This window comes from Nocardioides psychrotolerans, from assembly GCF_900113685.1.
Taxonomy (GTDB): domain Bacteria; phylum Actinomycetota; class Actinomycetes; order Propionibacteriales; family Nocardioidaceae; genus Nocardioides; species Nocardioides psychrotolerans.
In genome coordinates this window covers 57,539-172,881 of the sequence record NZ_FOQG01000006.1, presented here as the reverse complement: position 1 = coordinate 172,881, position 115,343 = coordinate 57,539, and the positions used below count along the sequence as shown (strand labels likewise).

Sequence of the window (115,343 nt, the reverse complement as noted above, 5' to 3'; positions counted from 1 at the left end):
GGTGTTCTTCCTCTTCTCCTCGGGCAGCGGCGGCGACACCGACATGATCGTCGGGCTCAAGCTGATGATGGTGCTGATCTGGTGGGGCGCCGCGACGTCCAAGCTCAACCAGCACTTCCCGCACGTCGTGTCGGTGATGATGAGCAACAACCCGCTGCTGCGCGTCAGGGCGGTCAAGCGCCGCTTCCACCGCGACTTCCCCGACGACATCCGGCCGTCGCGGATCTCGACGAACCTCGCCCACGGCGGCACGGTCGTGGAGTACGTCGTGCCGCTGGTGCTGCTGCTCTCCGACGGCGGGCCGGTCACGGCGGTGGCCGCGATCGTGATGGTCTGCTTCCACCTCCAGATCCTGACCTCGCTGCCGATGGGCGTCCCGCTGGAGTGGAACGTCTTCATGATCTTCGGCATCGGCTTCCTCTTCGTCGAGAACGCAACGGTCGGCGTCGGCGACCTCGGCAACCCCCTGGTCCTGGTGGTGATCGCGGCCGCCGCATCCGTCGTCGTGCTGGGCAACCTCTTCCCGCACCAGTTCTCCTTCCTCCCCGCGATGCGCTACTACGCCGGCAACTGGGCCACCTCGCTGTGGTGCTTCACGCCGTCGGCGGTCGCGAAGCTCGACGCCTCGGTGGTGAAGGGAGCCCGGCTGCCGGCCACGCAGCTCGAGATGTTGTACGGCGAGGAGACCGCGGCGCTGCTGGTCCACAAGGGCTATGCGTTCCGCGCGATGCACACCCACGGCCGCGCGCTCTTCGGGCTGATCCCCCGCGCGTGCGGGCCCGACCACGAGACCGACTACTCGCCCCACGACGGCGAGTTCGTGGCGGGCGTGACGCTGGGGTGGAACTTCGGGGACGGCCACCTGCACCACGAGCAGCTCCTCGCCGCGCTGCAGGAGCGCTGTGCCTGGGAGCCCGGCGAGGTCCGGCTGATCGCGCTGGAGTCGCAGAGGTTCTGGGACCCCCGCCAGGAGTACCGCCTCGTCGATGCCGCCACCGGAGAGCTCGAGCGAGGTGTCGTGCACGTCTCTGACATGCTCGAGAGGCAGCCCTGGGCCGGCGAGATCCCGGTCCACGACGTCGTCACCGCAGCTGCCCCGATCCTGAGCCCGGAGGCCTGACCACGTGCCCACCGCTATCGTCGTCGGCTCCGGCCCCAACGGGTTGGCCGCGGCCGTCACGCTGGCGAAGGCGGGCGTCGAGGTCACCGTCCTCGAGGCTCACGAGACGATCGGCGGCGGGACCCGCACCAGTGAGCTGACGGTCCCCGGGCTCCTGCACGACCACTGCTCGGCGGTCCACCCGATGGGCGTCGCCTCGCCGTTCATGCGCGGCGCCGACCTCACGTCGTACGGCGTGACCTGGCGCTATCCCGAGGTCGACCTGGCCCACCCCCTGGACGGCGGGCGGGCCGGGGTGATGGTGCAGGACCTCGAGGAGACCCGGGCGTTGCTCGGGGCCGACGGCGATGCCTGGGCCCGGCTGTTCGGCCCGATCGCGGACTCCTTCGACGACCTGGCGCAGGACCTGATGGGCCCGATCATGCACGTCCCGCACCACCCCCTCCACCTGGCGCGCTTCGGCCTGCGTGCCCTGCTGCCGGCCTCGACCGTCGCGCGGCGGTGGCAGACCGACGAGGCGCGGGCGCTCTACGCAGGGGCGGCCGCCCACGCGTTCTTCCCGCTGCACCGCCCCACCTCGTCGGCGATCGGGACGATGCTGCTCGCCGTCGGCCACCGCTTCGGCTGGCCGGTGCCCGAGGGCGGGTCGGCGAAGATCACCGACGCCCTCGCCGCGATCGTCCTCGAGCACGGCGGTCGCCTCGAGACCGGTGTCCGTGTCCGCTCGCTCGACGACCTCCCGCCCACCGACGTGGTCATCCTCGACCTGGCCCCCGCCGGGGTCGTCGAGGTCGCCGGTGACCGGCTGCCCCGGCGGGTGCGGCGCGCCTACGAGCGCTACCGCCACGGCCCCGGGGCCTTCAAGCTCGACCTCGCCGTGCAGGGCGGCATCCCGTGGACCAACGAGCACGCCCGCCGCGCCGGCACCGTGCACCTCGGCGGCCGCTTCGAGGAGATCGCCGAGGCGGAGATCGACATCCAGCGTGGCCGGATGCCCGCCCGTCCCTACGTCCTCCTGGCCCAGCAGTACCTCGCCGACCCCACCCGCTCGGCCGGCGACGTCCACCCGGTGTGGGCCTACGCGCACGTGCCGACCGGCTACGACGGTGATGCCTCCGAGGCGATCATCGCCCAGATCGAACGGTTCGCCCCCGGCACGCGCGAGCGCATCGTCGCGCAGGCCACCACCTCCACGTCGGCGTGGGAGGACTACAACCCCAACTATGTCGGCGGCGACATCGTCACCGGCGCCAACGACGCGCGCCAGGTGCTCTTCCGGCCCCGGCTCGCCCTCGACCCCTACGCCACGGGCATCCCCGGCGTCTTCATCTGCTCCGCCGCCACCCCTCCAGGCGCCGGCGTGCACGGCATGGGCGGCGCCAACGCAGCCGCCTCCGCGCTGCGACACCTGCGCTGACGTGCCGGACGCCGAGTCGGCGCGATGTTGCACCCAACGCCTGCGACATTGCGCCGACTCGCGCTGCTCGGGACACCGACCAAGCAACTGCTCGGGCGATTCGGATGTGACGAGCGCCGCGAGTCACTAGCGTCAGGGCCCATGACCAAGTCCGCGTCCCTGACCCGCGTGGCGATCGCCTACGCGTCCGCGCTCGCCGTCGCCGTTGCCTGGCTGGCGCTGGGGCCGAGCACGGGCTCGATCCTGTGGGACGGCCTGGTGGCAGACCTGCTGGCGACGCTGGTGATCTTCGGGTTCAGCCGGTTCCACCACAACTCCAGCTTCTATGACGCCTACTGGTCCGTGGTGCCGCCGCTGCTGGCCGGGTGGTGGTGGAGCCAGAGTCCCGAGGCCAACGACACCCGCGCCGCGCTGGTGATGCTCGTCATCGTCGTGTGGGCGGTGCGGCTGACGGCCAACTGGGTCTACGCCTTCCCCGGCCTGCATCACGAGGACTGGCGCTATCCCCTCCTCCGCGACAAGGCAGGCAAGGCCGAGGCGCTCGCCGACCTCGGGGGGATCCACGTGGTCCCCACGATCCAGGTGTTCCTCGGCTGCCTCCCTGTCTACGTCGCCGTCACCCGGCAGGGCCGCGACGTCGGCTGGCTCGACGCCGTCGCGGTCGTCGTGGGGCTCGGGGCCGTGCTCCTCACGTTCGTGGCCGACCTCCAGATGTACCGCTTCGCCCGCACCCGCCAGCCCGGCCAGGCCATGGACCAGGGCCTCTGGGCGTGGTCGCGCCACCCCAACTACTTCGGCGAGTGGGCCTTCTGGTTCGCCCTCGCGCTCTTCGGCGTGGCCGCATCGCCCGGTGACGCGTGGTGGCTCTTCGTCGGCGCGCTCGCGATGCTCGCGATGCTCCAGGGCGCGAGCATCCCGATGATGGAGGAGCGCAGCCTCGAGCGCCGCCCGGCCTACCAGGACGTCATCGACCGCGTCCCCCGCTTCGTGCCGCGACCGGCACGTCGTACGACGTGACGCGGGCGCGCGTGCTGGTCGCCGGCCTCGGCGACAGCGGCCTGCTGACCGCGATCCACCTGTCCCGCCACGCCGACGTCGTCGGGATCTCCAGCAAGCCCGAGCTGGTCAGCGGGCAGGAGCTCGGGATGCGGCTGGCCCGGCCCGAGGAGTGGGCGCGCGACTACCGGATCGGCTTCGACCGCTACCGCCGCCTCGACCACGTGCGCCGGGTCCACGCCACGCTCACCGGCCTCGACACGGCCGATCGCCGGGTGCGGCTCACGACCGCCGACGGCACCGACACCCACGAGCCCTACGACGTGCTGGTCATCTCGACCGGCGTCACCAACGGCTTCTGGCGCCGGCCCGACCTGCAGAGCAGCACCGACGTCGACGCCGACCTCCGCGGCGCCCACGACCGTCTCGCGGCCGCCCGCTCGGTGATCGTCATCGGCGGGGGCGCCGCCGCCGTCAGCAGCGCCGCCCACCTCGCGCTGACCTGGCCCGAGAAGCGGGTGGCCCTGCACTTCCCCGGCGAGCGGGCGCTGCCCCAGCACCACCACCGCGTCTGGCGCACCGTCGCCGCCCGGCTCACCGGTCTCGGGGTGAGCCTGCATCCCGGCCACCGCGCCGTGGTCCCCGACGGGTTCGGGTGTGACGAGATCACCGACGAGCCGGTCGCTTGGAGCACCGGCCAGCCGCCCTCCAGCGCCGACGCCGTGCTCTGGGCGATCGGCCGGGTCCGACCCAACACCGCGTGGCTTCCCCCAGAGCTCCTCGACGAGCACGGCTTCGTGCGCGTCGGCCCCGACCTCTCGCTCCCCGGCCACCCCGGCGTCTTCGCGGTCGGCGACGTCGCCGCGACCGACCCGCTGCGCTCCTCGGCGCGCAACCGGGCGGACAAGCTGCTCGCCGCCAACGTCCGCGCCCACCTCGCCGGGCTGCCGCTGAAGGCCTACCGCGCCCCCGGCCGCCGCTGGGGCTCGGTCCTCGGGTTCCAGCCGGACGGGCTCCAGGTCTTCGCCCCCTCCGGCCAGGCCTTCCGCTTCCCCGCCTGGACGATCCGCAGCGTCCTCCAGCCGCTGATCGTGCGACGCGGGATCTACGGCGGCGTACGACGCAGCTGAGGCCGGCGCGCCCGGTATCCGGCGGGCGGTGAGCCCTGGGAGGTTGGACCCGACCAACATTCCCCACCAGCCCCCCCCAACGGCCCACCAGGCCCTGGTGCGTCAGCGTGGCGACCGGCAGCGCAGCGTCACGGTCGTCCCGGTCCCGGTCTCGGGTGCCAGGACGCAGGCCACTGCCACCTCGCCGACCGCCGACCCAGCGGACCTACTGGGTGAAGGGTTCGCAGAGACTGCCGGTGTCGACGCCTGCACCTCCGGCACACAGGTCGCCGTCGGGTCCGCCGTCGAGCCTGTCGCTGCCGTCCTCCCCGTAGAGGCGATCGTTGCCGGCTTCTCCGAACAGGTCGTCACTACTCGCCCCTCCGTAGAGGAGGTCCCCGTCCCCGCCGCCGTACGCCCGGTCGTTGCCGTCGCCCCCCTGGAGCACGTCGCCCCCCGCGTGGCCGAAGAGGGTGTCGTTGCCGGGTGCCCCGTAGATCCGGTCGTTCCCGGCACCACCGTTGAGGAGGTCGTTGCCGGTGCCGTTGGGGTAGTAGCTCTCGCCGTAGAGCTTGTCGCTGCCGACACCGCCGAAGAGCTTGTCGTCGCCGGGGTTTCCGTAGAGCTTGTCGTTGCCGTCACCGCCGTTCATGAAGTCCTTCCCGCTGCCGCCGGAGAGCTCGTCATGACCAGGGCCTCCGATGAGCTGGTCGTCGGCGTCGAAGCCGGAGAGCTCGTCGTCGCCGGTGCCTCCGTAGGCCTTGTCGGCTCCCTCGTTGCCGAAGACCTTGTCGGCTCCCTGGTCGCCCAAGAGCAGGTCGGCGCCGAGGTTTCCGTAGATGCGGTCGGGTCCTGCTCCTCCAGACACCCGGTCCTCGCCGGTCCCTCCGTAGACGCTGTCGCCGTAGAGGCGGTCGGCGCCGTCGCCTCCCATGATGGTGTCGTTGCCGGCGAGACCGCAGATGATGTCGTTGCCTTCCAGACCGACGATGGTGTCGTTCCCCTGGGTGCCGCGGATGACGTCGACTCCAGCTGTCCCGTAGGTCGTCTGGTTCGGGTTCGCCACCTGGATGGTCACCACCGCAGCTGCCGCGGTGCCGTCACAGGGGGGCAGCGGAGGCTGGACCGTGGTCCGCTCGGTGTCCTGGTTGTCGGTCAGGAAGGGGTCGGCTTCGTTCGCCACCACGGAGGCGGTGTTGGAGACCACACCCGCCTGGTTCGGGGTCACCCGGATCTCCACCTGCGACGAGGCGCCAGGGGCCAGGTTGGGGACGCCGCACGTGACGGTTCCAGAAGTGTGGGTGCAGCCCGCGGAGGCGGACGCGAACGTGACACCGCTCGGCAACGGGTCGCTGATCGTGACCCCGGTCGCGGTGGCGGCGCCCGCGTTCTGGACGGTGATCGTGTAGGTGAGGATCTGGCCGGCGTTCACGGGATCGGGTGAGTCCGTCTTGGTCAGGGACAGGTCCGCCGCTGCGCTCGACGGTTGGGTGAGCTTGGTGACGAAGGCGTCGTGCGCCCCGGCGTTCGCTGCTTGCAGCGGTGCGCCCGTGGGGAAGTTCGTGGAGGACGTCGTGCCGGTCACGTAGACGTCATCTGTGTCGACCGCGATGCCATAGCCGATGTCGCTGCCCGAGCCGCCCAGGTAGGTCGAGAAGTCGAGGGCGGAGCCCGTCGCATTGAAGCTGGTGACGAAGGCGTCGAACGGCTTGGCCGGCTGGAGCGCCGCCTGCGTGGGGAACCCGGAGGAGAACGTGTTTCCGGTCACGAAGGCCGAGCCCGCCGCGTCGACTGCGATCGACCGGCCGTAGTCGGCGTCCGAGCCCCCGAGGTACGTCGAGTAGACGAGGGCCGAGCCCGTCGGGTGGAGCTTGGTGACAAACGCGTCGATGGAACCGGCCTTGGACCCCTGCAGAGCGGCGTGCAGGGGGAAGTTCGTCGAGGTTGTGTGGCCGGTCACGTAGGCCGCCCCCGAGGCGTCGACCGCAACCCCGTAGGCGACATCGCTGCCCGAGCCCCCGAGGTACGTCGAGTAGACGAGACCGGAGCCCTTGTCGTTGATCTTGGTGACGAACGCGTTGAAGGCCCCGGCACGGGCCGCCTGGAACGGGGCCTGGGTGGGGAAGTTCGAGGACGACGTGTAGCCGGTGACGTACGCGGTGCCGACCGGATCCACCGCGATCCCGTAGGCGTGATCGGTTCCTGACCCTCCGAGGTACGTCGAGTAGTCGAGCGTGGAGCCCGTGGCGTCGAGCCTGGTGACGAAGGCGTCGTACGACCCGGCGCTCGACCCGTGCAGCGGAGCCTGGGTGGGGAAGTCCGTGGACGATGTGGACCCGGTCACGTAGACCCGGCCGGCCCGATCGAGCGCGATCCCCTGCGCCAGCTCGGCCCCCGAGCCCCCGAGGTAGGTCGAGTAGACGAGTGCCGAGCCGTTGGCGTCCAGCTTGGCGACGAAAGCGTCGGTGGGGGTGGGCCCGCCCGGGCTGGATCCCGGGGCCAGCGCACCCTGGAACGCCGCCTGGACAGGGAAGTTCGGTGAGTCGGTGTAGCCGGTCACGTGCGCCTGCCCCGTGCGGTCGACCACGACTCCGGCGCCGGAGTCCGCCCCTGAGCCGCCGAGATACGTCGAGTAGACGAGCCCCGTGCCGGCGGCGTTGAGCTTGCTGACGAAGACGTCGGCTCCCGAGGTTCCGCCGGCACCCTGACCGTTGGCGTCCTGCACCACCGATCCGGGCCCGAGCGGGGAACGCGTGGGGAAGTTGGTGGAGTAGCTGACACCGGTCACATAGGCGCTCCCCGCATCGTCGACCGCGATCCCGTGGCCCTCCTCGTCGTTCGCACCACCGAGGTAGGTCGAGTAAGTGAGGGTGGGGTCGATGACGAGTGGGCGCCGAGGGTCGTAGGCACCGACAGAGAAACCGACCTCGTCGCCCCTGAGTTCGAAGCGTCCGTCAACGGGGACCCGGAGGCCGGCCATCCTCTGGTAGATGACCGGTGCCGCCTGCGTGACGGCACCGTGCGCCGTGGTGATGATGAGACTCCGGTCCTGGATCACGACCCCCTCCGCCCCCGGGAAGCCGAACCGAATGCTCGCCGGATCGGCGTGGGGGGCCACTTCGAAGTCGTACTCGAGCGTGCCGTCGTTCGTGCCGTAGTAGGTGACGTCTACTCCCGGGAGGACGTCGTCGTACGAGACGCGGGCGAAAGTCGCGATGCCGGTGTGCCAGGCGCGTGCGTCGTTGCCGACGAGGTAGTTGACCTTGCCAGAGAGAGGCTCCAGGGCCGCCGAGGTCGCGGAGGTGTCCGCGCCAGTGAACGCGAGGCGGACGAAGTCCTGGTCACTGTCCGTTCCGAGGGACAGAGTCGCACCGGTCGCGTCGATCGCCAGGCCGAATCCCCGACCGCGGGACACGAAGTCGTAGCGGTCCGGAACCTGGCCGAGGTTGGGTTCGAAGGCCAGGGGAAGCTCCCCGTAGGCGGCTACCGCGCCGTCCTGAGCTGCCGGTGCCGGGACGTCGCGGCTACTGACCCCGGGCTGCAATGCCGTGAACGCGAGACCCGCGGCAAGGACGGTGACGGCCAAGCCCTTGTGCCGCCGCGAATGGAGCACCAACGCGGCCGGCGGCTGAGACTGATGCACTGGCACTTCGCTGGCTCATTTCCAAGCGAAGGCTGAAGACGGTCGCGCCCGAGTCGACTCGGCCAGCAGTCGCCCGCTAGGGGGACATGCTTCCCGTGTTGGACCGATCAGCATATGACTCCGCGGTCGGATTGGTAAGGGCCTGCACGTCCAGGACTGGTCGGGTGGTTGCCGCTCAGGCTCGGGGCCGGACCGTGGGTGCCGTGACCCTGGGAGCAAGAACGTCGAGAGACGACTCGAGGCCGGGACCCCCATCTCTGGGAGCCCCGGCCTCGGGACCGGGGGAATTCCCCCGGAATGCGTGCGCGAGGGGGGATTTGAACCCCCACGCCCTTTCGGACACTGGCACCTGAAGCCAGCGCGTCTGCCGTTCCGCCACTCGCGCATGTAGCCGGGTAAGGCTATCCCAGCTCCCGATCAGGGCCCAAACCGGGCCGGAGGGTGCATCAGTCTGACCCCACGTCCCGATACGATCGTCGGACCCCGGCTCGGTGCCGGGGTAGTCGGCATGTCTGCGGAAGGAGGCGACGTGAGAGGACTGCAACGCTTCGAGCAACGGCTCGAGCAGATGATCTCGGGTGCCTTCGCGCGCGCGTTCCGCTCCGCGGTGCAGCCGGTGGAGATCGCCGCCGCGCTCCAGCGCGAGTGCGACAACAACGCCCAGATCCTCTCCCGCGACCGCCGGCTGGTGCCCAACGACTTCCACGTCGAGCTCGCACAGACCGACCTGGACCGCCTCGCGACCTACGAGGACGCGATGGCCCAGGAGCTCCTCGACCAGCTCCAGCAGCACGCCGACGCCCAGGGCTACGTCTTCACCGGCCCGGTCAAGCTCGGCTTCGAGCCGGCCGACGACCTGACGACCGGCCGCTTCCGGATCCGGAGCTCCGCGCAGGCCAAGGTCACGGGCAACGCCTCCCACACCCAGGTACGCCGGGCCCACGCGCTGCTGGACGTCAATGGCACGCAGCACCCCCTGCACGCGCCCGGGCTGGTCGTCGGTCGCGGCACCGAGGCCGACGTACGCATCAACGACCCCGGCGTCAGCCGGCGCCACATCGAGTTCCTCGTCACCGGTCACGGAGACGACCTGATGGTGGAGGTCCAGGACCTCGGCTCGACCAACGGCATGCTCGTCGACGACCGCAAGGTACCGAGGGCCACGCTCCGCAACGGCTCACGAGTGAAGGTGGGCAACACGACGATGACGGTCCGCGTGATCAAGGACGATGCCGATGTCTGAGCTGACCCTCTTCCTCATCCGGGTCGCCTACCTGGCGATCCTCTGGATCTTCGTGCTCTCCGCGATCTCGGTGATCCGCTCCGACATGTTCGGCGCCCGGGTCCCCGAGACCGCGCGCGCGGCCGGCCGCGACGCCAAGGCCGGCAAGCAGCCGAGGCAGAAGCCCCCCGCCAAGCGTCGCGGCTCACCGACCCAGGTCGTGGTGACCGCCGGCACCAGCGAGGGCGCGACCGCGGACCTCCAGAACGCCCCGATCCTCATCGGACGCGGCACGGACGCGGCGATCCGTCTCGAGGACGACTACGTCTCCACCCGCCACGCCCGCATCGCAGCCTCCGGTGACCAGTGGTTCGTCGAGGACCTCGGGTCCACCAACGGCACCTACATCGGCACCGTCCGCATCACCCAGCCGACCACGATCACCCTCGGCACCCAGGTGAGGATCGGCAAGACGATCCTGGAGCTGCGCAAGTGAGCTCGCCGCTGCGACTCCACTACTCGGCGATCTCCGACGTCGGCCGGGTCCGCAAGGACAACCAGGACTCCGGCTACGCCGGCCCGTGGCTGCTGAGCGTCTGCGACGGCGTCGGCGGTGCGGCGCGCGGCGACATCGCCTCGAGCACCGCGATCCAGCAGCTGCGCGAGCTCGACGACCCGCCGGCCGACGACACCGGCTCCGGCCTGCTCGACCGGGTCACCGACGCGCTGCACGAGGCCCACGTGCGCATCGGCAGGCTCGTCGACGCCGACCCCGCCCTCAACGGCACCAGCACCACCGCGACGGTGGCGCTCTTCGACGGCTCCCGCATCGGCCTGGGCCACGTCGGCGACAGTCGCGCCTACCTCTTCCGCGACGGCGAGCTCTCCCAGCTCACCAAGGACCACACCTTCGTCCAGTCGCTCATCGACGAGGGCCGCATCACCGAGGAGGAGTCGCGGGTCCACCCGCACCGCAACCTCATCCTCAAGGCCCTCGACGGGATGCACGAGGCGGAGCCCGACCTCTTCATGATCGAGCTCGTCGACGGCGACCGGGTCTTCCTCTGCAGCGACGGCGCCTGCGGCGTCCTCGACGACGGCCGCCTGGCCGACATCCTCAACACAGGCAGCCCCGACTTCGCCGCCGTCGAGCTGGTGCGCGCCAGCCTCGAGGCCGGCAGCTCCGACAACGTCACCTGCATCGTGGCCGACGTCGTCACCGAGGAGGCCGCGCTGGCCGACCCCGAGATCTCCGGCCTCGAGCCGCTGCTCGTGGGCGCGGCGGGCGAGCTGCGTCGACGTACGCCGCGTGGCGCCAAGGGCCCCCTCTTCCGCGGCCACCGCTCCGGCGACACCGGCGAGCTCGACCCGATCGAGGACGAGATCCCCGAGGGCGTCCGCGCGGTCCCCGCCGACCCGGTCGACCCCGAGACCGCCCGCTACGCGCCCCGACCCCCGGCGCGCTTCCAGTGGCTCAAGCGGGCCCTGGTGCTCGCGATCCTCGTGGGCGTGGTCTGGGTCGGTGTCGCGGCCGCGTGGTCGTGGACCCAGGACCAGTACTTCGTCGGCGAGCAGGACGGCAGCGTCGTCATCTACCGCGGCATCAACACCGACCTCCCCGGCGTCCCGCTCAGCTCCCTCTTCATGACCAGCGACGTCGAGATCGAGCGGCTCTCCGACTACGACGCCGGGCGCGTGCGCGACGGCATCGAGGTCGCCGACCTCGACGCGGCCCAGGAGACGGTCCAGAGCCTGGCCACCGAGATGACGCCGACCGACGAGGCCGGCTGAGATGCCCCAGACCTCCGCCCTGATGGGCTTCGTCCACCGGCGCCGTCGGGGCGCCGAGCTCTTCTTGCTGGTCCTCGCGCTCGCGGTCGGCGTCGGCGCCTACGCCGCCGTCGGCATCGGGGTCGAAGGCAGCGTCCCGGTCGACATCGTCAGCTATGGCGGCTGGCTGGCCGGGCTGGTCGTCGCCGCCCACGTCGCGGTCCGTTTCGTGGCGCCCTACGCCGACCCGGTGCTGCTCCCGCTCGTCGCCGCGCTCAACGGGCTCGGGCTGGCGGTCATCCACCGACTCGACCTCACCGAGGGCACCACCTTCGCGCGCCAACAGCTCACCTGGATGACCCTCGGGGTGCTGCTGTTCATCGGTGCCCTGGTCGTCCTGCGCGACCACCGGGTGCTGACCCGCTTCACCTACACCTTCGGGCTGACCGCGATCCTCCTGCTGCTCCTGCCGCTGGTGCCCGGCGTCGGCAAGACCATCAACGGCGCCAAGATCTGGATCGGCGTCGGCCCCTTCAGCTTCCAGCCCGGCGAGGTCGCCAAGGTGCTGCTGGTGGTCGCCTTCGCCGGCTACCTGGTGCTGCACCGCGACGCCCTGGCCCTGGCCGGGCGGCGCTTCCTCTTCGTCGACCTGCCCCGCGGGCGTGACCTCGGGCCGATCCTCGCGATGTGGCTGGTCAGCCTCGGCATCCTGGTCTTCCAGAAGGACCTCGGCTCCAGCCTGCTGTTCTTCGGCCTGTTCCTGGTGATGCTCTACGTCGCCACCGAGCGTCCCGGGTGGCTCGTGGTCGGCTCGGCGCTGTTCCTCAGCGGGGCCCTGTTCGCGTGGCGCGCCTTCGGCCACGTCCAGGACCGCGTGGACATCTGGCTCAACCCCTTCCAGTACTACAACAACCCGACGCCGCCCTTCAGCGACCAGATCGTCGAGACCATGTTCGGCATGGCCTGGGGCGGGCTGATCGGGCGCGGCTTCGGCGAGGGCGACCCGACCCGGATCAGCTATGCCGAGTCCGACTTCATCATGGGCGCCATCGGCGAGGAGCTCGGCCTGACCGGCGTCATCGCGGTCCTGCTGATCTACGGCCTGATCGTCGAGCGCGCGCTCCGCGCCGCCCTGATCTCCCGGGACGGCTTCGGAAAGCTCGTCGCCGTCGGGCTGGCGAGTGTCGTCGCCCTCCAGGTCTTCGTGGTCATCGGCGGCGTCACCCGGCTGATCCCGCTCACCGGCCTGACCACTCCCTTCCTGTCCTACGGAGGCTCCTCCCTGGTCGCCAACTGGGTGATCATCGCGCTGCTGCTGCGCATCTCCGACCAGGCACGACGACCGATCCCGGACCTGTCCGGGCAGGACGAGGAGCCTGACGAGATGAACACCCAGGTGATCAGGCTGTGAACAAGCCGATCCGCACGATCTCGATGTTCTGCCTGCTGCTCTTCGTGGCGTTGATGCTCAACGCCACCTACCTGCAGTTCTGGCGCGCCGACTCCCTCGACAACGACCCGCGCAACCGCCGGGTCATCGAGGCGGCCTACTCCCGCGAGCGGGGCGCGATCCTGGTCGGCCGCGAGCCGATCGCCGAGAGCGTCCCGAGCGACGACCGCTACGAGTTCCAGCGCACCTACCCGATCCCGTTCAAGTACGCCCCCGTCACCGGCTACTTCTCCTTCTTCAGCCAGACCGCCATCGAGCAGACCCAGAACGAGGTGCTCTCCGGCGAGGACCCTCGGTTGTTCGTCACCAAGCTCGTCGACCTGCTGAGCAACGACCCCAACAAGGGCGGCAGCGTCCAGCTGACGCTCGACCCCGAGGCCCAGGACGCCGCCTACGAGGGTCTCGACGCGCTGCCCGGCGACGTCGAGGGCTCCGTCGTGGCGCTCGACCCCGCGACCGGCAAGATCCTCGCGATGGTGTCGCTGCCGACGTTCGACCCCAACAAGCTGGCCTCCCACGACCTCGACGAGGTCACCTCGGCCTACGAGCGGCTCGACGCCGACGAGTCCGAGCCGCTGGTCAACCGCGCCATCGCCAAGACGCTGCCCCCGGGCTCGACGTTCAAGATCGTCACGGCCGCGGCCGCCATCGAGAGCGGCAACTACACCGCCAGCTCCGAGGTGCCCGGCGGTGCGACCTACCGCCTGCCCCAGACCTCCGGCGAGAGCGGGGTGATCGACAACGAGGGCCGCGACTGCGGCACCGATCGGATCCCCTTCGTGCAGGCCATGGAAAATTCGTGCAACACCACGTTCGCCGCGCTGGCCAACGAGCTCGGGGCCGAGGCGATGCTCAAGCAGGCCGAGGCGTTCGGCTTCAACGCCACCTACCTCGAGGACCTGCGGCCCCAGGCCGAGTCGGTCTTCCCCGAGGACATGAACCCCCCCGAGACCGGCCAGTCCGGCATCGGCCAGTTCGAGGTGCGCTCCACGCCGCTGCAGATGGCGATGGTCGTCGCCGCGGTCGCCAACAACGGCATCGTCAAGCGGCCCTACATCGTCGACGAGGTCCAGTCAGCCGAGTACGACGTGCTCGAGAAGACCGAGGACAGCGACTTCTCCCAGGCGATCTCCTCCTCGACCGCCGCCGACCTCACGCAGCTGCTCGTCTCCACCGTCGACAACGGCACCGCCAGCCCGGCCGCGATCCCCGGGATCAGCGTCGCCGGCAAGACCGGCACAGCCCAGAGCGGCATCGACGACGTGCCGCCCTACGCGTGGTTCGTCTCCTTCGCACCGGCCGACGACCCACAGGTCGCCGTGGCCGTGATGATCGAGTCGGCCGACATCCCCCGCGGCGAGATCGCCGGTGGCCAGCTCGGCGGCCCGATCGCGAAGGCTGTCATGGAGGCGATCATCAATGACTGACTCCACCGGACCCGTCCAGGCGGAGCGCTTCGCCGACGACGGCCGCCGCTACCGCCTCGACTCCCGCATCGCCACCGGCGGCATGGGCGAGGTCTGGCGGGCGACCGACACGACGCTGGGCCGTGAGGTCGCGGTCAAGCTGCTCAAGCACGAGTTCGCCGACGACCCGACCTTCCGCTCCCGCTTCGAGACCGAGGCCCGCCACGCGGCCGCGCTGCACCACCACGGGGTCGCCGGCGTCTATGACTTCGGCGAGGCCGGCGCGACCGACGGCTCCGGGCAGCCGCGTCCCTTCCTGGTGATGGAGCTCGTCGACGGCGAGCCGCTCTCCGACCTGCTCAGCGGCGGTCGCGCCCTCGACCCCGAGGTGGCGCGCGACCTGCTCGCGCAGGCGGCCGACGCGGTCGCCGTCGCCCACGCCGCCGGGATCGTGCACCGCGACATCAAGCCCGCCAACCTGCTCGTGACGCACGACCGGAAGATCAAGATCACCGACTTCGGCATCGCCCGTGCGGCGGACGGCGTCGGCATCACCCAGACCGGCCAGGTCATGGGGACTCCTCAGTACCTCTCCCCCGAGCAGGCCCGCGGCAACCCCGCGACGACCGCCTCCGACGTCTACTCGCTGGGCTGCGTGGCCTTCGAGTGCCTGGCCGGTCGGCGCCCCTTCGAGGCCGAGTCCCCGATCGCCACCGCGCTGGCCCACCTCCAGCAGCCGGTGCCCGAGCTCCCCGCCGACGTGCCCGCCGACCTCGCTGCCGTCGTACGACGGGCCCTGGCGAAGGAGCCCGCCGAGCGCTACCCCGACGCGGCCGCCTTCGCTGCCGCCCTGCGTGACCCGTCCGACGCCGCCGCGACCCAGGTGGTCGCGGCGCCGGTGCCGCCGGTCCTGGACACGCAGAGCACCCAGGTCATGGCCGGCGTGCCGCCTGTCGACACCGGGCCCTCCACGGTCTCGACCCCCGTGCCCCCGCCGGCGTCCGCCCCCGGGCGGCGGACCCCGTGGGTGGCGATCCTGGTCGGGGTGCTGCTGCTCCTGCTGGCCGCGGGCGCGTTCGCGGTGCTCACCGGGGGCGACGACACCCAGGAGCCGACGACCCCGACCTCGTCCAACGGGGAGCGGGTGGTCATCGACGAGAGCGACTACGTCGACCGCCCGGTCGACACCGTCGTCGACGAGCTCACCGAGCGGGGTCTGCGGGTCGACACCATCGAGCTCGACAACGGTGGCGGCGAGACGCCGGGGCTGGTGGCCGGGGTCGACCCGTCGGGCCGGCTGCGCGTGGGCGACCTCGTCGAGGTCACCTACTGGGGCGACGCGCCCCAGGAGGAGCCGACCGAAGAGCCCACCGAGGAACCGACCGAGGAACCCACGCAGGAGCCGACCGAGACGCCGACCGAGACGCCGACCGAGGTGCCGACCGAGGTGCCGACCGAGACGACGCCGCCGGCGCAGACCACACCGCCCGTTGAGAGCACTCCCGCCGCCGGGTCGTCACCGTCCGCGGCGCAGGCCGGCACGGCCAGCACCCCCCCTGCCGTCCAGCCCACCGACTCAACGAGCGAAGGAGCGACCACCCAGTGAGCACCTCAGGTCCCGTCCTCATCGGCGGCCGCTACGAGCTCGGCGAGCTGCTCGGCCGTGGCGGCATGGCGGAGGTCCGCAAGGGCACCGACCAGCGGCTCGGCCGGGTGGTCGCGGTCAAGCGGCTGCGCACCGACCTCGCCAGCGACGCCACGTTCCAGGCCCGCTTCCGGCGCGAGGCGCAGTCGTCGGCCTCGCTCAACCACCCCTCGATCGTGGCGGTCTACGACACCGGCGAGGAGCCGTCGACCGACGGCTCCGGCGTCGCCCAGCCCTACATCGTCATGGAGCACGTCGCCGGCCGCACCCTGCGCGACATCCTGCGTGAGGACCGCAAGATCCTGCCCGAGCGGGCGCTGGAGATCACCAGCGGCGTGCTGGCTGCGCTCGACTACAGCCACCGCGCCGGGATCATCCACCGCGACATCAAGCCCGGCAACGTGATGCTGACGCCGAGCGGCGACGTCAAGGTCATGGACTTCGGCATCGCCCGCGCCATCAGCGACGCCTCCTCGACGATGACCCAGACCGCGGCCGTCGTGGGCACCGCGCAATACCTCTCCCCCGAGCAGGCCCGCGGCGAGACCGTCGACTCCCGCTCTGACGTCTACTCCACCGGCTGCCTGCTCTACGAGCTGCTCACCGGTCGGCCGCCGTTCGTCGGTGACAGCCCGGTCGCCGTGGCCTACCAGCACGTCCGCGAGCCGGCTGCCCCGCCGTCCGACCACGACACGGACCTGCCGCCCGAGATCGACACCATCGTCATGAAGTCGCTGGCCAAGCGGCTCGAGGAGCGCTACCAGTCGGCCGCGGAGATGCGCGCCGACATCGAGCGCTACCTCTCCGGGCGCCCGATCCAGGCCGTCATGTCCCCCGGCACCGAGGCCACGCGCGTCGTGCCGGTCGTCCCGCCGCTCCTCGTGGGCCTGGGTGCCCCCGGTGCCGACGAGGCGACGTTGCTCGCGCCCGCCGCGACCGCCCCACGCCCGCCGATGCCGGTGGCCGCCGACGACGACCCGCGCCGTCGTACGGGCCTGCTCGTGACGCTCGGCGTGCTGATCCTCGGGCTCATCGTCGCCGCCGCCTACTTCGTGCTGCCGGCGATGTTCGAGAGCCCGCCCGAGCAGAGCCAGGTGCCCAGCGTCGTCGGGGAGAGCCTCGACGCCGCGCGCCAGGCGATCGGTGACGCCGGCCTGACCGTCGGCGACATCAGCTATGAGGACAACGACTCGGTCCGCGAGAACCGCGTCATCAGCCAGGACCCCAACCGCGACCAGTACGTCGACCCCGGCACCTCGATCGACCTGCTGGTCTCCTCCGGCATGCCGATGGTCGTCGTGCCGTCGGTGGTCGGCCAGCTGCGCGGCGCGGCGGCCGAGCAGATCCGCGCGGCCGGGCTCAAGGTCGTCGTGGAGGAGCGCGACGCCGACGAGGACACCAACCAGGTCCTCGAGGTCTCGCCTGCCGCGGGCGCCGAGGTGCCCGTGGACAGCGTCGTGACCGTCTTCTACTCCGACGGCCCCGAGCGCATCCCTGGCGTCATCGGCGACATGCAGGGCGTCGCCGAGGAGAAGATCCGGGCCGCGGGCTTCTCGGCAGTGGTGAAGGAGGACGCCGGTTCGACCGAGCCGGCCGGCACGGTGACCGACCAGTTCCCCGAGGCTGAGCGCACGGCCGACCAGGGCGCCCAGGTGATCATCTTCGTCTCCACCTTCGTCGAGCCGACCCCGACGCCCACGCCCACGCCCACTCCCACCGACATCCCCACCACCGAGCCGCCGATCCCCACCGACATCCCCAGCCGGTCCGTCGCTCCCGGGGTCCTCGGGTCGGTGCGGGACACGGAGCGGTAGGTCGGGCTGCGGTCGGTGCATGGATCACCGGCTGACCGGTGAAACCTGCACTGGGCGGCCGAAGCATCACCCCCCATGTGACCGACTCGCCCACGAAGTCCCACCGGCCGCGAGCCACGGGTGGGGGCTCAGGGTCGCGACCCGTGAGGTCGTCTCCCGAGGCGGCAGGGGGAAGTTCAGGCGGCGGTCCCGGCTCGGTCGGTCAGCGCAGCGGCTCGGCGTAGCTGCGGCTCAACAGTCCGTCGTAGGCCGGCGCCTCGATGTCGTCCTCGACCTCGAAGTCCCACCCGACCGAGATGTCTGGGATCTCGGCGCGGGCGAGGTAGTAGGCCACGTCGGCGTCGTTGCGCACGGTGTCCTCGAGCTCGTCGGGGTCGCCGACCGCCTCGATGACATAGGGCTGGGCGTAGGGGACGCCCTGGAGCAGGACCGCGTTGCCGTGGCACTTGATGCCGGTCGTGGAGACGATGCGCTGGCCCTGGATCGTCACCGCGGTCGCGCCGCCGCGCCACATCGCGTTGACCACTGCCTGGATGTCCTGCTGGTGGACCACGAGCAGGTTGAGGTCGCGGCCGGTGGAGTTGATGACGTCCTCGGGAGCGTCCGAGAGCGTGACCGAGACGCCGGGGCCCTGGCGCGGGGTCAGGCCGGCCGGGTCCTCGAGCTCCTCGATGCGGCTCTGGAACCTGTTGACCGCACGGTCGTCGACGTCGGCGGCAAGCAGCTCGACCTCGGAGGTGAGGTCGTCGAGGCGGCTCTTGAGGTCGTCGTACTGGTCGGCCTCGTTCTGCACCAGCGATGCGAGGTCGGTGTAGCGGCCCGGACGCAGGTCGGTGCCCTCGGAGCTGTAGGCGCTGATCGTGAACAACGAGCCACTGAGGAGGACCACCAGCGGCGTCCCGATGCGCCAGACGCCGCGCTTGGCACGGAGCCGCGCGGAGTGCGGGTGCTCCGATCCCCCACCGACGACATCGGCGTCGGCGTCCGCGCGCGCGTGCTGCTCGGCGTACTCACCCTGGAGCTGGCCTTCGAGCCGCGGGTCCTCGGGAGCCGCCCCGGCGGGCCTCGCGTGGGATCCGGACGTCATGCCGACTAAGGTAGCCCGCGATCCGTGACGAGTCGTCACGGTGGCACTGCTACGAGGAGCAATACCGTGTCCAAGCTCAAGGCCAAGGATCCGTTCGCCGAGCCGAAGAAGCCCGTCGCCACCGTGCGCACGGTCATCGCGTTGCTCCTCGCCGTCCTGGGCATCGCCTGGATCGTCTACTACTACGCCGTGGTCCGCGTCGACCCGCTCGCGTTCCCGGCGCCCGCGGCCGGCGACCCGAAGTTCATGGCAGACCTGCTGGACTGGAACTACCTGATCGGCTTCGGCGCGTTCTTCCTCGGCCTCGCGATCTCCGCGCACCCCTCCACGCCCATGGGTCGCGGGCGCGGCGTCGTGGTCGGCATGCTCGGCTGCTTCGTCCTCGGCCTGCTGTGGATCTGCACGTTCTACGTGATCAGCGACGACCCCTCCAGCTTCTGGGTCTTCAACGACCTCGGCCAGAAGAACCTCTTCGTCGGCATCGGCTTCATGGCGATCGGCTTCACGTTCGCCACCCGCTGGGAGTGAGCCTCCCGCGCTGACGTCCGCGACGCCCGGTCCCCTGTGGGGCCGGGCGTCGTTGCGTCCGGCCCGGGACCAGCCTGAGTTATCCACAGGTAAGTCCACAGGTGTGGATGAGTTACACCGGTGTCGTTCTGTCCACAGGTGAGTGCACAGGTGTGGACAACCGGCCCGCCGTCGTACGACGGACCCGGCGGGCAGCGGGACTTGTCGGGCGAGTCGCTCACTTGAGGGGCGTTGCAACACCCCTCAAGTGCAGGAGTCCCCGGACATCCGGGGTACTCATGCAGGGGCGGCGCCGACCCTCAGGCGTTGAGGACGAGCGTGCGGGCGAGGATGGCGACCGCGATGACCAGCCCGATCAGCACCAGCGCAGCGACCTGCAGCTGGGTCCGACGCGCGCGCGGCGCATAGACCAGCGCGGCGGTGATGGCGACGCCGCCGACGAACCCGCCGAGATGGCCCTGCCAGGAGATGAACGAGCTGCCGAGGACGGTGATGGCGACATTGATGCCGATCCAGGTCAGCAGCGACTGCACGTTGCCACCGACCTTGTAGGCGACCACGAGCAGGGCGCCCATCAGCCCGAAGATCGCCCCGGAGGCACCGAGCGTGGCGCTGCGCTCGTCGGAGAGCCAGTAGACGAAGGCCGAGCCGGACAGCCCGGAGAGCAGGTAGAGCGCGAGGAAGCGCGCGCGGCCGAGCGCTACCTCGAGCTGGGGGCCGAAGGCGTAGAGCGCGAGCATGTTGAACGCGATGTGCCAGATCTCGACATGCGCGAACATGCTGGTGACCAGCTGCCAGTAAGAGCCGTCGGCCACACCGGGGACGTAGGACGTGGCGGCCGTCTGGCACATCGCCTCGGTCGCCCCGGGGAAGTAGCCGGAGCCGTCGGCGGTGAAGCAGGTGCCGAGCGGGCTGAGCGCCAGCTGTTGGATGAGCGCGCTGCTCTTCCAACCGGTCGCGACGACGAGCACCCACACGAACACGTTGATGCCGATGAGGGTGATCGTGGTGGCGCCGGGGTTGGCCGGCCGGAGCCCGCCGTACGCCGTGCGGCCGGCGCGCGTGGTCTTCGCACCCTCGGCGACGCAGTCGGGGCACTGGAAGCCCACGGAGGCCGAGCGCATGCAGTCAGGGCAGATGACCTTGTCGCAACGCTGGCAGTGGACGTAGGACTCCCGCCCGGGGTGCCGGTAGCACGCAGACTCCGGGACCCCGGGGACGGGAGCAGGGTGCTCGCTCAGGAACCCACGACCTCGACGGAGGTGATCACGACGGCGTCGAGCGGACGGTCGCCGGGACCGGTGGCGGTGGTGCCGATGGCGTCGACCACGTCGCGACCGGCCTGGTCGGCCACCTCGCCGAAGATGGTGTGCTTGCGGTTGAGCCACGAGGTGGCACCGAGGGTGATGAAGAACTGCGAGCCGTTGGTGCCCGGGCCGGCGTTGGCCATGGCGAGCAGGTAGGGCTTGTCGAAGACGAGCTCGGGGTGAATCTCGTCCTTGAAGGTGTAGCCCGGGCCACCGGTGCCGGTGCCGAGGGGGCAGCCGCCCTGGATCATGAAGCCGCCGATGACCCGGTGGAAGCCGAGGCCGTCGTAGAAGTTGCCCGTGCGGCCGTTGCCGGAGTCGTAGGACTTCTCGCCGGTCGCGAGGCCGACGAAGTTCTCGACGGTCGCAGGGGCGTGGTTCGGGAACAGGTTGACGGTGATGTCGCCCCGGTTGGTCTTGAGGATGGCCTGCTGGTCAGCCATGACTGCCTTTCACGTGGACTACGAGAGGATTCGAACTCCCGCGATCCTCCCACGCACGCCAAGGTCGGACGTGTGACGGGCTCGTCGGTTGGGTACGGGGGTCCGGGGGCAGCGCGTCTGCGTGCCCCTGCCGCCGCCCGGGACACCCTGGGGGTGGTCGACCCGCCAGCCCCGTGGTTGGGTAGGTGTACCGCTGACAAAGGAGTGCTCGCAATGGGACTGCGCAAGAAGAAGTCGCTGCTCGACCAGGCGAGGGGCCAGGCGAGCGACTACGTCGACGCCGCCCGTCCCCACGTCGAGGCCGCCTACGAGTCCGCACGAGACTTCGTGCAGGACACCGCTGTGCCGGCCCTGATCGACGCCAAGGACAAGGCCGCCCCCGTCCTCGCCGACGCCCGCGAGAAGGCCACGCCTGTCATCGCCTCCGGTGTCGCGATCGCCGGAGCCAAGGCCCTCGAGGCCCGGGAGAAGGCAGCCCCCATGCTCGCCGACGCCCGCGACCGGGCCACCAGCAAGGCCGCTCCGTTGATCGCCTCCGGCCACGCCCTCGCGAGCGAGAAGGCCGCGACCGCCAAGGCGCTGGCCGACGCCAAGGTCGCCCAGCTCAAGGGTGAGCCCGAGCCCCAGAAGGGCTCCAAGCTGAAGAAGCTCGTGCTCTTCACCGCGATCGCCGGTGGAGTCGCGTTCGTCGCCAAGAAGCTCCAGGGCGGCAAGGCCGAGAGCAACAACTGGCAGTCGTCCTACGTGCCGACGCCCCCGCCGACCCAGGCCGCAGCACCGGCAGCTGCCGGCGCCACCCGGGCCGATGACACCGGGGGCTCGTCGCCCGACGAGGCCTTCGCCGACGCCGCCGAGGCACCGCAACCGGTCACGACGCCCGACGAGCCCGCCGACGTCGTCGAGATCGAGGACCCCAAGGCCTGATCCACCCCGCACGACGTACGACGTCTCGACCCGTCACCTATCCAGGTGGCGGGTCGGCGTCATGTCGGGTGGCCGTCATAATCCTCGATCCACGCGTCGATGTGCTCCCACCAGCCGAAGAGCCACTCGATGCGCTCCTCGCGGCTCTCGGGGATCTCGTCGCGCGACACCTGCCACCAGCGCATGACGATCCGCTTGTCCATCGGCAGCTCGCGCCAGATGTCGCCGACCGTGAGCAGGTGGTCGAGGCCGGTGTGCGCGACCAGGACCACGTCGGCCTCCGGGGCGGCGTCGAGCGCGGCGATGAAGCCGCCGGGTCTGGGCGCGAGGACGTTGGTCATCGCCTCGGCCCGCGCTGCCATCTTGTCGAGGCCGAGGCGGTGCAGCTTGTCGATCGCCCGCTGGCGCCGCTCCGGGGTGAAGTTGCCGCCCTCGGGGAAGATCACGAACGCGTCGTCCGCGTCGAGACCCGACGCGAGCAACGCGATCTTGCTCTCCAGGTCGTCGCCCTCGGCCGGGTCGGGCGAGATGAACGACGCCGGGATCCGGCGCAGCAGCACGTCGATGACGGGGTCCCAGGCGAGGGTGTCCTTGAGGACGACGCGGGGCTCGCGGCGATACCAGTGCATCAAGGCGTGGATCAGCGTGAAGGAGTCGCCGGGACCTGCGTGACGACAGGCGACGAGGATGGGGACTCCCGGGTGCGCGTCCGGGCTCGGTCCGTCGGTGAGGATCGTGAGCTTGAGCACCCGCTTGGCCTCGCGGAAGAAGACCCACATCACGCCCTGGACCAGGTCGTAGTGGATGCCCTCGTAGTAGGGGCTGCGGATCCGGCGACCGAAGCCGCTCGCCAGCCACAGCCCCAGCAGCACGGCGAGGACGACCGCCTCCATCGTGAGGTAGACGACGAAGATCCACGCCAGGCGCAGCGCCCGCCACCGACCGGGCAGCAACGGTGAGAGCGCGGCGGCGCCGAGCAGCCACAGCGGCAGCGTGATCCACATCAGGACGGCGAGCAGCACGACGGCCGGGGCGATGACCACCCGTCGTACGACGCGGGTCAGCACGACCCGACGCCCCGCTCAGGCATCGTGCTCGGCGAGGTAGTCACGGCAGGCCTCGTAGGTCCGGTCGATGCGGGCCTCGACGGTGCTGAAGTCACGCGTGCCGAAGAGGGTGTCGTCGCGCGCGGAGGTGCCGCGGGCCGGCAGCACGTGGCACTCGACGTCGTCAGGCAGCTCGGCCAGCTCGCGGTTGAACCGGTGTCGTCGGGCGATCTCGAAGGACACCCGCGCGACCTCCCAGGGCCGCTTCGGCACGGTCAGCGGTCGGTCGATGCGACCGACCTGGAGCACGAAGACCCGCGTCGCGCCGAGCTGGACGGCCCGCCCGAGCGGGATGGAGTTGACGATGCCGCCGTCGAGGTAGTGCTCACCGTCGACCTCGGCCGGCGGCAGGATCCCGGGTACGGCGGCGCTCGCGACGACCGCGTCAACCACCGGGCCGGTGCTGAACCAGTGCTCCGCCGCGCGCTCGATGCTGGCCGCACACACCTGGAACCGGACCGGCAGCTCCTCGAACGTGATGTCGCCGAGCTCCTCGACGAGCCGCTGCTTGAGGGGCTTGGCGGAGTAGATGTGGGTGCCGGTCGAGACCGCGCGGCGCACCGTCCGCAGCGGCCGGTCGCCGTAGACCTCGCGGCCGCTCTGGTTGGCGCTGCGCCACAGGTCGAGCATCCGCTCGATGACGGCCTCGCTCGGGTCGCGCGCGACCATCGCGCCGTTGAGCGCACCCACGCTGGTGCCCAGCACGAGGTCGGGGGTGATGCCCCGCTCGAAGAGGGCACGGAGCATGCCGACCTCGACGGCGCCGAGGATCCCGCCGCCGCCGAGCACGAACGCGGTGGTCATCGACTGGTCATCGGCCTAGTCATCGGCCTAGCCGACTGCGGTCGTGGCTGCCGGACCGAATGCCTCCGGATGCTCGGCGCGGGTGCGCTGGGTCGCGCGGTGCTCGGCCCAGAAGCTCAGGACCGGGACGGTGCCGCACAGCAGCGTCACGATCGTGAAGCCCAGCTCCCAGCCGGCCTTGCGCGAGAGCACGAAGGCGGTGAGCAAGAAGATCATGTAGAGCCAACCGTGCGCCACGCCGAGGTAGGTGGTGATGAACTCACCGAGCTCCTGGCCGCCGGAGCCCTCCTCGAGGAGGTACTTCAGCGGCACGCCCACGAGGATCAGCACGATCAGCAGCACGCCGACGATCGTGGCCATGATGCGGTATCGGGTCAGGGCTCCTGTCACGCCTCCGACGGTACTGGGTCGGCCTCCGCCGGGACCTCGTGGGGGACCTCCTCCTCGCGGACGAAGCGCCACCAGATGAAGGCGGCGAACGCCCCGAACACCCACCACTCGAAGGCGTAGAGGATGTTGCGCAGCGCGGTCAGCCGCCCCGGCGGCGGCAGCTGCTCGAGCGTGGCCGGCGTCAGGCCCTCGGCTCCCGCGTTGGTCGACGGTTCGTCCGCGTCGACCACGCCGTAGGCACCGTAGAGGTCCTGGTCGACCTGCTGGATCAGGTCGGCCGTGCGCATCTGGGGCAGCACGTCGTCGGTCGGGTCGTCGTCGGCCTGGCCGGTGCCCTCAGGGGGCTGCAGCCAGGTGACGACCTCGGCGGTCCCGGTCGGCGGTGCGGGTGCGTCCGCCGGGTCGGCGACCCAGCCGCGCACGACCGGCAGCGCGGGGTCGTCGGCGGCCGAGCCGACCGCGAGCGGCGTGACGGCCCAGAAACCGTCGGCCCCGTCGACCTCGCGGCCGGACACGTAGACCGTCGACTCCGGCAGCCAGGTGCCGCTGACCGTGACCGGCTGGCCGACGAAGGCCGCCGGGAACGGGTCGTCCGGACCCATCACGTCGGCGATCGGCCGCGGCTCGAGCTCGGACAGGTCGACCGCCTCTGCGGCCCGGTTGGCCTGCCACGCGTCGTACTGCCACACCCCCAGCGACCCGGCGACCCCCACGCACGCCAGCGCCACCAGGTGGGCGCCGATCATCCGGGGGGTGAAGTAGCGGGCCACTCCTCCAGGGTACGGAGTCGTTTCACCTGCGGGTGGGTGGACGGAGTCGTTTCGCCGTACTCTCCCCTGCATGACGGTCAGCGCCGAGCAGGCTCAGTGGTTCCGGGCGGGATTCACCGACATGGCCGAGACGATGGGCCAGGCGTTGCTGGGCAAGGACCACGTGATCCGGCTGGCGTTGACCTGCCTGGTCAGCGAGGGGCACCTGCTGCTCGAGGACCTGCCCGGGACCGGCAAGACGATGCTGGCGCGGTCGTTGGCCAACACCGTCGAGGGCAGCCACGCGCGCATCCAGTTCACCCCCGACCTGCTGCCGACCGACGTGACCGGGGTGACGGTCTACGACCAGGCCAAGGGGTCCTTCGAGTTCCACCCCGGACCGATCTTCCACGACATCGTGCTGGCCGACGAGATCAACCGGGCCTCGCCCAAGACCCAGGCCGCGCTGCTGGAAGTCATGGAGGAGGGGCATGTGACGGTCGACGGCGTGACCCACGACGTGCCGCGGCCGTTCATGGTGATCGCCACGCAGAACCCGATCGAGCAGGCCGGCACCTACCGGCTGCCCGAGGCGCAGCTCGACCGCTTCCTGATGAAGACGTCGGTCGGCTACCCGGATGCGGAGTCGACCGAGGAGCTGCTGCTCGCCTCCCACGTCCGCGACCGGGCCGAGCTGGTCAAGCCGATCGCCTCCACCGCGCGGATCGCGGAGATGTCGGCGCTGGCCGCGGACGTCCACGTGGACCGGGCCGTGGTGCGTTACGTGCGTCAGCTCGCCGAGGCCTCCCGGGAGCTGCGCCACGTGCGGTTGGGGCTCTCGGCCCGCGGTTGCCTGGCCCTGGTGCGGGTCGCCAAGACCTGGGCCGTGGCCGACGGTCGCACCTCGGTGGTGCCCGAGGACGTCAACACCCTCGCCGAGCCGGTGCTGTGCCACCGGTTGCTGCTCGACCCGCAGGCACAATTCAGCGGGATCACGATCGGCGAAGTCATCGCCCAGCTCCTGGCGGCGGTGCCGCCACCCCTCGACCGTGACTGAGCCCCGGTGATCGAGACCCGCCGCACGCGCGTGCGGCGCCGTGTCGGCCGCGCCCTCCGTGGCATCACCCCGGCCGGGCGCGCGGTGATCCTGCTCGGGCTGTCCAGCGAGGCGATCGCCCTCACGCTGGGTTATGCCGAGTTCCGGCTGATCGCGGTGATGTGCGGTTTGCTGGTCCTCGTCGCGCTGGTCCTCGTCGCGCTGCCCACGCGCGTCCGCGCCCAGCTCGAGCTGCGCCCGGCCCACACCGTGGCCGGCGAGACCGGCACCGGGCTGCTGCGCGTCACCAACCTGCGCCTCGCCCCGATGTGGCACCCCCTCGTCAGCGTCCCCCTCGACGCCGAGCGAGCCGACGCCGGCACGCAGAGCGCCCACGTGCGGTTGCCGGTGCTGCGCCGCGGGGTCCGCGTGGAGCAGGAGATCGAGGTCCCGGCCGTGCGCCGCGGGGTGCTCCAGGTCGGCCCAGCCGGCGCCCGTCGTACGGACCCGCTCGGCTTCTTCCAGCGCCACGCCGCCTGGAGCACCCCGGTCGACCTGTTCGTGAGGCCGCGGATGGTGAGCATCGAGACCCTCGGGGCCGGCTCGGTGCGCGACCTCGAGGGCGTGCCCAGCGACGAGATCTCGATGAGCGACCTGTCCTTCCACGCGCTGCGGGAGTACGTCGTCGGCGACGACCTGCGCCACGTCCACTGGCGCTCGTCGGCGCGGACCGGGCGGCTGCACGTGCGGCAGTACCACGACACCCGCCGCAGCCACGTCGTGGTGATCGTCGACGACACCCACGCGGCCTACGACCACTCCGACGACCTCGAGCTCGCACTCCAGGTCGCGGCCTCCGTCGTGCTGCGCGTCGGGCTCGACGAGTCCGACCTGACGATGGTCTGCGGCCCCCAGCAGGTCTCCGGCCCGCCGCAGCAGGTCCTCGACGCCTTCTGCCTCTCGTCGTGGTCACTGGGTGGCGACCTCGTCGTCGCCGCGCGCACGGCGGCCCTCGTCGCCCCCGACGCCAGCCAGGTGGTCGTCATCTCGGGCGGCCTCCTGGACACCTCGCTCCTGCCCGAGGTCGCACGCTCCTTCCCCGACGACGTACGACTGCTGACGCTGCGCGCCGACGGCTCGGGCACCCCGGCCGAGCACACGCTCGCCGGCCCGCCGCAGCTCACGGTGACCCAGCTGGCGGAGCTGCCCGGACTGCTCGCGGCCTACGTCCGCGGGGTGCGGCTGTGAGCGAGGCGAGAGACCGCATCGGTCCGGAGACGGACGACCACCGTGAGGCGGCGGTCGAACTGCGAGCCCACCGGGAAGACCTGTGAGCGAAGCGAGAGACCGCATCGGTCCGGAGACGAACGACCACCGTGAGGCGGCGGTCGAACTGCGAGCCCACCGGGAAGACCTGTGAAACTGCTCCGGCGTCGACCGCCGGCCCAGGTGATGCCCTTCCACGCCTGGGACGTGCTGCTCGTCCTGACCCTGACGATGATCGCGCTGGCCGGCTGGTCCTCGACGTTCAGCGGCAACGGGTGGTGGATCACCGGTGGGGTCGCCGCAGTCCTCGGGTCGGCCGTCGCGACCGGGGTGGTCGCGGCGCGTGGCGGGGTCGAGGTCGTCGGGCTGGCGCTGGCCTTCGCCTACTACTTCGCCTGCGGGCCGATCGTCGAGCGCGACCTGCGGCTGACCGACCTGAGCATCCTCGAGTCCGGCGTGCGGGCCAGCGCCGACGCCTGGCCGGTGCTGCTGGGCACCCACCCACCCGTCGACTCCTCCGGGGCCGCGCTCCTCGCACCGGTGCTGCTCGCGCTGTTCTCCGCGGGCATCGGGACGGCCCTCGCCCTGCGCTCCACCCGCGCCGCGGTTCCCCTCATGCCACCGACCCTGGTGCTCGCGGTGGTCCTGCTCCTCGCCCAGCCCGAGCCGGTCTCGGTGCTGCTCCAGGGCGTCGGGTTCGGCGTCGTCGCGATGATGTGGATGCGGCTACGCGGCCTGCGCATCGACGAGGCCGCCCACGGCCGCGACCCGGCCCGCGCCTGGCGGATGCTCGGCAGCGTGGCGCTGGTGCTGGCCGCCGCGCTCACCGCGGCCGCGGTGGCGGGTGACCCGACGCCGGGCGCGAGGTTCGTGCTCAGCCGCGAGGTGCCGGCGTACGACGCAGGCCGGGAGGCGACGCCGCTCGACTCCTTCCGCGACTTCACCGAGCCGGCCCCGGGCCAGCGCACGCCCGAGGGCAACGTCCACGAGCGCAAGCTGCTGACGCTGCGGGGGGCGCCGGCCGGGGTGCGCGTGCGGTTCGCCGCGCTCGAGGCCTACGACGGCAACCGGTGGCAGGCCGCCAACGACAGCGACCCCACGCGCGACGACGACCGGTTCCTCCGGCTCTCCTCGACCATCGACAACCCCGCCGACGGCCGCGAGATCCGGGTCGCGGTCGACCCCACCGGCGACTACTCCTCGCGGTGGGTCCCGACGATCGGCGCGGTCCAGGCGTTCTCCTTCTTCGGCTCCGCGCGCGAGGACGCCCAGACGCACCTGCGCTACGACCCGGCGACGCAGACCGCGATCATGGACGACCGGCTGGAGAAGAACGACACCTACACCTTCACGACCGCGATCACCGGGGGGCTGCTGAAGCGGCGGATGACGGCGTCCTCCCTGGTCGATCCTGCGCTGAGGGAGGCCGGGGCGTTCCTCGACCCGGCCATCGAGGCCTGGGCGCTCGGTGCCGTCTCGCCGATCGACGGGGTCTTCCGGGTGGCGGAGCGGCTCAGGCGGGTCGGTCGCTACAGCGACGGCGCGATCTTCTGGCAGGCGTCCTACCCCGCCGGCCAGAGCACGACCCGGCTCGGCGACGGCTTCGTGCTCGGGGAGCCGACCGTCGGCAACGACGAGCAGTACGCCGCCGCGATGGCCCTCATGGCCAACCGCCTCGGGGCGCCTGCCCGGGTCGTCGTCGGCGCTGTCCTTCCCTCGAGCGGCGTCGTGCGTGGTCGTGACGTGCAGGCCTGGGTCGAGGTGCGGATCGCCGACGGGTCGTGGCGCACGCTGCCGACCGAGATGTTCATGGGCAACCGGCCGCCGCGGCGGGTCGGGGTGGACCAGGTGCTGCCCCCGCGGGCATTCCCCGACCCGCCGGCCACGCCGCCGCAGCAGCCGGAGATCGAGGAGGAGCCCGCGGCCGAGCCGCCGGACCCGTCGTCGTCCGCGTCGTCCGAGGAGGGGTCGGGCGGGGTCCCCTGGGGACTCGTCCTCCTCGCGCTGGCCCTCGGCGCACCCATCGTCGTGCCGGTGGTGAAGGGGGTGCGACGACGCCGCCGCCTCTCCTCACGTCGCGTGACGATGAGGTATGCCGGCGCGTGGCTCGAGCTCGTCGACCACGCCCGCGACCTCGGGTTGCCCGTCGCTCCGGGGCTGACCCGGCCGGCCCAGGCCCGCGCCGTCGCGGCTGCTCCGGGCGCTGCTCCGGGCGGGGGTGCGGGCGGGGGTGCGGGCGGGGGTGCGGGCGGGGGTGCGGGCGGCGCGATCCTCGGTCTCGCGCACGAAGCCGACCGCCGGATCTACGCCCTGGACTCCCCCGAGGCCGCCGACGCTGCGGCCTTCTGGGCGCTCGTGCGTGCGGAGCGTTCCTCGATCGGCGTCCACGCCGCGCCGTGGCGCCGCGCCTGGGCGGTCTTCAGCCCCGCCAGCCTGCGTCGCGGATGAGTCGGCGACCGGCCACCCGGAAAGCGCGCGCCGCCGACTGGCCTGGACCCGGTCGATCGCCATCAGCCGGCGGGCACCGCCCCGCGCATGGTCAAACATTTGACCACCCGGCGAGCACCCCGACCTATCCGCCAGCCGGCGGCGAAGTGGTCAGACCACTTGACCAACGCCCATCGCCCGGCCTACCGTCGACCGCATGCCCCTCCAGCCCGTGGTGAGACGTTCCGTGCCCGACGAGGTCTTCGACCAGGTGCTCGCGGAAGTCGTGGACGGCGAGATCGGGGCCGGCGAGACGCTGCCGAGCGAGCGTCGGCTGGCTGAGGTGCTCGGGGTCTCGCGGCCCGCCGTGCGTGAGGCGCTCCAGCGGATGGCGCAGACCCGGCTGCTCGACGTGCGCCACGGTGGCGCGACGACCGTGCGCGACTTCCGGCGCTATGCCGGGCTCGACCTGCTGCCCCAGCTCCTCGTGCGCAAGGGGTCGCTCGACGCAGCCGTCGCCCGCAGCGTGCTGGAGGCACGGCTCGCGATCGGGCCGAGCGTCGCGGCGCTGGCCGCCGAGCGCGGCGGGGAGACCCTCGGAGCCCTGCTCACCGCCTGCGTCGACGAGCTCGCCGCGACCGACGACGACGTGGAGCGGCAGGTGCACGCCCTCACGTTCTGGGACCTCGTGGTCGATGCGGCCGACTCGGTCGTGTTCCGGATGATGTTCAACAGCCTGCGCGCCGCCTACGAGCCCGCGCTCGAGGCGCTCGCCCCCGCGATGGCCGAGGAGGTCGGTCAGGCCGGCGCCTACCGGGTGCTCACCGCCGCCATCTCCGCCGGCGACCCCGAGACCGCCCGCGCCGCGGCCGACCGGGTCCTCCGACCGGCCACCGACAGCCTCGTGAGCGCGCTCGCCGCGCTCGAGCAGACCCAGGAGCAGCGATGACCAAGCCCAGCCCCGAGATCGAGGCCCTGGCGGCCGAGCGCCTGGCGCAGGACACGACTGCCGCCACCCGTCGTACGGCGATCACGCTCGGCCAGGCCTGGCGCGCCTTCTGGCGTCACCCGAGCCCGCCGATGATCGCGGCGGCCCTCGTGGCGGCCACCGCCGCCCGCGTCGTGCACGGCGGCGGCGACACGTGGCAGCTCGTGATCCCGGTCGGGCTCGTCGCGCTGTTCCCGGCGATCGAGTGGGTCATCCACGTCGTCGTCCTGCACTGGCGGCCCCGCCGGGTCGGCCCTGTGCGCATCGACTCGCTGCTCGCCCGCGAGCACCGCGCCCACCACGCCGACCCGCGCGACATCCCGCTGGTCTTCATCCCGTGGAAGGCCCTGCTCTGGCTCGTCCCAGCGGGAGCCGCAGCAGCACTCGTGGCCCTGCCGACCGGCAGCGCGCTCACCCTGCTGGTGAGCGCGACGGCAATGATGTTCGCCTACGAGTGGACCCACTACCTCGTGCACAGCGACTACAAGCCGAGCTCACGCGCCTACCGCGCGGTGTGGCGCAACCACCGGCTGCACCACTACAAGAACGAGCACTACTGGTTCACCGTCACCACGTCCGGCACCGCCGACCGGCTCTTCGGCACCTACCCCGACCCGGCCGACGTGCCCACGTCGCCCACCGTCCGAAAGCTCCACGAGAGCAGCCCCGCACCTGCCACGATCACCGGGTGACGAACCAGCGGGTCCACCACCTCAACTGCGGCACGATGACGCCGCTCGCCGCGGCCCCGATGGTGGCCCACGTGCTGCTCGTCGAGCGCGACGAGGGACTGCTCCTGGTGGACACCGGCTTCGGCTCCGCCGACCTGGCCCGCCCGAAGCGTCTCGGGCAGCCGTTCCGGGCCGTCGTACGCCCCCTCCTCGACCCCGCCGAGACCGCCGCCGCCCGGATCACCGCGCTCGGGCTCGACCCGGTCGACGTCACCGACGTCGTGCTCACCCACCTCGACCTCGACCACGTCGGCGGCATCGGCGACTTTCCCCAGGCCCGGGTGCACGTCCACGCCACCGAGCTCGAGGCCGCGCTGCACCCGTCGCTGAAGGAGAAGGCCCGCTACGTCGCCGAGCAGTGGGCCCACGACCCCACCTGGGTCCGCCATCGCGAGGGCGGCGACACCTGGCACGGGCTCGACTCCGTGACCGCGGTCGGCGACGACGTGGTGATCGTCCCCCTCCACGGCCACAGCCGCGGGCACAGCGGGGTCGCCGTACGACGCCTGGACGGTCACTGGCTCCTGCACGCCGGCGACTCCTATTTCCACACGGGCGAGAAGCTCACGCCCCCGTCGTGCCCGCGACCGCTGCGGGTCTTCCAGACCGTGCTGGCCCACGCCGACAAGGCGCGCCGGGCCAACGCGGAGCGGGTGCGCGAGCTCCACGCCACGCACGGCGGCCCCGGGGGGACGGTCACCGTCTTCAGCGCCCACGACGCCTCCGAGCTCGCAGCGCTGCAGGCCTGAGGGACCTCAGGCAGGACAGACCGCGAACGGCAGCTTCCGCTCGCGGACAAGTCGCGCCGCGACGGCGGCGTCCGGCATGACATAGCCGATGCGGCCCCCGACCGGGTCGGCCACCCCGTCGGCGAAGCCCAGGCCGAGCTCGGGCTCGGTCGCCGGCAGGTTGCCCGCGAGCCGCAGCCGCTCGAAGGCGTCCTCGCGCTCCGGGCCCATCCGGACGGTCGCCAGCTCACCACCGAGCGTCACGCTGAACAGCTCGAGCGGCTCGAGCGCGGCGACGTCGTCGGCCGGCACGGCCGCAAGCGTCGTGGCGTCGGTCCCCAGGGTCTGGGCGAAGTCGAGGCAGTCGCGCTCGACGTACGTCGCGTTCGCCGCCGCAGGTCCCACCATCGCCGCGATCTCCTCCGAGACCGCCCAGCTCGTCTCGGGATCGTCGGTCGTGCCCACCGTGACCAGTCGCAGGATCGGGTCGACCTCGGCTCCGGCCAGCGGACCGACGCCGTCCGCCACCGCGCGCTCGACACCGGCCATCTGGAGGTCGTCGCGCAGTGCCAGCACGAAGCCGTCACCCGCCGGACCGGTGAAGGCCGCCTCCCACTTCACGTCGTCCTGGGTGAAGCCGTAGTCGGCCGCGAGCTCTGCGTCGACCGGACGCAGCAGCCCCTCGGAGAGCAACGGAGCCTGCGCCGCGGCACGACTCCAGAAGCGCTCCCGCACCGGCGAGGGGTCCTGCCCGGTCAGCAGGGAGGCCCCCAGCAGCAGACGCACCTGGTCGAAGTCGGTGACCGACAGGGAGGTCGCGTCCTGCGGCACCAGGGCGAGCACGGCCGCTGCCGCCTCCAGCCCCGGGTCGTACGCCGGCGGGCCGACGTCGCCCAAGTCCTCGAGGGGTGGCGCCAGGGTGGGTTCGGGCCGGTCGCTGCTGCACCCGCTCGTCACCGATGTCGCAGCCACCACCGCCGTCAGCAGCACCGCTGCACCCCATGACCTCACCGGAGCAGTTTGCCACCACCGGGCCAGCGCCGCCGACTCTCCGGCGAAACCAGGACCGGCCTCGTCGGCGTCGAGTGACACGTAGGGCATCTTCCCAGCGGTCCTGGACATGCTCGATGCGTCACTCGACGTCGGGCCCCGAGCGCCCACCCGTGCCGCTACCGGTCGCTAGGGTCGACGACCATGAGCCATCCGCACCGCGCCGCGCGGCTCGAGCGACGGGTCCACGACCTCGTCGGGCAGCAGCTCGGCTCGCGTGGCTGGACGCCCCGGGTGGTGGCGCACACCGGCTACGGCGCCAGTCGCGCCGCGGGTCCCAGCGCGGGTCCCAGCACGGGTCCCAACGCGGGCGGCTGGGTGCGGGTGCTGGCCCGGGTCATCCTCGCGCCCCCGGGCACCCCTAGCGCCGCCCGCACCGACGGGCGCGGCTGGCGCCGGTTCGTGTCGACAGCGGCCGCCGGCGTACCCCTCACCATCGACCTCGGCGGCGAGACCCACACCGTCTCCAGCGGTGCCGACGGCTACGTCGACGTGCGGCTCGACGCCGCCCTCCCGCCCGGCTGGGCCTCCGCGTCACTGACCGTCGGTGCTGCGGCACCGGTCAGCGCACCCCTGCGGATCGTCGGCCCCGATACCTCCCTCGGCCTGCTGAGCGACCTCGACGACACCGTCATCGTCACGATGCTGCCGCGTCCGCTGCTGGCCTTCCGCAACGCCTTCCTGGTGCGCGAGGACGAGCGACGCGCGGTCCCCGGCATGGCCGAGCTGTACGACGAGGTGCTGGCCGGCAGCGTGGACGCCTTCGTCGTCTACCTCTCCACGGGGGCGTGGAACACCGCGCGCCCGATGACCGCGTTCCTCGACCGCCACGGCTATCCGGCCGGGCCGCTGCTGATGACCGACTGGGGTCCGACGTCCGACGGGTGGTTCCGCTCCGGGCAGGACCACAAGCGCACCACCCTGCGCAGGCTCTTCGAGGAGCTGCCGCAGCTGCGGTGGCTGCTCGTCGGCGACGACGGGCAGCACGACCCGACGCTCTACGCCGAGGCGGTCACGGCCTTCCCCGACCGCGTCGTCGGCGTGGCGATCCGCGAGCTCACCCTCTCCGAGCAGCTGGCCCAGGTGACCTCACCGGCTCCCGGGCCGGACGTGGACGACCCGTCGACCCGGATCACCGTCCGCGCACCCGACGGGCACGCCCTCGCGCAGGCCCTGCGCGATCGCGGGATCCTGCCCGGCGCGTGAAGCGGCCCGCAGCACAGGAACTGCTGGTCCTGCGTCGGTCCACTGGTGCCCCACGACGACACGTCCTCGCTGACGCGCAGGAACCGCCCCGAGTCGAGGTCGTAGACGTAGGTGCCTTCACCTCCGCGCTCGTAGGACGTCACGGTCACCACGCCGGCGCCCGTCACGGCGGTGAGCACACCCTCGAGCCCACTGCCCTGGAGGGTGACGACCTGGTCGCCGTCGGTGTCGAGCACCTGGACCCGGTCGGAAGCTCGTGGTCAGGCTCCCGCGGGACCTCGCTGCTCGACCGGCGCCGGACATGGTCGAGGAAGGCACTGACCACGGCCCGGCGGGCGTAGGCGTGCTTCCGCCCGGCCCGGGTCAGGCGCGGCCACGCGACGTAGACCCGGATCAGGCCCTCCTGCACGTGGTCGGAAGCCTGGTCCCAGTCGCCGCAGAGCAGGTACGCCGTGCGCCGCAGCCGCCCGCGGGCCGACTCGACGAACTCAACGAGGTGAGGCATCACCAAGGTTGCTCATAGGCACCGATCACCGCGCGAGCGCTGGCCACGGCCGCGGGATCGCGGCCCGTCAGGTGCTGAATCACGACCAGGCGGCAAGCGTCTCGCCGAGGAGCTCACTCCTCAACAGCGCAGGGACAAGGTGTCCAACCTCTGGCGCAAGCTCCGCGCAGACGAGCAGATCAAGAACGCGGGCACCCGGCCCCAGCCCCGGTGGGTGCTTGTGCAACTCAGAGATCTGAACGCATGCACGAATGCATCAACCGCTTCGCCTGATCTTCGTCTCCGCAGGTCAGATGCCTTTTTCCTTGTGTGCGAATCGCTACGGAGCGACCGCTACACACAAGAATCAATTCCGCTCAAAGCCTAGCGGTCGGCTGTCACCCCAATCTTCGACAGTGGTCAGGTCAGCCGGATCACCGCACGGGCGGTGGCCGCGACGGCGAAGTCGACGCCGGTGATCTCGCGCATGCGGACGCGCGAAGCACCGGCGAGCTGCTCAAGCACGTCGAGGGTCGCGCTATGGGCGGGCGGAGGCGAGAACCGGTCGTGTCCGCTTCGCCACCCGAGCGCGTACAGCAGGTCCCTGACCTCGCTGCGCCACTCCTGCGCCGGTGTGCCGCTGCCGGCCACGGCCAGTGCCATCCAGCCCGCCTGGCGCTCGGTGTCCTTAGTGCCCAAAGGCAGGCGCCCGACGATGTGGCGCAGGAGTGCCGTCGGATCGTGGCCACATCGAAGGGCGGCGGCGGTCGGGCTCAGCCGGCCCTTGCGGATGCTGACCAGCCCGAGGGCGCGCGCGGTGGCGCGGATGCCGGCGACGGGGAAGGTGTGGTCCTCCCGGTTGGCCTTGCCGAACCACCAGTCCGCGATGCCGGTACGTTCGGCGATCTGCTCGACCACCGCCGGCGGCAGGTAGCCCGCAGCGGTCAGCGCCACGCCGCCGCCGACGACGTCGAGGAAGGTCCGGTAGGTCTCGGTCATCCGGGCGGCCTCGGCCTCGGTGACCTCGGTCGGGGCGTGAGAGAACGGACGGCCCAGCACCTCGCGCAGCAGGCGGATGCCCCGGCGGTCGAGCTGTTCAGCAAGGTCTGCCAGCTCCCCGGTCACCGCGACCGGCTCGGCCACCGCGACCGCCAGGGCGGTGTTGGTCTCCTCCACGTCGAAGTGCTCGGGGTGCCAGTCGAGTGGCAGCCAGTCGTGAGCGTGTGCGCCGTTGTCGAAGTTGCCGGGGAGGAGGGCGTCGTCGTACCCGCTGCGGACCCAGGCGGCCAGGTCCTCGTAGCCGCCGATGCCACCGCAGTCCTCGGGCGGACACGCCATCCGACCACCGGTGCACCGCGCCGTCGCGGGCGGCTCGTCGAGGACCTCCTCGACCACCAACTTGTGGTCCCAGCCGTCGCCAAAGTCGTAGTCGTACCAGAGCTCGTCGCCCTTCTCGGCAACGAGCTGGTCGAGTCGTACGTCGTCCTCGAGAGTTCCCTCATCGCCCTCCTCGAGGTCGAAGTGAGTGACGAAGTACGGCGAACGGTGGTCACTGCCGGTGCGGAACCGGTGCAGGTGGCTGTTGGTCCACCCCATCGCGGCCTGAATGACGTCATGCAGCCGCGGAAGGCTGAGGTCACCGGGCAGCTCGAGGCGGCGCCAGACCGGCGGCTTCGCGCCGTGCAGGTCCAGACGCACCCGGAACCCGCGGACCTTGGTCGGGACCGGGAGCAGCGTCGGCGCCTGATCGCGCTTGAGCTTCTCGAAGATGCTGGTCACCTGTCCGCTCATCAGCGCGTCGAGGAGCGCCTTGCTCTCCTCGGGGCTGGCGCCGGCCATCAGCTGCTTCACCAGGTGCTGGACGTCGGTTGCTTCGGCCACGACGGACAGTCAATCACCGTCGGATCTGTCGATAGGCGCGCGCCACGATGGTCGCAGGGCGGCTCTTTCGCGCGTGCTGGCTATCCGTTGCGGAGTTCGCTCGCGAACTGATGGGCCCACTCGCCGATGCGGATGGCCTCGGTGTGCGTGGCGGCCGGATCGTCTCCCTTGATCCCGAGCATGGTGGGGAGCAATCCTTCACCGTCGTAGATGCGGGCAAGAAGGTCGGCGTACTCCTCCGGTGGCGCGTCCTCCATGCCGACCTCTCTTATCAAGAGTCGGATGTCGGGGCGGTCTTTGCGACGTGTGGCGATGACCTTCATCGCCAGGACGTGCTCGGGCGGGGCGATGTGAATGGTCAGGCCCGGTTTTGTTGGCGGCGTCAGTGCCCATTCGGGCCGAGGAGGCACCCAGCCCGCGGCGTTGCTGTTGAGCCATCCTTCGGGTAGGCCGTGGTCTTGGGCCATCGATGTGGCCTCGTCCAAGACCGCTGCGTGACTGGTCAGTGCGTCGATATCGGGGGTCAGCCCATCACGCGGTGACGAGGTCCTTCTCAGCGATGAAGATGTTGCGCTCAGCGAGCCAGCGTGGAGTTTGTTCTTTGATCTGGTCGTCGCTGAGTCGAGGTGTGTCGAGGATCCATTCGCTGGCGAGGCGGGGCCCTTGCGTCCACCTGGGTGCAGGAAGGCCGGCCTCATGGAACTCCCTGCTGACGAATGCGGCGGCCAGGGCCTTCCAGTGAGCTTCGATGTCGGGCGGCTGCGCCTCCCAGGCCTCGGCCAGCTCCGTGGAATTGCGCAAGATGTCGCGGAGCCTGTCGCGAAGTTCGAGAGACAGGGCGTAGGTCCAGTCGTCGTCGCCCTTGTTGTGGGCTGCGCCAATGGCGAGGACGGCGTCGATGGAGGAAGGAATGCGGCTCTCGCGAGCGCGGGAGATGGCGTCTGCGATGCGCTCGGCGCGCAGTAGGAACGCCGCAGATGGCGCGATCTTGCCCGAGCGGTAGGCCGAGAATCGTGAAGCGTCGGTCCCCAGTGCGTGGGCAAAACGGCGCAACGAGAGACCGCTTCGCGCATGAGCGGCGTTGAGGCGGTCCATGACCGCCTGTGTGTCTCGGTCCATCACGTGGACAGGATACATTGGCGTAGTCATATATGACAACGTGATGTCGGCGCGCGACGGATTGCCGCATCACCACCGAGCAGACGGGATCTGCCGCGGTGCCACCTCCAGGTCCTCGAGCTTGATCCGGATGGCCCGTTTGCCGCCCGCGGAGCGAAGGAGGCGCGGAGAACGGGCGAGAACCGGTTGCGCGATCAGTCCCAGACATAGGGACGCCTAACAGATCGCCATGCGCGCCGAGGACTTGCTCCTCGAGTAGCGCTGTATGTCAGTAGGCGAAGACGTGCACGCTCAGCACGTCGATTTCCCGGCGGGGATCGCCAAAAAAGGCGCCGAGCCGGCGGGCAACGGTCTGAAAGGGGCGTTCGCGCGGACTGCCGTCTCCCTTCCAGTTGTTGTGCGGCACGATCAAGAAGAGGTGGTGGGCGTCCGGCGCGACGTGCGCCTTCCACAGGTCCTTGAGGTCATGGTTGTTGGTGATCGTCCCGCCGCGCTCGACCTCGGCGATGATCCCGCGGCCGTCCATCAGCTCGAAGAAGAAGTCTGGCCGCGCCTGCGTGACCAGACCGCTCTGCGGGGTCAACACCACCTCCTCGCCGAAGCCGAGCTCCTCGCGCAGCAGGATGGCGAAGTGATCCTGGATCGCCTTGCTCTTCGCGCCATGCACATGCAGCGCCGCAATCTCCGCCGTCGTGTCGACAATGTGCGCGAGCAACTTCTTCGCCAAACCGTCGACGGCCTGCATCTCCACGGCCTGCTCGGGCGACAGATTCGCCTTCACATGTCGCGCATAGCCGTCCATCCGGCGCAGCTTCGCAGCTTGAGGGCAGAGAAGCTAGGTGCCGCCTGTTCCACTGATTCCCCCACCAGTCCCCCACGGCGCAACGACCAGCAGGTGCGGGGTACATGGAGAAACAAAAGAAACCGCAGGCTGACCTGCGGTTTCTCGGTGTGGAGCCTAGGGGACTCGAACCCCTAACCCCCTGCTTGCAAAGCAGGTGCGCTACCAATTGCGCCAAGGCCCCGCGGTGCCGGCCACGACGTGCGCGGCCGGCGGTGTGCTGGCGTCAGATCTTGGCGACCGGGTCGGTGGCCTCGGCCCACAGGGCCTGCTCGGCCTTGCCCTCGGAGATCTTCTTGCGGGCCACGACGGCGCCGGCGGCGGCGATCATGACCAGGAGGATCTTCTTCATGCTGACTCCCTTGTGGTGCGAGGTGTCCCCGACCCGCGGGCCGGGGCGGAGGCCCGTGAGGGGCTCCACGGGCGATGAGAGATCCCGCGTGAGTGGGCCTAACAGGACTTGAACCTGTGACCTCTTCCTTATCAGGGAAGCGCTCTAACCGTCTGAGCTATAGGCCCTCATGGCGACTGCCAGCGGCGAACATTACCCCACGCTGAACGGCGCCTACAAAACGGGATCCGTCCCGGACCGGGCAGCCCCCGCCACCCGTCGTACGACGGCCTGTCGGGCCTGCCGGGAGGGGTGACCTGTGGGCGGCTGGGACCACCACGCGAGCGGTCAGCCGACGCGAGCCGTGAGGGTCAGTTGTCCTCGGACAACGTGACCTCGATGCCACCGAGCAGGGCGGCGGCCATGTTGTAGAGGAAGGCGCCGAGGGTCGCGATCGCGGTCAGCAGGACGACGTCGACGGCGGCCACGAGCATCGTGAAGCCGAGCACGCGCGAGGTGCCGACGTAGTTCTCGACATCGAGGTTCGCCGTCTCCGGACCGCCGATGCTCTCCTGGATCGTCTGGTTGATGGAGTCCCAGACACCGGCGGCGCCGAGCACCGACCAGACCATCAGCACCGAGACGACCGTGACGATGCCGAAGGCGATGGAGAGCAGGAAGGCGGTCTTCATCACCGACCAGGGGTCGATCCGGGTCAGCCGCAGTCGCGCCCGGCGCGGGGGCTTGGCCCCGGCGGCCGCCTTGCTGGCCTTGGTCTTCGACTCGGGCTCGGCGTTGGCGACGTGCTCGCTGCGCGCCGAGCTGAGCTTGGCCTGGATCCGCTCCGTCAGGGGCGGTCGTACGGCGGTCTCGTCGGCGCCGCGGTCGGCTGCCGGCTTGGCCGGCGCAGGAGGCTTGGCCGTGGCCTTGGTCCCCGTCGTGGCCGTGCGCTGGGTGGACGGCTGGGTGGGACGCTCCGTCATCAGCTGTCACTCTCCCCTGTCTCGTCGGGCTCGGCGCCCTCACTGTCATCGGGCACGTGGCTGTCCACCGGCGTGGACTCATCGATTGTGACATCCGGGGCCTGATCCGACGACTCAGCAACGACGGTCGCGCCCTCGAGCGCGCCGTCGGCCCCGGCCTCCGCCCCCGCCTCGGCCCCGGCCTCCTCGTCGACCTTCGACTCCACCGAGCGAGCCACGACGACCACGGAGTCACCGGACTTGGGCGACACGAACTTGACGCCCTGGGTCGAGCGACCGGTCGGTCGGAAGTGCTCGTTGATGGGGCTGCGCACGACCTGGCCACCCTGCGTGATCGCCAGGACCTCGTCGCCCTCCTCCACGATGAAGGCACCGACAAGCCCGCCACGGTCCTCGTTGGCGAGCGCCATGGCGCGCACCCCGAGCCCACCGCGGTTGGTGGTGCGGTACTCGCTGATGCGGCTGCGCTTGGCGAAGCCACCGTCGGTGATCGTGAAGACATACTGGATGTTGTCCTCGGACTCCTCCGTCGCGGCCTGGGCGGCGCGGATGACCGACATCGAGAGCACCGAGTCGGCCTCGTTGCGGAACTTCATGCCCGAGACGCCGGACGTCGCGCGACCCATCGGGCGCAGCTGGGAGTCCTCGGCACGGAAGCGGATCGCGGAGCCCTTGCGGGAGACCAGCAGGATGTCGTCCTCGGAGCTGACCAGCTCGGCCCCGATCAGCTCGTCGTCGTCCTCGCGGAAGTTGATCGCGATGACGCCGGCCTGGCGCGGACTGTTGTAGTCACCCAGCCGGGTCTTCTTCACCAGCCCGTTGCGGGTGGCGAGCACCAGGTAGGGCGCCTGCTCGTAGTCGCGGATCGCCAGCACCTGCGCGATCGACTCGTCCGCCTGGAAGCTCAGCAACCCGGCGACGTGACCGCCCTTGGCGTCACGCTGGGCCTCGGGCAGGTTGTAGGCCTTGGTGCGGTAGACGCGACCGGCCGTGGTGAAGAACAGCAGCCAGTGGTGGTTGGTGGTGGAGATGAAGTGCTCCACGACGTCGTCGCCGCGCAGGGTCGCGCCGCGCACGCCCTTGCCGCCACGCTTCTGGGTGCGGTACTGGTGGCGCAGGGTGCGCTTGGCGTAGCCGCCACGAGTGATGGAGACGACCAGCTCCTCGTCGGGGATCAGGTCCTCCATGGAGAGGTCGCCGTCGGCTGCGATGATCTGCGTGCGCCGCTCGTCGCCGTACTTGTCGACGACCTCGCCGAGCTCGTCGATGATGATCTGCCGCTGGCGCTCCTCCTGGGCGAGGATGTCCTCGAGGTCGGCGATCTTCAGCTCGATCTCGGCCAGGTCGTCGACGATCTTCTGGCGCTGGAGCGCGGCCAGGCGGCGCAGCTGCAGGTTGAGGATCGCCGTCGCCTGGATCTCGTCGATGTCGAGGAGCTCGATCAGCCCGTCGCGGGCGTCCTCGACCTCGGGGGAGCGGCGGATCAGCGCGATGACCTCGTCGAGTGCGTCGAGCGCCTTCGCGAGGCCCCGCAGGATGTGGGCCTCGCGCTCGGCCTGGGCCAGGCGGAAGCGGGTGCGTCGCTGGATGACCTCGATCTGGTGGGCGACCCAGTTGGAGATGAACTGGTCGATCGAGAGCGTGCGCGGCACGCCGTCGACGAGCGCCAGCATGTTGGCGCTGAAGTTGGTCTGCAGCTCGGTGTGCTTGAGCAGGTTGTTGAGCACCACCCGGGCGACGGCGTCGCGCTTGAGCACGACGACCAGGCGCTGGCCCGTGCGACCCGAGGAGTCGTCACGCACGTCGGAGATGCCCTGGACCTTGCCGGAGTCGGCGAGCTCGGCGATCTTGAGCGCGAGGTTGTCGGGGTTGACCATGTAGGGCAGCTCGGTGATCGAGAGGATGGTGCGCCCGCGGGGATCCTCGTCGACCTCGATGACCGCGCGCTGGGTGACCGATCCACGACCGGTGCGGTAGGCCTGCTCGATGCCCTCGTGGCCCACGATCATCGCGCCGTTGGGGAAGTCGGGGCCCTTGACCCGCTCGAGCAGCGCGTCGAGCAGCTCCTCGCGCGTGGCCTCGGGGTGCTCGAGCGCCCAGCGGGCACCGGCGGCGATCTCGCGCAGGTTGTGCGGCGGGATGTTGGTGGCCATGCCGACCGCGATGCCGGCCGAGCCGTTGACCAGCAGGTTGGGGTAGCGCGCCGGCAGGACGACCGGCTCCTGCGAGCGACCGTCGTAGTTGGGCTGGAAGTCGACGGTCTCCTCGGTGATGTCGCGGACCATCTCCAGGGCCAGCGGCGCCATCCGGCACTCGGTGTAACGCATCGCGGCAGCGGAGTCGTTGCCCGGCGAGCCGAAGTTGCCCTGCCCGTTGACCAGCGGCGCGCGCATCACCCACGGCTGCGCGAGACGCACCAGGGTGTCGTAGATCGCGCTGTCGCCGTGGGGGTGGTATTGGCCCATGACGTCACCCACGACACGGCTGCACTTGGAGAAGCCGCGGTCAGGCCGGTAGCCGCCGTCGTACATGGCGTAGAGCACGCGACGGTGCACGGGCTTCAGACCATCGCGTACGTCGGGCAGCGCGCGGCCGACGATGACAGCCATCGCGTAGTCGATGTAGGCGCGCTGCATGGAGGTCTGCAGCTCGATCGGCTCGATGCGGCCGCCGGGGCCGGGTCCCTCGGGGGGAGTCGTCGTGCCGCCGGTGGGGATCTCAGTCACGTGTCTTCGTCTCTCTGGTCGGTTCTACTCGAGTCTAGGAATGGTGCTAGAGACCTAGATATCGAGGAATCGAACGTCCTTGGCGTTGCGCTGGATGAACGAACGGCGCTGCTCGACGTCCTCGCCCATCAGGATCGAGAAGATCTCGTCGGCCTGAGCAGCGTCGTCGAGGGTCACCTGGAGCATCAGCCGCTGCTCGGGGTTCATCGTGGTCTCCCACAGCTCATCGGCGTTCATCTCACCGAGACCCTTGTAGCGCTGGACCGCGTTCTCCTTGGGGAGCTTGCGGCCCTGGGCGAGACCGTCGCGCATCATCAGGTCGCGCTCGGTGTCGGAGTAGACGAACTCGTGCTCCGCCGGCTTGTTCCACCGCAGCCGGTAGAGCGGCGGCTGGGCCATGTAGACGTAGCCGTGCTCGATCAGCGGCTTCATGAAGCGGAACAGCAGCGTGAGCAGCAGCGTGTTGATGTGGTGGCCGTCGACGTCGGCGTCCGCCATCAGGACGACCTTGTGGTAGCGCAGCTTCTCGAGGCTGAACTCCTCGTGGATGCCCGTGCCGAGCGCGGAGATGATCGCCTGGACCTCGGTGTTGGCCAGCACCTTGTCGATGCGGGCCTTCTCGACGTTGAGGATCTTGCCGCGGATCGGGAGGATCGCCTGGACCCGCGGGTCGCGGCCCTGACGTGCCGAGCCACCGGCCGAGTCGCCCTCGACGATGAAGACCTCGCACTCGGCGGGGTTGGTCGACTGGCAGTCCGACAGCTTGCCGGGCAGGCCACCGCCACCGAGCAGGCCCTTGCGCGAGCGCGCGAGGTCACGCGCCTTGCGCGCCGCGATGCGTGCCGAGGCCGCGGCCTGGGACTTGCGCACGATGTCGCGGCCCTCGGCGGGGTTCTGCTCGAGCCACGCGCCGAGCTGGTCGTTGACCAGGCGTTGCACGAAGCCCTTGGCCTCGGTGTTGCCGAGCTTGGTCTTGGTCTGGCCCTCGAACTGCGGCTCGCCGAGCTTGATCGAGATGATCGCAGTGAGGCCCTCACGGATGTCGTCGCCCGAGACGCGGTCCTCGCGCTTCTTGATCAGGCCCCACTCCTCGCCCCAGTGGTTGACCAGGGAGGTGAGAGCCGATCGGAAACCCTCCTCGTGGGTGCCGCCCTCGTGGGTGTTGATCGTGTTGGCGAAGGTGTGCACCGACTCGGTGAAGGTGGTGTTCCACTGCATGGCCACCTCGAGGCTCATGTGGTTCTCGATCGACGCGGCGGTCTCGGCCTCGAAGGAGATGACCGTCGGGTTGGCCTTGTCCTTGCGGCGGTTGAGGTGCTCGACGTAGTCGACCAGGCCGCGGTCGTACTTGAAGACCTGCACGAGCCCGCCACCCTCGGCCTTCTTCATGGCGTCGTGGCCGGCGGAGTCGATGTCGGCCTCGACGGTGCCGTCGTGCACGGCCTCGACGAGGTCGTCCGCAGCAGGGCGCTCATCGCGCACGACGATCTCGAGACCCTTGTTGAGGAAGGCCATCTCCCGGATCCGGTTGGTGATCGTCTCGAGCGTGTAGGCCGTCGTCTCGAAGATGTCGGGGGAGGCGTAGTAGGTGATGGTCGTGCCGGTGCGCTCGCCCGGCTCCATCGGGCGGACCTGCTCGAGCTCCCCGTCGGGGACGCCGATGCTGAAGGTCTGGCGCCACTCGTGGCCACGGTTGCGGACCTCGGCGATGACCTTCGAGGAGAGCGCGTTGACGACCGAGATGCCGACCCCGTGCAGACCACCGGAGACCTTGTAGCCGCCGCCGCCGAACTTGCCTCCCGCGTGGAGCATCGTCAGCGCCATCGTGAGGGCCGGCATCTCCTGGCCCGGAGCGGTGTCGGTCGGGATGCCGCGACCGTTGTCCTCGACGCGGATGCCGCCATCGGCCATCAGGGTCAGCACGATGCGGTCGCAGTGACCGGCGAGCGACTCGTCGACGGAGTTGTCGACGACCTCCCAGACCAGGTGGTGCAGACCGCGTTCACCGGTCGAGCCGATGTACATGCCGGGGCGCTTGCGGACCGCCTCGAGCCCCTCCAGGACCTGGATGGCCGAGGCGTCGTAGTCGCCGCTGACGTTGGAGTACTGGGGTGCGTCGGGATCGACGGTGACGTCGGCGGGTGCCTCGGTGAGGACCTCGTCGGGAGCGGCGTTCTCGTCGGACACGCAAGGACCTCTTCACACGTTGAGTTGACACACATAACGGTCGCCCAGACCGGGGTGACCCAGTCACGGCGACCATTGCCCATGATAGCCGTTAAACGGCCTTGTGCCACGTGTGGTGCCCAGCAGAGGAGGGATCTGTGGAGGAAATATGGCCCTGAGCGTCCCGTAGTGGCCTGTCCGAGCCCCTCGTGGGGGTCCCAACAGGTCCCCATACGTCGGTGAGGCCCGCAGAACGTCTGAGACGCTCAGCCGTAGGTGTCGCGGGGACCGCGCCCGTCCCGGGTGGTCCGCAGACCCTTCTTCCAGCTCGGCAGGTGCGGGCCCTGGACGTCGATGACGACGACCGTGCCGTGCCCGAGCTCCTCGTTGAGCCGTCGTACGACGGTGGGCGCGAGGAGGGTGAGCTGGGTGGCCCAGGCGGTGGAGTCGGTGCGGACCACGAGCTTGCCGTCGGTGAAGGCCTCGGGGGAGCAGTGCGCCGCCACCTCGTCGCCGACCAGCTCGGCCCAGCGGGCGAAGACGCCGCGCATGCGCAGGTCCAGCTCCCAGCCGCGCTCGCCGATGAGGCGCGCCAGGGTCGAGTCGAGCAGCTGGGGGTCGCGATCGTCGGGGTGCGAGCCGCTCACCCGGCTTCCCGTCACGGCCCGGCGCTCACCGGTGAACGGGCGGCGGCGCTTGGCGCGCGAGGTGGAGCCGGCCGCCGCGCGGGTCAGCGCGCGGGCCAGGTCGAGGCCGTCGTCGGCGTGCGGCTCGACAGGTGCCACGGGCTCGACGGGCTCGACCGGGCTGCCCACCGCCTCGTCCTCGTCAGACACGTGTCACCTCCCCGCCTGCCACGGCGTAACGGACTCCGGCCAGCACCGCCGGTACGTCGTCGGCGACCGCGGCGGTGACGAGCACCTGCTCGGCGCCCGCGACCAGCTCGGCGAGCTGCGCGCGTCGTTCGGTGTCGAGCTCGGCGAAGACGTCGTCCAGGATCAGGATCGGGTCGTCGCCGTCGGAGCGCAACAGGTCGTAGGACGCCAGGCGCAGCGCGAGGGCGAACGACCAGGACTCCCCGTGGGAGGCGTAGCCCTTGACCGGCAGCCGCTGACCCCCGGCCTCGGGCGCGAGACCGAGGCTCAGCAGCAGCTCGTCGCGGTGCGGACCGACCAGCGAGATGCCGCGGTCGAGCTCGTCGCCTCGGCGTCGCTCGAGCTCGGCGTGGAAGGCCTCGGCGAGCGCGGCCGGATCGTGTTGCCCCAGGTCGAAGGACGGGCGGTAATCGATCGCGGCGTCCTCCCGCGAAGCACCGCGGGCAACGGTGGCATAGGCCTTGCCGACGTACGGCGCCAGCGCCTCGACCAGCGCGAGCCGGTGGCTCAGCAGCTCGCTGCCGGCGTGGACCAGGTGGGAGTCCCACGCCCCGAGGGTGGAGAGCGCCGACTCCTGGCTGGTGGAGCCGCGGCGCGCGGCGCCGGCGGTCTTGAGCAGCGAGTTGCGCTGGCGCAGGATCCGGTCGTAGTCGGCGCGCACACCGGCCAGGCGCGGGGTGCGCAGCACGAGCAGGTCGTCGAGGAACTTGCGGCGGTCCGAAGGGTCACCCTTGACCAGGGTCAGGTCCTCGGGGGAGAAGACGACCGTGCGGACCAGGCCGACCAGGTCTCGCGACTTGGCCAGGGGTGACTTGTTGACGCGGGCCCGGTTGGTCTTGCCGGGGTTGAGCTCGACCTCGAGCACGGCGGTGCGCCCGTCCCGGACGACCGCGGCGCGCACGATCGCCTGGTCGCACCCGGCCTTGACCAGCGGCGCGTCGGTGGCGACCCGGTGGGACGCGAGCCGGGAGAGGTAGTCGATCGCCTCGACGAGGTTGGTCTTGCCCTGGCCGTTGCGACCGATGAACGCCGTGACGCCGGCCTCGAGCGGGACGTCGGCGCTCGCGTAGGAGCGGAAGTTGTGCAGCGTCAGGTGGGAGACGTACAACGCGGCCCGTGCCTAGTCGGGGTTGGCGTCGCCGCCGGGCGGCGGGGGAGTGTGCAGGGCGTGGCCGCCGAACTGGTTGCGCATCGCAGCGACCGCCTTCATCGCCGGGCTGTCGTCCTGGCGGGAGGAGAAGCGGGCGAAGAGCGACGCGGCGATGACGTTCATCGGCACCGCGTTGTCGATGGCGGCCTCGACGGTCCAGCGGCCCTCGCCGGAGTCGTCGGCATAGCCGCGGATCTTGTCGAGGTGGGTGTCGTCCTCGATCGCGGTGACCAGGAGGTCCAGCAGCCACGATCGGATGACGGTGCCTTCTCGCCAGGAGGCGAAGACCTCGGGCACGTTGTCGACGACGTCGGTCGCCTCCAGCAGCTCCCATCCCTCGGCGTAGGCCTGCATCACGGCGTACTCGATGCCGTTGTGGACCATCTTGGAGAAGTGCCCGGCACCTGGCTGCTGTCCGGCGTGCACGAACCCGGACTCGCCCTCGGGCCGCAGCGCGTCGAACGCCGGCTGGGCCTTGGCGACGTCGGCCGTGGAGCCGCCGCACATCAGGGCGTAGCCGTTCTGCAGGCCCCAGACTCCACCGGAGACGCCGCAGTCGACGAAGCCGATGCCCTTCGCGGCCAGCAGGTCGGCGTGGATCTTGTCGTCGGTCCAGCGTGAGTTGCCGCCGTCGACGACCAGGTCGCCCTCGCCCAGCAGGTCGGCGAGCGCCGTGATCGTGTCGTGCGTCGGACCCCCGGCGGGCACCATCACCCAGACCACCTTGGGGGTGGGGAGCTGCTCGACGAGTGCCTCGAGGCTCTCGGTGTCGGAGACGTCGGCGTTGCGGTCGTAGCCGATGACCGTCACGCCGCCCTCACGCATCCGGGTGCGCATGTTGCCGCCCATCTTGCCGAGTCCGACGAGTCCGATGTGCATGCAAGGTCCTCCGGGGATGGGGGCTTCGGCGGCTGGGTGGGTGGCGCTGCGGTCGTGCTAGGAGAGCAGGCGACGGGGCATGAGGAGGTAGCGGAAACCGCTGTCCTCGGCACCGTCGGTGACCGCGCCGCTGAGCACGACCGGCTTGGAGGCCTGGGTGAAGGCCATCTCGACGACGGGCTCGTCGATGGCCTGGAGACCGTCGAGGAGGAACTGCGGGTTGAAGCCCGTGGTGATGTCCTCGCCCTCGATCTGCGCCTCGATCGACTCCGAGGCCTGGGCCTCGTCGCCGGAGCCGGCGTCGAGGGTGAGCACCCCGTCGCTGAACGCGAGCTGCACCGCGGTGTTGCGCTCGGCCACGAGGGACACCCGCTTGACCGACTCGATCAGCGCGGCCTTGTCGACCTTGGCGATGGTGAGCTTGTCGGCGGGGAAGAGGCTGCGCACCTTGGGGAACTCGCCGTCCAGGAGACGGGTCGTCGTACGACGCAGGCCGCCGGGGGCGTTGCCCTCGAAGCCGATGATGCCCTCACCCGAGCCGCTGGCGGAGAGCGCGATCGTGACCTCGCTGCCGGCGGTCAGTGACTTGGCGGTGTCGCCGAGGACCTTGGCCGGCACCAGCGCGGCCAGCGACTCGTCGGGCGACATCGGGGCCCAGCCGAGCTCGCGGTGCGAGAGCCGGAAGCGGTCGGTGGCGAGTAGGGAGATCGTGGAGCCGTCGATCTCGAGCCGCACACCGGTGAGGACCGGGAGCATGTCGTCGCGGCCGGCGGCGGTCACGGCCTGGGCGACGGCGTGGGAGAACACGTCGCTCTGCACGGTGCCGGTGGCGGTGGGCATCTGCGGGATCGTGGGGTAGTCCTCGACCGGCATGGTCTGCAGCGTGAAGCGGGCCGAGCCGCAGGTCAGGGTGACTCGCGAGCCGTCGATCGCCATCTCGACAGGCTTGCTGGGCAGGCTCTTGCAGATGTCGGCCAGGAGGCGACCACTCACCAGCGCCCGACCCTCGTCGCTGACGTCGGCCTTGAGCGTCGCGCGCGCCGACGTCTCGTAGTCGAACGTCGAGAGCACGAGGCCCTCATCGGTCGCGTCGATGAGGAGTCCGGCCAGGACCGGGGCGCTGGGACGGACCGGAAGGCTGCGAGCAGCCCAGGCGACGGCATCGGCGAGCGCGTCGCGGTCGACACGAAACTTCACGGTGGATCCTTCGGATGGGCGACGAGGTGCGACGAGGTGCCGCGTGAGCACAGGAGTTCTTGGGATGCGCATCCTGCCACGTGGGGTCGACGGGCACGAGTCATCCCCAGGCAGGGGCCCAGCAGGGTGTTCACGGAGGATCGATACAGGTAGAGGTCCGTAGTCGTCATAGCGTCGGTGGAAACTGTGGACAAGGTGGGTAAGCGCTGGTCAGCACGGCGATTCGACGTGCACAGGGGGTGTGGAGGACGACGGGACAACTCGGCGGCCACGTGGAACCGGCGATGGCCGTCGGAGGCGCTGCGTCGTCCATCCACAGATCCTCCCCGTGTAGTTCGGATGTCGGACCCCACGTTGTGCACAGGTGAGAGCCGGCTCGAGGGCTCGCTCGGGTGACCCCGGGGGTCACCTTGATGGTGGTGCGGTCAGGACTGGCGGGCCTGCAGCTTGACCCGGTTGGTGAGCTCGCTGACCTGGTTGAAAACAGCGCGGCGCTCGGCGAGGAGCTGGTTGATCTTGCGGTCGGCGTACATGACCGTGGTGTGGTCGCGGTTGCCGAACTGCGCGCCGATCTTGGGCAGGGACAGGGGGGTCAGCTCGCGACAGAGGTACATCGCGATCTGACGCGCCATCACGAGGTGCCGACCGCGGCTGGGCCCGGTGAGCTCCTCGATGGAGAGCCCGAAGTAGGCCGCGGTCTGGGCGATGATCAGCGGCGCGGTGATCTCCGGCTCGCCGCCCTCGGGGATCAGGTCCTTGAGGACGATCTCGGCCAGGGTCATGTCGACCTCCTGGCGGTTGAGGTTGGCGAAGGCCGTCACGCGGATGAGGGCACCCTCGAGCTCACGGATGTTGGTCTGGATCTTGGACGCGATGAACTCCAGCACGTCGGGTGGGGCGGTGAGCCGGTCCATCGCTGCCTTCTTGCGCAGGATCGCGATGCGGGTCTCGAGGTCGGGAGGCTGGACGTCGGTAATGAGGCCCCACTCGAAGCGGTTGCGCAGCCGGTCCTCGAGTGCTTCGAGACGCTTGGGTGCCCGGTCGGAGGTCAGCACGATCTGCTTGTTGGCGTTGTGGAGCGTATTGAAGGTGTGGAAGAACTCTTCCTGGGTCTGGGTCTTGCCTTCGAGGAACTGGATGTCGTCGATCAGCAGGACGTCGACGTCGCGGTAGCGCCGCTTGAAGCGGTCCTGCCGGTCGTCGCGGATCGCGTTGATGAACTCGTTGGTGAACTCCTCGCTCGACACGTAGCGCACCTTGGCCCCGGTGTAGAGGCTGCGGACGTAGTGGCCGATCGCGTGGAGCAGGTGGGTCTTGCCCAGGCCGGAGTCGCCGTAGACGAGCAGCGGGTTGTAGGCCTTGCCCGGCGCCTCGGCGACTGCGACGGCAGCGGCGTGGGGGAATCGGTTGGAGCTACCGATCACGAAGGTCTCGAAGGTGTACTTCGGGTTGAGCCGGGTCTCCAAGGCGCTGCCCTTGGGCTGCTCGGTGGCCTCGGGGGCGAAGGTGGGCGACGGGGACGGAGCTGTGACGGGCGCAATTGTCGACTTGTCGATGTCTCGACTTGTCGATGTGTCGTCGTGGTGGTCAGGCGCCATCTGTCCCTCGTCGAGGCTGGCGTCGACGGTCACGGCGATCCGGATCTCACGCGCGAAGCTCTCGGTCAGCGCGTCCTCGAGCTGACCACGCAGCCGGCCCTCGAGCTGGACCCGGGTGAAGTCGTTGGGGACCGCGATGATCGCGGTGTTCTCGTGGAGGGTCACCGGCTTGCTGGCGCGCAGCCAGGCACGCTGGTTGGGTTGGAGGTCGTTGACCACCTGGCGCCACGCCTGGTCGAGGTCGGACATCATGTGCTCCACGGTTCCCGCCGCCTTCCTGTCGGGCTGAGCCCGAGTGCTGTGCCCCACCTCACCCGTGAGGCGCTGTCTCCACAAGTTTGTCCACAGGTTGTGAACCCGACTCAGTGTCTGTGGAGAGAGTCGGTCCGACCGGCATCGGCTCCCCGACAAACAACGAGTGTTCGCAGGTCAGGGGCCCTTTGGCGCACCGTGTGAGCGGGGTCACAGGTCCTTGACGAACGGGGAGAACCGGGGCTGCGGGGACACCTCGGTGGCCCGAACCTAACGCGCCACGACGAGCAGCGGCAAGCCGTCATCCACAGGGCTGGACACCCGCTGTCCACGCCCTGGCGCCTCGACGGAACCACGGGTTTGACCCTGCGGAACGCCCACGCGTACCGTTAGCCGGTCGCCCGGTATCGACAGGTGCCGCATGTCCACGGGAATATCACTCTCCGTGGGTGGGCGGTGCCAGCCGAAACTGTCTCATCAAGAGCGAGGCCAGGCATCCCGATCTGCCGGCGTGACCCTTCCCGAATCAACCGAAAGAGACAAGCTCGTGAGCAAGCGTACGTACCAGCCGAACAACCGTCGTCGCCACAAGGTGCACGGGTTCCGCCTGCGCATGCGCACCCGCGCCGGACGCGCCATCCTCTCGGAGCGCCGCCGCAAGGGCCGCAAGAGCCTGGCCGTCTGAGGGTTGCGTCCTCCGGCCGTGCTGGCCTGACGCGACTCCTGTCCCCGTGCTGCCTGCGGCTCACCGGCTGATCGACGCCGCGTCCTACCGTGCCGCATCCCGCACGGGCAGACGCTCGGGGTCGCGCACCCTCGTGGTGCACCTGGCTCCCGGTCAGGAGGGCGACCTCAGGGTCGGCTTCGTCGTCAGCAAGGCCGTCGGAAACGCCGTCATCCGCAATCGTGTGAAGCGCCGCCTACGTCACCTGGTCCGGGAACGACTCACGTCGCTCCCGGACTCTGGCGCGCTCGTGGTGCGGGCGCTTCCCGCCGCGGCGTCGGTCGGTAGTGCGGAACTCGCTGTTGACCTGGACCGTTGTCTCCAACGAGTCCGGGAGGCGCAACGATGAAGTACGTGCTGATCGGTCTGCTGCGTCTCTACCGCGCCGTGATCAGCCCGCTCTACGGGCAGGTGTGTCGTTACCACCCCTCCTGCTCCGCCTACGCCCTCGACGCCGTTCGCGAGCACGACAGCCTCCGGGGCAGCTGGCTCGCCGTACGTCGGCTCGGTCGCTGCCATCCCTGGGCCGCCGGCGGCTACGACCCCGTGCCACCCCGCTTCGCTGCGGGGACCTCGTCTTCTATGCCACACCAAGGAGCCTGATCCGTGGGATTCATCGGCGATATCGGCAGCTTCATCATGACGCCGCTCTACTACATCATTTCGGCGATCCTGATCGGCTTCCACAAGTTCTTCAGCCAGATCGGTCTGGATCCCGAGGGTGGTCTCGCGTGGGCGCTGTCGATCATCGGGCTCACCGTGGTGATCCGCACGGCCCTGATCCCGCTGTTCGTGAAGCAGATCAAGTCCAGCCGCAACATGCAGCTGATCCAGCCCAAGGTCAAGGAGCTGCAGAAGAAGTACGGTCATGACCGGGAGCGCCTCGCCCAGGAGACGATGAAGCTCTACAAGGACACGGGCACCAACCCGTTCTCCTCGTGCCTGCCGATCCTCCTGCAGATGCCGATCTTCTTCGCCCTGTTCCGACTCCTCGACCAGGCGGCGAAGAAGGGCACAGCGCACGGCTTCCTCACCGAGGACCTGGCCGACAAGTTCGGAAAGTCGCAGATCTTCGGCGCCATCCCGATCTCGGACAGCTTCTGGGGCGCCCGCACCTGGGGCGGCAACCCGGACGCCAACGGGTTGGTCATGGCCGTGGCGCTGGTCCTGGTGCTGATGATGACCGCGACGACGTTCCTCACGCAGCGCCAACTGATGAGCAAGAACATGCCGAAGGACGCGTTGAGCGGTCCCTACGCCCAGCAGCAGAAGATGCTGCTCTACATCCTGCCCGTGGCCTTCGGGCTCGGTGGCGTGGCCTTCCCGATCGGGGTGCTCCTCTACTGGACCACGTCGAACCTGTGGACGATGAGCCAGCAGTTCTACGTCATCCGCAACAACCCGGCGCCCGGCACGCCGGCGGAGGAGGCGAAGAAGGAGCGCGACAAGGCGAAGGCACTCAAGAAGGGCACCCCTCTCGTCGAGGAGGTCGTCCCGGAGCCCGAGGCCCCACCCCGGCCGGCCGCACGCCAGCAGCCGAAGAAGCAGAGCAAGTCCCAGCGCAAGCAGTCCGGTGGCAAGCCGCCCGGGCGCCCCAACGACCAGAACCAGGGAGACAGCCGATGAGCGCGGACGTCGAGACCGAGAATGCCCCCCACACCGAGGTGGACTCACCCGAGGAGACGTCTCAGGAGATGCCCGGGGGTGCGACTGAGAGCGCTACTGAGCACGAGGAGGCGCCGACCAGCGGTCGTGCCGCCCGGCTCAAGCAGCTCGAGCAGGAGGGCGACATCGCCGCCGACTACCTCGAGGAGCTCTTGGACATCGCCGACCTGGACGGTGACCTCGACATGGACGTCGACGGCGATCGCGCAGCGGTCTCCATCGTTGGCGCCGACCTCAGCCAGCTCGTGGGGCGCGACGGTGAGGTCCTGGAGGCGCTCCAGGAGCTGACGCGGCTCGCGGTCTTTCGTGAGACCGGCGACCGGTCCCGGCTGATGCTCGACGTCTCCGGCTATCGGGCCCAGAAGCGCGTGGAGCTCGTGGAGCTCGCCGAGCGCCTCGTCGCGCAGGTGCGGGAGTCGGCCGAGCAGGTGTCCCTGGATCCGATGAGCCCGTTCGAGCGCAAGGTCGTCCACGACACCGTGGCGGCTGCTGGCCTGTCATCCGAGTCGGAGGGCGTCGAGCCGCGTCGCTTCGTGGTGATCCTGCCTGCGTCATGACCGACGATGTTTCACGTGAAACACCCTCCGCGCCTGAGGTGGCCCGGAGGGTGTTTCCATCTGACCGCTTCACCCTCGTCGAGCGCTACGCCGAGCTGCTTGCGACCGAGGGAGTGGTGCGAGGCTTGATCGGCCCCCGGGAGGCTCCCCGCCTCTGGGACCGCCACCTGCTCAACTGTGCCGTCCTGGGCGAGCTGCTCCCGCAGGGCGCCACCGTGTGCGACATCGGGTCAGGTGCCGGATTGCCGGGCCTCGTGCTGGCGATCGCCCGGCCCGACGTGCGGATCACGTTGGTTGAGCCGCTGCTGCGCCGGACCGCCTTCCTCGAGGAGGTCGTCGACGGTCTGGGCCTCGACACGGTGGAGATCTTCCGGGGGCGGGCCGAGGAGTTGCACGGTCAGCGGCGGTTCGATGTCGTCACCTCGCGGGCGGTCGCCCCCCTGGAGCGTCTGCTTGGGTGGTCCATGCCGCTCGTGGCAGGGAGTGGTGCCCTGGTGGCGATGAAGGGCTCCTCGATCACCGAAGAGATCGAGGCCGCGCAGGATGTCCTGGTTCATGGAGGCTGCGGCGTCCCCGAGGTCATCGTGCTCGGCGAAGGGCTGCTGTCGTCCACAACGGTGGCCGTGCGGGTTCCGTGGGCGGACCCGACACGGGTATCTTGGCCGCTTGCCGTTTCTCGCTCCCCGGGGGCGAAGAATCGTCCCCCCCAGAATCGACGTAAGAAGAGGCGACCCGCGTGACCGAGGAGTTTTCCACCGGCACGAACCCCCCGTCTGAGCCTGGCTCTCCACAGGTTGGCACAAGTTCTCCACAGGCAGCACCGTTAAGCAGTCCCGCCGATGTTTCACGTGAAACAGCGAAGCGGCCCTCACCGATTCCCGCTCCCCTGAGTGCCTTCGGGGTCCGCACGGCGGGTGACGTCGCGTCTCTGGGCGGTCAGTTCGACGATCCTGCGACCCCTCTGGCGCGCGCGGCGCAACACAGCATCCTGGCGCGACAGGAGGCGCACGCTCGCCCGGCGCTACAACGTCCGTCCACGACGCGGATCTTCGTGGTGGCCAACCAGAAGGGTGGGGTCGGCAAGACCACCTCGACGGTCAACGTGGCTGCCGGCCTCGCCCAGCTCGGTCAGCGGGTCCTCGTCATCGACCTCGACCCGCAGGGGAACGCGTCGACGGCTCTCGCGGTCGAGCACCGGCGTGGTGTGCCCTCGACGTACGACGCCCTGGTCGACGGCGTCCCGCTCGCCGATGTCGTCGCTCCCTGCCCCGATGTCCCGGGCCTCTGGGTGGTGCCGGCGACCATCGACCTCGCCGGCGCCGAGATCGAGCTGGTGAGCGTGGTGGCGCGCGAGGGACGCCTCAAGCGCTCCATCGACGGCCACCCACTCGTCGGCAGCGCCGAGGCGGTGGGGGACGACCGCTTCGACTTCGTCCTCATCGACTGCCCGCCGTCGTTGGGCCTGCTGACGCTCAACGCGCTGGTCGCGGGGGACGAGATGATGATCCCGATCCAGGCGGAGTACTACGCGCTCGAGGGGCTCGGGCAGCTGCTCGAGACCGTGGACATGGTCCGCGCACACCTCAACCCGGACCTGGCAGTGTCGACGATCCTGGTGACGATGTTCGACGCCCGCACACGCCTGGCGGCCGGCGTGGCCGAGGAGGTGCGTGAGCACTTCGGGGACCAGGTGCTCAAGACCTCGATCCCCCGCTCGGTGCGGGTGTCCGAGGCCCCGTCCTACGGCCAGACGGTCATGACCTACGACCCGGGGTCCCCGGGTGCGCTCAGCTATCTCGAGGCAGCCCGCGAGATCGCCATCAAGGGAGTCCGTGCGTGAACAGCAACCGCCCGCCGCAACGACGAGGTCTCGGTCGGGGCCTCGGGTCGCTGATCCCGACCGCTCCCGCGGTGCCGCCGAGTCCCCTCGGTGACTTCGGCTCCTCGGGCGCAGACGTGCCGCCGCCCCCGGATGAACGCGCGCTGGCGCCGGTCCCCGGGGCCAGCACCGCGGTCGTGGCCGGTGCCTACTTCGCCGAGCTGCCGATCACCCAGATCCAGCCCAATGCCATGCAGCCCCGCACTGTCTTCGACGAGGAGGCCATGGCCGAGCTGGTGCACTCCATCGGTGAGGTCGGGCTGCTCCAGCCGATCGTCGTGCGCCGCACCGGTGAGGAGTCCTACGAGCTGGTCATGGGTGAGCGTCGCTGGCGGGCCTCCCAGCAGGCCGGCCTCGAGGCGATCCCGGCCATCGTCCGCGAGACCGACGACAACGACATGCTGCGCGACGCGCTGCTGGAGAACCTGCACCGTTCGCAGCTCAACCCGCTGGAGGAGGCCTCGGCCTACGCCCAGCTGCTCGAGGACTTCTCCTGCACCCACGAGGAGCTGGCCTCCCGGATCGGTCGATCCCGGCCACAGATCAGCAACACGCTCCGGCTGCTCAAGCTGAGCCCGGCGGTGCAACGCCGGGTCGCGGCCGGCGTGCTGTCGGCCGGCCACGCCCGCTCGCTGCTCGCCGTCGACGATGCCGACATCCAGGACCGGCTCGCTCAACGAGTCGTGGCCGAGGGCATCAGCGTGCGGAGCCTCGAGGAGATCGTGGCCGTCGGTGATCTCAAGAGTGCCTCCCAGCGCAGCCAGCGCAACCGACCGACCGCCCCCGGCCTCGCCGAACTGGCGGAGCGACTCTCCGACCGGCTGGAGACCCGGGTCACGGTGGACCTCGGTCGGCGCAAGGGCAAGATCACCGTGGAGTTCGCCTCGCTCGACGACCTGCGCCGCATCATCGACATCATGGACCCCCGCAATCGCAATGACAGGCCGATCTAGCCATCTGTCGCTTTGTCGACATGTCATTATATCTATATGTCGACAAACAGGGTCACACGTCTCTGACCTGCAGGAATGTGGCCGTCAGCGCGGACACCCGGCCGGTCCCATGGCGACAGACCACTCCCCATGGGTCGCGGGCCTGGGGATGTGGCGGTTCGTCGTCAAACCTTGAGGAAGCGGCCGCGGCCGCTCGGAACGGCTGGCGCACAACCCCACACTCGTCCGCGCGTCGATGTTTCACGCGAAACATCATGCTGCGACGGGTGACCGAGCCGCAGGTCTGTCAACCTGGCAGGAAGGCGGGGCCTGACTCGGTCAGGACTTCTTGGCGCTCTTCGCGGCCCGCTTCGCAGCGCGCTTGGCGGCCCGTTCGCGCTTCTCCTCGGCGTCGAGCCGGGCGGCCTCCACGAGCGTGGGGGCCGAGCCGCCGTGGCGGGCCGGGAGCCACCAGGAGCCCGCAGGTTGTTCGTCGGCGGGGTAGGAGGCGATGGTCTCGTCCAACATCTGCGACATGACGCGGTGCAGCTCTGCGGTCTCGGCGACCGGGTCCTCCCCCGTGGGGTGCAGGGGCGCGCCGACGCGGATGGCGATCGTCTTGCCCCGGGAGAAGTCGCGGGGGTGGTCCTTGGTCATCATCCGCTGCGTGCCCCACAGGATGACGGGCACCAGCGGCACGCCCGCCGCGGCGGCGATGCGCACGGCGCCGGTCTTGAACTCCTTCAGCTCCAGGGCCCGCGAGATCGTGGCCTCGGGGAAGATGCCGACCGCCTCGCCCTGCTGGAGGTAGTCGATTGCGGTGCGGAACGACGCGAGGCCCTCACCGCGATCGACCTCGATGTGGTGCAGGGAGCGCATCAACGGGCCACCGAAGCGGTCGTCGAAGATCTCCCTCTTGGCCATGAAGCGCACCAGGCGCTTGGAGGGCTGCGTCGCGAGGCCGCCGTAGACGAAGTCGACGTAGCCGATGTGGTTGTAGGCGAGCAGCACGCCGCCCGTGCGCGGGACATTCTCCGTGCCGGTCATCACGAAGCGCTGGCCCAGCACCCGGAAGAGGGTCTTGGCCGTCATGATGATCGGCGGATAGGTCAGGTCGCGCATGGTTGCTCCTCGTTGAGCGGGGTCGAGTGGGACGTCGTACGACGAAGACTGGTGCAGGTCAGCGGCGGGTGGCCAGGAAGTCGGCGATCCGACCGATCGCCTCCTCCAGCACGGTCACGTCGGGCAGCGTGACCAGCCGGAAGTGGTCGGGCGTGGGCCAGTTGAAGCCGGTCCCGTGGGTGACGAGCAGCTTCTTGGCACGCAGCAGGTCGATGACGAACTGCTCGTCGTCCTCGATCGTGTAGACGTCGGGGTCCAGGCGTGGGAAGCAGTAGAGCGCGCCCTGCGGCTTGACCGAGGAGACACCGGGGATCTCGTTGAGCAACCGGTGCGCGAGCATGCTCTGCTCGTAGAAGCGCCCTCCGGGCACGATCAGCTCCTGGATCGACTGGTAGCCCCCCAGGGCCGTCTGGATCGCGTGCTGGGCCGGCACGTTCGCGCACATGCGCATGTTGGCCACGAGCGTGAGTCCCTCGAGGAAGTCCTCGGCGATCTCCTTGGGGCCCGAGATCATCACCCAGCCGGCGCGGTAGCCGCAGACCCGGTAGGCCTTGGACAATCCGCTGAACGTCAGGCACAGCACGTCGTCCCCGGCCGCCTTGGCGGCGTGGTGGTGCACGGCGCCGTCGAAGAGGATCTTCTCGTAGATCTCGTCGGCGAAGACCACGAGCTGGTGGCGTCGCGCGATGTCGATGAGACCCTCGACGACCTGCTTGCTGTAGACGGCACCCGTGGGGTTGTTGGGGTTGATGATGACGATGGCATGGGTGTTCTCGGTGATCTTGGCCTCGATGTCAGCCAGGTCCGGGTTCCAGCCGTCGTCCTCGTCGCACAGGTAGTGCACGGGCACCCCACCGGCCAGCGTCACGGCCCCGGTCCACAGCGGGTAGTCGGGTGCCGGCACCAGGATCTCGTTGCCGTCGTCGACGAAGGCTTGCAGCACCATCGAGATGAGCTCGGACACGCCGTTGCCGATGAAGACGTCCTCCACCATGCAGTCCTTGAGCCCCTGCTGCTGGTAGAACTGCGAGACGGCGGTCCGCGCTGGGTAGATCCCCTGGGAGTCGCTGTAGCCCTGCGCGTCCGGCAGGTGGTGGATCATGTCGGCCAGGATCGCCTCGGGAGCCTCGAAGCCGAACGGCGCGGGGTTGCCGATGTTGAGCTTGAGGATCCGGTGACCCTCCGCCTCGAGGCGCTGGGCCTCGACGAGGATGGGTCCGCGGACGTCGTAGCGGACGTTGTGGAGCTTGCGGCTCTGCCGGATGGGGCGCACAGGTGTCATCCTCTCAGGAGGGACCCCTCGATCACCGACGATCCCACCCGGAAGGAGGCACCAGATGTCGCGCAAGGTCGTCCGGCTCACCGTCGACCACCTCGCCGAGCTGCCCGGACCGTGCTGCACCTGCCTCTTCTGGGAGCTGGACCCCGTGCGCCGCGGCCGCGTGCACGGCAGGGAGGCCGCGGCGGCGGAGAAGGAGGCGTGGCTCTCCGAAGTGCTGCGGGAGTGGGGCTCCTGCGGCAGGGTCGTCCTGGTCGACGACCGGCCGGTGGGCTACGTCGTCTACGTCCCGGCGGCCTTCGCCCCCGGGGCCGATGGCTTCCCCACCGCGCCGGTCTCGTCGGACGCCGTCCTGCTCACCACGGCGTACGTCGATCCGCTCCATGCCGGCGGGGGGCTGGGGCGGATGCTGGTGCAGGGCATGGCAGGCGACCTGATCAGGCGTGGTGGCATCCGCGCGGTGGAGGCCTTCGGCACGACCACGCCACGACGCGGCTCCTGCCTGGTGTCGACCGAGTTCCTCGGGGGAGTGGGCTTCAAGACCCACCGGCCGCACCCGCGCACGCCGCGGATGCGGATGGAGCTGCGCTCGGCGCTGACCTGGCGCGACGAGGTGGAGGCGGCCCTGGAGCGGCTGATCGGCGTGGTGCGACCGGCTCCGGCTCCAGCCTCCGAACGCAGCCACCGCTCCCTCGGCGAGCCGGGGGAGCGGTGAAGGGTTAGTGCGGGACGTTTTCGACCTATGACGAGCCAGGGAGGTCGCAAACGTGCCGCACTGTTCCGGGCGATACAGCCCGGACCAGCGTGGTCAGCCGATGAAGGGCTCGAGCTCCTTGAGGAGAGCGGCCTTCGGCTTGGCGCCCACGATCGAGCGGACCACCTCGCCACCCTGGTAGACGTTGATCGTCGGGATGCCGGTCACGCGGTAGGACGAGGGCGTGACGGGGTTCTCGTCGACGTTCATCTTCAGGAAGGTGATCTTGTCACCGTGGGCGGTCGCGATCTCGTCGAGGATCGGGGCGACCTGGCGGCACGGGCCGCACCACTCGGCCCAGAAGTCCACGAGGACCGGCTTGTCGGACTTGAGGACCTGCGCCTCGAACTCGGCGTCGGTCACGGCTGCGATGTTGCCCACGGTGATTTCTCCTTCTCGATGAGCCCGGGAGGCTCGGTCAACTCTGAGGTCTGTCTCTACTCAACACCACGGCCCGGCCCGGTGTTCCCTGCTGGATCGTGGCGCAGCAGGTCGCCGACGGTGAGGGCTCAGGCGCCTGCGGCCTGGGCGACCTCGGCCATCATCGCGTCAGGACCGGCGACGGCAGCGGCGAAGTCGCGCTCCCCGAGGTAGCGCTCGGCGTCGAGAGCGGCCGCGCAGCCGGTGCCGGCGGCCGTGATGGCCTGGCGGTAGTGGTGGTCGACCAGGTCGCCCGCGGCGAACACGCCGGGCAGGTTGGTGACCGTGGACGGCTGCTGGACCAGGACGTAGCCGTTCTCGTCGAGGTCGACCTGGCCCTGGAGCAGCTCGGAGCGCGGGTCGTGACCGATGGCGATGAACAGGCCGGTGGAGTCCAGGTCGCGGGTCTCGCCCGTGACGGTGTCCTTGAGGGTGACCGACTCGAGCTTGTCCGCACCGTTGACGCTCTCGACGACGGAGTTCCACACGATGTCGAGCTTGGGGTCGGCGAACGCGCGCTCCTGCATGATCTTGGACGCGCGCAGCTCGTCGCGGCGCACGATGAGCGACACCTTGGAGCCGAAGCGGGTCAGGAAGGTGGCCTCCTCGACCGCCGAGTCGCCGCCACCGACGACGGCGATGTGCTGCTCGCGGAAGAAGAACCCGTCGCAGGTGGCGCAGTAGGACACGCCGCGCCCCGACAGCTTCTCCTCGTTGGGCAGGTCGAGCTTGCGGTAGCCCGAGCCGGTCGCGAGGATCACCGCGCGCGCCGTGTAGGTGTCTTCTGCCGTCTTGACCACCTTGACGTCGCCGGCGAGGTCGACCTCCACCACGTCGTCGGGGATCATCTCGGCGCCGAAGCGCTCGGCCTGGGCGCGCATCTCATCCATCAGGGCCGGGCCCATGATGCCGTCGCGGAAACCGGGGAAGTTCTCGACCTCGGTGGTGTTCATCAACGCACCGCCGGCGGTGACCGACCCTTCGAGGAGGAGGGGGTTCAGGCTCGCGCGCGCGGCGTAGACCGCGGCGGTGTAGCCCGCGGGGCCGGAGCCGATGATGATGACGTTGCGGGTCTCAGACATGCCGTCGCTCTCTGGTCGCTGATCGTGGTGTGCGGGGACGACCCTGCTGGGGCCGCACGTGCTACAACCGATCGTAGGCGAGCGTTCTTCCCGCGCTCCGCCCCGCTCACGCCGCGCGGTAGAGCCGTCAGCTCCCGGGCAGGGTCACCGAGCGCAGGATGTCGGCCGTGCCGCACTGCAGCAGGTCGACGACCTGGGTGTCGCCGGCGGCCGGACGGAACGCGAGGACGGCCGGGTTGCCGACGTAGCGCACGACGTAGAGGTCGCCAGGACCCCAGGCCGCGGGCTCACACATGCTGGATCGCGCGGCGTCGGCCGACACGTCGCCCCGGTCGGTGGGCGACTGCGCCGACAGGCTGGACCTGGCGAGACGGCTGCGCACTCGGGCCACGTCGTCGCCGAAGAAGGCCGGCCGGATCCTGGTCGGTCGCGCCATCTCGAGCGCGTAGGCCGAGGCCTCCCCGCTCTCGTTGAAGGGGGCAGGTGGCGCCTCCGCGGGGGCCGGGACCTCGGCATCGGCACTGCCAGCAGCGCCGGAGTCCAGGAGCTCCTCCTGGCCGGTCGACTCGGGCACGGAGCCCGACGTCGCGCTGTCCGCGGAGGTGTCGAACCGGTCCGGCGACAGCTGGCTGGCACCGACACCGACCGCGACGACGACAGCAGCAGCGACCAGCAACGTGGTGACCTTGCGGCGTCGACGCGAGGCCAGCTCGACGACCTCTGCGGGGTCGTGGTCCGGCTCCCCGTCGGCGAGGCGGGCCAGCACCCGGTCCAGCCGCCCGGCGACGTCGCCCGGGATCGGCTCCTCGACGCGCGCCTCGGCGAGCAGGCGGCGTACGCGTTCTTCCTGCTCGGGGCTCAGCTCGCGATCGTCGGACACGGGAACGGATTCTCCTCGGGAGTGGTGAGACGGGTGAGAGGCGGGTCAGTCAGCGGGGGGCGGGGCCCTCGGCGAGGGTGTGTATCGGACGGGAGCGACGACCGGCGGGTTCCGCGGAGGTTCGTGGTCCTGCTCACGCCCGGGAGCCAGCAGCTCCAGCGCCACGGCGAGTCGGGCACGTCCGCGCGAGCACCGCGACTTCACCGTCCCCTCGGCGCAGTCGAGCATCAGGGCCACCTCGGCGACCGGGTAGCCCTCCATGTCGACCAGCACCAGGGCCGCGCGCTGTTCGGCCGGAAGCCCGCCGAGGGCGGCCAGGACGCGGTCACGGCGTTCGTCGCGCACCGCCAGGTCGGCAGGGTCGGAGGTGGCCTCGGTGTGCGCGATCAGCGCGCCGCGGTCGCCGTAGTCCTCGAGGTCGTCGGGCAGCGGGACGGCCCGGCGCACCTTGGCGGCGCGGATCCGGTCGAGGCAGGCGTTGACGATGACCCGGTGCAACCAGGTGGTGACCTGGGCCTCGCCGCGGAAGGAGCCGGCGCGACGGTAGGCGGCGATCAGGCCGTCCTGGAGCCCGTCGGCGGCGTCCTCGGGGTTGCCCATCGTGCGTAGCGCCACGGCCCAGAGCCGGTCGCGGTGGCGGCGGAAGAGGATGCCGAAGGCCTCGGTGTCCCCGTCGACGTGGGCGCGCAGGAGATCGGCGTCGTTGCGCCCTCCCTCCTCGTCAGTGCCGGGACTCTCACTCACCGCGCACCGACACCTCGGCGACGGTCCCGCGGAAGCGGCCGTCGTCCTGGAGCGGGAGGGAGGTCAGCCACACCACGAGGAAGCGGCCGGTCGTGTCGTCGGGCAGGTCGAGCTCGAGGGTCTCGCCGTCAGCGGTGCCGCTCACGGCCGGCTCGAGGTCGCGTACGCCGTCGGGGGCGTTGTCGGTGACGTAGAGCGAGACGGAGGTCGGGGAGCCGACCAGGTCGAGCACCACCGTCGAGACGGTGTGCTCACCGTTGAGGTCGATGCTCAGCCCGACGCCGGTCTTCAGCCCGGCCGGGCCGAACTGATCGTTGTAGCTGGAGGTCGTCCAGGTCGTCGCCGGGTCGCCGTCGACGACCAGCGGCGCGTCATCGCCGTTCTCGTCGCCGTCGCCGCCCTGGGGGTCGAGGTCGTCGGCGACCAGCCCACCGAGGGGAACCACGACACTCGGCGTGGTCGTGGCGCTCGCGCTCGGCGAGGGGTCGTCCGGCACGGGCTCGGAGCCGAGGACGGTCTTGCCGCGTCCGAGGTTGTAGGCCACCACCATCGCCACCAGCAGCAGCAGGCACGCCGCGATCAGCGCGGCCAGGCGCAGCCAGCTGCGTCCGGGCGGTCGCTCCTCGTCGACGACCGGCGTGAGGCCGCTCCCGGTGGTGCGACCCGGCCCGGTCGCGGCCTCCCACGGCCAGAAGTCGCTCCCGGTCGACGTCGTGGCGGCGCCGGGACGCGGTCGTCGTGCGGGCTCGCCGCTGGCCGGCTCCGGGGCGAAGAGGGGACGCTCGGGCGGCTCCTCGAACGGCGGTGGGGGCGGCGGCGGGGTCGTGCGTGACTCCAGCCACGAGACGTCGTCGTTGTCGTCGAAGATCGGCAGGCCGGCCTGCGTGACCAGCTCGGCGGGGGTGCCGTCGTCGTCGGTCGAGCCGTCCGCCGGCTCCGGGAGGGCCACTGCCTGGGTGATGGCGGGCAGCTCGGCGCTGTCGCGTGCCGGGATGTCGGGGACGGCCGGCAGCACGAGGAACTGCTCCTCGTGGTGGGCCGGGAGGCCGGCGAGCAGCGCCTCGGAGATGCCGACCGGGTCGCCGACGTAATCGGCGAGGTAGAGGCTGATCTCGCTGGCCGTGGTCGGGGCGATCAGCTCGCGGTGCCGCGCTGAGGCGCGGCCGGCGCCGGTGTCGCTGGAGGCGTGCAGGACGGCCTCGCACAAGGCGTCGAGGCTGCGCGGCACCCCGGCGCGGACCTGCCGGGGGCGCAGGACCGCGCCGTGCTCGGCAGGGGCCCGGGGCACCGCCGAGGACGAGACGCCGGCCCACTTGCCGGTGAGACCGCAGTAGAGCAGCCCGGCCAGGTCCGCGATGTCGCTCTCGACGCGGGAGCCGGTCAGGCCGTGCATGGCGGCGTCGACGGAGAAACCGATCACCCGGATCTCCCCGTTGCGGTCGACCATCACGTTCTCCGGGATGAGGCGGCCGTGGGTGACACCGGCCTCGTGGGCCCGGGCCACCGAGTCGGCTACCTCCCCGGCGAGCCACGCGGCCCGACGCGGCAGCAGCGGGCCGCCGGCGACCAGGATGTCCAGGGAGGTGCCCGAGCCCCACTCGTTGACCACGAAGACCAGCCCGTCGTCGGTGTCCGCGTCGAGCACCCGCAGAATCCGGCGGTCGAGGATCATCGCCGAGTTGCGGGCGGCCTCGAGCAACCCGGGGGCCCGCGGGTCGTCCGCGGCGATGACGTGCAGCGCCACGTGGCGCTGCAGCACACGGTCGTGGGCTCGCCAGAACCGTCCGCCCCCACTCTCGGTGAGCAGATCCACGAGTCGATAGCGGCCGGCGAGCACGTCGCCCGGCCGGATCGAGTGCGGCACTACCGTCCCTTCACGTCCCTGGTCGTTCGGTCTGGGCCATCGTAGGAGCAGTTCACGATCGCCGTGCGCGACCGAGCCTGCTCGTCACCGTGTCGATGACCGAGGTCACCTCGCGCAGGCGCATCAGGCGGGCCAGCAGCACGAAGAGGACGACGTCCACGGCCGTCACCAGCCCGGCCCGCAGCGCGGCGACCGGCCACGGGGGCTCCTCGGTGAGTGTGTGCAGGCCCAGCGCGAGCAGGCCGGCCACGGCGGTCGAGAGGGCCACGGCGATGACCAGGCGCACGAGGAAGCGCAGGAGGCGGGGGCTCTCGAGGCCGCCGAGCCGCGCTCGCAGGACGGTGTAGGAGATGGCCGAGCCCACGGCGTACGCCGCGGTGTAGGCGAGGACCAGGGCCGGCGAGGTCTGCTCGAGGCTGGTGCGGCCCACGAGGACGACGGCGGCGACGATGTTGGTGGTGGCGACCGCGACCTGGATGAGGAAGACGGTGCGCGTCTCCTCCAGCGCGTAGAAGCCACGCAGGACGAGGTAATGGACGGTGAAGAAGACCAGTCCACCGCCGAAGAGAGCCAGCGACGGCACGTAGCGAGGGAAGTCGTCGGCACCGGCGCCGTGGCCCCAGACCACGTTGGCCACGTCGAGGGCGATCACCGGCATCAGTGCCGCGAACGGCACCACCACGGCGAGTGCGGTGCGCAGCGTGGTGGTGAGCGACGAGGCGAGACCGGCGAGGTCCTGGGCGGCGGCGCGGGCCGACAACCCGGGCAGGATCGCGGTGGCGAGCGACACCGTGATGATCGAGTGGGGCACCATCATGATCAGGAAGGCCGAGGAATAGATCGTGATGCCGGTGCCCTCTCCGCCCGAGGCGGTGCCGCTGCTGGCGAGGTTGACCACCACGACGTAGGCGACCTGGTTGGCGATGACGAAGAGCACCGTCCAGACGCCCAGGCGCAGGGTGTGGCCCAGTCCGGCGTTCCGGAAGTCGAAGCGCGGTCGGTAGGTGAAGCCGGCCTTGCGGAGGTAGGGCAGCAGGATGACCAGCTGTGCGGCGATGCCCAGGGTCGACCCGAGGCCCAGCAACAGCTCCTGGTCGGCGGTGAACGGACCGACCTTCTCCGCGCCCTGGGCCGCGCCGTAGACCACGAGGTAGACGACCAGCACCGTCACTGCGAGCACGTTGTTGGCGATCGGCGCCCACATCATCGGCCCGAAACGGCCCCGGGAGTTGAGGATCTGCCCGACCAGCACGAACATCCCGTAGAAGAAGACCTGGGGCAGGCAGTAGCGGGCGAAGTCGATGGCCGACTGCCGTTGCTCGGCGAGGTCGGCGGTGGAGTACTGGTCGCTGAGGACCAGGTCCATCACCAACGGGGCCGCGACGACCAGGATCACCGTGACGACCCCGAGGAACAGCGCGGCGAGGGTGATGACCCGGTTGGTGTAGGCCTCGCCGCCGTCCTGGTCGTTCTGCATGGCCCGCACCAGCTGCGGCACGAGCACGGCGTTGAAGACGCCGCCGGCCAGCAGGATGTAGAGCATGGTCGGGATGGTGTTGGCGATCGTGAAGATGTCGGCGTGCAGCGAGACGCCCAGGGCGGCGACCAGCAGCGTGGAGCGCACGAACCCGCTCAGCCGGGAAACCACGGTGCCGGCCGCCATGATCGCGCTGGAGGCGAGGACCTTCTGGTCCTCGGCCGCCCGGGTCTCCGGGGACGCCTCGTCGGGCGCGCTCACGTCGGCACGCCGGGCTCGGGGTGGTGGGTCTCGGGGTCGTTGGTCTCCGGGTCGTTGGTCTCAGGGTCGTGGCGGTGCCGGAAGCGCCGCACCAGCCGCACCCCGATGGCGAGGAACGAGATACCGGCGCCGAAGGCGATGACCACCCAGATGATGGTGCTGACCTGGCCGGAGCGGATCGGCAGCTCGTCGGAGGAGCCGAGACGCCGCCCGTCGGTGTCGGTGACGAAGAGGGTGACGCTGTGGACCCCCAGCCGCAGGGTCCGGACCTCGAGCAGGATCGTGGTCTGGCTGTCGGGGGCCAGCTGGATCTCCTCAGAGTCCGAGACGACGATGCCGGCGTCGCTCCGTGCGGCGACGACCACCGTGACGGGCTCGTCGAGAGCGTTGGTCAGGGTCGCGGCGAAGTTGCCGCTGGCACCCGACAGGGTGACCCCCGGCGGGGCGTCGACCTCGACCGAGCCGAGGCGGGCCTCGATCCAGGTGCGTGAGGCGCCGACGGCCTGGCGCGTCGAGCGTGGTGCCTCGCGGGCGGCGTACGACGCGCTGCTGAGGGCCTGGTCGGTGATGGCCGAGGCGACCTGGTCGTTGCGGGTGAGCAGGTTCTGGAGCTTCTCGCCGGCGGTGATGAGCCCCTCGACAGCGGCGAAGGAGCGCTCGTCGAGCTCTCGCTCCGCCTGACGCTCGGGATAGGTGAGCTCGGCAGCGTCGACCGGCTCCGCCGGTTGGTCGGTGGCGTCGGAGACCGTGCTGAGGTCGAGCCAGTCGGCGGAGAGCCCGTCGAAGAAGACGTTGACGTCGTCGGGGTTCCACTCGACGGGCAGCATCATCACCAGGGGCTGGTCCTCGTCCTGCAGCACCCGCACGGCCGCCTCGCTGAGGAGCCGCTGGCGCAGCCCGATCGCCGAGAGGCGCTCGCCGGGGAGGGGGCCGCCGGAGGCCGCTCCGGTGGAGGTCACGGTGAGCCGGTGCCCGTCCGACTCCGCGACCGCGGGCGGATCGGCGTCGAACATCCGGTCGGTGACCAAGATGGTGGAGTCGGGCGTGGCCATGGTGATGCCGGAGGCGTCCATGAAACCGCTGGGGGAGCCGATCCCCGGCGTGGTGGACACGCCCCACGACTCGAGCAGGGCACTCGTGCGGGACACCGCGAGCTCGTAGAGGCCCTGGTCGTGCTGCGCGCTGGCCGCGACGTCGACGTCGCCGTAGGGGAGCGTCAGGACCTGGTCGCCCCCGACAGCTGCCTCGAGGTCGCCCAGCCAGTCGCTCGCGGTCTCGGCCAGGGCAGCGGCCTCGGGGTCGAGCAGGTCGCTGGGTTCCTCGGCCGGGTCGCCGCCCGGCTCATCGGTCGGGTCGGCCGGGTCGGCCGGGTCGGCCGGGTCCGCCGGGCTCGTCGGGATGGTCGTGGCGGCCGGGCTGGGCGAGCTCGTGAGGTCGGGGTCGCCCGGATCCGGGTCGTCCGGGTCGGCCGGCTGGGTGGGGGACAGCGAGCGGGCCGGGTTGCCGGCCGCGAGGCGCCTCACGGCGTCGAGCAGCGCGGGGTCGATCAGCCAGGTCACCTCCTGGTCGTCGGCGGCGACGCCGAGGTCGACCAGTCCTCGCATGCGTCCGCCGTCCTCGAGGGTGCGGACCCAGTCGTCGGTGTTGGCGATCGCCCCGTCGGCCTCGTGGGCGATGTAGCGGCGCAGGGGGAGGACGATCCCGGTCTCGATGGAACCCTCGACGTTGGCCGGCACGTAGGGCAGGAAGGTGCGGGCCCGCCCGTCGGCCACGGTGTCGCGCGGGACCGGGCCCTCGCCCAGCGCGTGCACACCGAACCAGTAGACGCCGCGACGGCCGACGGAGTAGGAGGACCGGGGCACCGTGAGGCTGAAGAAGAAAGAGTCACCCGGCGCGAGCTCCTCGACCGTGGCGAGGGGGCCGGAGTCGGTGATCCGGCCCCCGACCTCCTGGTTGACCGGGACCTTCGCGGCCGCCGCCAGCTCGTCGGCACTCGTCATCGGCTGGTCCCCGATGAAGGGGTAGAGGTTGATCGTTGACCAGGTCTCGATGTCGATGTTGGTGATGGTGCCGGTGATCCGGATCGGGCCCTTCCGGGGCACGGCCGACGGCGAGATGGTGCCTAGCTCGATCGACAACGGCTCGAGGGTGCGGATCGGCGCGGGTGAGGTCGGCGCGGGTGAGGTCGGCGCGGGTGCAGCAGGTGCGGCCGGGGCCGCGGAGGCCGGTGGCGCGCCCAGCGCCAGGCCGGTCAGCAGTGGCAGCGTCCCGATCGCTGCGCCCAGGGCGCGACGAAACGAGGGAGACCGGACCACGACGCGAGCCTATCGGCCCTGAGCGCCTAGACTCGTCGGCCGTGCCCGACGCCTCGTTCCAGACCCTGAGCATCGTCGAGGTCCAGCGCGCCGTCGAGACGGAGCTGGACCGGATCGCGCCGGTCATCGACGACCTCGGTCGCGTCTTCAACGACGCTGGACACGAGCTCGCCCTGGTGGGTGGACCTGTCCGCGACGCGATGCTCGGCCGTCGGCACAACGACCTGGACTTCGCGACCTCCGCGCACCCCGACGACACCGAGCGGCTGCTCCAGGCCTGGGGCGACGCGACCTGGGACATGGGCCGCGACTTCGGCACCATCGGCTGCCGCAAGGGGGACTGGATCGTCGAGGTCACGACCTACCGCTCGGAGGTCTATGACGTCGCCTCCCGCAAGCCCGACGTCGATTTCGGCGACTCGCTGGCCGGTGACCTGGGCCGGCGCGACTTCACCGTCAACGCGATGGCAGTGATGGTGCCCGGCCGGGTCGTCGAGGACCCCTTCGGTGGCGTGGTCGACCTGGCCCACCGGGTGCTGCGCACGCCGGGTCGGCCCGAGGACTCCTTCTCCGACGACCCGCTGCGGATGATGCGGGCCGCCCGCTTCGCCGCCCAGCTGGGCTTCACGGTCGACCCGGCCGTGGTCGCCGCCATGACCGCGATGGCCGACCGGATCGAGATCATCTCGGCCGAGCGGGTGCGCGACGAGCTGGTCAAGCTGGTCTGCGCACCTCACCCGCGCCTCGGCCTGTCGCTCCTCGTCGAGACCGGGCTGGCGCAGCGGGTGCTGCCCGAGCTGCCTGCCCTCGCCCTGGAGCGCGACGAGCACCACCGTCACAAGGACGTCTACGAGCACACCCTGACCGTGCTCGAGCAGGCCATCGACCTCGAGCCCCGCCTCGGTGGGGAGCCTGACTTCGTCTCCCGCTTCGCCGCGCTGATGCACGACGTCGGCAAGCCGCGCACGCGCACGTTCGTCGACGACGGCACGGTCACCTTCCACCACCACGACGTCGTGGGCGCCAAGATCACCCGCAAGCGGATGAAGGCGCTGAAGTTCTCCAACGACGAGACCGCCGCGGTCAGCAAGCTGGTCGAGCTGCACCTGCGCTTCCACGGCTACGGCAACGGCGAGTGGACCGACTCCGCCGTACGACGCTACGTGCGCGACGCCGGCGACCAGCTGGAGCGGCTGCACGTGCTCACGCGCGCCGACTGCACCACCCGCAACCAGCGCAAGGCCGACCGACTCCGTCGTACCTATGACGGGCTCGAGGAGCGCATCGCGCGACTGCGTGAGCAGGAGGAGCTGGACTCGATCCGGCCCGACCTCGACGGCAACCAGATCATGGAGATCCTCGAGATCGGCCCCGGCCGCGAGGTCGGCCTGGCCTACCAGCATCTCCTGGAGGTGCGGATGGACGACGGCCCCATGAGCGAGGAGCAGGCACGTCAGGCGCTGCTGGCCTGGTGGGCCGGGCGGGTGCCCTCGTCGTGAGGCTGCTCGCCGAGCGTTGTCCGGGGCTGGGCTTCGTGGCGCTCGGCTCCACGCCGACGCCGGTGCGGCCGCTCGAGCTCGGCTTCGACACCGAGGTGTGGCTCAAGGACGAGGCTGCGTTCGGCGACGGCGCGTGGGGTGGCAACAAGGTCCGCAAGCTGGAGTGGATCATCCCGGAGGCCCAGCAGCGCGGCACCTCGACGCTCTTCACGGTCGGGGGGATCGGCACGCACTGGGGGCTGGCGTGCGCCCTCTACGGTCGAGACCACGGCCTGCGCACGGTGCTCGGCCTGGTCGACCAACCTGTCGACGACCACGTGCGCGACCAGCTGGCGCGGCTGCAGGCCTCCGGCGCCCGGCTCTACCGCTTCCCCTCCACCCTCCGGCTCAAGCTCGCTGCGCCGTGGATCCTGGCCCGGCACCGGCCGTGGTACCTCCCGGCCGGTGGCTCCAACGCCTTCGGCACGCTCGGCTACGTCGACGTCGCGCTCGAGATCGCCGCGCAGGTCGCCTCGGGCGACCTGCCCGAGCCGGCCACGATGGTCGTGCCCGTCGGGTCGGGCGGGACCGTGACGGGCCTGACCCTGGGCTTCCGGGCGGCCGGGCTGCGCACGCGGGTGCTCGGCGTGGTCGTCAACGACATGCTCCCCCTCGACGCGGCCGCGATGGCCCGGCTGGCCGGTAAGACCTCGGCGCTCCTGCGCGAGCGGGGGATGACGCAGGTGCCCGACCTGACACCCGACGACTTCGACCTGCGGCCGGACTGGCTCGGCGCGACGTACGGCGACCCCACCCCGGCCTCCGTCGCCGAGGTCGACCGGGCCGCCGCGACGGGCCTCGAGCTCGAGCCGGTCTACACCGGCAAGGCCCTCGCCGCCGTCCGCTCGCTCGGCTCCGCGCTCCCCGGCCCGGTGCTCTGGCTCAACACCCACGGGCCCCGCTGAGACGGCGGAACGGTGGTGACGCGCGACAGTCGTGTGCCGCTGAGCGTCCCGAGGCGCTGCCTCGGACACACGACGGGACCGCCCGGTGCCGACCGCCTCGCCCCCCTGAGGTCAGGAGTGGCGACGATCACACTGACGCGGCCCACATACCGACGGTAGGTTGCCGGGATGGCAGACACCCAGCACGCCCAGCTCGAGGCCTCGATCGAGATCGACGCCCCTCCCGCCCAGGTCTGGGCCCTCGTCACGGACCTGGCCGCGATGTCCGCGCGCAGCCCCCAGGTGGTGCGGACCACGGTCAAGGGAGGTGCGGTCACCCAGGGGGCGAGGTTCTCCAACCTCAATCGCAAGGGTCTGCTCTTCTGGCCGACGAAGGGCAAGGTCGTGCGCTTCACCCCGCACGAGGACTTCGCCTTCCGGATCGCGGAGAACAAGACGATCTGGTCCTTCCAGCTCGCCCCCACCGCGACCGGCGGCACGACCCTCACGCACCGTCGCGAGACGCCCGACGGCATCTCGGGGGTCTCGCTCAACCTGACCAAGTACGTCCTTGGCGGGGTCCCGAAGTTCACCGCGGAGCTGCGCACCGGCATGGCCGAGACGCTCGCCGCCCTCAAGACCGAGGCCGAGGCCGCCCGCGCCGCCTGAGCGCGGCCGAACACATGTAACACGTCGTCTCCGTATCTACGAGACCGTTGCAGCGGGCTCCTAGATGAGCAGACGACGTGTTACATGTCGCCCCCGACCAGGCCCCCGCAGCACGACGAAGGCCCTCCCGCAGCACACGGGAGGGCCTTCGCCACGAGAGGCGTACGTCGGGTCAGGTCACCGTCACCGTGAAGGCCGCGATGTGGAACCGTCCCTGCGGGTCGCTCACGCGCAGTCGGACCCGGTAGGTGCCCGGGTCGTCGAACGTGTGGCTGGCCTTGACCCCCACCGCGTCCTTGAGGGCGCCGCCGTTGTCCCAGCTCCACACGTAGTCGAGCTTGCGCGGCGTCTCCTTGTCACTGCTCTTCGAGGCGTCGAACGACACCTCGGTGCCGGCCGGCACGGTCGTGCGCGAGGCGGCGATCCGAGCCGTCGGGCGCGTGTTCTTCGGGGTGGCGGGAACGCCGTAGCCGTAGTTGAACACCCCGCAGCCCGTGCCGACGGTGAAGCGCACCGTGCCGGTGAGGTCGCCGTCGGAGACCGTCGGCCCGTTGGTGGCTCCCTTCATCGAGAGCACCTTGAAGCTCAGGCAGTCGTGCTGGAAGCGCCACGGGTTGGCGACGCCGGAGAAGCGCGGGTCGACCGAGGAGTTGGCCGGGTCGATGTAGTTGTCGGTGTGGCCCCGGCCGAAGTCGGAGAACACCCGGCGGCCCGAGGCAGCCGTGAACGAGGCGTCGTTCAGGTCGGGTGTGGTGCTGCCGGGCTCGGGCCGGGCATCCAGCGGCGACTGGGCCGGCGGGTCGTCGGTGCCGGCGTTGCCGTAGCCGTGCGCCTCGTCGGTGTAGAGCAGCGACAGGCCCGGCTGGAAGCCGATCGGGTCGCGGTCGATCTGGCCCTCGCCGTCGAGGTCGAAGCCGGAGCGATCCCGCAGCTCGAGGTAGTAGGCGTGGTCGAACTCCGCCTCGGCGCCGGCCTTCACGTACTGCCAGCCCTTGGTGCAGTCGCCACCCGGGTTGTCGGACTGGCAGCCACCGTTGAAGACGAACGGGTCGTCGGGCGAGCCGCTCTTCTCGAAGTCGGAGCGGTAGATCACCTTCGAGCCCGCCTTCACCACGATGTCGTCGATGAACCAGCCGGGACGCGCCAGCCCGGGGTCGGTGCTGTAGCTGAACCGCAGCACCGGGGTCTTGGCGCCGGCCAGGTCGGAGACGTCATAGGTGTCGGAGACGAAGATGGGGGCCGGGGTGTTGCCGGCCTTGCGGTCGAGCGCCTCGGTGCCGGCCTGGTAGGAGCCCGAGGTGCCGGTGATCCCGTTGTCGTAGCCCGCCTGGCAGCCGTTCTGGTTGGGGTTGCCGGCGAGCGGGTCGGTGTTGGAGGTCGTGTAGCCGTTCTCCGAGGTGTGGGAGGCGAAGGCCTTGCCGTCCTGGGAGCTCAACACGTAGCCGTAGTCGTAGTCCCACTCGATGTCCCAGTAGGACTTGAAGGAGACGGTGACGTCGGTGCCGGCCGGGACCTTGGACAGCGCCGGGAGGGCGAAGTCGAGGTTGCGCCCACCCCCGTCGGTCGCACAGCCGAAGTCGTTGCCGGAGCCGCTGAACCACGCGTGCTTCTTGGTGGCGGTGTCGCCGGAGGCGAACACCTTCGGGTCGAGCAGCTGGCGGCCGGGGAGCTTGGCGACGTACATCCGCGCGTTGTGCACGATGCCGTCACGTCCGCGCTTGAGCGTGTAGCTCTTGCCCGCCGCGGTCTTCCACCGGATGACGCCAGTGTCCTGCTTGGAGTCGGGGATGTTCTTGATCGTGCGGGTGCCCCTGGTCAGGACCTCCGGCACGACCCAGCCCAGCTCCTGGCGCGAGAAGCCGTCCATGTTCTGCGACTTGTCGGTCGCCATGAGGTTCCAGTCGCCGTAGGTCTCGCGGCCGCCGAGGGAGTAGAAGTCCGGCAGGCCGAGTGAGTGGCCGTACTCGTGCGAGATGACCGAGGCCTTGTCGAGGGCGGTCTCGGGGTTGAGGTTGTAGGGACCGACGCGGACGAACACCTTGAAGGGCGTCTTCTTGGTGGTCATCGTCGAGTAGCTCTTGCTGGTGTAGAAGAGCGGCTTGCCCTCGAGGTTCTTCAGCTGGTCGTCGGTCGTGTAACCGGGCAGGCCGGTGACCGGGTCGTTGAGGTAGAACTCCAGCGAGGAGCTGTGCGGCCAGATGTTGTCGTAGGGCGCGGCGTCACTGGGGGCGTCGGAGCAGACCCCGAGCTGGGAGGCGCCGTTGCCGCCGCAGCCGGCAAAGACGGCCATGAAGAAGTCGACGACGCCGTCCTTGTCGGTGTCGAAGTCGGAGTAGTCGATCTCCGGGTCGGACACGGCGACGGCGTCGGCGACGAGCTTGCCGGTGGGCCCGCAGCCCGAGTCGATCTGCTGCAGTGTGGCGACCCCGCCGAGGGCGCCAACGACGGCGGAGCCGTTGGCGTCCGCGCCGTACCACTGGGTCTGGCCGGGCAGGTTGTAGACGCCGTTGGTGATCCGCTCGGGGTAGAGCGCGGTGCCCTCCGCCGGGATCGGGGAGTCACCGAAGGTGACGCCGGTGCAGGTGTTGAGCGTGGTCGGGTCGGTCTGCTGGAAGTCGAAGCCCGGTGCGTAGTCGAAGTCGGCGGTCGGGATGCCGGCCGAGGGGACGGTGCCGTTGGGGTAGAGCTGGCCCAGCGACATCTCCTGGAAGAGGTTGAACGTCGAGCCCTTGAAGGACTTCGCGTTGATGACCTTGGCGAGGTCGCCGCCGGAGTGGCCGGCGGTGTAGGTGCGGTCGGTGTACTGCACCGGCACGACGGGGAACGGGCGGTCGCCGTAGCGCGCGGTGTCGTAGACCTCCGCGGGCGGGATGACCTTGGGGCCGTGGCTCTTGACCGTCGAGCGCTTGCCCTTCGAGACCAGCGTGGCCGTGGTCGACAGGTCGCGCCAGATGAGCGTCGGCAGCGCCTTCAGCGTCGCCGAGCGGCTCTCGATGACCAGGACGGAGGTCTTCTTGGCCGCGACCGGCTTGAGCCGCCAGGTGATCTGCGTGGGCTTGACGGTGCGGGTGCCCGCACCGCCAGCGCTGCGGAAGGTCGTGCCCTTCGGGGCGCGGACCGTGACGACGGCGCCGGAGATGGCCTTCGACGTCGGGTTGGTGACCAGGATCCGCGACGGGTAGCGCGCGCCCGGCTTCACCCACCCGACCGAGGAGACGAAGCTGTTGGTGATCTTGAGGCGCTGGGTCGTGCCGCGCACCGCGATCGGCGCCGAGCCGGCCTCGGCGGCCGCGAACCCGGCGTACGACGCGTCGAGGGCGCGCAGGGCCAGGCTCAGGTCCTCGGCTCCCGCCAGGCCCGCGGTGAGCTCGCCGGGGACCGTGGTCGTGAACGAGCCGTCGTCGTCGGCGGTGACGTCCTGGGTCCCGAGGAGCGAGCCCTCGGCGTCGGTGACCGCCAGGGTGAAGCTCGCAGGGACACCGGCGCCGAGACGACCCACGACCCCCTCGGTGACCTTGCCGACCGTGCCGGAGACCGTGAACGGCTCCCCGGGGTCGATCGTCGAGGCCTGGCCGTCGAAGGCCACGCTCAGGAGCCTGGCCCCGAACGTCGCACCAGGGGCAGGCCTGTCCACGGCAGGGGAGGCCCCCGAGGAGGTGGGGGAGAGGACGACGGGTGTCGCGAGCCCGGCCAGCAAGGCGGTGGTGACCGCTGCTGTCCGGAGGCGACGAGCGCGCACGGGGGTCATGGTGGTCCTTGGGTCGTGCGCCGCGCGGTGGCGCGGCGGTCGGGGACCCAACGATGCGGTGTCGGACGGGGTTACGTCCGGCCTTTGGTGTGGTTGGCGACAGATCCCCCGTCTGGGGGAGGCCGCACCCGGACGTCGTACGGCGGCCGGACATGCCGGACCCGCCCGAGGATCTCGAGCGGGTCCGGGTCAGGCGCAGGCCGTCAGGCGTCAGCGGATGGTGATGAAGCCCTCCATCCACGCGCGACCGGTGGCGACCAGGCGCAGCGTGTGGCTGCCCTCGCCCAGGCCTCGGAAGACCTCGTGGTGACGCAGGACGGGTCGGCTGCCGGAGCCGGCGAAGCTGACCGTCCCCCGACGCTTGCCGTCGATGTAGACGATCGCGCTGCCGCCACCGGCGGCCCGGCCGTGGAACACGTCGACCTGCGGTCCCCGGAAGGTGGTGCGCAGGACGTCGGGTCCCTTGCCCTTGCCCAGATTGTCGCAGTAGTCACCCTGGGAGGCCCGGGGCGTGGAGACCCTGCGCCAGCTGCCCGAGTGCTCGACGGATCGCGACCAGCAGCCGGTGGCCCGGCGGACCAGCACCCGCTGCGTGGCCGTGTCGGAGCGACCGGCCGCGTCGGTGACGGTGAGGCGGACCGTGCGGTAGCCGGCCCTCGTGAACGTGGTGCGCACCGTGGCGCTCGTGGCGTCCACGTTGACACCACCGTCACCGAAGTCCCAGGCGTAGGAGAGGTCCTCGCTCGACGTCTCGGCGTCGCTCGATGCCAGGCCCGACAAGGTCATCCGGGTGGAGACGTAGGACTGCTTCGGGTTGATCTGCATCCGGGCGTCGGGCGCCTGGTTGCCCGGAGCGTCCGGTGTGACGGTGATGGCGACCGTGGCGGTCGAGGTCAGTCCCTGGGGGTCGGTGACGGTGACCCTCGCGGTCTTGGTGCCCGGGCCGGTGTAGGTGGCGCGGACGACGCGACCGACGGCGTCCTTGTCGGTGCCGCCGTTGCCGAGGTCCCAGCTGAAGTCCAGCGCGTCGGGCGTCTCGGCGTCCGTGGACCCGAGCGCGGAGAGCGTCACCTGCTCGCCTGCGGCGACGGTGGCGGGGGTGGCGGTGGCCCTGGCCGTGGGTGCCGTGTTGGGCGGGGACGGGGGGTCGGCGACGTAGCCGTAGTTGAACTCGCCGCAGCCCGATCCCATGGTGAAGGTGACGTCGCCGGTCAGGTTGCCGACCGCGGCCGCGTCGTCCCCAGCCATGCGGTCGACCTTGAGTCCCAGGCAGTCGTAGGCGAACTCCCAGTTGCCCGACGTCGTCGACGGGTCCTCGTAGTTGTCCACGTGCGGCTTGGTCTTGGCGTCGCTGAACGTCGAGCGCGCACCCCCGGCCTTGAAGGCCGCGTCGTTCAGGTTCGGCGTGCTGCTGCCGGGCTGGGGGACCGAGTCGAGCGGTGACTGCGCCGGCGGGTCGTCGGTGCCGGCGTTGCCGTAGCCGTGCGCCTCGTCGGTGTAGACCAGCGAGAGGCCGGCCTCGAAGGCGGGGGCACCCCGGTCGGCCTGTCCCAGGCCGTCGAAGTCGAAGCCGGACCGGTCACGCATCTCGAGGTAGTAGGCATGGTCCTGCTCGGAGGCAGCACCGGCCCGGAGGTACTTCCAGCCCAGGGTGCAGCGCTGCGCCGTGGTCAGGTCCTCCTTGCAGCCGCCGTTGTAGAACCGGGGGTCACCGGGGTCGCCGTCGGCCTCCAGGTCGGTGACCAGCACGTCGTAGGCCGGCTTCCCCGGCTCGGTGACCGTGATCTTGAGGTCGTCGATGAACCATCCCGGGCGGGCGAGACCGGGGTCCGTGGCGTAGGAGAAGCGCAGCGCCCCGTCCTTCTTGCCGGCGAGCTCGCTGATGTCGTACTCGTCCGCGAGGAAGACCGCGTCAGGGGTGTTGCCGGCCTTGCGGTCGACGGCCTCCGAGCCGGCCTGGTAGCTGCCGCTGGTCCCCGTCAGGCCGTTGTCGTACGCCGCCTGGCAGGTGTTCTGGTTGGGGTTGCCGGCCAGCGGGTCGGTGTTGGACGTGGTGTAGCCCTTCTCCGAGGCGTTGGAGGTGTAGTTCTTCCCACCGTCGACCGTGGTGAGGACGTAGCCGTAGTCGTAGTCCCACTCGATGTCCCACCAGGACTTCAGGCTCAGCGTGACCGTGCTGCCGGTGGGCAGCGCGGCCAGCTGGGGCAGCGCGACGTCGAGGTTGCGTCCCGCCGCGGGAGCGCAGCCGAAGTCGTTGCCCGAGCCCGACCACCACGCGTGCGTCTTGGAGGCCTTGTCGCCGGAGTCGAAGACCTTGGCATCCAGCAGCTGGCGCCCGGGCAGCTTCGCGACGTACATCTGGGAGTTCTGCACACGGCCGTCCGCGCCCTCGGTGAGCGTGTAGGGCGTGCCGTCCGCGGTGGTCCAGGTGATCGAGTCGGTGTCCTGCTTGCTGTCCTTCCACCCCGTCACGGCCCTCGACGAGTCCAGCACCTGCGGCACGACCCAGCCGAGCTCCTGGCGCGAGAAGGCGTCCATGTTCTGCGACTTGTCGGTCGCCATGAGGTTCCAGTCGCCGTAGGTCTCCCGGCTGCCCGTGGAGTAGAAGTCGGGCAGTCCGAGCGAGTGGCCGTACTCGTGGCTGATGACGCTGGCAGCGTCGATCGCGGTCTCGGGGTTGACGTTGTAGGGACCCACGCGCACGAAGACCTTGAGGGCGTCGCCCTTGTCGGTCGTGGTCATGTCCGTGCGGGTGGTGTCGGTGTACCAGAGCCGGCGACCCTCGAGGTCCTTGAGCTGGTCGTCGGTGGTGTAGCCCGTGAGCCCGGTGGTCGGGTCGGTGTAGTAGAACTCCAGCGACGAGGAGTGCGGCCAGACGTTGTCGTAGGGCCGGTCGGTGTATTCGCAGCCGGCGACGCTGAGCTGCGAGGCGCCGTTGCCGCCACAACCGGCGAAGACGGCCATGAAGAAGTCGACGACGCCGTCCTTGTCGGTGTCGTAGTCGGAGTAGTCGATCTCGGGGTCCGCGATCACGGCAGCGTCGTAGACGAGCTTGCCGGCCGACCCGCAACCGGAGTCGATGTTCTGCAAGGAGCCGACGCCCGCCAGTGCGCCGACGAGGGCCGAGCCGTTGGCGTCCGCGCCGTAGTACTCGGTGTTGCCCGGCAGGTTGTAGACGCCCTCGGTGATCCGCTCGGGATAGAGGGGGGTGCCCTCGGCCGGTGCGGGCGAGTCGGCGAAGGTGACGCCACCCGTGCAGGTCTGGCCTGCCTCGACGCCGGTGAACTCCTCGGAGATCCCGGCGGGGAAGTCCGCGGTGGCCTTGCCGGCCGAGGGCACGGTCCCCTCGGGGAAGAGCTGACCCAGCGACATCTCCTGGAAGAGGTTGAAGGTCGATCCCGGGTAGGCGGGGTCGTTGATGACCTTCTCCAGCTCCTCGCCGCTGTTGTCGGCCTGGTAGGCACGGTCGGTGTACTGCACCGGGACCACGGGGAAGGGGCGGTCGCCGTAGCGCGCCGTCTCGTAGATCTCGTTGGGTGGGATGACCTTGGGTCCGTGGCTGGTGGCCGACACGGACGATGAGGAGGTGCCGGTGGTCAACGTGGCCCTGCTCGACAGATCGCGCCACACCAGGGTGGGCTCCTGCGCCAAGGTGTCGGCCGTGTGCTCCAGCACGAGGGTGAGCACCGACGGGGCGTTCGCCGTGCCGGCCGGGATCGTCGGCACCGTCCAGGTGAGGCTGTCGGTGCCACCGCCGGGCACGCTCGCGGTGGAGCCTGCGGGCGGACGGGCACCGACGATCGTGGTGCCTCGCGGGGAGGCCACGGTGACGGCGGCGTTCAGCACGGGCGCGGTGCCGGTGTTGGTCAGGACGACGCGCGAGGGGTAGGTCTCACCGGGCTTGACCCAGCCGACGGAGGACACGAACGAGTTCTCGACCCGCACCGTGCCGAGCGTCCCCTCGCCCGGGGGGGCGGCGATGGCGCCCGAGGGGGCGCCGAGGGCGGGACCGACACTGGCCGGCGCGACGGCAGCAGCGGTCCCCGCGAGGGCGGCAAGCCCTGCGAGGGCGACGGCGCCGGTGGCGATGAGGGCCGTGGCCCGCCGTGACCGGCGGGTTGGGGTGATGGGATGCATGCGAGGCCTCCGAGATGGCGCCCGGACCGGGCGCGGACGGTGGCACAACGACGTCGGGCTCAGGTGAGTTACGGGGGTCCTCGCCCACCGCGCCGAGACGACGAAACCCCGCCAGGTGTGGCCGGGCGGGGCTTCGTGGTCGTGCTGGGCTCAGCGGAGGGCGCTGCTCACTCCTCGCCCTTGATGAAGGCCTCGACGCGACGGCGACCCTCGTCATCGGGAAGCTGCACCGGCGGCGACTTCATCAGGTAGGACGACGCGGAGATGATCGGGCCACCGATGCCACGGTCCTTGGCGATCTTGGCGGCCCGGATGGCGTCGATGATGATGCCGGCGGAGTTGGGCGAGTCCCAGACCTCGAGCTTGTACTCGAGGTTGAGCGGGACGTCACCGAACGCGCGACCCTCGAGGCGCACGTAGGCCCACTTGCGGTCGTCGAGCCACTGGACGTAGTCCGAGGGGCCGATGTGCACGTTGCGGGCACCGAGGTCGTGGGAGATGTTGGACGTTACGGCCTGGGTCTTGGAGATCTTCTTGGACTCCAGGCGGTCGCGCTCGAGCATGTTCTTGAAGTCCATGTTGCCGCCGACGTTGAGCTGGTAGGTGCGGTCCAGCACCACGCCGCGGTCCTCGAACAGCTTGGCCATCACGCGGTGCGTGATGGTCGCGCCGACCTGGGACTTGATGTCGTCGCCGATGATCGGGACGCCGGCGTCCTCGAACTTCTTGGCCCACACGGGGTCGGAGGCGATGAAGACGGGCAGCGCGTTGACGAACGCGACGCCGGCGTCGATCGCGCACTGCGCGTAGAACTTGTCGGCCTTCTCGGAGCCCACCGGGAGGTAGGACACCATCACGTCGGCGCCGGACTCCTTGAGCACCGAGACGACGTCGACGGCGTCGGCGTCGGACTCCTCGATGGTCTCGCGATAGTACTTGCCGAGGCCGTCGAGGGTCGGGCCCTTCAGCACGGTGATGCCGAGCGGGGGCACGTCGGCGATCTTGATCGTGTTGTTCTCGGAGGCCTGCGTGGCCTCGGAGAGGTCGAACCCGACCTTCTTGGCGTCGACGTCGAACGCAGCGACGAACTCCACGTCCTTGACGTGGTATTCGCCGAACATGACGTGCATCAGACCGGGGACGGTCCCGTCGGGGTCGGCGTTGCGGTAATACTCGACGCCTTGGATCAGGGAAGTGGCGCAGTTGCCCACTCCCACGATTGCTACTCGTACCGAACCCATGAGGGGTTTCCTTCCTGGTGACTTCTCTGGAGGCCGTGCTGGTGCTGCTGCGAGACGGTGCTGCTGCGCTTACTGCTGCTGGGGTTGCTCGGTGGGCGGTCGGAGGGCCACCTGCTCGGGGTTGCGCTCGGCGTTGATCAGGTCCGAGAGCCAGCGCACCTCGCGCTCGACCGACTCGACGCCGTGGCGCTGGAGCTCGGCGGCGTAGCGGTCGACCTCGGCCTGGGTCATCGACAGCTGCGACTGCACGCGGTCGAGCCGCTCCTGCAGGCGCGTGCGGCGACCCTCGAGCACCCGGAGCCGGATCTCCATGTCGGTGCTGCCGAAGAACGCGAAGCGGATGTCGAAGTTGTCGTCCTCCCACGCCGTGGGACCCACCTCGGACATCAGTCGGGTGAACTCGGCGGTGCCGAGCTCGGTGACCTGGTAGACGATCCGGGGCCGCCGGGTGACCGGGACGCCGGGGGTCGGCAGGGTGGTGACCTCCTCGATGAGGGCACCGCGGAGCATCTTCTTCAGCGCGGGGTAGAGCGAGCCGTAGCTCAGCACCCGGCTCCACCCGAGCATCAGGTTGAGCCGCTTGCGCAGCTCGTAGCCGTGCATCGGTCCCTCGTGCAGCAGTCCGAGGACTGCCAGCTCGATGGTCTCTCCACGACGTGCCATGCAACCTATCGTAGCGATATATCCAGCAACTAGGAATTCTGGACCTATCGCGCGCGTCACGTCCGGCATCTGGGAGTGCGTGCGAGGGGTGCGTACGCTAAGGCGTCGTCAGCCGCACGCCGATTTGCTGGGAGCACCGAGATCTTGAATGGCAAGCGCAGGGCCGACGGACCCGCTGTGAAGCGGGCCCCGAAGGAGCCCAAGACCTGGAAGTCGCGGAGCAAGAAGGCCGCGAAGTGGACCGCGATCGTCTCGCTGGTCCTCTCCCTGATGGGGGTCGGCGCCTTCGCCGTGCTCTACAACACCATCGAGGTCCCCAACCCCAACGCCGACTTCAGGACCGAGACGTCGTTCATCTACTACAACAACGGCGAGGACGAGCTCGGCCGCTTCGCGATCCAGGACCGTGACTCGATCGGCCTCGACGAGATGCCGCAGACCCTCAAGGACGCGGTCGTCGCCGCCGAGAACCGCACCTTCTGGACCGACAGCGGCATCGACCCGAAGGGCATCCTGCGTGCGGCGTTCAGCAACGCCCAGGGCAACAGCACCCAGGGTGCCTCGACGATCACCCAGCAGTACGTCAAGATCCTCTACCTCACCCAGGAGCGCTCCCTGACCCGCAAGGTCAAGGAGGCGATCCTCTCGCTCAAGCTCCAGCGCCAGCAGACCAAGTCCGAGATCCTCGAGGGCTACCTCAACACCATCTACTTCGGCCGGGGTGCCTACGGTGTGCAGGCCGCGGCCCAGGCCTACTTCAAGAAGCCCGCCAAGGACCTCAGCCTCCAGCAGTCGGCCGTCCTGGCCAGCGTGCTCAACAACCCGACGAGCTTCGACCCGGCCAACGGCAAGGACGCGAAGACCGCGCTCAAGGGCCGCTACCAGTTCGTGCTCGACGGCATGGCCGAGCTCGACATGATCGACGCCGACGAGGCCGAGAAGGCCCGTGAGAACCTCCCGAAGTTCCCCGTCGTCGACGCCGAGAGCACCTACGGCGGGCAGCGCGGTCATGCGCTCAAGCTGGTCCGCGACGAGCTCAACCGTCTCGGCTTCACCGACGAGGAGATCGACGGCCAGGGCCTGCGGATCACGACCACGTTCACCCAGAAGGCCATGGATGCAGCCAAGGAGGGCGTCTTCGAGGCGCGCCCCGAGGGCTTCAAGGACAAGCAGCTCCACATCGGGGTGGCCTCGGTCGAGCCCGGCACGGGTGCGCTGCGCGGCTTCTACGGCGGCCAGGACTACCTGGACTCCCAGATCAACTGGGCCGAGGCCGGCGGCATGGTCGGCTCGACGATGAAGGCGGTCACCCTCGCGGCCGCGATCCGTGACGGCTACTCGTTGGAGGACACCTTCGAGGGCAACTCGCCCTACGTGTTCCCCGACGGCCTCGAGGTCCAGAACGAGGGTCCCGGCACGGGCAACAACTACGGCTCGTCCGTGGACGCGATCTCTGCGATGGAACAGTCCATCAACACCGCCTTCGTCGACATGTCCAACGCCATGGAGGACGGTCCGCAGAAGATCTACGACATGGGCCGCAAGCTCGGCATCCCGGGCCAGGACTCGTCGAAGAAGTTCCCCGGCATCCCCACCCGCTCGGTCGACATGCTCGCCGAGGACACCCTGATCACGCTGGGCAAGGCCCGGGTCAGCGCCATCAACATGGCCAACACCTACGCCACGATCGCCGCCGGCGGGCAGCGTTCGGAGGTCCACGTGGTCGACAAGGTCGTCGACGCCTCCGGTGAGACGGTCTACGACTACAAGTCCACGGCCGAGGAGGTGCTGGACCCGGACATCGCGGCCGACGTCTCCTACGCGCTGCAGGAGACCGTCGCCGACGGCACCGGCCGCACCGCCGGTGAGCTGGAGTTCCCCGCCGCGGGCAAGACCGGCACCGCCACCAACACCGACGACGACGTGTCCTCGGCGTGGTTCGTCGGCTACACCCCGCAACTGGCCACCGCCGTGATGTACGTGCGTGGCGACGGCGACGACCAGCTCGACGGCTGGCTGCCGTCCTACTTCGGCTCCGCCTTCCCCGCCTCCACCTGGCTCTCGGTGATGCAGCGAGCGATGGAGGGCGAGGAGGTCGAGGAGTTCCCGGAGCCGGTCTTCGTCGACGGCGAGGCCCCCGAGGACGGCCACACCCCGGTGGTCACCCCGCCGCCCGCGCCGAGCCCGACGCGCCAGCCGCCGAAGCCGCCTGAGACGACCCAGACCCCGAGCGAGTCGGCCAGCCCGACGCCGACCCCCACGCCGACGCCGACCCCGACGCCGACCCCCACGCCGACGCCGACCCCGTCGTGCGGCGTGCTGGGCTGCCAGACGCCGAGCCCGTCCGAGCCGCCGCCGAGCAGCGAGCCACCCCCGTCGAGCGCGCCGCCGAGTCCGTCGGCGGCCGCCTCGCGCGGCTACCGCTCGTCGTACGACGCGTGACGCGCGAGCGGTGACCGACACGGGGGCGCCCGAGGACGGTCACGTCCACCCGACCCAGGACGACCCGGTCGTCACCGCGCTGAGCGAGAGCGTGGGTGGCCCGGTCGGGGAGCACGCGGGCCGGGCGCGCTGGTGGACACCGCTGCGCGTCGTCGTGCTGATGGCGGCGTTCGGCTTCGCTCTCGGCCTGGTGCAGAAGGCGCCGTGCGTCGAAGGCACCTGGATCGAGGGCGACACGCGCTACTCCGCGATGTGCTACTCCGACCTGCCTTACCTCTACACGCTGCGCGGCTTCGTCGAGGAGACCTACCCCTACACCGACGACGAGCAGGTGCGGGCGCGCTACGAGTCCATGGAGTACCCCGTCGGGATCTCCTACTGGGCCTGGGGCACCTCGCTGGTCACGCACTGGCTCAACGGATCGCCCGATCTCGAGCCGCGCTACAAGATGAGCGTCGGCGAGCTGCAGACCGATCCGGAGATCCTCGAGGAGACCAGGCTCTACGTCGTGGTCAACGCACTCGGCCTGGCGCTGCTGACGATCCTCGCGGCGGCGCTGCTGACCAAGGTCAACCCGCGGCGCCCGTGGGACGCCGCTCTGTTCGCGCTGGCGCCGGCGCTGGCGCTGACCGGGATGGTCAACTGGGACCTGCTCGCCGTGGCGCTCGTCGCCGGGGCGCTGTGGGCCTGGGCGAAGGACCGGCCCCTGCTGACCGGGGTGCTGATCGGGCTCGGGACGGCCGCCAAGCTCTACCCGCTGTTCCTGCTCGGGGGGCTGCTCGTCATCTGCGCGCGGCAACGCCGCTGGCGCGACCTCGGCGTCGTCGTCGGGAGCGCGGTGGTGGCCTGGGTGCTGACCAACGCCCCGGCGTACGTCGCGAGCCCGACCGAGTGGAAGGTCTTCTGGTCCTTCAACTCCGAGCGAGGTGCCGACCTCGGCTCGATCTGGCTGGTCATCAGCCAGGCCGGCGACCTGTCGCTGTCGGCCGACACCATCAACGACGGCTCGCTGCTCTTCTTCGGGCTCTGGTGCGCCGGCGTGCTCGCGCTCGGCCTGCTCGCGCCGGAGACCCCACGCTTCGCGCAGCTCGGCTTCCTGGTCGTGGCCGGCTTCCTGCTGGTCAACAAGGTCTACTCACCTCAGTACGTCCTGTGGCTGCTGCCGCTGGCCGTCCTCGCCCGCCCGCGCTGGCGCGATCAGCTCATCTGGCAGGCCGGGGAGGTCCTCTACTTCGCGAGCGTGTGGTGGTATCTCGGCGGCTTCCTCGAGCCCTCGCGCGGCGGCGACTCCGGGTTCTACTGGATCGCGATCATCGTGCGGATGGCCTGCGAACTCTACCTCGTGGCGCTCGTGGTGCGCGACGTCGTGCGGCCCTGGCGGGACCCGGTGGAGCGGCCGGTCGACCCTGGTCGGACCGATCCGGGTGTGGCCGATCAGGACACGACGACGCGGTCGAACGTCGTCGCGGTGTAACGCACCCGTACGTCGATCTGCTCGCCGATCGCGGGCACCCGCGCGCCCGCGGGGAGGAACAGCATCGAGGCCTGCATGTGCGGCGGCTCGGCGAAGAGCCGCTGCTTGCCGTCGGTGAAGAACGGCGAGCGGACGAACCCGACCGCGTCCAGGCCACCGCGGGCCAGCGTCGCGGCGCGGGCCTTGATCGACGACGCGCCCTGGGGCGCCTCGAGGCCGATGCCGTGCGCGGTGCCGCCGCTGACGATGAGCAGGTGTCCGCTCTTGGGAGCCGTGCGGGCGCGGTAGCCGAAGGCGTCGCCGCGCTCGAGCTCGTGCACGTCGAGGACGGTGGCGCTGACGTGCAGCGCGCTGCGGTCACCGAGCCAGAGCTGGGTGCCGATGCGCGGGCGCACGGTGTAGTCGGCGTAGGACGTGCGCAGCGCGGAGAGCTCGGCGCCGGTGAGGTGGCTGAGCCAGATCGTGCGGGTGTCGAGGCCGGCGGCGACGACGTCGTTCATCAGCCGGCTGACCTCGGCGAGGTGGGAGCCCTGGGCGAGCGGCAGGTGCATGGCGATGCCCTCGAGGCGGGCGCGCGGGAAGCGCTGCAACGCGCCCGCGGCCGCCCAGAGCTCCCGGGCGGAGAAGCCGTGGCGCTGCATCGAGGTCATCCGCTCCAGCACCAGCCGGGCGTCGGGCTGGCGGGAGAGCAGGCCCTCGAGGTCCTCGACGCGACCGATCGTGTGGACGACGCGGTCGGCGAGGGTCGGGTCGACCTCGAGCGCGACGCCGAAGGGCCGCCACGGGGTGAGGACCAGCAGGCTGCCGTCGAAGCGGGTCCGGACGTGCTCGAGCTCGTGGTACGTGCCGACCGCGATGGTGTCGACGCCGAGCCACTGGGCCTTGCGGGCGAGCCGGCCGCGGGTGAAGCCGTAGCCGTTGCCCTTGATGACGGGCACCAGGCCGGGGTTGGCGTCGGCCACCGCGCGCAGGTGCGCGCGCCAGCGGTCGCCGTCGACGGTGAGGGTCAGGCTCATCGTCGCCCGCCCCCGGAGCGGCGCGCCATGTAGAGCTCGAAGGCCTTGTAGAGCGGTCGGTTGAGCGGCAGGTCCCACTCGCCGGCGTATTCGACGGCCTCGCCGCCCGTGCCGACCTTGAACTGGATCAGGCCGACGTGGGAGTCGTCGGGGTCGAGGGTGTCGGTGATGCCCCGCAGGTCGTAGACGTCGGCACCGGCAGCCAGGGCGTCGGCGATCATCGCCCACTGGACCGCGTTGGAGCCGCGGACGTCGCGCTTCTCGGTGGAGGAGGCACCGTAGGAGTACCACGCGTGGGCACCCACACGGATCGCGATCGTCGAGGCGACCAGGTCGCCCTCGTGCCGGGCGAACCACAGGGTGATCCGGTCGGGGCTCTCGGTGCCCAGAGCCTCGACCATGGTCTGGAAGTAGGACAGCGGTCGCGGGGTGAAGTGGTCGCGCTCGGCGGTGTGGACGTAGAGGTCGTGGAACGCCTTGAGGTCGTCCAGCGCGGCGCTGCCGCGGCTCGAGGTGACCTCGACGCCCTGCTTGGCGGCCTTCTTGATGTTGCGCCGCCAGAGCTGGTTCATCCCCTTCAGGACGTCGTCCTCGGTGCGCGGCTCGCCCGTGGACGGGTCGCTGAGCGGGATCTGGAAGACGTACTGCGGCTGGCCCGCCGCGAAGCCGCCCTCGGCGATCTGGCGACGCCAGCCCAGCTCGTCGAGCTGGGACACGACACGGGCACCCGTGGCGTCGCGCTCGGTGGGGGCGAGGTCGTCGAGGCGTCGTACGGCGTCGTCGGCGATGCCGTCCTTGACCTGGGCCGCCGACCAGCGGCGGGTCACGACCGGTGGGCCCATGCGGACGCCGAAGGCACCCTGCTGCTGGAGGTGGCGCGTGAGCGGGGCCAGCCAGGACACCAGGTCCTCGGTGCCCCAGTCGATGACCGGGCCCTCGGGCAGGTAGGCGAGGTAGCGCTTGACCTTGGGGAGCTGGCGGTAGAGCACCAGCGCAACGCCGACGAGCTCACCCTGCGTGCCTGCACCGGAGCCGGCCCGGTGCCAGCCGAGGGACTCACGGCGCCACTCGCTCTTGACCTTGCCCCAGGCGGGGGTCTGGAGAAAGCTCGCGGACCTCCGGGTCGCGAGGAAGGAGAGGTGCTCCTCCTCGGAGATCACTCGCACGCTCAACCCGTTGTCAGCCACGGCTCGAGGCTACCGGCCGGTGGCGGCGGTGACATGTCCTGGGGGACGGGCCGGGTCAGAGGCGCGCGCGCAGCCAGGCGAAGTCGGCGACATGGGCGTCGGCGGGCCCGGGGGTCTCGCAGACGACCGGGGCGCCGGCGTCGCGGACGACCGCCGCGAGCAGGTCGGGGTCGATCGTGCCGGCTCCGAAGCTGGCGTGCCGGTCGGCACCGGAGTCGAACTGGTCACGGCTGTCGTTGCAGTGGACCAGGTCGATGCGGCCGGTGATGGCGAGGACGTCGGCGACGACCGTCTCCAGCGGGTTTCCGCCGGCGTGGGCGTGGCAGGTGTCGAGGCAGAAGCCGACCTGGTCGGCCTGCTCGGCGCCGGAGATGGCGTCCCACACGCGCCCGATGCGATCGAGGTGGCGGGTCATGGCGTTGTCGCCGCCGGCGGTGTTCTCGATGAGCAGCGGGAGCTTGAGGTCGGTCGCCTCGATGGCCTTGCGCCAGTTGTCGAACCCCTTCTCGGGATCATCCGCCTTGTTGACGTGGCCGCCATGGACGATCAGGCCCTTGGCGCCGATCGAGGCCGCGGCGTCGACGTGCTGCTGGAGCAGCTTGCGGCTCGGGATGCGGATCCTGTTGTTGGTCGTGGCGACGTTGATGATGTAGGGCGCGTGGACGTAGAGATCGATCCCCGCGGCCTCGGCGTCGGCCTTGAGGCCCTCGGCTCCTCCGGCGTAGGCGAACTCGGGCCCCTGGTAGCCCTGGGGGTCGCCGAGGAAGAACTGCACCAGTGGCGCCTGCCGGGCCCTGGCCTCGGCGAGGGGGTCGGTCTGGTCGACGTGGGCGCCGATGGCGAGGGGGCTCGAGGCTGTGCCGGTCATGGCGCCATCGTAGGGAGGGGCGCCGACGGGGCGGTGGGCCGTCGTACGCCGGACGCGGCGGCGACCGGAGCGTGCGTCAGCCGCGGCTGACCGACACCAGCAGGGCGACCGCGGCCGTGATCGCCGACGCCTCGGTCTCGTCGGTGGTCACGACGTCCACGACGATGCTGGTCGAGCCCTCGAAGTAGTAGCCCTGGGGTCCGACGAACGTCACGCAGGCGAATGCCTGGTCCCCGCCCTCGGCCTCGGTGACGGCTCCCTCGCACAGGTCGCGGGTGCCGGCGGCGTAGTCCGCGGTGTCGACCTGCAGCTGGGTCACGTTGAGCGTGGCCGAGGCCGGGGACGACTCCGCCACCGCGTCGAACAGGCAGGTCTGCGGGCCGGCGGCTGCGAGCGCCATCTCCTCGCCGAGCGCTGCGGTCACGGCCGCGAGGGGCAGGAACGGGCAGGTCCCCGACGTCGCGGGAGTGGCGTCGGTCGCGCTCTGCGTCGGGCTCTGCGTCGGGCTCGACGACGTGCTCTGCGACGGGGTGCCGCTGACCTCGATCTCGGCATCGTCGCCGTCGCCGCATCCGGCGAGCAGCAGGGCCGCGAGGGACACGACGCTCAGGAGGCGGTTCATCTGGCCATCATCGACCCCGGTCGCTCGAAGGTCACCTGTTCCCTGCCGGGTCTTGGTCGTCGCCAAGGTCGCGCGAGGGGCCTAGGCTCACCACGTCTCGCACCAGGAGGTCGCCATGAGCGCCATCAGCATCCAGTCCTCCACCCAGACGTGGAGCGCCGATGCTCCGCGGGTCTTCCGGATCGGCCGGGAGGACGGGTGCGACGTCGTCGCCGAGGATCCCACCGTGTCCCGCCAGCACGCCGAGATCCGCGCGCTCGGCGACGGGTGGGAGGTCGTCGACCTCGCCAGCTCCCACGGCACGTGGGTCAACGGCCGACGCGTGGCGCGCGCCGACCTGACCGGCACGACCGCGATCACCTTCGGCGCCCAGGGCGGCGGTCTGGCGCTCACCGTGACGGTCTCCGTAGCGGCACCCGGCGCGACACCGGGCACGGCACCGGCCGCACCGGGCACGACGCCGGCCGCACCGGGCGCGCCGTACGGCGCCGTCCCCCCGCCGTACGTCCCCGGCCCTCCGGGTGCTCCGCTGCCGGCCCCCGGCGCCAGGCCGTACGCCGCCCCACCCGCCTACACGCCTCCGCCGCTGCTCGCGCAGACGATCGTCACCGGGCCCGGCGCCGCGCAGCCCGGAGCGGGCGGCGGACCGGGCGGGCCGGGCGGTGGCCCGGGTCTCCTCGTACGACGCCGGGTGGGAGCGGACCTGCGCTTCGACACCCACGCGCCCGTGCGGATCGGTCGCGACCCCAGCTTCGAGGTCGTGGCCGACGACGCGGCGGTCTCGCGCCTCCACGCGGTCGTCGAGCCGCGGCCCGACGGGTGGTGGTGGGTCGACCGCTCGACCAGCGGCTCCTACGTCGACGGCGAGCGGATCACCACCTTCAGGATCACCGAGCCGGTCGAGATCCTGCTCGGCCACCCGACCGCCGGCCTCGAGCTCGAGGTCGTCCCCGTCGTGGCGGCGGGTCAGGCCGCGGCAGCGATCGTGAAGAGGAAGCGCCGACGCACGCTGTCCGTCGTCGGTGCGGCCGTCGGGGCGCTGGTGCTGCTCGGCGGCGGCGTCACTGCCGCGGTCGTGCTCGGCGGTGACGACGCCCCGGCCCCGGTCGCGACGCAGGGCGGGCTCAGCGACGTCGCCCTCGCGCGGGCCAAGGCGGCCGCGGTGTTCCTCATCGCCGTCGACGCGACCGGCACGCCCACCCACTCCGGCTCCGGGAGCATCATCAGCGAGGACGGGCTGATCCTCACCAACGCCCACGTGGCGCAGCCGTCGGCGCCCGGTCAGGGAGCGAGCGAGACCCCCGACCCCGACTACCTGCTGGTCTCGCTGACCTCGCCCGAGGACGACAAGCCGGCGACCGCGGCGTTCCGTGCCGAGCCGATCGTCACCGACGGCTACCTCGACCTCTCGGTCCTCCAGATCGTCGCCGACGCCGACGGCAACCCCCTCGACGGGCCGGCGATGAACCTGCCGGAGCCGTTGCCGATCGGCGACAGCGCCGACCTGCGCACCGGGGACGAGATCACCGCGCTCGGCTACCCCTCGATCGGCAACGTCACCGCGTCGCTCGACCGGCCGCTGACCGTGACCCGCGGTGTCGTGTCGACCTTCCAGGCCGACGAGGTGATCGGCACCGAGCGTGGCCTGATCGACAGCGACGTCCGGCTCGGTTCCGGCAACTCCGGTGGCCCCTCCATCAACGACGACGGCGAGCTGATCGGCATCAACACCGCCGTGATCACCGCCGGCTCCTCCGATGCCGGCGCGATCACCCAGGGCTCGGCGCTGATCCGCCCGGTCGACCTCGCTGAGGAGGTCCTGCGGATCGCGGAGGAGGGCGGCGACCCGGCCTACGTCTCGCCGTACGTCGAGGACCTCCCGGTCGTCGAGGAGCCGCCGGCCGATGCCGCCTTCCAGGCGGCCGGCTGGGTGCGCGACGGGGAGCAGGGCGACTGCGCCGGGCAGAGCACGCTCGAGGAGCCGCAGATCCTCAGCGTGGCGCCGGGGGAGACGGTCTACGCCGAGTACGTCATCACCGGCCTGGCCGACGGCACCCCGATCGGCGTGACGCTCTACTCCCTCGACGGCGGCACCCAGATCGGCTCCCTGCAGGACACCTGGGCCTTCGGCCCCGACGCGGTCTGCATCTATGTGCCGTTCGAGGTGCCCGCCGGCGAGCCCGGGATGAACGGTGCGTTCGTCGTCGGCGCGGACGGGCAGGCGGTCGTCGACAACCCGCTGGCCTTCCAGTAGGCATGTTCACGCTTCGAACCTCCCGCGCGGGTTGTGGATCGGCGTCGCAGCCGGCCCGACGCTCGCCCTAGGCTCGGAGGATGGTGATCGTGCTGCTCGCGGCGGCCGTGCTGCTGCTCCTCGTGGGCTGGGGGCTGCTGCTCAGGTCGCGGCGAGGGCCGCGGCGGCGCTGAGGCCGATCGCTGCGACGAAGCAGAGGCAGGCGAGCACGGTGACGAGCCACGCCGCGGCGCGGGGGAGGCCGGGGGCGGGGCCGAGCCGGTCGGGGACGTGGGGCCAGGTCCGAGGTGGCGGCACGTCGAGTCGGCGCAGTGTCGCGAGTGCTGCGGCGGCGCAGGTCGGTCGGAGGTCGGGGTCCGGGTCGGCCAGGGCGTCGAGCAGCGGGCCGAGCGGGCCGCGGGGGCGCACCGGTCCTGCGGCCCCGTGGGTCGGGTCGTGGCCGTTGAGGAGCCGGCGGCCGAGCACGCCGACGGAGTAGAGGTCCTGGCGCGGGTCGGGCGGGGCGCCCCGCTCCTGCTCCGGAGCGGCCCAGCCGTAGGTGCCGATCGGCCCGCTGCGGGTGAGCCGGCTCGCGCCCAGGAGTCCCGCGACGCCGAAGTCGGCGAGGCGCAGGTGGGGTCGACCGTCGCCGGTGGGCTCGAGCAGGAGGTTGGCCGGCTTGACGTCGCGGTGGACGACGCCGGCCGCGTGCACCGCCACCAGCGCCTGGAGGAGCTGGTCGAGGAGCTCGGCCACGGTGCCCTCGGGCAGGGTCGGGTGGCCGTCGAGCAGGGTCGCGAGCGACCCGCCGGCGATCAGGTCCATGCTGAGCAGCACCCGCTCGTCGGCCGCGGCCCAGCCTGCGGGCGTGACGACGTGGGGGTGCTGGACCCGCACCGCCTGCTCGCGCACGAAGCGCTGGAGGAGGGCGTCGTCGTGAGGGCCGAGGACCTTGGCGGCCACGTGCCGTCCCTCTCGCAGGTCCCACGCCCGCCACACCGACCCCGTCGCACCCGCGCCGATCTCGTCGAGCAGCAGGTAGCGGCCCGCCAGCGGTGCGCGTACGTCGTACATGCGGCGACGATAGGTGCGACCGGGACTGCTCGGGCCGCGATTTCCACAGGGTCTCCGCGCGCTGTTAACCTTGCCTGTCTTCGTGCCGCCCCACCGACGGGTCACCGGCACGAGATGATCTGCAAGGCCCTCCTGCCACGGAGAGACCGTGGCCGCCAAGTCCAAAGGAGGTAGTTCCGCTTTGCGCAACTACGAAGTCATGGTCATCCTCGATCCCAGCATCGAGGAGCGCACCGTTCAGGACTCGCTCGACAAATACCTCAACGTCATCCGCAACGATGGTGGCACCGTCGACAACGTCGACGTCTGGGGACGCCGTCGCCTGGCCTACGAGATCAAGAAGAACGCCGAAGGCATCTACGCCGTCATCCGCCTGAGCGCGGAGCCGGCCACGGTCAAGGAGTTCGACCGCCAGCTCACGCTCAACGAGGCCATCTTGCGCACCAAGGTGATCCGGCCGGGCGCTCGCTCGCTCACGTGACGCAGGTCGTCCCTGTGGACGACCACTTTCCCTTGTCGGCGCTCAGGGCTTGGATGAGCCTGGACGCAGACATGGGAACACCACAACGGATCAACTAGGGAGACCTGACATGGCAGGCGAGACCATCATCACCGTGGTCGGCAACCTCGTCGACGACCCGGAGCTCCGCTTCACCCCCTCGGGTGCCGCGGTCGCCAACTTCCGGATCGCGTCGACGCCGCGCACCTTCGACAAGCAGTCCAACGACTGGAAGGACGGCGACTCGCTCTTCCTCTCGTGTGCCGTGTGGCGCCAGGCGGCGGAGAACGTCGCCGAGTCGCTGCAGAAGGGCATGCGTGTCGTCGTGACCGGCCGGCTCAAGTCGCGCCAGTACGAGACGCGTGAGGGTGAGAAGCGCACCGTCATGGAGATCGAGGTCGAAGAGGTCGGCCCTTCGCTGAAGTACGCCACGGCGAAGGTCGCCCGCGCCTCCCGCTCCGGAGGGGGTGGCGGCGGCTACGGCGGCGGCCAGCCCTCGGGCGGCCAGCCCTCGGGCGGCGGCAGCCAGGGCGGCGACGACCCGTGGGCCACCGCGTCGCCGGCGCGTCCCGCTGCCAGTGGTCCCGCGGGCGGCGCTCCGGCGTCCGATCCCTGGGGTGCCCCGGGCGTCGGCGCCGAAGAACCTCCCTTCTGATCCGCTCAGCACCACCCATCGCAATCAACCCGAACCATTCCGACGTCGCACGCACGTGTGCGGGGCCGGGCTTCTAGAGAGGAAGCACCACAATGGCCAAGGCAGTGATTCGCAAGCCCAAGAAGAAGGTTTGCCAGTTCTGCAAGGAGAAGGCGACCGGTGTCGACTACAAGGACACCGCCCTGCTCCGCAAGTTCATCTCCGACCGCGGCAAGATTCGCGCGCGTCGGGTCACCGGCAACTGCGTCCAGCACCAGCGCGACGTCGCCATCGCCGTCAAGAACGCGCGTGAGGTAGCCCTGCTGCCCTACTCGTCCACCGGCCGATAAGGCGAGGAGACACCACCATGAAGCTCATCCTCACGCAGGAGGTCACCGGTCTCGGTGCCCCCGGCGACATCGTCGAGGTCAAGGACGGCTACGGCCGCAACTACCTCATCCCGCGCAACGTCGCGATCCGCTGGACGCGTGGCGGCGAGAAGCAGGTCGCCTCGATCAAGGCTGCTCGCTCCTCGCGCTCGGTGCGCGACCACGACCACGCCGCGCAGATCAAGACCAAGCTGGAGTCCGCTCCGGTCGACGTCAAGGTCCGCGCCGGCGAGGGCGGCCGCCTGTTCGGCGCCGTGACCGTGGCCGACATCGCCGAGGCCATCGCGGAGGTCTCGGGCGAGGCCGTCGACAAGCGCACGATCGTGGTGACCAACCCGATCAAGGCGCTGGGCAACCACGAGGTCTCGATCAAGCTGCACGACGAGGTGTCCGCCCAGGTGGCCCTCAACATCATCCCGGCCTGATCGAGCACCACGCACCACGCACGACCCCGACGGGGCCGTCCTCCTGTGGGAGGGCGGCCCCGTTGTGTGTGTCCGGGTTCAACCAGGATCGCCGAGGCGGCGCGATGTCGCACGCGAGGGCGGGCCAGGCTGCAACATCGCGCCGACTCGGCGTACGACGGGTCAGCGGCCGCCGACGGGCTGGATCAGGAGGGCGTCGATGCGGGCGACCTTGTTGGGACCGAGCGACTTGACCCGGATGGTGATCCTGCCGCTGGCGAGCGGGCTGAACTCGTCGCGGATGACGTAGACCTTGAAGCGGGTGAACGTCTTCGCGAAGAGGCTGATCGTGCGGCGCTGGCCGTTGCCGATCTGGAGGTCGATCCTGCCGAGGTTGGGACCGGCGGGGGCGATCAGGCGCAGCTCGCGGACCTGGACCGGGTTGGTGATGAGGGTGGCGCCGACGTTGCGCGCCTCGAGGTAGTCGGCGGCGAAATAGCCCCCCTCCTTGACCTGGCGCCAGCCCTGGGTGGACTTGAGGTTGCGCGGCACGGCGAAGATGATCTTGGCGGCCTTCATGCTGCTGTTGCCGGCGAGGTCGGTCGCGGTGGCCTCGAAGGTCTTGTTGCCGGGCGTGAGGTTCTTCAGGCTGGTGAAGCCCTCCTGGCAGGGGACCTTCACCTCGTTGAGGGTGCAGTCGTAGGTCGCGCCCTCCCCGGCCCGGCTCTCACTGGAGGTGAGCCGCACCTGGATGTTGCGCGACGTCACCATGGGGAACTCGGGGCGGATCTTGTCGAAGGGCTCGTTGAAGATGAACGTCGAGGGCTCGGCCGTGTCGACCTTGAAACCGGCCGAGGCCGGTGAGGCGCTGTCGTCGTCGGGAGCAGTCTCGGTCTGGGGGGCCAGGATGTTGGTCGTGTCGGTCCAGCTGACGGCGGCGTCCGCGGTGTCCACCGCGTAGACCCGGAAGTCGTAACCCCCGTCGATCTTGCGGTCGGCGAGGTCTGCATAGGTGACGGTGCCTCGCGCACCCTGCGCGCCGGCCGAGCAGTCCCTCCACTCCCCGTTGCTGGCACCGTCGAGGCGGCACATGAACCCCCAGGGGCCCTGGTCGGCGTCGGAGACGACTGCCTCGAAGGTGATGGTCACGTCGTTGCCGCGCACGTAGCCGGCCCCGCTCAGGTCGGGTCCCACGGTCAGGACGCGGGTGTCCGGGGGAGTGTCGTCGTCACAGCCCTCGGAGTTGAGGAGGGTGCGGTTGTCGTCGGTCAGGCATCCCGGGGAGGCGTGGACAGGGACGGCGACGGTGAGTGCGGGGAGCAGCCCGGCGACGAGGATCCCGGCGGCGAGCGTGGCGGCACGGCGACGGGAGGGGCGGGGGTTCGACATGGGCTCTCCTGGAACGGGACGCAAGCGGCAGGGGATATAACGCTGCGGGGGACCCCAGGCTACGAAGGAGTTGGGGGCTGCGTGGTGCTTTCCACGATCGGGGCACCGGCCCACGCTCGCCCGGAGTAGCTGAAGAGGAACCAGATCACAGCGAGGTAGGCCAGCTGGGCCGCCGCCGTGGCCGGCGCGGCGAGCTGTTCGAGGCCCGCGCCGAAGACCAGGACCGGCACCACGGCCACGATCACCAGGACGGTGCGGATGGTGCTCAGCCACCGAGCGGGGCGGAGGTCGTCGGCCGAGGTGGCAGCCTGGGCCAGGCCGTGGCAGAGCAGGGCCGAGCAGGCGAACGCCGGCAGGTCGGCCGCCCACGCGAGCGACGGGTCGAGGTCGACCAGCGCCTCCCGGGGCGTCTGGAACCACAGCGGCACGGAGACCGCCAACGCCAGGCACCCGACGTACAGGGTGGCGAAGCGCAGCGGCGTGACGGCCGGGAGACGGCGTACGCCGAGCAGGACCAGCACCCAGCCGACGGGGTCCGCGTAGGCGTCGTAGCCGTTGAAGAGGGCGTAGAGCGCGATGAAGATGAAGCCCATCGCGGCGGACTGGAGGGGCTTCATGGCGACACTGTAGGGGCGCCGGTCACGAGCCAGGCCCCGCCCCGGGCGCGCAGGACGAGGACGACGAGGCGGGCACCCATGAACGCCGAGCAGAAGACCGCCCAGACGATGACGAGGCCACCGACGAGATGGGCGGCGAGCACGACGAGGGGCACGTAGGCGACCAGGGTGACGATCCCGCCCCAGGCGAGGTAGGTGCCGTCGCCGGCGCCGATGAGGACACCGTCCAGCACGAACACCACTCCGGCCACGGGCTGTGCGAGGGCCGCGACGAGCAGGACCGGCACGAGCAGCCGCTGGACCTCCGGGTCGTCGGTGAACAGGGGGCCGAGCACCGGGCTGGCGGCCGCCAGCAGGAGCCCGGTGACGATGCCGCTCACCACTCCCCACTGCACCATGCGGCGCGTGACCGCGCGGGTGCCCACGACGTCGCCCGCCCCGAGGTAGCGCCCCGTGATCGCCTGCGCGGCGATCGCGATTGCGTCGAGCAGGAAGGCCAGGAAGGTCCACAACGTCAGGGCCAGCTGGTGGGTGGCCAGCTCAACGGCGCCCGAGCCGACGCCGATGGTCACGGCGTACGTAGTGACCAGCAGCGCGGCACGCAGGGTCAGGGTGCGGATGACCAGGGCCACGGCCGCGCGGGCGGCGGCGCGGATGCCGCGCAGGTCCGGGCCGAGCGGTGCGCCCTCGGCCCTGGCGGCCCGGGTGACGACCGCGAGCAGGGCCACCGCGCTGGCGACCTGGGCCAGCACCGACCCGAGCGCGGAGCCGGCGATGCCGAGGCCGGCCCAGCTGCCGACGCCGTAGACGAGGACCAGGTTGAGCACGATGTTGAGGGCGTTGCCTGCGACGGCGACCACCAACGGCGTCCGGGTGTCCTGCAACCCGCGCAGCACGCCCGTGGTGGCGAGCATGACGAGCAGGGGGACGGTGCCGAGGAAGGCGAGGCGAAGGTACGTCGCCGCGTGCTCGGTCACGACCTCGCCGGCGCCGAAGAGGCCGACGAGAGGGTCCGTGAGCGTGACGCCCGCGAGCGTGGCGACCAGCCCGATGCCGACCGCGAGCCAGACCCCGTCGACTCCCTGGGCGAGGGCGGCACGACGGTCCCCGGCGCCGAGCAGGCGTGCGACGCTGGCCGTGGTGCCGTAGGCGAGGAAGACGCACAGCCCGACCACGGTCTGGAGGATGATGGCGGCGATGCCGAGACCAGCCAGCTCCGGGGTCCCGAGGTGGCCCACGATGGCAGCGTCGCTGAGCAGGAACAACGGCTCGGCGACCAGGGCCAGGAACGCCGGGACCGCCAACCTCACGATTTCTTTGTCGAGTTCCTGCCGCACCCCGCCATTGTCTGATAGGCGCCGGTGGATAACTCGCCCCGGGTTGTGGAAAGTCCCTCAGGAGATCGCGATGTCGACAAACGATCCCGCCACGGGGAGATGGACGACACATGAACGAGATCGCCCGTGAACTATTTTCTGTCCACAGGCCAAGATCGACGTCTATGCAGGTCAGAGCGGTGTCGTCCCCCCTGTCGGGCAGGTTGTCCACAGGCTCCTCCCCAGGCACTGCACAGTTCCTCGCGTGTCGTCCACGGGCTGACCCGAGTTATCCCCAGGGCCTGTGGATAGGGCGCTATCCCCGGGGTGCGCCAGCCCCGTAGGTTCACGCACCTGACCGGGTGTCGGTGCCGCCACCTAGCGTGGCGTCGACCACCCAGTCCGACCGACCACCAGCCATTGCCCGGGGGTTCCATCCGGGCGCGAGGGGACCCGCGTTGAGCGTCACCGACTCCGACACCCGGGGGATGCCCGAGCCTCAGTTCGAGGAGTGGGGCGACGGCCCGGTCGCCTACGCGCCCGGCGAGCGCCCCAGCCGTCCCGGTGACCGCACTCCGCCCCAGGACATGGCCGCAGAGCAGTCGGTGCTGGGCTCGATGCTCATCTCCAAGGACGCCATCGCCGACGTCTCCGAGGCGCTGCGCGGCGCCGACTTCTACCGTCCGTCCCACGAGACGATCCACGACGCGATCATCGACCTCTTCGGTCGGGGTGAGCCGGTCGACATGGTCACCGTCGCCGCCGAGCTGCAGCGCCGAGGCGAGCTGGCCCGCGTCGGCGGCGCGCCCTACCTCCACACCCTCGCCGCCAACGTCCCGATCGCGGCCAACGCGTCGTTCTACGCCGAGATCGTCCGCGAGAAGGCCATCTTGCGCCGCCTCGTCGATGCCGGCGTCAAGATCGCGCAGTTCGGTTACGCCGGCGAGGGCCAGGTCGACGAGATCGTCGACCGCGCCCAGGCCGAGGTCTACTCGATCACCGACCGCCGCTCGAGCGAGGACTACGCACCGCTCTCCGACATCATGGACGGCGTCCTCGACGAGATCGAGGCCATCGAGAACCGCGAGGGCGGCATCTACGGCGTGCCCACCGGCTTCGCCGACTTCGACGACCTCACCAACGGTCTCCACGCTGGTCAGATGATCATCGTGGCGGCGCGGCCCGCCATGGGGAAGTCAACGCTGGCTCTGGACTTCTGCCGGGCCGCCTCGATCCACAACAACCTGGCCAGCGTCTTCTTCAGTCTCGAGATGACACGCTCGGAGATCACGATGCGGCTGCTCTCGGCCGAGGCGAAGGTGCCGCTCAACCACATCCGCAACGGCAAGATGGACTCCTCGGACTGGGACAAGCTGGCCCGCCACATGGGCAAGGTGTCGTCGGCGCCGATGTTCATCGACGACTCGCCCAACATGACGATGATGGAGATCCGGGCCAAGGCCCGCCGGCTGCGCCAGCGCCACGACCTGCGCCTGATCGTCATCGACTACCTCCAGCTCATGACGTCGGGGCGCAAGGTCGAGTCGCGCCAGCTCGAGGTCTCGGAGTTCTCCCGGCAGATCAAGCTGCTCGCCAAGGAGCTCGGCGTCCCGATCATCGCGCTCTCCCAGCTCAACCGTGGCCCCGAGCAGCGCGCTGACAAGCGCCCGATGATGAGCGACCTGCGTGAGTCGGGCTCGATCGAGCAGGACGCCGACATGGTCGTCCTGCTCCACCGCGACGACGCCTACGAGAAGGAGTCGACCCGCCCCGGCGAGGCCGACCTGATCGTGGCCAAGCACCGCAACGGCGCGACCCGCGACATCACGGTCGCGTTCCAGGGTCACTACTCGCGCTTCGTCGACATGGCGCACTGAGCGACGCGCTGTTGCCCACGCTCGCCGACTTTGCGTGTGAATGTCGAGGGACTGCGTAGTCGGACGTACTCAGGGGTCCCAACCCACCTTTCCCCACGCCCGAGGCGGGTGCGCGAGAGGCCCATGCGTACGTCCGACTACGCGACACGACACCGTCGGCTTGATGGAGGAGGAAGACCCCTTCCCCGCGCTGGCCTGAGCCTGCGCTGATGGCGGTGTCAGCAAGAACTCCGGCAACTGTCGAGATCCGGTGCGCTCGAGACGATGCGGTCGTGGTGGCCCACCAGGCGGACCACGATCCGCGTGGCTCTGGCCAGCGTGGGGCAGCGGCCCTCCCCGGGTGCACGCGTCCCGCTATCGTCGCCCCGTGCCCGGCTACCAACGCATTCTCGTGGTCAGCACGACGGCCGACGAGGCCGAGGTGCGACGCATCCGAGGGGACCTGGGTCGGGACCCGTTGGTCCTCACCGCTCCCACGGCCGAAGCCGGACGCGTGGTGCGCGTGCTCGGGGTCGAGCCTCAGGTGGAGGTGCTGCTGGCGGCAGTGACGTTCCCGCCGGTCGACCGCGGCCACCGGCTGGACGAGCTGGTCCGCGCCCACGCCCTGCGCGACCGGTTCCGCGACGTGGTGGTGGTGACCGACCCGGCGACCGCGACCCTGCTGCTGCGGGGCATCGCGCCCGACCAGCTGCCCACCCGGGGAGCCCTGACGGTGGTGGGGCTCGTCCGTGGCGACCGGCCGGTCGCCACACGACGGGGGCTCGCCGTTGGGGTCGTGCTCGGCTTCGTCGCGGCGGCGGTCGCGCCGCCCGGGGCGATCCTGCTGCCAGGCGTCGTGGCGCTGCTCGGGCTCGTCTTCTTCTTCGCCCAGCCCTGGCGGCACCTGGGTCGGGAGCTGCTGCTCGCGGCGACCGTCGCTGTCGGGGTCGGCCTCGTGGTCATCGCCAGCTCGGCCCGCTTCCCCGGCGGCTGGTGACCGCTGCTCCGAGATCGCCCGCCGGGCGATCTCGCTCGGCGGCGGGGGCCCGCCGGTGTCCCACCCGGTGCGCACCGTCCACCGGCCGGCATCGCAGGGTGGCGTCATGCGACGAGGCAGACTGCACGTGTTGGGCGCCGGCGGCGCAGGGACGACGACGCTGGCGCGGGCAGTGGCCGACCACTGGTCCGTGGCCCACGCGGACGCCGACGACTACTTCTGGGAGTTGAGCCACCGGCCGTACGTCGAGAAGCGCCCCGTCGAGGACCGCGTGGCTCTGATGACCGCGGTCCTCCCAGGACGGGGGGCGTGGGACGTCGATGCTTGACCTCAACCTCGCTTGACGTTGTCTGCTGGTGACATGACCTGGGAAACGCTGGACGAGGCCTACGACCGACTGAGGGCGACCGGACCTGAGTTCGACGGATGGCTCAGCAATCACGGACCGATGGCGGCCGAGGTGCTGGTGCGTCACGGCCACGGCGACGCGGTGGGGTCGTGGGTGGACGGCTATGCGCGCCGGCTGGAGCCGGCGCCTCGTGCGACCGGTCGGGTCGACGACTGGCGTGGGGCCCTGGGCGACGCGCGCCGGCTGGGCGACTGGCTGGAGCACTTCGAGGAGGAGCTGCGTGAGGGCTCCTGGACCGACGTGCTGACGACGTGGTGGCCGCGGCTGCTGCCGGGGATCGCCGCGGGCGCGACGCACGGGGTGATCCGGGTCGGGCACGCGGTGCGCGTGCTGCGGGAGCAGGGGGAGGCGCCGGCACGTGTGGCGGAGCTGGCGCAGGGGTTGGGCTACTGGGCGGCGCGGTGGCAGCGCGTGCCGGGCGCCGTCGCGCCCGACGGGTCGCTCGTGGCGCAAGCAGCGGTCGCGGGCCTGCCCCGGGTGCCCAGTCAGGAGGGTGGGATCACCGCCCGGCTGGCCCAGCTCGGCGAGACCACCGGCTGGCCCGACGCCCAGCGGGCGCTCGCTCCGGCATCGGACGCGGAGGCGTTCCTCCGGGAGGTCGTCGTCGCGGCGGTCGGTCGTTTTGCCACGCACGCCCACGGCAACCCGGTGATGCTGGTGCACGCGGCGACCGCGCCCAACGCGGTGCTGCGCGTGCTGCCCTCGCTGCCACGCGAGCTGTAGGCCGGCAGTGCGGCCGCCGGGTGGTCCGCGTCGGCGGCGGTGCTCGCCGCCTATGCGCCGGCACCGGCGTCGGCCCGGCCCGTCCGACCCGCGCCACCCACCGCGGCGGAGGCCGTCGACCGGGCTGCCCAGCACGGCGACGAACACGTCATCAAGCTCGCCGACACGGCCGCCGACGCCTATGCCTGGAGCGGCGACACCAGGGCGCTGTCGGCCGTGGTGGCCGCGGCGGAGCAGATCGACCCCGCCTCCACCTAGGGACTTCTAGCCCGCGAGGTGGCCGTGGTCGACGGTTTGGATGCTGCCGTGGACGGCGCTGGCGTCGTCGGAGGCGAGGAAGCAGATGACGGCGGCGACGCTGTCGGCGCTCATGAAGCCTCGGGCGGCCGAGACGCGCATGATCAGGTCGAAGTCGGCACCGTCGGGGACGTCGATGGTGTGGACCTGAGGGGTGTCCATGCCGCCGGGGCAGACGCAGTTGACCCGGATTGGGGAGCGCAGGTGCTCGACGGCGAGCGCCTTGGTCAGGCCGACGACGCCGTGCTTGGCGGCGGTGTAGGCGGCGGAGTAGGCCTCGCCGACGAGCCCCGCGACGGAGGCGACGTTGACGATGTTGCCGCTGGTCTCGAGCAGGTGGGGGATCGCGGCCTGGGAGCAGAAGAAGGCACCACCGAGGTTGACTGCGATGTCGTGGACCCACTGGTCCTCGGTCACCTCGCCGGTGATCCGGAAGTCGTGGCGACCGGCGTTGTTGACGACCACGTCGAGCCGGCCGAAGCGCGCCGCGGCGGCGGCGACGGCCGCGCGGCAGGAGGCGGGCGAGGCGACGTCGAGGTGCCCGACGGCGACCTCGCCGGGCAGGTCGGCGCAGGAGGCGGCGACCTCGGCCAGTCGCTCCTGGTCGCGGGCGGCGGCGTAGACGTGCGCGCCGGCGCCGGCCAGACGTCGTACGCAGGCGGCCCCGAGACCTGAGGAGGCACCTGTGACGAGGACGGCGCGGCCGGTGAAGTCAGAGGTCATGACCGCACGCTAGTCAGTCCGATCGCTCGCCGTCCTCCTCCCCCAGATGGGGGGCTTGTCGGCGCGATCACTCACAAAGCAGGACGTGCGGCCGATGCCCCCCGTCCTCACCGTCGGCCGGGCCGCCGCCTCGAGCCCGAGCCCCGTGGACCCCCGCGGGCACGGGACCTTCCGGGTCGCCTCCTTCGACATCCTCGGCTCCCACCACACCGAGCGGTTGAACCCAGTCAGTCCTGCGGACGCTTGCGTCGGTGGCGGGCCAGGACTGAGGCGTCGTACGGCGGTCCGCTCGCGGTGGGCCGGTCTTGCCGGGTTGGCCGGTCGGGCACTGTGGGGGGATGCAGACACGACACCTCGGGAACCAGACCACCGGACGCATCGAGGTCGGGGCCATCGGCCTCGGCCTGATGACCTTCGACCAGACCGGCGCGCAGCCGCGTGAGCAGCTCGCCGAGACCGTGCGCGCCGCGTTGGACGCGGGCGTGACCCTATTTGACACCGCCGACGCCTACGGCCCCGGCGACCTCGGAGCCGCTGCCCAGGGGGAGAACGAGCTGCTCGTCGCGGGACTGCTGGACGAGCTCGGCGCGCGCGACCAGGTCCTGCTCGCCACCAAGGGCGGCCACGTCCGATCCGACGGCGGTGACTGGGCCACCGACAGCTCGGCTGTGCACCTGCGCGAGGCCGTCGACGCCAGCCTCGGGCGCCTGGGCGTCGAGCAGATCGCGCTGTGGCAGCACCACCGCCCCGACCCGGCGGTGCCCTACGACGAGGTCCTGGGGACCCTGCTGGAGATCGCCGTCAGCGGCAAGGTCGCCATGGTCGGGCTCTCCAACGCCGACCCTGCCCAGATCCGGGCGGCGCACGCCGTCCTCGGCGACGCGCTGGTGAGCGTGCAGAACCAGTTCTCCCCCAAGTTCCGCAGCAGCCTCCCCGAGATCGAGGTCTGCGAGGAGCTCGGCCTGGCCTTCCTCCCGTGGAGCCCGCTGGGTGGCCTCGGGGACGCCAAGGAGCTGGCCGAGAAGCACCCCGCCTTCCAGGAGGTCGCCGCCGCGAGGGGGGTCAGCGCCCAGCAGGTCGCGCTGGCCTGGGAGCTCGCGCAGTCCCCCGTGGTCATCCCGATCCCCGGTGCCAAGCGTCCGCAGTCGATCACCGATTCCGCCGCTGCCGCTGACCTCGAGCTCACGGCCGACGAGCTGGCCCGACTCGACCAGGACTGACGCTAGCGTCGCCCGTGTGAGCGCCGTCGACGACCGGGCCCTCGCCGAGGCCGTCCGCCGGGTGACGGCGGTCGCGCTGGCGTTGCCCGAGGCCCACGAGGAGGACGCGTGGGTCGGGGTGCGCTGGCGGATTCGCCAGCAGACCTTCGCCCACGTCCTGCCGATCCGCGCCGGCCGGCCCGAGGGTCACGCTCGTGCCGCCGGCACCGACGGACCCGCGTTGATGCTCACGGTGCGCGCCGAGCCGGACGAGGCGGCGCTCCTCCTGGCCGTCGGCGTCCCGTTCGTCGCGCTGCCCCACTGGGGCACGATGGTCGGTCTGCTCCTCGCGGAGAGCCCGGACTGGGACGAGGTTGCCGAGCTGGTCACCGACTCCTACTGCGTCCAGGCGCCCCGGCGGCTCGCGGCCCTGGTGGACCGGCCTTCGGCTGGGTGAGCCACGACCCCTCTAGCCAGTTCGTCGGCAGTTCGCCGAGGCCCGGCCCACCGCGGAGCGTGAGCGGACCGCCGTACGCGCCGAACTGCCCGGTTGCATTGGCGGTCAAGTGCCAACATCCCCGGACATCCGGGTACTCATGCACCCGGACGGACCAGCCAGCCTCACTCCGAGACGGTGACGCCCTTCCAGAACGCGACCCGGTCCTGGACCTCCGCAGCAGCGGAGGAGGGGGTGGGATAGAACCAGGCGGCGTCGGCGTTGGTCGCACCGGCGACCTCGAGGCTGTAGTAGCTCGCGTCGCCCTTCCAGGGGCAGTGTGTCTGCTTCGCCGACGGGCGCAGCACCGCGGCGTCGACCGAGGCGAGCGGGAAGTAGTGGTTTCCCTCGACCACGACGGTGTCGTCACTCTCGGCGATGACCTGGTCGTTCCAGACTGCGCGCATGGTGCTGCTCCTCGGACGGTACGGCGGGCGGGTGGCCTCGCCCGGTCAGCGTACGGGGGGCCTCGCGCGGTTCGCTGCGACGAGCGCGGGCGGTCCGGGACTAGACACGGGGTGTTCTCAGGGTCACTCCTGATGCACGATCGCTGCAGGGATCTGGTGAACTAGCCCCTATGGGGATCGTGAGCACGCTCAAGCGCCGGGTGGCGACCCGGCTGCTGGCGCGCTCGACGCGCAACGGGATCGACCTGCGCAAGCTGCGCTTCCTGCCCGACTCCGTCACCATGCCGCTGCAGCGCGAGGGCCTCGACCCGCTGCCCGAGATGGCGCAGGTGCGCGCCGAGGCGCCGGTCACCCGGCTGACCCAGATGTTCGGCAAGGGCATCTGGCTCGTGACCGGTTATGACGAGGCGCGGGCGCTGCTCGCGCGCGGTGACCAGCTCTCCAACGACCTGGGCCAGTTCGTCTCCCAGGAGGGGCGCGACCCCTCCGAGCAGATCGGCGGGCTCGGGATGACCGACCCGCCCCACCACACCGTGCTCCGCAAATACCTCACGCCCGAGTTCACCAAGCACAAGCTCGCCCGGCTCGAGCCGGTGATCGAGCAGATCGTCGAGGCGCGCCTGGACGCGATGGCCGCGGACGGCCCGGTGGTCGACCTGGTCGACCAGTTCGCCTTCCCGATCCCCTTCGAGGTGATCTGCGAGCTGCTCGGCCTGCCGGTCGACGACCGGGCCCGCTTCCACAACCTCGGGGCTGCCCGCTTCGACCTCTCCCAGGGCGGTGTCGGCGTCTTCGGCGCGGCCGCCCACACCCGCGAGTTCCTCATCAGCCAGGTGACCCGCCAGCGGCTCGAGCCCGGCGCCGGCCTGATCGGCTCGCTGCTGCGCGAGCACGGTGATGAGCTCGACGACGTGACGCTGGGCGGCCTGGCCGACGGCGTGTTCCTCGGTGGCTACGAGACCTCGGCGAGCATGCTCGCGCTCGGCACCTACCTCCTGGCCCAGCACCCCGAGGCGATGGCGCTCCTCCGCGACGGCGACGACGCTGCCGTCGACGGCCTGGTCGAGGAGCTGTTGCGCCACCTCACGGTCGTGCAGCTGGCATTCCTCCGCTTCGCCCGCGAGGACCTCGAGCTCGGCGGTCAGCAGATCAAGGCCGGTGACTGCATCGGCATCTCGCTGCTCGGCGCCAACCGCGACCCGGCGCTCACCGATGACCCCGACACGTTCGACCCGCGTCGCGAGCCCACCCGCCACCTCGCCTTCGGCCACGGCCTCCACCGCTGCGTGGGCGCCGAGCTGGCCCGCCTGGAGCTGCGCATCTCGCTGCGCGCCCTGGCCCGCCGCTTCCCCGACCTCGAGGTCACCGTCGACGACGACCAGCTGGACTTCCGCAGGCTCTCGGCGGTCTACGGCGTCGACGCGCTGCCCGTGCGGCTCTACCCCGCGCTCGGGGACTACGACGCCAGCCAGGCCACTGCCACGATGGGGGCATGAGCCGCACCCGAGCCTCCGGTCCCGCCGCGACGGTCGCACTCACCCTGGCGCTGACCCTCGCCGCCTGCTCCGACGACGCCGCCAACGAGCCCAGCGACGCCGTCGCGACGGCCGACGCGGCCGACACCGTGGACGTGGTCGATGACGGCGACGAGCTGCGCACGGTCGAGGTCGTCGACGGGCTGGTGAGCCCGTGGGGCCTCGTGCAGCTCGCCGACGGTGCGGTCCTGGTGGGGGAGCGCGACACCGCGCGGATCCTCCGGGTCGACGGCCGCGCGGCGGTCCCGCTCGCGACCCTGCCCGACGTCAGCGCCGGTGGCGAGGCCGGGCTGCTCGGTCTCGCCACGACCCCGGAGCAGGACCGGGTGCTGGCCTACTACTCCACCGAGGACGACAACCGGATCGTCGCGATGACCTGGGACGGCGAGGCACTGGGCGAGCCCGAGCTGCTGGTGTCGGGCATCCCCGGAGGCGCGGGCTACCACCAGGGCGGGCGCCTCCTGCTCGGTCCCGACGACCTGCTCTACGTCAGCACCGGAGACAACGGCTCACCGGACTCCGCGCAGGACCCGGACGCGCTGTCGGGCAAGATCCTGCGCTTCACCACCGACGGGGAGCCGGCGCCGGGCAACCCCTTCGACTCGGCCGTCTACAGCCTCGGGCACCGCAACATCGAGGGGCTGGCCTTCGACGACCGGGGCCGGCTGTGGGCCAGCGAGTTCGGTCAGGACACCTGGGACGAGCTCAACCTGGTCGAGGCCGGCGGCAACTACGGCTGGCCCGCGATCGAGGGTTCCGGGGGCGGCGATGACTACCTCGACCCGGCCGTCGTGTGGCGCACCGAGGACGCCTCGCCCGCGGGCCTGGCCTTCTGGGACGGCTCGCTGTGGATGGCCGCCCTGCGCGGGCGCACGCTGTGGGAGGTGCCGCTGTCCGCCGGGTCAGCGGGCGGTGTGGGTGAGCCGGTCGCGCACCTGCAAGGGCAGCTCGGCCGGCTGCGGACCGTCGCGACCACCCTCGACGGCGACGGGTTGCTGCTCACGACCTCCAACACCGACGGCCGCGGTGACCCGGCCGACGGTGACGACCGCCTGCTCCGACTGGGCCGGTGACTGCGGGCCGGACGACCGGGGGCGCGGTCCAGTAGCGTTCCGGCATGACCCAGAAGTTCGCCGACGTCGAGGAGTACGTCGCCTCCCTCACCCCCGAGGCGGGTGCTGCCGTGCAGCGCGTGCGCGGCTGGGTCCACGAGGAGATCCCCGGCCTCACCGAGGTCATCCGCTACAACATGCCGACCTTCCAGCGCGACGGACACTCGCTGCTCCACGTCGCGGGCTGGACCGAGCACCTCTCGGTCTATCCCGAGCCGCCCGCGCCTGCCGCCGACGCCGGCCTGGTGCTCGACCTCTCGCCCCACGCGTCGGGCCGCGGCACGCTCCGCTTCGACCTCGACCGGCCGCTGCCCGAGGAGCTCGTCCGGCGGGTGCTGCGCGCCTACCCGCGCTGACGTCCAGCCCGGATTCACGCCGCGTTCACCGGTGCCTGCCACGCTCCGACCGTGACGCCCCCGCTGCCCCCGGCCACCCGACGTACGATCCTCGGCGGCGCAGCCGCCTCCTCCCTGCTCTGGATCCCGCCCGCGACCGCGGCCGCGCCGCCCCAGGGCGTGCACCTCACCTACGGCGCAGACCCTCGTCGCCAGATGGCGGTGTCGTGGTCGACGCCTGCGTCCGTACGACGCCCGAGGCTCGAGGTCGGCGTCGACCGGAGCCTGGGTCGGGTCGTCGACGTCGACTCGCGCTCCTCCAAGGACGTCCGCTCGGTCTACCACCACGCCCGGATCGGCGGGCTGCGACCGGGCACGACCTACCGCTACCGGATCGAGCACGGCGGAGCGACGGGCGCGACCGCCGCCTCCGGCACCTTCCGCACGGCGCCGGAGAAGCCGGAGGCCTTCCGCTTCGCAGCCTTCGGCGACATGGGCGTCAACGCCGCGGCGGCCGCGCACGTGGCGCTGATCCGGCAGCAGGAGCCGGACTTCTCCTTCGTGGTGGGCGACCTCTGCTACGCCGACTCCAGCGGCGGCACGGGCGTCGGCGGGCCGGACACGCAGGACTTCGCCGAGTGGGACCGCTGGCTGCGCCAGATCCAGCCGAGCGCCCGGAGCACCCCGTGGATGACCACGGTCGGCAACCACGAGATGGAGACCGGCAACGGTGAGCTCGGCTACGCCGGCTACCTCGACCGCTTCTCGCTCCCCCGCAACGGCGTGGACGGGGCGCCGGTGACCTACTCCTTCGTCTACGGCAACGTCGGCTTCATCGCGCTCGACGGCAACGACGCGTCCTACGAGATCGACCGCAACGCCGACTACCTCGGCGTCGATCAGGACCGCTGGCTGGTCGGCCAGCTCGCCACGATGCGCGCCCGCGCCGACCTCGACTTCGTGGTGGTGGGCTTCCACAACTGCATGTTCTGCACCAACCTGGTCCACGGCTCCGACGGGGGCAACCGCGACCGGTGGGAGCCGATCTTCGACCGGTTCTCCGTCGACCTGGTCGTGAACGGCCACAACCACTGCTACGAGCGCACCCACCCGGTGCGCGACGGGGCTCCGGTCGTCGAGGCGCCGCGGGGGGCCGTGGTCGACAGTCGCCACGGTACGACGTACCTGACCGCCGGCGGAGCCGGTCAGGCCGTCTATCCCGTGGGTGGGCAGGCGCTCTCCTACGTCACGATCGCCGGCGGTGCGCGGGTGCCGGAGGCGACCACGTGGTCCTCGGTGACCGACGCCCAGCACTCGATCGGCTTCGTGGACGTCACCCCGCGCGACCGCGCCGGGGTCGCGCGGATGCGGCTGACGGCGCTGGCCACCGACGGCAGCGTCATCGACCGGGTGACCCTGCGCCGCTCCTCGCGCACCGGGGAGTAGCGTCACGCCCCGTGACGGTGGTGGTGATCGGGGGCGCCAACCTCGACCTCAAGGCCCGCACGACGCGCGCCGTCGTGCCGGGGACGAGCAACCCCGGCAGCATCGCGACCAGCCCCGGCGGGGTGGCGCGCAACATCGCGGAGAACCTCGCCCGACTCGGCACCCCCACGCTGCTGGTCGCGGCCGTCGGCCGCGACCTCTTCGGCGACGACCTGCTCGGCGCGACGGCCGAGGCCGGCGTCGACGTGTCCCGGGTGCGACGGGTCGTCGGCGAGACCGGCACCTACGTGGCCGTCCTCGACGACGCCGGCGAGCTCCACGTCGCTGTGTCGGACATGTCGGCCACCGCGACCCTGCGCCCCGAGGACATGGACGCCGAGCGAGCCGTGATCGGCGCGGCGGACCTGGTCGTCCTCGACGGCAACCTCCAGCCCGACACCCTCGCCCGCGCGTGGACGCTGGCCAGCGCCGCCGGTGTCCGCGTCGTCCTCGACCCGGTCAGCGTGCCCAAGGCCGCGGCCCTCGCCACCGCCCTGCGCGACCGACCGTTGTGGGCCGTCACGCCCAACACCGCCGAGCTCACGGCCCTCGGGGCGAGGACGCCCGCCGACCTGCACGCCCGCAATGTGTCGGTCGTGTGGCTGCGCGAGGGCGCTCATGGTTCGCTGCTGAGCACGCCGGAGGGCGAGGTGCGGCTCGCGACCCTGCCCGGTGAGGTCGTCGACGTGACCGGTGCCGGCGACGCGATGCTGGGAGCGTTCTGCCATGCCCTGCTGGGCGGAGCCTCGCTGCCCGACGCTGCTGCCTACGGTCACGCGGCTGCCGCGCTCACCGTCGCCTCGACCTCCACCGTGCGCGCCGACCTGTCCGACGAGCTCCTGAGGAGCCTCCTGTGAGCCCGACCCACCAGCACCCGCTGCTGACCGTGACCGACGAGGTCGCGACCGCCCTGGCCGAGGGGCGGCCGGTCGTCGCGCTCGAGAGCACGATCATCAGCCATGGCATGCCCTACCCGGCCAACGTCGAGATGGCCGTGGAGGTCGAGGGCATCGTCCGCTCGCTGGGAGCCACCCCGGCCACCATCGCCGTGCTCGACGGCCGCCCACGCATCGGTCTCGCCCCCGACGACCTCGAGCTGCTCGCCAGCCATGCCGACGTGATGAAGGTCAGCGTGCGCGACCTGCCCTACGTCGTGGCGCGCGGCGTGCACGGCGCGACCACGGTTGCCTCGACGATGCGGCTCGCGGCCCTGGCCGGCATCCGGGTCTTCGTGACCGGCGGACTGGGCGGCGTGCACCGCGGGGCCGAGACCTCCTTCGACGTGTCCGCGGACCTGACCGAGCTCGGCACCACCGACGTCGCAGTCGTGTGCGCCGGGGTCAAGAGCATCCTCGACATCGGCCTCACGCTGGAGATGCTCGAGACGCTCGGCGTCCCCGTGGTGGGCTACGGCAGCGACGAGTTCCCCTCCTTCTTCTCCCGCGCGAGCGGCCACCGAGCCCCGATGCGGGTCGACACCCCAGCCGACGTGGCCGCCATGATGCGCGCCAAGTGGGGCCTCGGGCTCGACGGTGGAGTCGTCGTGGCCAACCCGATCCCGGTCGAGGACGAGATCCCGGCCGACGAGATCGGGCTGATCATCGACCGCGCCCTCGCCGACATGGACGCCCTCGGCATCAGCGGCAAGGACGCCACGCCCTACCTCCTCGGCCGGATCGTCGAGCTCACCGACGGCGCCAGCCTGATCGCCAACATCGCGCTCGTGCGCAACAACGCGCGCCTGGGGGCGGCGATCGCGCGGGAGTTCGCGGGCTGGCCTGTTGGCGTCGAGTGACGCATCCGGCATGTCCCGTGGGCCTCACGACCTGCTCTACGCGTCACTCGACGCACGCGGCCGGCCCCACTAGGGCAGGCTGACCCCGTGCACCACATCGGTATCGACCTCGCGTGGGGGGAGCGCCAGCCGACGGGCGTGGCAGTCCTCGACGACGACGCACGCCTGCTGGCACTGGCCGCGGTGCGCACTGACGAGGAGATCGCGGCCGTCCTGGCGCCGTACGCCGACGGCGACTGCCTGGTCGCCATCGACGCACCCCTCATCGTCATCAACCCCACCGGCTCGCGCGCGGCGGAGAAGGCGCTGAGCAAGGACTTCCGCCGCTTCGAGGCCGGGACGCACCCCTCCAACCTCGCCAAGCCGGAGTTCGCCGACGGCACCCGGGGTGCACGCGTCTCGAGCCTGCTCGGCCTCGACATGAACCCGCGCTCGGGCCGCGCCCGGCGCGCGATCGAGGTCTATCCCCACCCCGCCACCGTGGTGCTCTTCGGGCTGCCACGCACGCTGAAGTACAAGGCCAAGGCCGGCCGCGACCTCGAGCTCCTCCGCGGTGAGCTGCTGATCCTGATGACCCACCTCGAGTCCGTCGTGACGACGGAGGTGACCTGGGCCGACCTGCGCGCCCAGGTCGAGACCGCGACCCGCAAGAGCCAGCTGCGCGTCGTCGAGGACCAGGTCGACGCCGTCGTCTGCGCCTACGTCGCGCTCTTCCGCCAGCGCCACCCCGAGCGGGTCACGACCTACGGCGACTTCGAGACCGGCTACATCGTCACGCCGTCGTTGCCCGATGCACACGCCGCGACGCAGGAGTACGCCGCGCAGCAGCCGGCGCTGGTCGAGGCCGGGCAACAGTACGTCGCGCTGGTGACCGCGATCCTCGACGAGGCCGGGATCAACTACCTCAGCGTCAGCGGCCGCACCAAGGGCGTGCAGTCCTTCGCCAAGAAGGCGGCCAAGAACGTCGACGGACAGCTCGTCTATACCGACCCGCTGCGCGAGATCACCGACCAGATCGGCGTCCGGGTCATCACCTACGTGCACAGCGACGTCGACGCGGTCGCCGACCTGCTCGGCGACCAGGTGGTGGTCAAGGACGACCGCGACATGGGGCAGGAGACCGCCAGCCAGGGCCGGTTCGGCTATGCCAGCCGGCACCTGCTCATCGAGCTCGACGCCGTACGCGAGTCCGACCGGGCCTATGCCGCCCTGCGTGGTCGGGTCGCGCAGGTCCAGGTGCGCACCGTGCTGCAGCACGCCTGGGCGGAGTTCGAGCACGACATCCGCTACAAGGGCGATGTGCCCGCGGAGCATGCGTGGGACCTCGACCGCCGCTTCACCCTCGCCGCCGGGCTCCTCGAGCTGGCCGACCGGGAATTCTCCACGATTCGCGAGCGGCTGCGCTCTTCGGGCACTGGGGGCTCTGTGGGTGCGGCGGCCCGCACCGACGAGGTGCCCGACGACCCGCGCATCGACCCGCGCGAGCTCGCGGCCTTCCTCGCCGGCCAGTACGACGACGCCGGCTGGTCGCGCACCGACCACTACGCCTGGATCTCCGGGCTGCTGCTCGAGCTCGGCATCACCTCCCTCGACGAGCTCGCCGAGGTGCTGCGCGCGCTCACCGACGACCTCAACGCGCGCATGGACTACCGCTACCCGCCCGGCGCCGTACGCCGCCTCGACGACGCGCTGCTTGCCGCCTACGCCGAGCGCTACGTTGACCTGCACGGCAACGACCACCGCCGTGACGCGCTCGCGGCCAGGCTGGCCAAGCTGCGGGGCTGAGGCGACTCTTGTAACACGCTGTCCACCCATCTACCCGCGCGCTGCAACGGTCGGGTAGATGCGGTAACGACGTGTTACATGCGCCGAGCCGAGCCGCCCCGCTCGGCTGGACCGCCCCGCTCGACGTACGACGACGCCCGAGGCAGATCCTGACCTTCAGCCAGGGCGCCCACTTATGCCGGGAGGCCAATGCCTGGGCCGAGGGTGCCTACGTGCGCCGACCCACGGGCGTGCCGTTCCGGGTCTCGACCTGACGTCCCTGCGGTGCCCGGGGTCGCTGACCGGCGCCCCCGTAGCGTCGGAGCATGACTCCGGCAGACCTGCTCCAGGACCACTTCATCCGCATCGTCGAGAGCGCCGACGCCCTGCTCGACGGTCTCACCGAGGACCAGCTGGCCCACCGCCCGACCCCGGACGCCAACTCGATCGGCTGGCTGGTGTGGCACCTGGCACGGGTCCAGGACGACCACGTGGCCGCGGTCGCTGGGATCGAGCAGGTCTACACCGCGCAGGGCTACGTCGGGCGTTTCGACCTGCCCTTCGATCCCGCCGAGATCGGCTACGGCCAGGACACCGACGAGGTCGCGCAGGTCCGCGTCGACGCCGACCTGCTGGCCGACTACCTCCACGCGGTCCACGAGCAGACTCATCGCTACCTCTCGACGCTGACGGCCGAGGACCTCGACCGCGTCGTCGACAAGCACTGGGAGCCGCCGGTCACGCTCGGCATGCGCCTGGTGAGCGTCGTCAACGACGACACCCAGCACGTCGGCCAGGCCGCCTACGTGCGGGGGCTGCTGGCTCGCGTCGAGTGACGCATCCGGCATGTCCAGACCCCTGTGGAGCATGCTCTTGGCGTCACTCGACGCCCACGACCTTGGCGCGCAGGAGTTCACTGGACCACATGCGACGCCCCGTTCCCGAGAAGCCCGGACCCGGCCAGGAGTCGGTGTGGGACTACCCGCGACCGCCGGCGCTGGAGACGACCAACGTCAGCATCACCGTGGAGCTCGGCGGCCGCGTGATCGCCCGCACGACGGCGGCCTGGCGGGTGCTCGAGACCAGCCACCCGCCGACGTACTATCTGCCGGCCGAGGCCTTCGAGCCCGGCGTGCTGCGTGAGGTGTCGGGTGCGTCGTGGTGCGAGTGGAAGGGCGAGGCGAGCTACTTCGACCTGGTGTCCGCCGGTCCGCAGGGTGACGTGGTGGCCAGCAAGGCGGCGTGGACCTACCGCACGCCCACGAAGGGCTTCGGGCCGATCGCCGGCGCGATCGCGGTGATGGCGGCAGCCGTCGACCGGTGCACGGTGAACGACGAGGCCGTGCAGCCGCAACCGGGCGGCTTCTACGGCGGGTGGATCACCAGCACGGTCGTCGGGCCGTTCAAGGGGATCCCGGGCTCGATGGGCTGGTGAGGTCCGTCAGGGAAGCGTGCCCATCAGGCGCCGTGCGCCGTCGGGCCACCACTCGCCGGACGTCGGGCCGCCGTTGCACGGACCGTCGGACTCGCCGGGGTTCTTGACCCAGAGCCGGCCGTCGAAGGCGCCCCGGAAGACCAGTCTGGGCGTCGCACCGAGTCGGGCGGCCAGCGGGTTGCAGACGTCGCCGTTCTCCGGGCCCTCCCGCCCGGCGCCGCTGCGGCCGGTGTCGAGGACGTACTTCACGCCCGTCACGCCGATCTTCTTCAGCTCCGCGAGGATCGCGCGGGCGTAGACCACCTCGTCGGGCGTGGCGCGGCTGTTGGCGACGTTGGAGCTGAAGCCGCGGGTGGCGCCGATGCCTGCCTGCTTGAGCAGCAGGGCCATGTGGTCGGGCGCCTGCCAGCCGGAGTGACCGGCGTCGATGTAGACCCATGCGCCCGCGGCCGTCAGCTTCTTGGCGGCGTAGCGGATCAGGCCCACACGGTCGCCGCGACCGGTGCACTGCGGGTTGTCGATGAAGGCCAGCGCGTCCGGCTCGAGCACCACGATCGGCTTGGACCTGGTGAGCCCGGCCGCGGCCTTCGTCACCCAGGAGCGGTAGTAGGCGTCAGTGATCTGCTCGTCCTGCGAGGAGTAGAGCCCGCAGTCGCGGTCGGGGATGTTGTAGATCGTCAGCAGCGGCGTCTTCTTGGCCTTCTGCGCCCGCCCGACATAGCGACGTACGTCGGCCTGGACCGTCGCCGGCTGGTAGTAGTCGGTGATCCACAACGGCTGCGGTCGCTTGCCGATCCGGTCGAACTCCGCGCCCGCCTGGGCGGCCTTCATCAGCGGGTCGACGAAGAGGCCACGCGTACGACGAGGGTCGCTCGCGCGACGCGGCTCCTCTCCTGCTGTTGCTGCTGAGGTGCCGGCCGACTCCGTGCTGG

General features: G+C 70.9%; 102 protein-coding genes, 3 tRNA genes and 1 pseudogene (2 of these 106 running past the window's edge). 56 read left to right on the top strand and 50 right to left on the bottom strand.

The annotated features are described in order from the left end of the window. The 4 genes from BM204_RS09460 to BM204_RS09445 form a co-directional block, all read left to right on the top strand. On the top strand, nt 1-1,120 hold the 3' portion of the coding sequence (locus BM204_RS09460) for a DUF3556 domain-containing protein (RefSeq protein ID WP_091112450.1). Its footprint begins 626 nt before the window's first position; only the last 1,120 of its 1,746 coding nucleotides appear in the window; its start codon lies off the left edge, out of view; it ends in the stop codon at nt 1,118-1,120. Nucleotides 1,121-1,124: 4 nt separating this feature from the next. Beyond that, the gene (locus BM204_RS09455) at nt 1,125-2,537 is read left to right on the top strand and encodes a phytoene desaturase family protein (protein ID WP_091112448.1); all 1,413 of its coding nucleotides are present in this window, start codon (nt 1,125-1,127) and stop codon (nt 2,535-2,537) included. Nucleotides 2,538-2,678: 141 nt separating this feature from the next. Beyond that, the gene (locus BM204_RS09450; protein WP_091112446.1) at nt 2,679-3,554 is read left to right on the top strand and encodes a DUF1295 domain-containing protein; all 876 of its coding nucleotides are present in this window, start codon (nt 2,679-2,681) and stop codon (nt 3,552-3,554) included. Further along, nucleotides 3,551-4,663 carry an FAD-dependent oxidoreductase gene (locus tag BM204_RS09445; protein WP_091112444.1) on the top strand — a complete coding sequence of 371 codons (1,113 nt, stop codon included), beginning with the start codon at nt 3,551-3,553 and terminating at the stop codon, nt 4,661-4,663. The genes BM204_RS09450 and BM204_RS09445 overlap by 4 nt, the downstream gene beginning before the upstream one ends. 205 nt (nt 4,664-4,868) lie before the next feature. Here the strand turns inward: BM204_RS09445 and BM204_RS09440 are convergent, their stop codons facing one another. Then, nucleotides 4,869-8,228, bottom strand: a complete 3,360-nt coding sequence (locus tag BM204_RS09440) for an SBBP repeat-containing protein (RefSeq protein WP_091112442.1) — start codon at nt 8,226-8,228, stop codon at nt 4,869-4,871. Nucleotides 8,229-8,587: 359 nt separating this feature from the next. Beyond that, nucleotides 8,588-8,670 (bottom strand) — tRNA-Leu (locus BM204_RS09435). 144 nt (nt 8,671-8,814) lie between these two features. On the opposite strand from BM204_RS09435, the gene BM204_RS09430 reads away from it, so the two are divergent. From BM204_RS09430 to pknB, 7 genes are read left to right on the top strand one after another with little or no spacing between them, the layout of a single operon-like run. Then, nucleotides 8,815-9,528: an FHA domain-containing protein gene (locus tag BM204_RS09430; protein WP_091112439.1), complete on the top strand. Its 714-nt coding sequence runs from the start codon at nt 8,815-8,817 to the stop codon at nt 9,526-9,528. Beyond that, the gene (locus BM204_RS09425) at nt 9,521-10,003 is read left to right on the top strand and encodes an FHA domain-containing protein FhaB/FipA (protein ID WP_091112436.1); all 483 of its coding nucleotides are present in this window, start codon (nt 9,521-9,523) and stop codon (nt 10,001-10,003) included. The genes BM204_RS09430 and BM204_RS09425 overlap by 8 nt, the downstream gene beginning before the upstream one ends. Continuing rightward, on the top strand, nt 10,000-11,298 hold the full coding sequence (locus BM204_RS09420; RefSeq protein ID WP_091112434.1) for a PP2C family protein-serine/threonine phosphatase: 1,299 nt from the start codon (nt 10,000-10,002) through the stop codon (nt 11,296-11,298). The genes BM204_RS09425 and BM204_RS09420 overlap by 4 nt, the downstream gene beginning before the upstream one ends. Nucleotide 11,299: 1 nt before the next feature. Continuing rightward, complete coding sequence (locus BM204_RS09415; RefSeq protein WP_091112431.1) at nt 11,300-12,688, top strand: FtsW/RodA/SpoVE family cell cycle protein; 1,389 nt, start codon at nt 11,300-11,302, stop codon at nt 12,686-12,688. Further along, nucleotides 12,685-14,154, top strand: coding sequence for a peptidoglycan D,D-transpeptidase FtsI family protein (locus tag BM204_RS09410; RefSeq protein WP_091112428.1), 1,470 nt, complete (start codon nt 12,685-12,687; stop codon nt 14,152-14,154). The genes BM204_RS09415 and BM204_RS09410 overlap by 4 nt, the downstream gene beginning before the upstream one ends. Further along, nucleotides 14,147-15,739 (top strand): serine/threonine-protein kinase, encoded by a 1,593-nt coding sequence (locus BM204_RS09405; RefSeq protein ID WP_091112426.1) that lies wholly within the window; start codon nt 14,147-14,149, stop codon nt 15,737-15,739. The genes BM204_RS09410 and BM204_RS09405 overlap by 8 nt, the downstream gene beginning before the upstream one ends. Further along, the gene (pknB, locus tag BM204_RS09400) at nt 15,736-17,592 is read left to right on the top strand and encodes a Stk1 family PASTA domain-containing Ser/Thr kinase (protein ID WP_143099704.1); all 1,857 of its coding nucleotides are present in this window, start codon (nt 15,736-15,738) and stop codon (nt 17,590-17,592) included. Before BM204_RS09405 ends, pknB begins: the two co-directional genes overlap by 4 nt. 202 nt (nt 17,593-17,794) lie before the next feature. Here the strand turns inward: pknB and BM204_RS09395 are convergent, their stop codons facing one another. Further along, nucleotides 17,795-18,679, bottom strand: a complete 885-nt coding sequence (locus BM204_RS09395; RefSeq protein ID WP_091112423.1) for a DUF881 domain-containing protein — start codon at nt 18,677-18,679, stop codon at nt 17,795-17,797. A gap of 66 nt (nt 18,680-18,745) precedes the next feature. On the opposite strand from BM204_RS09395, the gene BM204_RS09390 reads away from it, so the two are divergent. Beyond that, nucleotides 18,746-19,207 carry a cell division protein CrgA gene (locus BM204_RS09390; protein ID WP_091112422.1) on the top strand — a complete coding sequence of 154 codons (462 nt, stop codon included), beginning with the start codon at nt 18,746-18,748 and terminating at the stop codon, nt 19,205-19,207. Between the two features lie 299 nt (nt 19,208-19,506). Here BM204_RS09390 and BM204_RS09385 read toward each other — a convergent pair whose 3' ends face one another. Next, nucleotides 19,507-20,331, bottom strand: a complete 825-nt coding sequence (locus BM204_RS09385; protein WP_170259233.1) for a rhomboid family intramembrane serine protease — start codon at nt 20,329-20,331, stop codon at nt 19,507-19,509. A 113-nt stretch (nt 20,332-20,444) separates the two neighbouring features. Next, nucleotides 20,445-20,957, bottom strand: coding sequence for a peptidylprolyl isomerase (locus BM204_RS09380; protein ID WP_091112420.1), 513 nt, complete (start codon nt 20,955-20,957; stop codon nt 20,445-20,447). A 213-nt stretch (nt 20,958-21,170) separates the two neighbouring features. On the opposite strand from BM204_RS09380, the gene BM204_RS09375 reads away from it, so the two are divergent. Continuing rightward, entirely contained in the window at nt 21,171-21,881 is a 711-nt protein-coding gene (locus BM204_RS09375; protein ID WP_091112417.1) for a DLW-39 family protein, read from the top strand. Nucleotides 21,882-21,940: 59 nt separating this feature from the next. Here BM204_RS09375 and BM204_RS09370 read toward each other — a convergent pair whose 3' ends face one another. From BM204_RS09370 to BM204_RS09355, 4 genes are read right to left on the bottom strand one after another with little or no spacing between them, the layout of a single operon-like run. After that, nucleotides 21,941-22,948 carry a 1-acyl-sn-glycerol-3-phosphate acyltransferase gene (locus BM204_RS09370; protein ID WP_218031294.1) on the bottom strand — a complete coding sequence of 336 codons (1,008 nt, stop codon included), beginning with the start codon at nt 22,946-22,948 and terminating at the stop codon, nt 21,941-21,943. A gap of 15 nt (nt 22,949-22,963) precedes the next feature. Next, nucleotides 22,964-23,791, bottom strand: coding sequence for a patatin-like phospholipase family protein (locus tag BM204_RS09365; protein ID WP_091112415.1), 828 nt, complete (start codon nt 23,789-23,791; stop codon nt 22,964-22,966). A gap of 27 nt (nt 23,792-23,818) precedes the next feature. Beyond that, nucleotides 23,819-24,181: a DUF3817 domain-containing protein gene (locus tag BM204_RS09360; protein WP_091112413.1), complete on the bottom strand. Its 363-nt coding sequence runs from the start codon at nt 24,179-24,181 to the stop codon at nt 23,819-23,821. Continuing rightward, nucleotides 24,178-24,951 carry an SURF1 family protein gene (locus BM204_RS09355; RefSeq protein WP_170259232.1) on the bottom strand — a complete coding sequence of 258 codons (774 nt, stop codon included), beginning with the start codon at nt 24,949-24,951 and terminating at the stop codon, nt 24,178-24,180. The genes BM204_RS09360 and BM204_RS09355 overlap by 4 nt, the downstream gene beginning before the upstream one ends. A gap of 70 nt (nt 24,952-25,021) precedes the next feature. On the opposite strand from BM204_RS09355, the gene BM204_RS09350 reads away from it, so the two are divergent. From BM204_RS09350 to BM204_RS09325, 6 genes are all read left to right on the top strand, one after another. Then, nucleotides 25,022-25,987 carry an AAA family ATPase gene (locus BM204_RS09350; RefSeq protein WP_091112408.1) on the top strand — a complete coding sequence of 322 codons (966 nt, stop codon included), beginning with the start codon at nt 25,022-25,024 and terminating at the stop codon, nt 25,985-25,987. A gap of 6 nt (nt 25,988-25,993) precedes the next feature. Further along, on the top strand, nt 25,994-27,214 hold the full coding sequence (locus BM204_RS09345; protein ID WP_091112406.1) for a DUF58 domain-containing protein: 1,221 nt from the start codon (nt 25,994-25,996) through the stop codon (nt 27,212-27,214). Between the two features lie 204 nt (nt 27,215-27,418). After that, nucleotides 27,419-29,680, top strand: a complete 2,262-nt coding sequence (locus BM204_RS09340; RefSeq protein ID WP_091112403.1) for a transglutaminase-like domain-containing protein — start codon at nt 27,419-27,421, stop codon at nt 29,678-29,680. 196 nt (nt 29,681-29,876) lie between these two features. Continuing rightward, nucleotides 29,877-30,608 (top strand): FadR/GntR family transcriptional regulator, encoded by a 732-nt coding sequence (locus BM204_RS09335; RefSeq protein WP_091112400.1) that lies wholly within the window; start codon nt 29,877-29,879, stop codon nt 30,606-30,608. After that, nucleotides 30,605-31,339, top strand: a complete 735-nt coding sequence (locus BM204_RS09330; protein WP_091112397.1) for a sterol desaturase family protein — start codon at nt 30,605-30,607, stop codon at nt 31,337-31,339. The genes BM204_RS09335 and BM204_RS09330 overlap by 4 nt, the downstream gene beginning before the upstream one ends. Next, entirely contained in the window at nt 31,336-32,127 is a 792-nt protein-coding gene (locus tag BM204_RS09325) for an MBL fold metallo-hydrolase (RefSeq protein ID WP_091112394.1), read from the top strand. The genes BM204_RS09330 and BM204_RS09325 overlap by 4 nt, the downstream gene beginning before the upstream one ends. Before the next feature lie 6 nt (nt 32,128-32,133). Here BM204_RS09325 and BM204_RS09320 read toward each other — a convergent pair whose 3' ends face one another. After that, nucleotides 32,134-33,228: a hypothetical protein gene (locus BM204_RS09320; RefSeq protein WP_143099702.1), complete on the bottom strand. Its 1,095-nt coding sequence runs from the start codon at nt 33,226-33,228 to the stop codon at nt 32,134-32,136. Between the two features lie 72 nt (nt 33,229-33,300). On the opposite strand from BM204_RS09320, the gene BM204_RS09315 reads away from it, so the two are divergent. Next, on the top strand, nt 33,301-34,362 hold the full coding sequence (locus BM204_RS09315; protein WP_091112389.1) for an App1 family protein phosphatidate phosphatase: 1,062 nt from the start codon (nt 33,301-33,303) through the stop codon (nt 34,360-34,362). A 163-nt stretch (nt 34,363-34,525) separates the two neighbouring features. Here BM204_RS09315 and BM204_RS09310 read toward each other — a convergent pair whose 3' ends face one another. The 16 genes from BM204_RS09310 to dnaA all read right to left on the bottom strand — a co-directional run bounded on the left by BM204_RS09310 (nt 34,526) and on the right by dnaA (nt 50,844). Continuing rightward, complete coding sequence (locus tag BM204_RS09310; protein WP_091112388.1) at nt 34,526-34,867, bottom strand: sigma factor; 342 nt, start codon at nt 34,865-34,867, stop codon at nt 34,526-34,528. Nucleotides 34,868-35,266: 399 nt separating this feature from the next. Further along, nucleotides 35,267-36,727, bottom strand: a complete 1,461-nt coding sequence (locus BM204_RS09305; RefSeq protein ID WP_246166495.1) for a plasmid pRiA4b ORF-3 family protein — start codon at nt 36,725-36,727, stop codon at nt 35,267-35,269. 80 nt (nt 36,728-36,807) lie between these two features. Then, complete coding sequence (locus BM204_RS22190) at nt 36,808-37,194, bottom strand: hypothetical protein (protein WP_143099701.1); 387 nt, start codon at nt 37,192-37,194, stop codon at nt 36,808-36,810. 64 nt (nt 37,195-37,258) lie between these two features. Continuing rightward, a complete protein-coding gene (locus BM204_RS09295) occupies nt 37,259-37,822 on the bottom strand; it encodes a helix-turn-helix domain-containing protein (RefSeq protein WP_147095098.1) in 564 nt (187 codons plus the stop codon). A 292-nt stretch (nt 37,823-38,114) separates the two neighbouring features. Further along, nucleotides 38,115-38,648, bottom strand: coding sequence for a hypothetical protein (locus tag BM204_RS09290; protein WP_091112381.1), 534 nt, complete (start codon nt 38,646-38,648; stop codon nt 38,115-38,117). A 150-nt stretch (nt 38,649-38,798) separates the two neighbouring features. Next, a tRNA-Ala gene (locus tag BM204_RS09285) sits at nt 38,799-38,871 on the bottom strand. Nucleotides 38,872-38,913: 42 nt separating this feature from the next. After that, nucleotides 38,914-39,039 carry a DLW-39 family protein gene (locus BM204_RS22970; protein WP_218031340.1) on the bottom strand — a complete coding sequence of 42 codons (126 nt, stop codon included), beginning with the start codon at nt 39,037-39,039 and terminating at the stop codon, nt 38,914-38,916. A 93-nt stretch (nt 39,040-39,132) separates the two neighbouring features. Then, a tRNA-Ile gene (locus BM204_RS09275) sits at nt 39,133-39,206 on the bottom strand. A 183-nt stretch (nt 39,207-39,389) separates the two neighbouring features. After that, nucleotides 39,390-40,001: a DUF3566 domain-containing protein gene (locus BM204_RS09270; RefSeq protein ID WP_091112376.1), complete on the bottom strand. Its 612-nt coding sequence runs from the start codon at nt 39,999-40,001 to the stop codon at nt 39,390-39,392. Next, nucleotides 40,001-42,637 (bottom strand): DNA gyrase subunit A, encoded by a 2,637-nt coding sequence (gyrA, locus tag BM204_RS09265; protein WP_246166500.1) that lies wholly within the window; start codon nt 42,635-42,637, stop codon nt 40,001-40,003. The genes BM204_RS09270 and gyrA overlap by 1 nt, the downstream gene beginning before the upstream one ends. A gap of 144 nt (nt 42,638-42,781) precedes the next feature. Continuing rightward, nucleotides 42,782-44,914, bottom strand: a complete 2,133-nt coding sequence (gyrB, locus tag BM204_RS09260) for a DNA topoisomerase (ATP-hydrolyzing) subunit B (protein WP_091112372.1) — start codon at nt 44,912-44,914, stop codon at nt 42,782-42,784. A 245-nt stretch (nt 44,915-45,159) separates the two neighbouring features. Then, entirely contained in the window at nt 45,160-45,729 is a 570-nt protein-coding gene (locus tag BM204_RS09255; RefSeq protein ID WP_091112370.1) for a DciA family protein, read from the bottom strand. Further along, the gene (gene recF, locus BM204_RS09250) at nt 45,722-46,876 is read right to left on the bottom strand and encodes a DNA replication/repair protein RecF (protein ID WP_091112367.1); all 1,155 of its coding nucleotides are present in this window, start codon (nt 46,874-46,876) and stop codon (nt 45,722-45,724) included. The genes BM204_RS09255 and recF overlap by 8 nt, the downstream gene beginning before the upstream one ends. Nucleotides 46,877-46,888: 12 nt before the next feature. After that, complete coding sequence (gene gnd / locus BM204_RS09245; protein WP_091112364.1) at nt 46,889-47,797, bottom strand: phosphogluconate dehydrogenase (NAD(+)-dependent, decarboxylating); 909 nt, start codon at nt 47,795-47,797, stop codon at nt 46,889-46,891. Nucleotides 47,798-47,854: 57 nt separating this feature from the next. Then, nucleotides 47,855-48,994, bottom strand: a complete 1,140-nt coding sequence (gene dnaN, locus BM204_RS09240) for a DNA polymerase III subunit beta (RefSeq protein WP_091112362.1) — start codon at nt 48,992-48,994, stop codon at nt 47,855-47,857. 425 nt (nt 48,995-49,419) lie between these two features. Beyond that, the gene (dnaA, locus tag BM204_RS09235) at nt 49,420-50,844 is read right to left on the bottom strand and encodes a chromosomal replication initiator protein DnaA (RefSeq protein WP_091112359.1); all 1,425 of its coding nucleotides are present in this window, start codon (nt 50,842-50,844) and stop codon (nt 49,420-49,422) included. Between the two features lie 547 nt (nt 50,845-51,391). On the opposite strand from dnaA, the gene rpmH reads away from it, so the two are divergent. From rpmH to BM204_RS09195, 8 genes are all read left to right on the top strand, one after another. After that, nucleotides 51,392-51,529: a 50S ribosomal protein L34 gene (gene rpmH / locus BM204_RS09230; protein ID WP_091112357.1), complete on the top strand. Its 138-nt coding sequence runs from the start codon at nt 51,392-51,394 to the stop codon at nt 51,527-51,529. Nucleotides 51,530-51,575: 46 nt separating this feature from the next. Further along, nucleotides 51,576-51,917 carry a ribonuclease P protein component gene (gene rnpA, locus BM204_RS09225; protein ID WP_091112354.1) on the top strand — a complete coding sequence of 114 codons (342 nt, stop codon included), beginning with the start codon at nt 51,576-51,578 and terminating at the stop codon, nt 51,915-51,917. Continuing rightward, on the top strand, nt 51,914-52,171 hold the full coding sequence (yidD, locus tag BM204_RS09220; protein WP_091112352.1) for a membrane protein insertion efficiency factor YidD: 258 nt from the start codon (nt 51,914-51,916) through the stop codon (nt 52,169-52,171). The genes rnpA and yidD overlap by 4 nt, the downstream gene beginning before the upstream one ends. 3 nt (nt 52,172-52,174) lie before the next feature. Continuing rightward, nucleotides 52,175-53,194 (top strand): membrane protein insertase YidC, encoded by a 1,020-nt coding sequence (yidC, locus tag BM204_RS09215; RefSeq protein WP_091112350.1) that lies wholly within the window; start codon nt 52,175-52,177, stop codon nt 53,192-53,194. Then, nucleotides 53,191-53,790 (top strand): Jag family protein, encoded by a 600-nt coding sequence (locus BM204_RS09210; RefSeq protein WP_218031341.1) that lies wholly within the window; start codon nt 53,191-53,193, stop codon nt 53,788-53,790. Before yidC ends, BM204_RS09210 begins: the two co-directional genes overlap by 4 nt. Next, nucleotides 53,787-54,530: a 16S rRNA (guanine(527)-N(7))-methyltransferase RsmG gene (gene rsmG, locus BM204_RS09205; RefSeq protein WP_091112348.1), complete on the top strand. Its 744-nt coding sequence runs from the start codon at nt 53,787-53,789 to the stop codon at nt 54,528-54,530. The genes BM204_RS09210 and rsmG overlap by 4 nt, the downstream gene beginning before the upstream one ends. A gap of 134 nt (nt 54,531-54,664) precedes the next feature. Continuing rightward, nucleotides 54,665-55,630 carry a ParA family protein gene (locus BM204_RS09200; protein ID WP_091112646.1) on the top strand — a complete coding sequence of 322 codons (966 nt, stop codon included), beginning with the start codon at nt 54,665-54,667 and terminating at the stop codon, nt 55,628-55,630. Next, a complete protein-coding gene (locus BM204_RS09195) occupies nt 55,627-56,622 on the top strand; it encodes a ParB/RepB/Spo0J family partition protein (RefSeq protein WP_091112346.1) in 996 nt (331 codons plus the stop codon). The genes BM204_RS09200 and BM204_RS09195 overlap by 4 nt, the downstream gene beginning before the upstream one ends. Before the next feature lie 318 nt (nt 56,623-56,940). Here BM204_RS09195 and BM204_RS09190 read toward each other — a convergent pair whose 3' ends face one another. Then, a complete protein-coding gene (locus BM204_RS09190; protein WP_091112344.1) occupies nt 56,941-57,723 on the bottom strand; it encodes a lysophospholipid acyltransferase family protein in 783 nt (260 codons plus the stop codon). A 58-nt stretch (nt 57,724-57,781) separates the two neighbouring features. Then, nucleotides 57,782-58,996 (bottom strand): pyridoxal phosphate-dependent aminotransferase, encoded by a 1,215-nt coding sequence (locus BM204_RS09185; protein ID WP_091112342.1) that lies wholly within the window; start codon nt 58,994-58,996, stop codon nt 57,782-57,784. 64 nt (nt 58,997-59,060) lie between these two features. Between BM204_RS09185 and BM204_RS09180 the strand changes: the two genes are divergently transcribed. Beyond that, complete coding sequence (locus BM204_RS09180) at nt 59,061-59,717, top strand: GNAT family N-acetyltransferase (RefSeq protein WP_091112339.1); 657 nt, start codon at nt 59,061-59,063, stop codon at nt 59,715-59,717. Between the two features lie 93 nt (nt 59,718-59,810). On the opposite strand, the gene trxA is transcribed toward BM204_RS09180, so the two are convergent. From trxA to BM204_RS09145, 7 genes are all read right to left on the bottom strand, one after another. After that, nucleotides 59,811-60,137 (bottom strand): thioredoxin, encoded by a 327-nt coding sequence (trxA, locus tag BM204_RS09175; RefSeq protein ID WP_091112336.1) that lies wholly within the window; start codon nt 60,135-60,137, stop codon nt 59,811-59,813. A gap of 128 nt (nt 60,138-60,265) precedes the next feature. After that, nucleotides 60,266-61,258 (bottom strand): thioredoxin-disulfide reductase, encoded by a 993-nt coding sequence (gene trxB, locus BM204_RS09170; RefSeq protein ID WP_091112334.1) that lies wholly within the window; start codon nt 61,256-61,258, stop codon nt 60,266-60,268. A gap of 127 nt (nt 61,259-61,385) precedes the next feature. Continuing rightward, nucleotides 61,386-62,138, bottom strand: a complete 753-nt coding sequence (locus tag BM204_RS09165; RefSeq protein WP_091112332.1) for a hypothetical protein — start codon at nt 62,136-62,138, stop codon at nt 61,386-61,388. A gap of 45 nt (nt 62,139-62,183) precedes the next feature. Further along, the gene (sigM, locus tag BM204_RS09160; RefSeq protein WP_091112329.1) at nt 62,184-62,882 is read right to left on the bottom strand and encodes an RNA polymerase sigma factor SigM; all 699 of its coding nucleotides are present in this window, start codon (nt 62,880-62,882) and stop codon (nt 62,184-62,186) included. Further along, complete coding sequence (locus BM204_RS09155; protein ID WP_091112326.1) at nt 62,875-64,746, bottom strand: protein kinase family protein; 1,872 nt, start codon at nt 64,744-64,746, stop codon at nt 62,875-62,877. Before BM204_RS09155 ends, sigM begins: the two co-directional genes overlap by 8 nt. Before the next feature lie 52 nt (nt 64,747-64,798). Beyond that, nucleotides 64,799-66,484 (bottom strand): murein biosynthesis integral membrane protein MurJ, encoded by a 1,686-nt coding sequence (gene murJ / locus BM204_RS09150; protein WP_246166497.1) that lies wholly within the window; start codon nt 66,482-66,484, stop codon nt 64,799-64,801. Next, nucleotides 66,481-68,799, bottom strand: a complete 2,319-nt coding sequence (locus tag BM204_RS09145) for a DUF6049 family protein (RefSeq protein WP_091112323.1) — start codon at nt 68,797-68,799, stop codon at nt 66,481-66,483. Before BM204_RS09145 ends, murJ begins: the two co-directional genes overlap by 4 nt. A gap of 41 nt (nt 68,800-68,840) precedes the next feature. On the opposite strand from BM204_RS09145, the gene BM204_RS09140 reads away from it, so the two are divergent. The 3 genes from BM204_RS09140 to BM204_RS09130 all read left to right on the top strand — a co-directional run bounded on the left by BM204_RS09140 (nt 68,841) and on the right by BM204_RS09130 (nt 71,890). After that, on the top strand, nt 68,841-70,298 hold the full coding sequence (locus BM204_RS09140; protein WP_091112321.1) for a CCA tRNA nucleotidyltransferase: 1,458 nt from the start codon (nt 68,841-68,843) through the stop codon (nt 70,296-70,298). Further along, nucleotides 70,295-71,242, top strand: coding sequence for a 1-aminocyclopropane-1-carboxylate deaminase/D-cysteine desulfhydrase (locus BM204_RS09135; RefSeq protein WP_091112641.1), 948 nt, complete (start codon nt 70,295-70,297; stop codon nt 71,240-71,242). Before BM204_RS09140 ends, BM204_RS09135 begins: the two co-directional genes overlap by 4 nt. 168 nt (nt 71,243-71,410) lie before the next feature. Continuing rightward, nucleotides 71,411-71,890 carry an SRPBCC family protein gene (locus BM204_RS09130; protein ID WP_091112319.1) on the top strand — a complete coding sequence of 160 codons (480 nt, stop codon included), beginning with the start codon at nt 71,411-71,413 and terminating at the stop codon, nt 71,888-71,890. 172 nt (nt 71,891-72,062) lie between these two features. Here BM204_RS09130 and BM204_RS09125 read toward each other — a convergent pair whose 3' ends face one another. From BM204_RS09125 to BM204_RS09110, 4 genes are all read right to left on the bottom strand, one after another. Beyond that, entirely contained in the window at nt 72,063-75,629 is a 3,567-nt protein-coding gene (locus BM204_RS09125) for a PKD domain-containing protein (protein WP_170259277.1), read from the bottom strand. Nucleotides 75,630-75,848: 219 nt separating this feature from the next. Next, nucleotides 75,849-79,775: a PKD domain-containing protein gene (locus BM204_RS09120; protein WP_091112313.1), complete on the bottom strand. Its 3,927-nt coding sequence runs from the start codon at nt 79,773-79,775 to the stop codon at nt 75,849-75,851. A 167-nt stretch (nt 79,776-79,942) separates the two neighbouring features. Beyond that, nucleotides 79,943-81,016, bottom strand: coding sequence for an inositol-3-phosphate synthase (locus BM204_RS09115; RefSeq protein ID WP_091112311.1), 1,074 nt, complete (start codon nt 81,014-81,016; stop codon nt 79,943-79,945). Between the two features lie 69 nt (nt 81,017-81,085). Then, the gene (locus BM204_RS09110; RefSeq protein WP_091112309.1) at nt 81,086-81,679 is read right to left on the bottom strand and encodes a PadR family transcriptional regulator; all 594 of its coding nucleotides are present in this window, start codon (nt 81,677-81,679) and stop codon (nt 81,086-81,088) included. 177 nt (nt 81,680-81,856) lie between these two features. Here BM204_RS09110 and BM204_RS09105 point away from each other — a divergent pair, with 177 nt between their 5' ends. Continuing rightward, a complete protein-coding gene (locus BM204_RS09105) occupies nt 81,857-84,121 on the top strand; it encodes a transglycosylase domain-containing protein (RefSeq protein ID WP_246166594.1) in 2,265 nt (754 codons plus the stop codon). Nucleotides 84,122-84,131: 10 nt separating this feature from the next. After that, nucleotides 84,132-85,595 (top strand): glycosyltransferase family 87 protein, encoded by a 1,464-nt coding sequence (locus BM204_RS09100; RefSeq protein ID WP_091112303.1) that lies wholly within the window; start codon nt 84,132-84,134, stop codon nt 85,593-85,595. Here BM204_RS09100 and BM204_RS09095 read toward each other — a convergent pair. From BM204_RS09095 to BM204_RS09080, 4 genes are all read right to left on the bottom strand, one after another. Beyond that, the gene (locus BM204_RS09095) at nt 85,556-86,611 is read right to left on the bottom strand and encodes an alanine racemase (RefSeq protein WP_091112300.1); all 1,056 of its coding nucleotides are present in this window, start codon (nt 86,609-86,611) and stop codon (nt 85,556-85,558) included. The genes BM204_RS09100 and BM204_RS09095 overlap by 40 nt on opposite strands. Further along, nucleotides 86,608-87,798, bottom strand: a complete 1,191-nt coding sequence (locus tag BM204_RS09090) for a lipid II:glycine glycyltransferase FemX (protein WP_281290226.1) — start codon at nt 87,796-87,798, stop codon at nt 86,608-86,610. The genes BM204_RS09095 and BM204_RS09090 overlap by 4 nt, the downstream gene beginning before the upstream one ends. Before the next feature lie 55 nt (nt 87,799-87,853). Beyond that, the gene (locus BM204_RS09085) at nt 87,854-88,666 is read right to left on the bottom strand and encodes a deoxyribonuclease IV (RefSeq protein WP_091112299.1); all 813 of its coding nucleotides are present in this window, start codon (nt 88,664-88,666) and stop codon (nt 87,854-87,856) included. A 76-nt stretch (nt 88,667-88,742) separates the two neighbouring features. Next, nucleotides 88,743-89,288: a hypothetical protein gene (locus BM204_RS09080; protein WP_091112296.1), complete on the bottom strand. Its 546-nt coding sequence runs from the start codon at nt 89,286-89,288 to the stop codon at nt 88,743-88,745. Between the two features lie 115 nt (nt 89,289-89,403). Between BM204_RS09080 and BM204_RS09075 the strand changes: the two genes are divergently transcribed. After that, nucleotides 89,404-91,542, top strand: a complete 2,139-nt coding sequence (locus tag BM204_RS09075) for an FHA domain-containing protein (protein WP_091112294.1) — start codon at nt 89,404-89,406, stop codon at nt 91,540-91,542. A gap of 141 nt (nt 91,543-91,683) precedes the next feature. Here BM204_RS09075 and BM204_RS09070 read toward each other — a convergent pair whose 3' ends face one another. Beyond that, on the bottom strand, nt 91,684-92,595 hold the full coding sequence (locus BM204_RS09070; RefSeq protein ID WP_091112292.1) for a serine/threonine-protein kinase: 912 nt from the start codon (nt 92,593-92,595) through the stop codon (nt 91,684-91,686). A gap of 181 nt (nt 92,596-92,776) precedes the next feature. On the opposite strand from BM204_RS09070, the gene rpsF reads away from it, so the two are divergent. The 4 genes from rpsF (at nt 92,777) to rplI (ending at nt 94,542) form a co-directional block, all read left to right on the top strand. Next, nucleotides 92,777-93,076: a 30S ribosomal protein S6 gene (gene rpsF, locus BM204_RS09065; protein ID WP_091112290.1), complete on the top strand. Its 300-nt coding sequence runs from the start codon at nt 92,777-92,779 to the stop codon at nt 93,074-93,076. 109 nt (nt 93,077-93,185) lie between these two features. Further along, the gene (locus BM204_RS09060) at nt 93,186-93,749 is read left to right on the top strand and encodes a single-stranded DNA-binding protein (RefSeq protein ID WP_091112288.1); all 564 of its coding nucleotides are present in this window, start codon (nt 93,186-93,188) and stop codon (nt 93,747-93,749) included. A 92-nt stretch (nt 93,750-93,841) separates the two neighbouring features. Further along, complete coding sequence (gene rpsR / locus BM204_RS09055) at nt 93,842-94,078, top strand: 30S ribosomal protein S18 (protein WP_091025292.1); 237 nt, start codon at nt 93,842-93,844, stop codon at nt 94,076-94,078. 17 nt (nt 94,079-94,095) lie between these two features. Further along, nucleotides 94,096-94,542, top strand: coding sequence for a 50S ribosomal protein L9 (gene rplI / locus BM204_RS09050; RefSeq protein WP_091112285.1), 447 nt, complete (start codon nt 94,096-94,098; stop codon nt 94,540-94,542). A gap of 162 nt (nt 94,543-94,704) precedes the next feature. Here rplI and BM204_RS09045 read toward each other — a convergent pair whose 3' ends face one another. The 3 genes from BM204_RS09045 to BM204_RS09035 are packed head-to-tail and all read right to left on the bottom strand — an operon-like array spanning nt 94,705 to nt 97,864. Beyond that, nucleotides 94,705-95,910, bottom strand: coding sequence for a hypothetical protein (locus BM204_RS09045; RefSeq protein ID WP_091112284.1), 1,206 nt, complete (start codon nt 95,908-95,910; stop codon nt 94,705-94,707). A gap of 59 nt (nt 95,911-95,969) precedes the next feature. Further along, nucleotides 95,970-96,527, bottom strand: coding sequence for a hypothetical protein (locus BM204_RS09040; RefSeq protein ID WP_091112281.1), 558 nt, complete (start codon nt 96,525-96,527; stop codon nt 95,970-95,972). Continuing rightward, nucleotides 96,524-97,864 (bottom strand): MATE family efflux transporter, encoded by a 1,341-nt coding sequence (locus BM204_RS09035; protein WP_246166595.1) that lies wholly within the window; start codon nt 97,862-97,864, stop codon nt 96,524-96,526. The genes BM204_RS09040 and BM204_RS09035 overlap by 4 nt, the downstream gene beginning before the upstream one ends. A gap of 437 nt (nt 97,865-98,301) precedes the next feature. Between BM204_RS09035 and dnaB the strand changes: the two genes are divergently transcribed. From dnaB to BM204_RS22965, 5 genes are all read left to right on the top strand, one after another. Then, a complete protein-coding gene (dnaB, locus tag BM204_RS09030) occupies nt 98,302-99,720 on the top strand; it encodes a replicative DNA helicase (protein ID WP_439895891.1) in 1,419 nt (472 codons plus the stop codon). Nucleotides 99,721-100,087: 367 nt separating this feature from the next. Beyond that, nucleotides 100,088-100,696, top strand: coding sequence for a hypothetical protein (locus tag BM204_RS09025; protein ID WP_091112277.1), 609 nt, complete (start codon nt 100,088-100,090; stop codon nt 100,694-100,696). Nucleotides 100,697-100,802: 106 nt separating this feature from the next. Continuing rightward, nucleotides 100,803-101,024 carry a P-loop NTPase family protein gene (locus BM204_RS09020; RefSeq protein WP_143099699.1) on the top strand — a complete coding sequence of 74 codons (222 nt, stop codon included), beginning with the start codon at nt 100,803-100,805 and terminating at the stop codon, nt 101,022-101,024. A 33-nt stretch (nt 101,025-101,057) separates the two neighbouring features. Further along, nucleotides 101,058-101,828, top strand: a complete 771-nt coding sequence (locus BM204_RS09015; protein ID WP_218031386.1) for a questin oxidase family protein — start codon at nt 101,058-101,060, stop codon at nt 101,826-101,828. Nucleotides 101,829-101,867: 39 nt separating this feature from the next. Then, nucleotides 101,868-102,086 carry a hypothetical protein gene (locus BM204_RS22965; protein ID WP_218031387.1) on the top strand — a complete coding sequence of 73 codons (219 nt, stop codon included), beginning with the start codon at nt 101,868-101,870 and terminating at the stop codon, nt 102,084-102,086. 6 nt (nt 102,087-102,092) lie between these two features. Here the strand turns inward: BM204_RS22965 and BM204_RS09010 are convergent, their stop codons facing one another. After that, nucleotides 102,093-102,848: an SDR family NAD(P)-dependent oxidoreductase gene (locus tag BM204_RS09010; protein WP_091112271.1), complete on the bottom strand. Its 756-nt coding sequence runs from the start codon at nt 102,846-102,848 to the stop codon at nt 102,093-102,095. Nucleotides 102,849-103,186: 338 nt separating this feature from the next. Between BM204_RS09010 and BM204_RS09000 the strand changes: the two genes are divergently transcribed. Next, complete coding sequence (locus BM204_RS09000; protein ID WP_091112267.1) at nt 103,187-104,068, top strand: aldo/keto reductase; 882 nt, start codon at nt 103,187-103,189, stop codon at nt 104,066-104,068. A 16-nt stretch (nt 104,069-104,084) separates the two neighbouring features. Next, a complete protein-coding gene (locus BM204_RS08995; protein WP_091112265.1) occupies nt 104,085-104,504 on the top strand; it encodes an MmcQ/YjbR family DNA-binding protein in 420 nt (139 codons plus the stop codon). A 164-nt stretch (nt 104,505-104,668) separates the two neighbouring features. On the opposite strand, the pseudogene BM204_RS08990 reads toward BM204_RS08995, so the two are convergent. Further along, a pseudogene (locus BM204_RS08990) lies at nt 104,669-104,953 on the bottom strand (DUF427 domain-containing protein); the annotation flags it as partial. A gap of 167 nt (nt 104,954-105,120) precedes the next feature. Between BM204_RS08990 and BM204_RS08985 the strand changes: the two are divergent. From BM204_RS08985 to BM204_RS08940, 10 genes are all read left to right on the top strand, one after another. Continuing rightward, the gene (locus tag BM204_RS08985) at nt 105,121-106,446 is read left to right on the top strand and encodes a cytochrome P450 (protein ID WP_091112260.1); all 1,326 of its coding nucleotides are present in this window, start codon (nt 105,121-105,123) and stop codon (nt 106,444-106,446) included. Next, on the top strand, nt 106,443-107,558 hold the full coding sequence (locus BM204_RS08980) for a PQQ-dependent sugar dehydrogenase (RefSeq protein WP_091112257.1): 1,116 nt from the start codon (nt 106,443-106,445) through the stop codon (nt 107,556-107,558). Before BM204_RS08985 ends, BM204_RS08980 begins: the two co-directional genes overlap by 4 nt. 44 nt (nt 107,559-107,602) lie before the next feature. Next, on the top strand, nt 107,603-107,953 hold the full coding sequence (locus BM204_RS08975) for an iron chaperone (protein ID WP_091112256.1): 351 nt from the start codon (nt 107,603-107,605) through the stop codon (nt 107,951-107,953). A 51-nt stretch (nt 107,954-108,004) separates the two neighbouring features. Beyond that, nucleotides 108,005-109,378 (top strand): purple acid phosphatase family protein, encoded by a 1,374-nt coding sequence (locus BM204_RS08970; RefSeq protein ID WP_091112253.1) that lies wholly within the window; start codon nt 108,005-108,007, stop codon nt 109,376-109,378. An 11-nt stretch (nt 109,379-109,389) separates the two neighbouring features. Continuing rightward, entirely contained in the window at nt 109,390-110,274 is an 885-nt protein-coding gene (locus BM204_RS08965; RefSeq protein WP_170259278.1) for a carbohydrate kinase family protein, read from the top strand. Beyond that, entirely contained in the window at nt 110,271-111,212 is a 942-nt protein-coding gene (locus BM204_RS08960) for a pseudouridine-5'-phosphate glycosidase (RefSeq protein ID WP_091112249.1), read from the top strand. The genes BM204_RS08965 and BM204_RS08960 overlap by 4 nt, the downstream gene beginning before the upstream one ends. An 87-nt stretch (nt 111,213-111,299) precedes the next feature. Next, nucleotides 111,300-112,997 carry a DUF429 domain-containing protein gene (locus tag BM204_RS08955; RefSeq protein ID WP_091112246.1) on the top strand — a complete coding sequence of 566 codons (1,698 nt, stop codon included), beginning with the start codon at nt 111,300-111,302 and terminating at the stop codon, nt 112,995-112,997. 71 nt (nt 112,998-113,068) lie between these two features. After that, complete coding sequence (locus BM204_RS08950; RefSeq protein WP_091112243.1) at nt 113,069-113,251, top strand: hypothetical protein; 183 nt, start codon at nt 113,069-113,071, stop codon at nt 113,249-113,251. 51 nt (nt 113,252-113,302) lie between these two features. Further along, complete coding sequence (locus BM204_RS08945; RefSeq protein ID WP_091112241.1) at nt 113,303-113,812, top strand: mycothiol transferase; 510 nt, start codon at nt 113,303-113,305, stop codon at nt 113,810-113,812. A gap of 89 nt (nt 113,813-113,901) precedes the next feature. Next, entirely contained in the window at nt 113,902-114,411 is a 510-nt protein-coding gene (locus tag BM204_RS08940; protein ID WP_091112238.1) for a DUF427 domain-containing protein, read from the top strand. Nucleotides 114,412-114,417: 6 nt separating this feature from the next. Here BM204_RS08940 and BM204_RS08935 read toward each other — a convergent pair whose 3' ends face one another. Continuing rightward, a protein-coding gene (locus BM204_RS08935; protein ID WP_091112237.1) for a glycoside hydrolase family 6 protein crosses the window boundary here: on the bottom strand, nt 114,418-115,343 show its 3' portion. It continues 157 nt past the right edge of the window; 926 of the gene's 1,083 nt are visible here — the last part of the coding sequence; its start codon lies off the right edge, out of view — the gene reads right to left on this strand; its stop codon occupies nt 114,418-114,420.

Coding starts and splice junctions, on each gene's coding strand:
- trxB (WP_091112334.1), bottom strand. CDS start 61,258: ATGTCTGAGACCCGCAACGTCATCATCATCGGCTCCGGCCCCGCGGGC.
- BM204_RS09335 (WP_091112400.1), top strand. CDS start 29,877: ATGCCCCTCCAGCCCGTGGTGAGACGTTCCGTGCCCGACGAGGTCTTC.
- BM204_RS09010 (WP_091112271.1), bottom strand. CDS start 102,848: ATGACCTCTGACTTCACCGGCCGCGCCGTCCTCGTCACAGGTGCCTCC.
- BM204_RS08940 (WP_091112238.1), top strand. CDS start 113,902: ATGCGACGCCCCGTTCCCGAGAAGCCCGGACCCGGCCAGGAGTCGGTG.
- BM204_RS22190 (WP_143099701.1), bottom strand. CDS start 37,194: ATGGCCCAAGACCACGGCCTACCCGAAGGATGGCTCAACAGCAACGCC.
- BM204_RS09045 (WP_091112284.1), bottom strand. CDS start 95,910: ATGTCGAACCCCCGCCCCTCCCGTCGCCGTGCCGCCACGCTCGCCGCC.
- BM204_RS09075 (WP_091112294.1), top strand. CDS start 89,404: ATGAGCGCCATCAGCATCCAGTCCTCCACCCAGACGTGGAGCGCCGAT.
- BM204_RS09385 (WP_170259233.1), bottom strand. CDS start 20,331: ATGCGCTCGGCCTCCGTGGGCTTCCAGTGCCCCGACTGCGTCGCCGAG.
- BM204_RS09315 (WP_091112389.1), top strand. CDS start 33,301: ATGAGCCATCCGCACCGCGCCGCGCGGCTCGAGCGACGGGTCCACGAC.
- BM204_RS09405 (WP_091112426.1), top strand. CDS start 14,147: ATGACTGACTCCACCGGACCCGTCCAGGCGGAGCGCTTCGCCGACGAC.
- BM204_RS09115 (WP_091112311.1), bottom strand. CDS start 81,016: ATGGGTTCGGTACGAGTAGCAATCGTGGGAGTGGGCAACTGCGCCACT.
- rpsR (WP_091025292.1), top strand. CDS start 93,842: ATGGCCAAGGCAGTGATTCGCAAGCCCAAGAAGAAGGTTTGCCAGTTC.
- BM204_RS09415 (WP_091112431.1), top strand. CDS start 11,300: ATGCCCCAGACCTCCGCCCTGATGGGCTTCGTCCACCGGCGCCGTCGG.
- BM204_RS09060 (WP_091112288.1), top strand. CDS start 93,186: ATGGCAGGCGAGACCATCATCACCGTGGTCGGCAACCTCGTCGACGAC.
- BM204_RS08975 (WP_091112256.1), top strand. CDS start 107,603: ATGACCCAGAAGTTCGCCGACGTCGAGGAGTACGTCGCCTCCCTCACC.
- BM204_RS09330 (WP_091112397.1), top strand. CDS start 30,605: ATGACCAAGCCCAGCCCCGAGATCGAGGCCCTGGCGGCCGAGCGCCTG.
- BM204_RS09095 (WP_091112300.1), bottom strand. CDS start 86,611: ATGAGCCTGACCCTCACCGTCGACGGCGACCGCTGGCGCGCGCACCTG.
- BM204_RS09350 (WP_091112408.1), top strand. CDS start 25,022: ATGACGGTCAGCGCCGAGCAGGCTCAGTGGTTCCGGGCGGGATTCACC.
- BM204_RS08945 (WP_091112241.1), top strand. CDS start 113,303: ATGACTCCGGCAGACCTGCTCCAGGACCACTTCATCCGCATCGTCGAG.
- gnd (WP_091112364.1), bottom strand. CDS start 47,797: ATGCACATCGGACTCGTCGGACTCGGCAAGATGGGCGGCAACATGCGC.
- BM204_RS09015 (WP_218031386.1), top strand. CDS start 101,058: ATGACCTGGGAAACGCTGGACGAGGCCTACGACCGACTGAGGGCGACC.
- BM204_RS09365 (WP_091112415.1), bottom strand. CDS start 23,791: ATGACCACCGCGTTCGTGCTCGGCGGCGGCGGGATCCTCGGCGCCGTC.
- BM204_RS08985 (WP_091112260.1), top strand. CDS start 105,121: ATGGGGATCGTGAGCACGCTCAAGCGCCGGGTGGCGACCCGGCTGCTG.
- BM204_RS09080 (WP_091112296.1), bottom strand. CDS start 89,288: ATGAACCGCCTCCTGAGCGTCGTGTCCCTCGCGGCCCTGCTGCTCGCC.
- BM204_RS09395 (WP_091112423.1), bottom strand. CDS start 18,679: ATGACGTCCGGATCCCACGCGAGGCCCGCCGGGGCGGCTCCCGAGGAC.
- BM204_RS09070 (WP_091112292.1), bottom strand. CDS start 92,595: ATGTACGACGTACGCGCACCGCTGGCGGGCCGCTACCTGCTGCTCGAC.
- BM204_RS22970 (WP_218031340.1), bottom strand. CDS start 39,039: ATGAAGAAGATCCTCCTGGTCATGATCGCCGCCGCCGGCGCCGTCGTG.
- BM204_RS09210 (WP_218031341.1), top strand. CDS start 53,191: ATGAGCGCGGACGTCGAGACCGAGAATGCCCCCCACACCGAGGTGGAC.
- rplI (WP_091112285.1), top strand. CDS start 94,096: ATGAAGCTCATCCTCACGCAGGAGGTCACCGGTCTCGGTGCCCCCGGC.
- BM204_RS09110 (WP_091112309.1), bottom strand. CDS start 81,679: ATGGCACGTCGTGGAGAGACCATCGAGCTGGCAGTCCTCGGACTGCTG.
- BM204_RS09340 (WP_091112403.1), top strand. CDS start 27,419: ATGCCCTTCCACGCCTGGGACGTGCTGCTCGTCCTGACCCTGACGATG.
- BM204_RS09085 (WP_091112299.1), bottom strand. CDS start 88,666: ATGACCGGCACAGCCTCGAGCCCCCTCGCCATCGGCGCCCACGTCGAC.
- BM204_RS09000 (WP_091112267.1), top strand. CDS start 103,187: ATGCAGACACGACACCTCGGGAACCAGACCACCGGACGCATCGAGGTC.
- BM204_RS09380 (WP_091112420.1), bottom strand. CDS start 20,957: ATGGCTGACCAGCAGGCCATCCTCAAGACCAACCGGGGCGACATCACC.
- BM204_RS09190 (WP_091112344.1), bottom strand. CDS start 57,723: ATGCGCGACCTGACCTATCCGCCGATCATCATGACGGCCAAGACCCTC.
- BM204_RS09320 (WP_143099702.1), bottom strand. CDS start 33,228: ATGTCCAGGACCGCTGGGAAGATGCCCTACGTGTCACTCGACGCCGAC.
- dnaA (WP_091112359.1), bottom strand. CDS start 50,844: ATGATGTCCGACCTCGACCAGGCGTGGCGCCAGGTGGTCAACGACCTC.
- BM204_RS09425 (WP_091112436.1), top strand. CDS start 9,521: ATGTCTGAGCTGACCCTCTTCCTCATCCGGGTCGCCTACCTGGCGATC.
- BM204_RS09270 (WP_091112376.1), bottom strand. CDS start 40,001: ATGACGGAGCGTCCCACCCAGCCGTCCACCCAGCGCACGGCCACGACG.
- BM204_RS09130 (WP_091112319.1), top strand. CDS start 71,411: ATGGCAGACACCCAGCACGCCCAGCTCGAGGCCTCGATCGAGATCGAC.
- BM204_RS08980 (WP_091112257.1), top strand. CDS start 106,443: ATGAGCCGCACCCGAGCCTCCGGTCCCGCCGCGACGGTCGCACTCACC.
- BM204_RS09020 (WP_143099699.1), top strand. CDS start 100,803: ATGCGACGAGGCAGACTGCACGTGTTGGGCGCCGGCGGCGCAGGGACG.
- rsmG (WP_091112348.1), top strand. CDS start 53,787: ATGACCGACGATGTTTCACGTGAAACACCCTCCGCGCCTGAGGTGGCC.
- BM204_RS09120 (WP_091112313.1), bottom strand. CDS start 79,775: ATGCATCCCATCACCCCAACCCGCCGGTCACGGCGGGCCACGGCCCTC.
- BM204_RS09040 (WP_091112281.1), bottom strand. CDS start 96,527: ATGAAGCCCCTCCAGTCCGCCGCGATGGGCTTCATCTTCATCGCGCTC.
- BM204_RS09290 (WP_091112381.1), bottom strand. CDS start 38,648: ATGGACGGCTATGCGCGACATGTGAAGGCGAATCTGTCGCCCGAGCAG.
- BM204_RS09450 (WP_091112446.1), top strand. CDS start 2,679: ATGACCAAGTCCGCGTCCCTGACCCGCGTGGCGATCGCCTACGCGTCC.
- BM204_RS09310 (WP_091112388.1), bottom strand. CDS start 34,867: ATGCCTCACCTCGTTGAGTTCGTCGAGTCGGCCCGCGGGCGGCTGCGG.
- BM204_RS09375 (WP_091112417.1), top strand. CDS start 21,171: ATGGGACTGCGCAAGAAGAAGTCGCTGCTCGACCAGGCGAGGGGCCAG.
- yidD (WP_091112352.1), top strand. CDS start 51,914: ATGAAGTACGTGCTGATCGGTCTGCTGCGTCTCTACCGCGCCGTGATC.
- BM204_RS09180 (WP_091112339.1), top strand. CDS start 59,061: ATGTCGCGCAAGGTCGTCCGGCTCACCGTCGACCACCTCGCCGAGCTG.
- gyrA (WP_246166500.1), bottom strand. CDS start 42,637: ATGCAGCGCGCCTACATCGACTACGCGATGGCTGTCATCGTCGGCCGC.
- BM204_RS09295 (WP_147095098.1), bottom strand. CDS start 37,822: ATGGACCGCCTCAACGCCGCTCATGCGCGAAGCGGTCTCTCGTTGCGC.